This is a genomic window from Pseudomonas sp. AF32 (genome assembly GCF_022342325.2).
Lineage (GTDB): Bacteria > Pseudomonadota > Gammaproteobacteria > Pseudomonadales > Pseudomonadaceae > Aquipseudomonas > Aquipseudomonas uvaldensis.
This window is the reverse complement of the sequence record NZ_RQJK02000028.1, coordinates 1-86,509: the sequence shown is the minus strand read 5'-3', so window position 1 is coordinate 86,509 and position 86,509 is coordinate 1. Positions and strand designations below refer to the sequence as shown.

Genomic DNA, 86,509 nt, shown 5'->3' with positions numbered 1-86,509 from the left:
CAGCGCCTAAGTCCTGTGCAACGGGCATAAAAAATCCGGAATCCTTTGTCAGATTCCGGATTTTCCTGCTGCTCAGGGATTAGTCAATAATCCTTAACTGAACAGCATTGCGTCTGGTACGGGCCTTTTTTTATGGACGCTGATTCTTGACACCGGCCGGTCGGCTTCTCTACGATGCTGCCCATGCGCCGATTTAAACAGCTACTTGCGGGGCGCCAGGTGACTCAGGGAGTTGCCGTCAGAAGCCAGAGACACGGCTTCGAAATACCGCTAAAGCGCTGGTTCGGTGTTGCCTCTCACCTGCCATGCAGACTTTCGAGGCAGAGACACGACACGATGAACGCACCCAACTCCCTGGCCCGTCTGGCGCCTATTACGGCAAGTCTTCTGCAGCGCAATCCGAAAATTCTCCTGGGCGGCACCCATCAGCCGACATTGTTGCGCTACCTCGACGGATGGCCAAGGCGTAGTCACGGGCCCGCCGCGTTTCTGATCCAGTTTGTCGAAGACGGTGAGTCGCTGGCACGTTTTGCCAACGACAGCTTCGACCTGGCCGTCATCCAGTCTCCCAGCGCAGCGGATGCTCCCGAGATGATTCGACAACTGACCCGCATTGCGCGGCAGGGATTGATCACCCGGCGTTGAGGCGGTCGGCCTTTACCATCGCTCTGACGCCGTTGGCGTGCATGCAGTTGAACACAATCCGGCTACGGGTCGACCAGTCAGTATTGATGATATGAAAACGCTGGATATAGCTGTTGCTGTTCCTGGAGTCGAACCATGCGTCGATCTTGTCGCTGAAGTCATCCGGGACATGCAGGGGCAGCACATACTTGGCGCATTGTATCGAGCGCAATGCGAATTCCGGTTTCTGCCTGACGGACTGCTCGTCCATGAACTGTTTCAACTCGGCGGTCGTGTTCAGGTTGTTGCCGCTCCATTGATGTTCCACACCTTTCCAGTACTTCGCCCTGACACGATGGTTGTAGGCAATCACCACGGTTCGTTCCGGGCGATGGGTCCAGATATCGCCTACCGTTGAACGTCGCCAGTTCCGGGGGATCAAGCGTGGACCCAGTTTCGTATTGATCAACTCGTGCAACTCCTGGTGAGTCGCACGCGTGAAGTGCTTGAACTTGTGAAAGTTCAGGATGACGATTTCCTTTGCCCTGGTTGCCTTGTTGTCGGGGTCGTCATAGAAATGATTCAACGGGTCCAGGACATCGCCGCCCACGGTGCGACCGGAAGAGGTGAGGTGGAATAGTTGGAAGCGCTGGTCGCTATCGGCGGGCGCGTTAGCGCTGAACACCACGCGCAAGTCCAGCACACGAAAGCCTGCCAGAATCTGTTCGATGATTGGAACGTCCTGGGTTTTCTCCTGAAGCAGGGTAGGGTTGGGCGCCGCTTTGTCGGCACCCGAGTCATGGGTGCCAGGCAGGATAAGTTCATCGATACGCAGTGTGTCCAATCCCGGCGTGTTGTACATCCAGCAATCGAGTCCATGATGGGTCGCTTTCACGATTATTCTTCCTTGAATAATGTTCTGGGCAACAGGCGTGAGGCCGCCCGCGCCCATCATTCTGCGCAGCGCTGCAACCTTGTCAAAGGTTCAAGTTTGGAGGGATGTTTCCAGCCGGCGGGCCTTGTGCGCGGTCTACGGGTCAGGGGTAAGTGATGTCCACGATGTAGACCAGTTTTTCCCCAGTGGGCGTCTGCACCCTGACTTCGGCATCCAGTGCCTTGCCGATCAACGCCCGAGCCAACGGCGAGTCGATGCTGATCAGGTTCTGTTTCAAATCCAGTTCGTCGGGCCCGACGATGCGATAGCGGGACTCCTTGCCATCTTCATCTTCGACGGTGACCCAGGCGCCGAAGTACACCTTGTTCGGGTCGCTGGGCTTTTCCGTCACCACCTTGAGCGCTTCCAGGCGTTTGGTCAGGAAACGAACGCGACTGTCGATTTCCCGGAGCATTTTCTTGCCGTAGGTGTACTCGGCATTCTCCGATCGGTCCCCCTGGGCTGCCGCTTCGCTGACCGCCTGCGTCACCTGCGGACGACGCACATGCCATAGCTCATGAAATTCGGCGCGCATCCGCGCTTCGCCCTCGGGGGTGATCAGTGCGGTGCCGGCGGTGCGTGGTGGGCGATAACGACTCATGGCGATTTCTTGTGAGGATGAGAGCGAAGTCTATCAACCCTCGCGCAACACTGTCAGCGGGCTGGCGTTGAGGGCGCGACGGGTGCCGAACACGCCGGCAGCGCCGATCAGCAATGCGCCCACCACCGGCAACACCAGCAACCAGGGATGCGGGTGCCAGGGCAGGTCGAAGGCGTAGCGATACAGCACCAGGCTCACCAATTCCGAACCCAGTGCCGCCAGCAAGCCGCTGACCGCACCGAGCAAGCCGAACTCGATACGTCGCGCCTTGACCAGCAGCGCTCGTCCGGCACCCAGGGCCCGCAACAACGCGCCTTGGCGAATCCGCTCGTCGAGGGTGGCCTGCAGGCCGGAGAACAGGACGGCCATGCCCGCTGCGAGCACGAACAGCAACACGTATTCCACGGCCAGCGTTACCTGGGCCAGGATGCTGCGCAACTGCTCGAGCAAGGCTTCCACCTGCAGGATCGTCACGGCCGGAAAGGCACGCGACAGTTCAACGATCTGCTGGTCGTGCCCGGCCGCCAGATAGAAGCTGGTGAGGTAAGTGGCTGGCAGGTCCTTCAAGGTGCCAGGCTGGAAGATCATGAAGAAGTTGGGCTGGAAGTTGTCCCAGTTGATCTCGCGCAGGCTGGTGACTTTCGCTTCGCGGTTGACGCCGCCTACGCTGAACAGCAGTCGGTCGCCCAGCTTGATCTTGAGGTTCTCGGCCACCTTGCCTTCCACCGAAACCCCCGGCATGTCGTCCGGTGGCTGCTGCGGCCACCAGTTTCCGGCGGTGACAACGTTGCCCGCTGGCAGGTCCGCGGCCCACGTCAGGCTCAGGTCGCGTTGCAGTGCGCGGTCTCCAGCCGAATCCTTGGTCACGAACTCCTTGGCCGGTTCGCCGTTGATGCTGATGAGTCGCCCCGGCACGACAGGGTAGAGCGGGGCCGATTGCGCCGAAAGCTGGAGCAGTTTGTCGGTGAAGGCCTGTTTGTCGTTGGGCAGAATGTTCAGGGCGAAGTAGTTCGGCGCGTTTTTCGGCAGTTGGTTTTGCCAGGTGTCGAGCAGTTCGCCGCGTAACAGGGCGATCAACGCCATGGACAACAGGATCAGGCCGAACGCCAGTGCCTGGCCGGCCGCCGCCAGCGGATGGCGCAAGAGCTGGCCGAGCCCGAGTCGCCAGGGCAGCGGGGCACGGGCAAGCATCCGGCGCAGGCTCTGAAGCAACAGCAACAGCAACCCCCCAAGGGCCAATGCGGCGATGACGCCGCCACCCAGCAGCGCGAACGTCAGCACCAAGTCCAGGCTCAGGCGCCACATGATCAGGCCCAGGGCTCCCAACGCGGCGCCGTAGACCAGCCAGGTGCTGGGGGGGATTGGCAGCATGTCTCGGCGTAACACGCGCAACGGCGGCACACGCCCCAACGCGGCGAGGGGCGGCAGGGCGAACCCTGCCAGCGCCACCAGCCCGGTGCCGATCCCGGCAACGGCCGGCAACAGGCCGCCCGGCGGGACGGTGGCAGGCAGCAGATCCTGCAACAAGGCGAAGAGTCCCAATTGCGCGACCCAGCCGAGCAGGGCGCCGCCGAGGCTGGCCAACAGGCCCAGTACCGTCAGTTGCAGACTGAACAGCACCATGGCTTCCCGACGTGAAAGGCCCAGGCAGCGCAGCAGGGCACTGGCATCGAAACGGCGAGTGGCGAAGCGGTTGGCGGAGAGGGCGACGGCGACGCCGGAGAGCAGCACGGCGACCAGGCTGGCCATGTTCAGGTAGCGTTCGGCCTTGCCCAGGGCGCCACCGATCTGCCGATTGCCATCGCGGGCGTCCTGCAGGCGCTGGTTGGCTTCCAGGCCAGGCTTGATCAGGTCGCGGTAGGTTTGCAGTGCCGGTGCCGGGCCTCGCCAGAGTTCGCGATAACTGACACGGCTGCCGGGCTGGACCACGCCAGTGGAGTTGAGGTCCTTGAGGTTGATCATGACCCGGGGCGTGAGGCTGTAGAAGTTGCCGGCGCGATCCGGTTCGTAGGTCAGTATGCGGCTCAGGCGCAGGGTGGCGTTGCCGACGTCGATGCTGTCGCCGATCTTCAGGTCCAGGGCCGTCAGCAGTCGTGCCTCGACCCAGGCTTCGCCCGGGGCCGGGCGGCCGCCGGTTTCTTCCGGAGCGAACGGGGTCGGGGCGCTTTTCAGCTCGCCGCGCAAGGGGTAGGCGTCATCGACCGCCTTCACGCTGGAAAGCTGGATGCCGTTATCCGTGGCCACGACGCTGGAGAACTCCACCACTCGGGCATGTTCCAGGCCCAGCTCGGTGCCGCTGCGGATCTGTTCGGGACGGGTAGGCGAGCTGCCTTCGAGCAGCAGGTCGGCGCCGAGGAATTCGGTGGCGCGCATCATCATCGCGCCGTTGAGGCGGGCACCGAAGTAACCGATGGCGGTACTCGCCGCCACCGCCACCAACAGGGCGAAGAACAGCACGCGCAACTCTCCGGCACGAGCGTCCCGCAGTAACTGGCGGACGGCGAGACTGAACAGGCGCAACAGCGGCAAGCGTGCCATCAGGGCTCCAGGGGCGCGACCATCTGGCCGGCTTCAAGTCGGATCAGGCGCCGGCAACGGTGGGCCAGGCGTTCATCATGGGTGACCAGCACCAGGGTCGTGCCGCTTTCCTTGTTCAGTTCGAACAGAAGATCGCTGATGCGCTCACCGGTATGGCTGTCCAGGTTGCCGGTGGGTTCGTCGGCAAACAGCACGTCGGGCTCGGCGGCGAAGGCGCGGGCAATGGCGACCCGCTGCTGTTCGCCGCCGGAGAGTTGTCGGGGCGAGTGGGCCAGGCGCTGCCCCAGGCCGACCCGCTGCAGCAGTTCCGTGGCGCGTTCGCGGGCATCGTTGCGGCCGTCCAGCTCCAGCGGCAGCATGACGTTTTCCAGCGCGTTGAGGCTGTCGAGCAACTGGAACGACTGAAAGACGAAACCGACGTGTTCGGCGCGGATCCGCGCCCGCTGGTCTTCATCGAGTGCGCTGAGGGCCTGTCCGGCCAGGGTTACTTCGCCGCTGCTGGGCAGGTCGAGGCCGGCCAGCAGGCCCAGCAGCGTGGATTTGCCGGAGCCGGACGCGCCGACGATGGCCAGGCTGTCGCCCTTGTTCAGTTCCAGGCTGAGTTCGTGCAGGATGGTCAGTTCACCTTCCGCGCTGGGGACCACTTTGCTAAGGTCCTTCGCGGTGAGAATGCTTGAGCCCATGGAGAATCCGATGCGTGTGTGGTTTTTGAGTGCCGGCCTGGCCTTGATGTGCATGGTCCAGAACGCAGCGGCGGGTACAGTCCTGATCGTTGGCGATAGTATCAGCGCCGCTTTCGGCCTGGATACCCGGCAAGGCTGGGTGTCATTGCTCGAACAACGGCTCAAGGCCGAGGGTTTTGACGACAAAGTGGTCAATGCATCCATCAGTGGCGACACCAGTGCAGGAGGCCAGGCCCGCCTGCCGGCGCTGCTTGCAGCCCATAAGCCGGACCTGGTGATTCTGGAGTTGGGGGGTAACGATGGCCTTCGCGGGCAGCCGCCAACACAATTGCAACAAAACCTTGCAGCAATGATCGATAGCGCCCGCGCGAGCGGTGCCAAGGTGCTGTTGCTGGGTATGCAACTGCCGCCCAATTACGGACGGCGCTACACCGATGCCTTCGCCAAGGTCTACAGCACCCTGGCCGAGGAGAAAAAAGTGCCGCTGGTGCCGTTTTTTCTCCAGGATGTCGGAGGGGTTCCGGGGATGATGCAGGGCGATGGATTGCACCCGTCCGTCGCCGCTCAGGGCAAGTTGCTGGAAAATGTCTGGCCGACGCTCAAACCACTGCTTTGACGCTTTTCTAGCGGCGGTCTTTCGGCTAATGTGGCGCCCCCGATCTGGAGCCCCCGATGCCGCGTCCCGCCTGGTCCCTTTTTGCCTATCAACTGATCGAGCCTGACGAACAGCTGGACCTGTTCGCCTGCCAGGAAGTGCGGGTACACCTGGTGACCCGGCAGTTGGAACTCGGTGGCTCGGCTGACCGGACCCTCTGTGGCAGTCTGCTGCCGGCCCAGCCGCGCTGGTCGGCGGTGGATCGCAAGATATTTCAGGATCACCGCCTCTGTTCATTGTGCCGGGCGATCCTGGAGTCCCAGAAGCGCGGCACCTCGCCGATCTGGCCCGAGTTGCGGTTCGAGTTGTAAGCACAGACGGTAAGTATTGCCCCGACTGTGGGGAGCGAGCCCGCTACCACAATTGATGCCGACCTCCCCGAAATAACGGGGGGCAGTGTACAATCGCTTCCTCTATACCCTCTGTTCGATCTGCGAAGGATTCCCCGGATGTTGCCGCGCTTGCCTGCCGTCGCCCGCTGCCTGTCTCTTGCCGCCCTGTGTGTGGCGGGCCCTGTTGCCGCACTGGAACTGCCTCTGCCACCGCCGGGCGAAGACATTATCGGTCAGGTGCAGGTGATCAAGGCCAAATACGAAGACACTTTCGCTGACCTGGGCACCAAGTACGACCTGGGCTACAGCGAAATGGTCGCCGCCAACCCGGGTGTCGACCCCTGGCTACCGGGCGCTGGCACCGAGATCGTCCTGCCGACCCGTTTCATCCTGCCGCCGGGCCCACGCGAAGGCATCGTGATCAACCTCGCCGAGTACCGCCTCTATTACTTCCCCAAGGGCCGGAGCGTGGTCTACACCTTCCCGCTGGGGATTGGTCGTGAAGGCTGGGGGTCGCCGATTGCCCATACGAGCATCATTGCCAAGACGCCGAACCCGACGTGGACTCCGCCGGCTTCGATCAGGGCTGAACATGCCGCCGACGGCGAAATCCTGCCGAGCGTGGTGCCGGCCGGTCCCGATAACCCATTGGGTCCGTTCAAGTTCACCCTGGGCACCCCCGGTTACCTCATCCATGGCTCGAACAAGAAGTTCGGTATCGGCATGCGCACCAGCCACGGCTGCTTCCGGATGTTCAACAATAACGTCCTGGAAATGGCCAGCATGGTTCCGGTGGGCACCTCGGTGCGGATCATTAACGACCCTTACAAGCTTGGGCTCAGTGGCGGCAAGGTGTATCTGGAAGCCCACACCCCGCTGGACGACAAGGGCAATCCGTCGGTGGTGGACAAGCACACCGCAGTGATCAACGCGATGCTCAAGCGTGAGGACATCACCAGCAACCTGCGTATGGACTGGGATGTTGTGCGTGATGTGGTCGCCGCCGAAGATGGCCTGCCTGTAGAAATCGCCGTGCCGAGTGCTTCGGCACCGATGGTTTCGAGCGCCCCGGTCGACTTGCAGCAGTAAGGATTCTTTCAGACCCGCCGGCGTCTTGCGACGTCGGCGGGTTTTTTATCGCCTGCAAAACACCCGGCCATAAAAAAAGCCGACCCAAAAATGGGTCGGCTCGATAACAATCCCGAAGGACTATTACTTGCGGCTAGCTTTTTCCAGCATGCGCAGAGCACGCTCGTTAGCTTCGTCAGCAGTCTGTTGTGCTTTTTGAGCAGCAGCCAGAGCTTCGTCAGCTTTACGGTATGCTTCGTCTGCACGAGCTTGGGCGCGAGCTGCTGCGTCTTCGGTAGCAGTCAGACGTGCTTCGGTTTCTTTCGATGCGCTGCTGCAACCGGTAGCCAGAACTGCGGCCAGGGCCAGAGCAGAGAATTTCAGAACGTTGTTCATCGTGTTCCCCTTCAAGGACTTTCTATTAATGACTGTCTCCTCAGAGCGAGGAGTTAGCCGGCGTACATACTACCCATTACTTGTAGTAAGTAAACTGACGTAGCGCAAGAAGCAAAAAAATTGTAGGCGGTGATTCTTTTTCGAGCAACTTTTCTTGCAGTTGTTTAAAAAATATACAGCTGCAAGCCTCTGAATGGAACGTGCCGATGAAGAAAAGTTCCGCTCCCGAGAAGAACTCTGCCACGCCCGCTAAAGTCGCTGCTTATTGATTCGTCTGGACTTTTGTTCATTTTTTGCGCAGCGCCGCGAGCATCTTTATTGGTGTTGGTGACTTTAACTACGCTCGCTCGTCTCAGACTCAACAACTGGCGTTGTTCAGCTAATGCACCTTCGCTGACTTCAGCATGACGGCAGCGTTCAAATCGCTAAAACCGACGGGCTTACCCTTCAATGACAGGCGTGCCTTGAGCATTTGCGTCATTGGTGCCTACTATTCACGACGTGCTCGGGTTTGAGCGGTTAGGTTTCAGGCTTCGTACGAAAAGTCGCCGAGCGCCGTGCAGGCACTTTCCTACAAAGCCTAGCGCTCGGTGACCGGACAGGCACGGGGTGGCGTAGATGTTCCTTCGCCGGAAAAACATCGGTAAGGTAGGGTCAGCATTCAGACCCGCGAGGAGTAATGATGAGCGAGGCGTTGTCCATCCACCATGACCAGGCTGGTCATCAGTTCGAGACCACTGTGGACGGTCATCGTGCCTATCTGACTTACATGGATCTGGGCAAGCAGACCCTGGACATCTATCGCACGTTCGTGCCCAACGCTCTTCGTGGCCGGGGCATCGCGGCGGCGTTGACCGAGAAGGCGCTGCAGTACGCCGAAGAGATGGGCTATACGGTGATCCCGTCCTGTTCCTACGTGGAACGCTACATGGAGCGTCACCAGCGACATGCGGCGAAGCTCTGACGCAACGGATTCCCAAAAAAACGCCGGGTCGAAAGCCCGGCGTTTTTTTATGCATTGAAAATGCCGATCAGGTGCGCTGACGCTTGGGCAGTACATCCTTGAGCTTGGCGTGCATGCTGCGCAGGGTGTTCTCAGTCGTACTCCAGTCGATGCAGGCGTCGGTGATGGAGACTCCGTACTGCAAGTCGGCAAGGTCCTTCGGAATCGCCTGGCAGCCCCAGTTCAGGTGGCTTTCGACCATCAGGCCGATGATCGACTGGTTGCCTTCCAGGATCTGGTTGGCCACGTTCTCCATCACCAGGGGTTGCAGTGCCGGGTCCTTGTTGGAGTTGGCGTGGCTGCAGTCGACCATGATGTTCGGCTTGATCTTCGCTTTGTTCAGGGCCTGTTCACACAGCGCGACACTGACCGAGTCATAGTTCGGCTTGCCGTTGCCGCCGCGCAGCACCACGTGGCCGTAGGCGTTGCCCTTGGTGGTGACGATGGAGACACCGCCTTCCTGGTTGATGCCCAGGAAACGGTGAGGGTTGGACACCGACTGCAAGGCGTTGATGGCGACGGTCAGGCCGCCGTCGGTACCGTTCTTGAAGCCCACGGCCGAGGACAGGCCCGAGGCCATTTCGCGATGGGTCTGGGATTCGGTGGTACGCGCGCCGATGGCCGACCAACTGATCAGGTCCTGCAGGTATTGAGGGGAGATCGGGTCCAGGGCCTCGGTGGCAGTGGGCAGGCCCATTTCCGCCAGGTCCAGCAGCAATTGGCGACCGATGTGCAGGCCGTCCTGGATCTTGAACGAGTCGTCCAGGTACGGATCGTTGATCAGGCCTTTCCAGCCGACAGTGGTCCGGGGTTTCTCGAAATACACCCGCATGACCAGATACAGGGTGTCGGAGACTTCCGCCGCCAGCACTTTCAGGCGCTCGGCGTACTCGTGGGCGGCCTTGATGTCATGGATCGAGCAAGGCCCGATGACCACGAACAGGCGATGGTCAGTGCCGTCGAGAATATTGCGGATGACTTCCCGGCCCTTGGTCACGGTGCGCAGGGCTGCGTCGCTCAGGGGAATATCACGCTTGAGCTGGTCAGGCGTGATGAGGGTCTCGTTGGAGGCGACGTTAAGGTCATTGATCGGTAAATCAGCCATCGTGTTACTCGTCAGGTCACGGGTGCCGGCCGCCAGCGATCCCCGCGCGGCGGTGCACAGCGGATTTAAGCGCGTCGGGGAGCCGAACCTTATCGCGTTAGGAGGTTGCTCGACAATGGGCAGGTGCTGGTTTAATTGTGGTTGGCTCCCCACCGCAAAACCCTTGCCACCAAGGGGGCTGTGTCATGATGGGAGCAGGGCCACTTGAGGAGATGCACGATGCAGACAGGCGTTAAACCGCGGATCGGGATGATTGGCACCGGGGCGATCGGCGGATTCTACGGCGTGATGCTGGCGCGGGCCGGTTTCGATGTGCACTTTTTATTGCGCAGCGAATTCGGCGCGGTCGTCGAAAAGGGCCTGCGGGTGGAAAGTGCGGTTCACGGGCCGTTGCAGCTCAACCCGGTCCAGGCGTATCGGTCTGCTACCGACATGCCGCCCTGTGACTGGCTGCTGGTCGGTGCCAAGGCCACCAGCAATGCCGACCTGGCCCCGGCCATCGTCCAGGCGGCGGCTGACGGCGCGAAAGTCCTGTTACTGCAGAACGGCCTCGATGTCGAAGACGATCTTCGGCCGCTGCTGCCCGAGTCGCTGCACCTGCTGGGAGGCCTGTGCCTGGTCTGTGTGCACCGGGTCGGCCCTGGCGTCATCGCCCATCAGGCGCTGGGTTCGGTCAATATCGGTTATCACAGCGGTTCGTGCAGCGATCAGGCGGGGCGCATGGCAATGGTCGAGGAGGCGGTGGCACTGTTTCGTACCGCCGGTATCGACTCCCAGGCCATGCCTGACCTGAGGCAGGCGCGCTGGCAGAAGCTGGTGTGGAACGTGCCCTACAACGGCCTTTCGGTTCTGCTGGGAGCCAGTACCACGCCATTGATGGCTGACAGCGACAGCCGCGGCTTGATCCAGGCGCTGATGGGCGAAGTGGTGCGTGGAGCCCAGGCCTGTGGTCATCACGTCGAGCCAGGCTATGCCGATTACTTGTTCGCGATGACTGAAAAGATGCCCGACTATTGGCCAAGCATGTACCACGATTATTCACACGGGCGCGCGTTGGAACTGGAGGCAATCTACGGCCGGCCGTTGGCATCGGCAAAGGCGGCAGGCTGCGAATTGCCGAAAATCGAAGCCTTGTATCAGGCGCTGGCGTTCATGGATCGACGCAACCGCTGACCGGGCGAGAGGGGGAAGGCATGGCAAATAATATCGACGACCGGCTGGTGCTGGCGATCTCGTCTCGAGCGCTGTTCGACCTGAGGGAAAGCCACAAGGTGTATCTGTCGAGCGGCGTCGAGGCCTATCGGCAATACCAGATCGAGCATGAGGATGAAGTCCTCGCACCCGGCGATGCGTTCGCCCTCGTACAAAAGCTGCTCAGCCTCAACGAGCATTTGGGGCGTGCCCGGGTCGAGGTGATTCTGGTGTCGCGCAACAGTGCCGACACGGGCCTCAGGGTGTTCAACTCGATCCATCATTATGGGCTGGCGATCTCCCGTGCGGCATTCGTCGGCGGCCGCAGTCCTTACCCTTACCTCAAGGCGTTCGGCTGTGACTTGTTTCTTTCCACCCATGCCGAGGATGTGCGCAGCGCCCTGGATGCCGGCTTTGCCGCAGCGACCATCCTGTCGGGAGGTGCCAGCCGTGCTGCCAGCGACGAGTTGCGCATTGCTTTCGATGGCGATGCGGTGCTGTTTTCCGACGAGTCGGAGCGCGTCTATCAGAGCGGCGGCCTGGAGGCGTTCCAGGCCAGCGAACGACAAGCCGCTCGCGAGCCGTTGCGAGGTGGGCCGTTCAAGGGCTTTCTGGCAGCACTCAACGCGCTGCAGCGCGAGTTTCCCGAAGACGCCTGTCCGATTCGCACCGCACTGGTCACCGCACGTTCGGCACCTGCCCACGAGCGGGTCATCCGCACCCTGCGCGAGTGGGATATCCGCCTGGACGAGTCGCTGTTCCTCGGTGGCCTGACCAAGTCGGCGTTTCTCGAAGCCTTCGCTGCCGACGTGTTTTTCGATGATCAGACCGGCCATTGCGAACTGGCTCGCGAAGTGGTCGCCACGGGCCATGTACCCCACGGCATCAGTAACGAAGTGAAGCCCTGACGAGCCGCTGTCCGGGACGTCAAGCCGCACGTCGTACTCCTCAAGGCACTGCTAAGCTGAATCCATCTCCGCCATTCTGGCACGCGAGGAGGTCACATGATTCGTTCGATGCTGTACGCCACAGACCTGGGACTCTATGCCCCTTATGTGATGCAGCATGCCTTGGCGTTGGCACGGACGTTTGAAGCCGAGTTGTATGTGGTGCATGCGGTAGAGCCGATGGGGCTGTTCGCCGAATCGGTGTTGCAAAGCTATCTCGATGAGCAGGCGCTGAACGAATTTCATCGCCAGGGTCTGAATACGGTGATGGCCAATATCGAACAACGGGTACTCGACAGCTTTCGCGAGGAACTGGGGGAGGGGCAACAGGACTTGAAGCTGATCAGATCGGTCAGGGTGTATCAGGGTGATCCTTCCCAGGTCATTCTCGAACAGGCTGCGAAACTCTCCGTCGATCTGCTGATCGTAGGCAGTCACTGCCAGGGAGCAGGCGGTGAGACGCCCCTGGGTAGGACCGCCGCACGGGTATTGCAGTTATCCCGGGTACCGGTCTACCTGGTGCCGCTGGTACAGCGTCGGCGTCAGGGAGAGGCGTGAGGCTAAATGATGGCTTTTTTATAAAAAAGTTCTAGATTTATTGCGTAAACCATCCATATAGTTATATACCGTCGCTGTCGCTGATGCCCGTGGCGTCCAACTGCTTTGAGGGATACATATGAAGCTTCAACAACTGCGCTACATCTGGGAAGTGGCGCACCACGACCTCAACGTTTCCGCTACTGCGCAAAGCCTCTACACGTCGCAACCTGGCATCAGCAAGCAGATCCGCCTGTTGGAAGACGAACTGGGCGTAGAGGTATTTGCCCGCAGTGGCAAGCACCTGACCCGCGTCACCCCGGCAGGTGAGCGCATCATTACCACGGCCGGCGAAATCCTGCGCAAGGTCGAAAGCATCAAGCAGATTGCCCAGGAGTTCTCCAACGAGAAGAAAGGCACCCTGTCGATCGCTACCACTCACACCCAGGCACGTTACGCGCTGCCTCCGGTGATCAGCAATTTCATCAAGCAATACCCGGACGTGGCCCTGCACATGCACCAGGGCTCGCCGATGCAGATCGCCGAAATGGCCGCCGACGGCACCGTGGATTTCGCCATCGCTACCGAGGCTCTGGAGTTGTTCGGTGATTTGGTGATGATGCCCTGCTATCGCTGGAACCGTTGCGTGGCCGTGCCTCAGGGCCATCCATTGACGAAGCTGCCGAAGCTGACCCTCGAAGCGCTGGCCGAATACCCCATCGTCACGTACGTGTTCGGTTTTACCGGTCGGTCGAAACTCGACGAAGCCTTCAGTCATCGCGGGTTGACCCCGAAAGTAGTGTTCACCGCGGCCGACGCCGACGTGATCAAGACTTACGTACGCCTGGGCCTGGGCGTGGGCATCGTGGCGAAGATGGCGGTCGATACCAAGCTCGACAGCGACCTGGTGGTGTTGGACGCCAGCGAATTGTTCGAGTCGAGCGTGACCAAGATCGGTTTCCGTCGCGGCACCTTCCTGCGCGGGTTCATGTGCGATTTCATCGAGAAGTTCGCGCCGCACCTGACCCGCGAAGTCATGGCCAAGGCCATCCAGTGCCACAACAAGCAGGAGCTTGAAGAGTTGTTCGAAGGTGTCGAACTGCCGGTGCACTAACCCTTCTAAATCGCCTCGGTGACAGCGAACTGTTGCCGGGTGCCTCCCACGACGATCTCCACCTCATCCCCTTCGAATTTGCCCAGCAGGCCCCGGCCCAGCGGTGAGCGAGGGGTGATGACCGTAATGGGTTGCCCCACCAGCGAGACTTTCAACCCCGCGGCATCCGGGCCCAGGAACAACCACTGCTCGCGACCTTCCTCGTCTTCCAGCCCGATCAGCGTGCCTGGCTGGATGCCACGCTGCTCATCGTACGGCCTGAGCGTCAGGTTCTGGCAACGGGTGAGGGCTTGGCGAATCTCCTCCACACGTCGGGCTTGTCCTGCAGCGAGGTAGGATGCTTCGAGGCCCAGGGTGTCGTATTTGTTCTCGGCAATGTTCTCTTCGTGGGTCGCGGCTTCGTAGGCGGTCTGCGCGGCGCGCTCGGCGATCTCCAGGTCAATCTTGAGCCGGTCGAGAATCAACTGGTGGACGGTCTGTTTGTTCATGGTCATTCGCAGAACTGCAGCACGTTGGCGCGGCTTTTCTCGCTGGGAGCGTTCTGATCCTGTTGCAGCCAGAACTGGCATTTGGGGTTGGACAGGTTGCGTGGGTTGGCTCGGGCCTGATCGAGGGCCTGACGCTGCTCGTTCCTTTGCAGGTTCTGTTGGTACTGCTCGAACATCGGCGTAGGTGGTTCAGGTGGTGGTTGCACGGCGGGCGGTTGCGCCAGTTGATGCACGGCGGCGGCCACCGGAGCCAGTTGCTCACTGAACAGGAATTTCGACAGCAGCCAGCCGGTCAGGACGATGGCGAGAAACCCCAGCCATAATCCCAAGGCAATGCTGAGGGTCAGTTGCAAGGCACCAAGGCGTGGGGCGGACGGATGATCGGGCATGGCTGCTTCCTGGCAGGGGGCACGTAAAGCGGTGATTGTCGCATGAAGATTAATCGTCGTCGGCTCTTCTGCATCATCGGTTTATTCGGGACAATCGGCGCTTTGCCACAGGGAGTCGGGAATGGCTGTGCGTTGGGACATTTTTTGCACCGTTGTCGATAACTTTGGTGACATTGGCGTCACCTGGCGCCTGGCCCGGCAACTGGTGGCCGAGCATCGATGCGCCGTTCGGCTGTGGGTCGATGATTTGCGGGCTTTCGAGCGATTGTGTCCGGAAGTCGATGTCACGCTTGCGCAGCAGTGGCAACAAGGCGTGGACGTATGCCATTGGCCTCGGGAGTGGCTTCCCGCTGAGGCCGCCGACGTGGTGATCGCCGCGTTTGCCTGTCAATTGCCAGGTGACTACATGGATGCGATGGCTGAACGTAAGGTGACGCCGCTGTGGATGAACCTTGACTACCTGAGCGCTGAAGATTGGGTTGTCGGGTGCCACGGGTTACCGTCGGTCAAATACAAACACGTCCAGAAATACTTCTTTTTCCCTGGCTTTCGAGAAGGTACGGGGGGCTTGCTGCGTGAAGTGGGGTTATTGGAGCGACGGCAGCAGTTCCAGCAGGATGCCGAGGCGCAGCGCCGGTTCCTGCAAGAGCTGGGCGTGGAGCGGGCTCCAGACGCACGTCTGATTTCGCTGTTCGCTTATGAAAACACTGGCCTGGCGAGCTGGTTCGATGCGATGGCGGCCGATGTCCGGGCCACTCATGTGTTGGTTCCCGAAGGACGAGTGCTAGGGGATGTCGAGCGTTGGCTCGGGGTCGAAGGCCTGGCAGCAGGGGCGGTGCACCGACGCGGTGCCCTGACGGTGCAGGTGCTGCCGTTCGTCCGGCAGGACCAGTACGACCCATTGCTATGGTGCTGCGATTTCAACGCCGTGCGCGGCGAAGATTCTTTCGTGCGTGCCCAGTGGGCCGGTCGGCCGCTGCTCTGGCACATCTATCAACAGGAAGAAGACGTCCATCTGGAAAAGCTCGAGGCCTTTCTCGGGCTCTACACCCAGGGACTTTCAGAGTCGGCGGAAAAGGCGATGAGCGGTCTGTGGCGGGCGTGGAATGCCGGCCAGGACATGGCCGGTCACTGGAAAAACACCTGCGAACAGCAGCGGGAACTGGCCGAGCATGCCCAGGCGTGGTGTCTGGAACAGGCTTCGCGACCCGATCTTGCCACGGCGCTGGTGAAGTTTTATGGAAATTGGATATGATACGCGGCCTAGATTTTTGTCAATCCCATCCAAATTCGGATATTCGCAATGAAAACTGGTAAAGAACTCAAACCCGGTACCGTGATTCGTATCGACAACGATCCTTGGCTGGTTCAGAAAGCTGAATTCACCAAGTCGGGTCGTAACAGCGCGATCATGAAGACCAAGCTGAAGAACCTGCTGACCGGTTACAAGACCGAAACCGTCTACGGTGCGGACGACAAACTGGACGACGTGATCCTCGACCGCAAGGAAGCGACCCTGTCCTTCATCAGCGGCGATTCCTACACGTTCATGGACACCACTGACTACACCATGTACGAGCTGAACGCCGAAGACATCGAAAGCGTTCTGCCATTCGTTGAAGAAGGCATGACCGACGTCTGCGAAGCCGTATTCTTCGAAGGCCGCCTGGTATCCGTAGAACTGCCGACCACCATCGTGCGTCAGGTTGACTACACCGAAGGTTCCGCTCGCGGCGACACCTCCGGCAAGGTCATGAAGCCTGCCAAACTGAAGAACGGTACCGAACTGTCGGTTGCTGACTTCATCGAAATCGGCGACATGATCGAGATCGATACCCGCGACGGCGGTTCCTACAAAGGCCGCGCTAAATAAGCGAAGTCTTTTGCATGAAAAAAGCCCGACCATTGAGTCGGGCTTTTTCATTTCTGATTGTATAGAGCCACACGTTACTTCAAGTGCTGCTTGAGCTCTTCGGACACCTGCAACATCGCCGAGCGCACCGCGGGCACCTGGCTCACCACGTTGAGCAGGCCATAGTCATGGATCATGCCGTTGTAGCGTACGGCGGTCACAGGGACGCCAGCGGCGTCCAGTTTGCGGGCATAGGCTTCGCCTTCGTCACGCAATACATCGGCTTCGGCGGTCTGCACCAGTGCTGGCGGCAGGCCCTTGAGTTGCGCGGTGGTCGCCCGCAACGGTGAGGCGTAGATCTCGTTACGCTGCCCGGCGTCGGTGGTGTAGTTGTCCCAGAACCACTTCATCATGTTCCTGGTGAGGAAGTGTCCCTCGGCGAACTGGTTGTAGGACGCCGTCTCGAAGCTGGCATCGGTCACCGGCCACAGCAGCGCCTGGAAGCGAATCGCTGGCGTGCCTTTGTCCTTGGCCATCAGGGCCACGACGGCCGCCATGTTGCCACCGACGCTGTTACCCGCTACAGCCAGGCGTTTGCCATCGACGTTGATCTGCTTGCCATGCTCGGCCACCCATTTTGTCGCCGCGTAGGCCTGGTTGATAGCCACCGGGTAATGCGCTTCAGGTGAAGGCGTGTAGTTGACGAACACCGCGACCGCCCCCGACCCCGCCACCAAGTCCCGGACCAGCCTTTCGTGGGTCGGGAAGTCCCCCAGTACCCAGCCGCCGCCGTGGAAAAACATGAACGCGGGCAGCTCACCCTTGACCCCCGCCGGGCGAACGATGGTCAGGTTGATTGCCTGCCCATCGACCTGGATGGTTTTCTCGCTGACCTCAGCCTTGGGCAAGGTCAGCTTTACACCTGCCTGGGCGCCGCTCAGTACCGCACGGGCGTCCTTGGGCGACAGTTGCTCCAGGGGCTTGCCGGTGCCGGCGTTCAGGGCATCGAGGAACGCCTGGGTGTTGTGTTCGACGATGCCGTCGGCAAAGGCGCTGCTGATGCTGAGTGCGAGAAGGGTGCCGGTCAGGGCTTTGCTGAATGTGTTCATGTGGATCTCCTTGGTTTCGGTGCCGGGTCGGTGATTAAACGGTGACGTGCAGGCGTACATCGACGTTGCCACGGGTGGCGTTGGAGTACGGGCAGACCTGGTGAGCCGCCTCGACCAGGCTTTGCGCATCGGCCTGGTCCACGCCAGGCAGGCTGATGTGCAGGTCGATGTCGAGGCCGAAGCCACCGGGAATCTGGCCGATGCCAACATGGGCGGTGATCGAGGCGTCGTCCGGGATCTTGCGTTTGCTCTGGCCGGCGACGAATTTCAACGCGCCGATGAAGCAGGCCGAGTAGCCGGCGGCAAACAGCTGTTCCGGGTTGGTCGCCGCACCGCCTGCACCACCGAGTTCCTTGGGCGTAGCGAGTTTGACGTCGAGGATGTTGTCACTCGAGATTGCGCGACCATCACGGCCGCCGGTGGAAGTTGCGATTGCGGTGTAGAGAGTTTTCATGATGTTTGCCTCGTTTTCAGGTGGTTGTTCTGCGCTAAATGTTTGCGCGCTAAGTAGGTGTGAAGCGAATATAGTTCGCTAATATTTTGTGCGCAAGATAAATTTTTATAAAACGTCCGAACAGATGAACGTAAAAACCCTGAAACCCTCGATTTAGAGCTGTTCGTGAGGCTGAAATTTTTTTCGGTGGGGGCGAGCCTGCTCGCGATAGCGGTCTGACTGAAACGGCAATGTGGGGTGTGCCGTCGTCATCGCGAGCAGGCTCGCTCCCACAAGATGTACGCGGTGCGTCTGTCAGACCTGGTCACTGTGGAAGCGAGCTTGCTCGCGATGCGGTGAATCTGCCTTCAGAGGCTGTCCTGCAGATTTGCGCGCAATGCCTGCAGGTCCATTTGCAGTTTCTTCAGTTGCTCCAGCGTCTGGCCACTGGAGGCGAGGATGCACTGGGGAATGTCGAGGGCCTTTTCCCGCAGGGCACGGCCTCGTTCGGTCAGTTCGATAATCACCACACGCTCGTCTTCCCGGCTGCGGGTGCGGCTCAGCAGACCCTCGGCCTCCAGGCGTTTGAGCAGTGGGGTCAAGGAGCCGGGATCGGTCAGCAGGCGGTTGCTGATCTCGCCCACGGTCAAACCGTCCTTTTCCCACAACACCATCATGGCGAGGTATTGCGGATACGTCAGGCCCAGGGCCTGCAACAGGGGCTTGTAGACCTTGGTCATCAATAGCGAGGTGGAGTGCAAGGCAAAGCACACCTGATTGTCCAGCAGCAGGGCCTCGCAGGCTTCAGGGGTGTCGCGCTGGGTGCTCATGGGTAAAACCTTCATCAATGAATACAGTGAACGTCACAAATCTAGCGGGTGAATCTTTAATGCGCCAGATAATTCCGATGTATCGAGCGGATGTCACGTTCCCCCAAAGGCATTGACTGCGTAGGATATGTGCCTTGATGAAGGGGAATCGTCTGTGATCGAGAGTCTGTTGTATCTGGTGTTGGGTGCTGCATTGGGCACCTTGGGGGGATTGTTCGGTATTGGTGGTGGACTGATCGCGATTCCAGTGCTGGGCGTCTGGTTCGGTCTTGACCAGCAGATTGCGCAAGGTACGGCGCTGGTCATGGTGGTGCCCAACGTGATGCTCGCGTTGTGGCGTTATCACCAGCGTAACCGTATCGAGCTGCGCCATGTGCTGCCGCTGGCCACCATGGGCTTCTGCTTTGCCTGGCTGGGCTCGATCTGGGCCGTCGGCATCGATTCGGAAAGCATGCGGATCGGCTTCGTGGTGTTCCTGATCGTCCTGGCGGCCTACAACCTGATCCGCATGTTCACCGCATCTGCGCCGGCGTCGGCGCAGATGCGATATGGCTGGCCATGGCTGGGTGTGCTGGGTGCGGTATCCGGGACCATGGGCGGTCTGTTCGGTGTAGGCGGGGCGGTTGTCGCGACGCCGATCCTGACCAGCCTGTTCGGCACCACCCAAGTGGTTGCCCAGGGACTGTCGCTGTCCCTGGCCTTGCCCAGCACTGGCGTGACCCTCGCCACCTATGCCTTTCACCATCAGGTGGACTGGTGGATCGGATTGCCACTGGCCGCGGGTGGCCTGTTGAGCATCAGTTGGGGGGTGAAGGTCGCCCATGCCATGCCGGAACGGCTGCTGCGGGCACTGTTCTGTGGCTTTCTGGTGGTCTGCGCGGTGCTGCTCGCCCTTAAAGTTTGAAGCCTTCGACGATGTGCTCGGCCAGGCATTCGGTGATCGGCGACGGATTATGCAGGTTGCGGATCAGCATGATGCTGGCCTCGGGCAGTTCCGGCAGGTTTTCCGCCTCGCCCAGCACGCGCATGTCCGGCGTCAGCAGGCTTTCCAGTTGCGCGGTGATCGCCAGGCCCGCGCCGACCACCGCCATGAGCGCCGACAGGCTGGAGCTGTTGTAGGCCACGCGATATTCGCGGCCCATGGCGTCCAGCGCATTGCATGCCCATTGTCGGCAGAAACAGTCGCTGTTGAACATCGCCAGCGGCAGCGGTGTTTTTTCGTGGGCGCTGAAACACGCCGCTTCGGCCCAGACAAAGCGTTCCTTGCGCAACAACTGGCCTATCTCGTCTCCCGGTTTACGGGTGACGATGGACAGGTCCAGGTCTTGGCGCAGTAACAGCTGCTTGGACGACTCGCAGTGCACCTCGATTTCGATCAGCGGATAGAACTGGGCAAAGCGTTGCAGGATGCCCGGCAGGAACCGCATGACGTAGTCGTCCGGGGTGCCGATGCGCACCGTGCCGACCATGTGCGGTTCGCGCAGGGTATTGAACACCTCACTGTGCAGCTTGAGGATTCGCCGGGCGTAGCCCAATAGCACCTGACCTTCAGCGGTGAGCTTGACCTGTCGTCCGTCACGCTCGAACAGCCGACGCTGCAAGACATCTTCTTCCAGGCGCTTCATCTGCATGCTGACCGCAGACTGGGTGCGGTTCACCAGTTCGCCCGCGCGCGTGAAACCGCCCTGGTCGGCGATGGCGACGAAGGTACGCAGCACTTCCGTATCGATGCTCGGGTAACTCGACAATGGATCAATCTCCGAGATGTATTGCATCAGAAACATTCGTTGGATTGATCTTAGCTGTGGCGCGAGACTTGAACCACCCCCAACGGAGGACATCACGATGAAAGGTCAGAAAGGATACATATCGATCGATAAACACTCATCCCACCGGTTTTCCCTCGGCGAGCTGTTTCACAAGTTTAGCCGCTGGTATGAATTGCACCACGAGCGCGAATTGCTCGCCGGTTTAAGCGACGAGGCGCTCAAGGACATCGGCGTCAGCCGTGCGGATGTTGAACAGGAAGTGGTTCGGCCGTTCTGGGATGACCCCATGCACAAATGAGCCATCCTTCCCTACACAAATCGACTCTTGGTGAGGTAGGTTGCGAGCAGACAAGGAGATCTCCATGCCCGCGACTGCATCCTTTACCCTCAAACAGGCCCGGCGTCTGGCGCTGGCCGCCCAGGGATTCGATGGGCGGCTGCCGCCGGCTTCGGTGCAACCCTCTCGCCTCAACCGTCTGATCGAACGCCTTGGCGTGCTGCAGATCGATTCGGTCAATGCGCTGGTGCGCTCCCATTATCTCCCGCTGTTCTCCCGCCTCGGTCACTACAATCCCGATTTGCTCGATCAAGCAGCCTGGAGCCAGGGGCGACGTCGTACGTTGTTCGAATACTGGGGCCACGAGGCTTCCCTTTTGCCCTTGTCGATGTATCCGCTGATGCGCTGGCGCATGGTCCGGGCGTCCCGGGGTGAAGGCATTTACCAACAACTGGCGCGTTTTGGCCATGAACGCCAGGACGTCATCCGGCGTGTCCTGGCTTCGGTGCGAGAGCGGGGTGCCCTGGGGGCCGGCAGCTTGTCCACTCGCCAGGAAAAGGCCGGACCCTGGTGGGACTGGAGCGCCGAGAAGCACGCGTTGGAATGGCTGTTCGCCGCCGGAGAGGTCACAGTGGCGGGACGACGTGGTTTCGAGCGGCTGTACGACTTGCCGGAACGGGTACTCCCGGCCTCGGTCCTGCAACAACCTCTGCCGGACGAGGCCCAGGCCCAGCGTGCGTTATTGCTGCACGCCGCCAATGCCTTGGGCGTCGGCACCGAGAAGGACTTGCGCGATTACTTTCGCCTCGATCCTGCCGACAGCCGGGCACGGCTGGTCGAGCTGGAGGAGGCCGGCGAGTTGGTGCGCTGTCAGGTGCAGGATTGGAAGCAGCCCGCGTGGTGCCGGCCCGCCCCGAAAATCCCCCGCAAGGTGGCGGCGAGTGCCTTGTTGTCGCCTTTCGATTCGCTGGTCTGGGAGCGCGGCCGTACCGAGCGGTTGTTCGACTTCCGTTATCGATTGGAAATCTATACCCCGGCCCACAAGCGGGTGTATGGCTATTACGTGTTGCCGTTCCTGCACAACGAACGCATCGCGGCGCGAGTTGATCTACGGGCCGAGAGAGCCCAGGGCCGGTTGGCGGTGCATGCCGTGCATGAGGAGGAACCGGGGGTGGACGAGGAGGGGATGCAGGCGTTAGCGGCGAACCTGCATCGTCTGGCAGGTTGGCTGGGGTTGGAGCGGGTACAGCTTAATTGCCGGCGGGTGGGTGGGGTTCGGTTGGCGGGGGTGTTGGCCCGGATTGATGGTGACCGAGCTGGCCTCATCGCGAGCAAGCCCGCTCCCACAGTTGCTTTTCGGTGGACACGATATTCGTGAACGACTCGGCCTCATGTGGGAGCGGGCTTGCTCGCGAAAGCGGCGGATCAGGCGCTACAAGACTGACCGACTCACCGCCTGACCTGCTTCAACGTCTCGGCAATCAAGAACGCCAGCTCCAGCGACTGGTCAGCGTTCATCCGTGGGTCGCAGTGGGTGTGGTAGCGGTCTGACAGCCCATCCTCGGTGATCGGCCGCGCGCCGCCGATGCATTCGGTGACGTTCTGGCCGGTCATTTCGATGTGGATGCCGCCGGCATAGGTGCCTTCGGCTTCGTGGACCTGGAAGAACTGCTTCACTTCGCCAAGGATCTGCGCGAAATCCCGGGTCTTGTAGCCGCTGCTGGCTTTGATGGTGTTGCCATGCATCGGGTCCGAACTCCACAGCACCTGCTTGCCTTCACGCTGCACGGCGCGCAGCAGGGGTGGCAGGTGGTCGCCGACCTTGTTTGCACCCATCCGCGCGATCAGGTTCAGGCGGCCCGGATCGTTGTCCGGGTTGAGCACGTCGATCAGGCGGATCAGGTCGTCAGGGTCCATGGTCGGCCCGACCTTGACCCCGATCGGGTTGTTCACGCCGCGCAGGAACTCGACATGGGCACCGTCCAGCTGGCGGGTGCGGTCACCGATCCAGAGCATGTGGGCCGAGCAGTCGTAATAATCGTTGGTCAGGCTGTCACGGCGCACGAAGGCTTCTTCGTAATTGAGCAGCAGGGCTTCGTGGGCGGTGAAGAAGCTGGTTTCGCGCAGTTGCGGCGAGCTGTCCATGCCGCAGGCGCGCATGAACGCCAGGGTTTCGTCGATGCGGTCGGCCAGGTGGCTGTATTTTTCCGCCAGGGCCGAGTTGGCGATGAAGTCCAGGTTCCACTTGTGCACCTGATGCAGGTCGGCGAACCCGCCCTGGGCGAACGCCCGCAGCAGGTTCAGCGTGGCCGTCGACTGGTGGTAGGACTGCAGCAGGCGCTCCGGGTCCGGCACTCGGCTCTGTTCGTCGAAGCCGATGCCGTTGACGATATCGCCCCGGTAGGCCGGCAGGGTCACGCCGTCGATGGTTTCATCGTTGGCCGAGCGCGGCTTGGCGAACTGTCCGGCCATGCGCCCGACCTTGACCACCGGGCAGCCGGCGGCGAAGGTCATCACGATCGCCATCTGCAGCAGCACCTTGAAGGTATCGCGGATCTTGGCCGCCGAGAATTCGGCAAAGCTTTCGGCGCAGTCGCCGCCCTGCAGCAAAAAGGCACGGCCCTGGGTGACTTCGGCGAACTGACGGCGCAACTCCCGCGCCTCTCCGGCAAACACCAGCGGCGGATAGCTGGCCAGGGTCTGCTCGACACGCAGCAGATGCGCCGCGTCGGGGTAGCGGGGTTGTTGCTGGATCGGCAGGGCGCGCCAGCTGTCAGGGCTCCAGGGTTGGCTCATCATGATCTCTAGGTGGTTTACGCTCGGGCGGTCATGTTATCAGCAAATTAGTGCGTGACCTGCTCCCGTCGCATGGCCGACAATCGCGCTTTTGCCCAGGCTGTCCACTGGCTTGGCCCGTTGTGAGGCGCTTCGGTTGCCATCAGGAGATGAAATGACAGAGGAGCGCGTCGAGCATCTGCTCGCCGAGGTGCACGATGAGTTCGGCATGATCCGGGTGTTCGAAGTGGCCGACTACCGGTTCCTCGAGTTCGGTGACGCCATCGAGCAAAGCTGCGTGTTCACCGCCGATCCCAGCTGGCTCGAATACGATTACACCCGTGCCATGCTGATCGGTGCGTTATGTCATGAGCAGCCGGAAAGCGCGCTGTTCCTGGGGTTGGGTGCCGGTACGCTGACCCAGGCCTGTCTCAAATTCCTGCCGCTGGAAGATGTCGAAGCCATCGAGTTGCGCCCCGATGTACCGCGCCTGGCGATCGAATACCTGGGGCTGGACGACGATCCGCGCCTGTATATCCGGGTCGGCGACGCCCTGGAGCTGCTGGAAACCGCCGAGCCTGCAGACCTGATCTTCGTCGATCTCTATACCGATGTCGGCCCTGGCGTCGGGCATCTGGCCTGGGGGTTCCTGGAGGATTGCCAGAAACGCCTGAACCCGGGCGGCTGGCTGGTGATCAACCAATGGGCCACCGACGACGGTAAACCGTTGGGCGCTGCACTATTGCGCGGCTTGTACCACCGGCATTACTGGGAACTGCCGGTGAAGGAGGGCAACGTGATCCTGATCGTGCCGGCGGACCTGGAGCAGGCCATGGACATGGAAGGGCTGGTTGCCCGGGCCGAGGCGCTGGCGCCGCGATTGGGCTATTCGTTGCTGCCGCTGATCAAGGCTATCCGGCCGGCGACGTGATACAGCCGAGAATCCTGTGGCGAGGGGATTTATCCCCGCTGGACTGCGAAGCAGGCCCATAGAGTTTAAGGCCTTACGCCTGCTGCGCAGCCGAGCGGGGATAAATCCCCTCGCCACAAAGGGTGAACCGGTTTAGCCGCTGTAAAAAAAGCTCCCTTTTCGGGCGAATTCCGGTATAGTGCGCGCCGGCCTTTAGCCGGGCCGCGTCAAGACAGCGCAATTGCGAAGCCAGCTTCGGTTGCATGTCCGTATAACGGACGCTTTCTCGACGTTCTTTTTCATTCATTCGTTTTCGCAAATCCCCGCCGACAAAGCTGCCAGGGCGACTCTTGAGTCTCAACACGGCATGCGCAGCTTTGGAGCATGGGTCTTTGCGGATGCACTTAGAGGCAGACCCATGACCCAGGAAATCGGCGGCTTCGCCGCTCTTGAACTTCATCCCAATATTGTCGCTGCAGTAGTCGCTACCGGCTATGAAGAGCCTTCGGCCATTCAGCAGCAGTCGATCCCGATCATTCTCGCCGGTCACGATATGATTGGCCAGGCGCAAACCGGTACGGGTAAAACCGCCGCGTTCGCCCTGCCGATCCTGCACCGCATTGATCCGTCCAAGCGCGAGCCGCAAGCTCTGATCCTGGCCCCAACCCGCGAGTTGGCGCTGCAAGTTGCAACCGCTTTCGAAACCTACGCCAAGCAGATGCCGGGCGTGACTGTTGTGGCTGTCTACGGCGGCGCGCCGATGGGCCCACAACTGAAAGCAATCCGTAATGGCGCACAGATCGTTGTCGCCACTCCGGGCCGTCTGTGCGACCACCTGCGTCGCGACGAAAAAGTCCTGGCTACCGTGAACCACCTGGTTCTCGACGAAGCCGACGAAATGCTCAAGCTGGGCTTCATGGATGACCTGGAAGTGATCTTCAAGGCCATGCCGGAAACCCGCCAGACTGTACTGTTCTCGGCTACGCTGCCGCAGTCGATCCGTGCGATCGCCGAGCGTCATCTGAAAGACCCGAAACACGTCAAGATCCAGAGCAAGACTCAGACCGTCACCGCGATCGAGCAGGCTCACCTGCTGGTTCACGCCGACCAGAAGACCTCTGCCGTCCTGAGCCTGCTGGAAGTCGAGGATTTCGACGCCCTGATCATGTTCGTGCGCACCAAGCAAGCGACCCTGGACCTGGCCAGCGCCCTGGAAGCCAAAGGCTACAAAGCCGCTGCGCTGAACGGTGACATTGCCCAGAACCAGCGCGAGCGCGTGATCGACTCCCTCAAGGATGGTCGTCTGGACATCGTTGTGGCGACCGACGTCGCGGCCCGTGGCCTGGACGTTCCGCGCATCACCCACGTCTTCAACGTGGACATGCCGTACGACCCGGAATCCTACGTTCACCGTATCGGCCGTACCGGTCGTGCCGGTCGCGAAGGTCGTGCGTTGCTGCTGGTGACTCCTCGTGAGCGCCGTATGCTGCAAGTGATCGAGCGTGTGACCGGTCAGAAGGTCGCGGAAGTTCGCCTGCCGGATGCCCAGGCCGTTCTGGATGCTCGCATCAAGAAACTGACCAACAGCCTGTCGCCGCTGGTAGCGGATGCCGAATCGACCCACGGTGATCTGCTCGATCGCCTGACCGCCGACATCGGTTGCAGCCCGCGTGCGCTGGCCGCCGCTCTGCTGCGCAAGGCGACCAACGGACAGGCGCTGGACCTGGCTGCGATCGAGAAGGAGCGTCCGCTGGTGCCGAACAGCACGCCTCGTGGCGACCGTCCTGAGCGCGGTGACCGTCCGGACCGTGGTGATCGTGAGCGTCGTGCGCCGATCCCGCTGGCCGAAGGTCGTGCCCGTTGCCGTACCGCCCTGGGTGCCCGTGATGGCATCGCCGCCAAGAACCTGCTGGGTGCCATCCTCAACGAAGGTGGCCTGGCGCGGGAAGCCATCGGTCGCATCCAGGTGCGCGACAGCTTCAGCCTGGTGGAACTGCCGGAAGAAGGCCTGGAGAAGTTGCTGACCAAGCTCAAGGACACTCGCGTGGCCGGCAAGCAACTCAAGCTGCGTCGTTATCGCGAAGATTGATCGGCCCTTGGCTGATTGATCGAGCATGAAAAAATCCCCGACTGGTTCGGGGATTTTTTTGGCCTGTTGCCTGGTGCTTTTTCCTGGAATCGGTGTTGAGCCCATCGCGAGCAGGCTCGCTCCCACAGTTGATCTCTGGTGGTCGCGGTTTGTGAGCGACCCAGTCAATGTGGGAGCGAGCCTGCTCGCGATCGAGGCGACTCGGTACAGCGGTTAGCCAAACTGATAAATGTCCATCCCCAACGCCCCCATCGTGAACCCTTGGTGAACCACGCTGAATCTTCCCCCGGCGCCGCGGGCAAAATACAGCGGCAATAGGTGCTCGTCGCTGGGGTGACTGCGCACGGCATTGGGCGCCTGGCGGCGATAGTCGTGCAGCGCGACCTCATCATCGGCCGCCAGTTTTTCCACGATCCAATCCCGAAAAGCCTTCGCCCACGGCTCGATGCTTTCGGGGCCGGCGTGCCAATCGAGGTCGCGCAGGTTGTGGGTGATGCTGCCGGAGCCAATCAACAGAATGCCTTCCTGGCGCAAGTTCGCCAGCGCTCTGCCGACCTGGGTCTGCAAAGTCGGTCCCTGACGGCTGGGCAGGGAAACCTGCACCACCGGGATATCGGCCTCGGGATACATCAAGGACAACGGTACCCAGACGCCGTGATCAGAAGGGCGTTGGGTGTCGAGGCGCGCGGGCAGTTGCGCAGCGTTGAGCAGGTCCGCCACTGTCGCCGCCAGCTCGGGATTTCCCGGTGCGGGATATTGCACCTGATACAGCGCGGGCGGAAAACCGCCGAAATCGTGCCAGGTACGCGGCTGCGGGTTGGCGCTGACCTGAAGCTCGTTACTCTCCCAGTGAGCGGACACAATGACGATGGCTTTGGGCCTGGACAGTTGCGCGGCAAGGCGAGCCAGCGCCGGGCCGCTGTCGCCGGGCTCCAGAGCAAGCATCGGCGAGCCATGTGAGATAAACAGGCTGGGCAGCATGTAAGGGCTCCTGAACGTTAAGATGTCGTCATCTTCCATCAGCCCTATGATCGGAATCTAATATAAGTTTTAACCCGTTTTCATCGATATTTTTGGAGTACAACATGGACGCTGCGTTTTGGCATCAGCGATGGTCGACCAATCAGATCGGCTTTCACTTGCCGGAAGTGAATCCCTATCTGCAACGTTTCTGGTCGCCGCTGGAGTTGGAGCAGGGCAGTCGGGTGCTGGTGCCATTGTGTGGCAAGACCCTGGACCTGCTGTGGCTCGCCCATCAAGGCCATTCGGTATTGGGCGTGGAGTTATCGGAAAAAGCCATCACCGATTTGTTCCAGGAGCATCAATTGGAGCCGAGCGTGAGCGAAGAGGGTGTGTTCAAGGTGTTCCGTGCCGGTGACATCGAACTCCGTTGCGGCGATTTCTTCGCCTTGACGGCAAAGGATGTGGCTGGCTGCACCGCGTTGTACGATCGGGCGGCGTTGATTGCCTTGCCTGCACCGATGCGCGAACAGTACGCGGCTCACCTTCAGAGCCTCTTGCCAGACTGTGTCGGCCTGCTGATCACACTGGATTACGACCAGGCGCAGATGTCCGGTCCACCCTTCGCCGTAGGGGATGACGAGGTGCAGCGGCTGCTGGGGAGCAACTGGCGACTGGAGGTCTTGCAAGAGCAGGATGTACTGGGGGAAAGCTGGAAGTTCTTGCAGGCTGGGGTGACGAGGTTGGATGAACGGGTTTATCGGATTTCCAAGGGTTGAGGGTGATGTCGTCTGTGCGGGCCCTATCGCGAGCCTGCTCGCGATGGGGCCTGGACGAACAGCACAAAAAAAGCCCGCATCGCTGCGGGCTTCTTTTTGTCGTTCGAACTGATCAGCCGCGGCGACGCAGCGCGTCGATACGCTCTTCCAGCGGTGGATGGCTCATGAACAGGCGAGCCAGGCCCTGCTTGATGCCACCGTTGATGCCAAACGCATTCAGGGTGTCGGGCATGTGCACCGGCAGGCCCTGTTCGGCACGCAGGCGCTGCAGGGCGCCGATCATGGCGCCGGTGCCAGCCAGGCGGGCGCCGGCGTCGTCGGCGCGGAATTCGCGTTTGCGCGAGAACCACATGACGATGGCGCTGGCGAGGATGCCCAGGACCAGTTCGGCGAAGATGGTCGCCACGTAGTAGGCGATACCCTGGCCTTCTTCGTTCTTGAAGATCACCTTGTCGACGAAGTTACCGATGATGCGGGCGAAGAACATCACGAAGGTGTTCACCACGCCCTGGATCAACGCCAGGGTCACCATGTCGCCGTTGGCGACGTGGCCGATTTCGTGGGCCAGCACCGCCTTGACCTCATCGGGCGAGAATCGCTCCAGCAGACCCTGGCTGACCGCGACCAGCGCGTCGTTCTTGTTCCAGCCGGTGGCGAAGGCGTTGGCCTCGTAGGCCGGGAAGATCCCGACTTCCGGCATCTTGATCCCTGCTTCGCGGGACAACTGCTCGACGGTCTGCAGCAGCCATTGTTCATGGCGAGTGCGCGGCTGGCTGATGATCTGGGTGCCGGTGCTCATCTTCGCCATCCACTTGGAGATGAACAGCGAGAACAGGGAGCCGGCGAAACCGAACACCGCACAGAAGATCAGCAGCTGATTGAGGTTGAGATCAACCCCATTGGCCGCCATGAACCCGTTGAAGCCGAACAGGCTCAGGGTGATGCTGGCAATCAGCACGACCGCCAGGTTAGTGGCCAAGAACAGCAGGATGCGCATCATGGTGGTAGCAAACTCCTCATGCTTAGGATGTAGCGTTATGCGGGGTATATAAGGTGCTGTAGCAGCCTATTCAACTCACCGACTATTTCAAACTGTGTCCTACAGGCTTCCCAAATGATTGAAAGACTTTTCTGAAAGTACCAGAGGAATGAAATATGTCGTTCTTGCCCCGTGAGCGTGGGGGCCTGCAGCCCATCGGTTGCTGGACAGTCAGTGTAGAAGGACCTTCAAAACCGACTGAACAGATATGTTGCTGAATCAGTCAGCGCGCGAGGCGAGGTACCTCGCACGCTGAACCGGCCTATTGACGGTAGGACTTGAGGAAATTGCCGATACGGCCAATGGCCTGCTCCAGGTCATCGACCCGCGGCAGGGTCACGACGCGGAAATGATCCGGCCACGGCCAGTTGAATGCCGTGCCCTGGACGATCAGCAGCTTTTCGGACAGAAGCAGGTCGAGTACGAATTTTTCGTCGTTGTGGATCGGGCAGACTTTCGGATCGATCCGTGGAAAGGCGTAGAGCGCGCCCATCGGCTTGACGCAACTGACGCCGGGAATGTCATTGAGCAGTTCCCAGGTGCGGTTGCGCTGTTCCAGCAGTCGGCCCGGGGGCAAGACCAGGTCGTTGATGCTCTGGTAGCCGCCCAGTGCCGTCTGGATGGCGTGCTGGCTCGGTACGTTGGCGCACAGGCGCATGTTGGCCAGCATATCGATGCCTTCGATGTAGCTCTGGGCGTGATGCTTGGGCCCGGAAATGGCAATCCAGCCGGAGCGGAAACCCGCCACGCGGTAGGATTTGGACAAGCCGTTGAAGGTCAGGCACAACAGGTCCGGAGCCAGGGAGGCGGTGCAGATGTGGACGGCGTCGTCGTACAGGATCTTGTCGTAGATCTCGTCGGAGAACACCACCAGGTTGTGTTGGCGAGCCAACTCCAGCATGCCCAGCAGCACTTCCCTGGAGTAGACCGCGCCGGTCGGGTTGTTCGGGTTGATGATCACCAGCGCCTTGGTGTTCGGCGTGATCTTGGCCTTGATGTCCGCCAGGTCGGGAAACCAGTTGGCCTGTTCGTCGCACAGGTAATGCACCGGGTTGCCACCGGACAGGCTCACGGCAGCGGTCCACAGCGGGTAGTCCGGGGCCGGCACCAGCACCTCGTCACCGTTGTTGAGCAGTGCCTGCATCGACATCACGATCAGCTCGGACACACCGTTGCCCAGGTAGATGTCCTCGATGCCGACGCCTTCGACCTGCTTCTGCTGGTAATACTGCATCACCGCCTTGCGTGCGCTGAACAGGCCCTTGGAGTCGCTGTAGCCCTGGGCGGTCGGCAGGTTGCGGATCACGTCCTGGAGAATTTCATCGGGCGCTTCGAAACCAAAGGGTGCCGGGTTGCCGATGTTCAGCTTGAGGATGCGATGGCCTTCCTCTTCCAGGCGTTTGGCGTGCTTGAGCACCGGGCCGCGAATGTCGTAGCAGACGTTGGCGAGCTTGTTCGATTTGCTGACCTGCATGGTGATGTGTTCCCGAAAATGAACGATCCAGGCGGGCGTCTCGACGACCGTTCTGGTGATCCTGCGTCTGTACCCGGGCTTGACGCGGCATGGGCGTCACAATCCGTTTGAATACGCAGGACGCGACTGCCAGACTGGCATCTGACGAGGCGCAATCATACGTGCCGCCCGACCCGCGGAAAAGCGTCGGATCGGGCTTTTTCAATTGCCGAGGCAAGACGATGGAAAAGTTGCAGAAAACCCTTGATGAGTGGCGCGCCATGCTCGATCCGGAGCAGTACAACGTTTGTCGATTGAAGGGCACCGAACGACCGTTCTCGGGCAAGTACAACGCCACCAAGACCGATGGCGTGTACCACTGCATCTGCTGCCACGAGCCGCTGTTCGATTCCCACACCAAGTTCGATTCCGGCTGCGGCTGGCCGAGTTTCTACGCGCCCATCGAGGGCAACGCGGTGATGGAGGTGCGGGACGTGAGCCACGGCATGATCCGTACAGAGGTGGTGTGTGCCAAGTGTGATGCCCACCTGGGGCATGTATTCCCCGACGGCCCGCCGCCCACGGGGCTGCGGTACTGCATCAACTCGGTGTGCCTGGACCTCGTGGCCCGCGAGTAAACCTGTAGGAGCGAGGCCTTGTTCCTACAGGCCTTGCTCTTGAATAGTCCATGATGTCGGTAGTCCTGCTAATTAAATTGCACACAATTGAATTGCTCGCTATCTTGCACGCCTGTCCCATTCCTTCGGAGCCTTGCCATGAGCGACAACTTGCTGAGCATCCCCTGCACCACCATCAAGGGCGAGCAAAAGACCCTCGCCGATTTCGCCGGCAAGGCCGTGCTGGTGGTCAATACCGCCAGTCAGTGCGGTTTCACGCCGCAATACAAAGGCCTCGAATCGCTGTGGCAGACCTACAAGGACCGGGGCCTGGTGGTGCTGGGCTTTCCCTGCAATCAGTTCGGCAAGCAGGAGCCGGGTAACGAGGGCGCGATTTCCGAGTTCTGCGAGCTGAATTTCGGCGTGAGCTTCCCGCTGTTCAAGAAAATCGAAGTCAACGGCGCCAATGCTCATCCACTGTTCGTCCAGCTCAAGCAGCGAGCCCCTGGCGTGCTGGGATCCAAGGGCATCAAGTGGAACTTCACCAAGTTCCTGATCGGCAAGGATGGCCAAGTGGTCAAGCGTTTTGCTCCGACCACCAAGCCCCAGGACCTCACTTCAGAGATCGAAGCCCTGCTCAAATGAATGACGTGTCGATCGATGCATTGAGGCTCGACAGCCAGTTGTGCTTCAAGCTGTACGCCGCGTCGCGGGCGGTGATTCGCGGCTATAAGCCAATGCTCGACCAGCTCGGCCTGACCTACCCGCAATATCTGGCGATGCTGGTGCTGTGGGAATGGCAGGACATCGCGCCGGAGCAACCCACGGTCAAGGCCCTGGGGGAGCGGCTGCTGCTGGATTCCGGGACACTGACGCCGCTGCTCAAGCGCCTGGAACAGCTGGACCTGGTGCAACGCCAGCGTTCGGCCCGGGATGAGCGCGAAGTGCACTTGAGCCTGACGGACACAGGGCGGGCCCTGCGTAACCAGGTCGGCCCGCTGAAGGCCCGCCTGTTATGCGATAGCGGGATCGACCTGGACGGCCTGGGGACGTTGCGCGATGCTCTCGACCACCTGCTGGGGCAGATCAAGGCGCTGACGTAGTCGGTACCCACTGATCCAGTACCGCCGCCAACTCCTCGCGGCGGAACGGTTTGGACAAATAGTCGCTCATGCCGGCGGTCCGGCAGCGTTCCCGCTCCTCAGGCATGGCATTGGCTGTCAGTGCGACAATCGGCAGGTCCGGCCAGCGCCCGCTTCGGCGTATCTGCCGACTGGCTTCGTAGCCGTCCATCACCGGCATGTTGCAATCCATCAGCACCAGGTCGAAATCCCGTTGTTCGAGCTGATTCAATGCTTCCGCGCCGTGGGCTGCGACGGTGACTTCGCAGCCCAGCTTCACCAGCATGCCCTTGGCGACCAATTGATTGACCGGATTGTCCTCGACCAGCAAGACCTGGGCGCGCCTGGACAGCGGCGGCGTCTCGATCTGCGTTTCGTTGATGGTGGTCGCTTCGCTTTGCAGGGCGCGACGCAGGATCTGATACAGCGCATGGCGTGCCAGCGGGCGGGCCTGTTGCAACAGCGGGGCGAGGGCTGCGGCTTCCTGGCTGGGCATGAAACTGCCGTAGGCGGTTACCAGCAGGATGGGGGCGCTGAAGGTCGGTCGCAGGTTGAACAGGCATTCAGGGCAGTCGGTGATCAGCACATCGGGCTTGAGGCCCAGCAGCGAGTCATCCACGGAGCGTCTCTGGTAGTCCAGCCCCCAGGTGGGCAGCAGCATGTCCAGCAACTCGGCCAACCCGCTGCTGCCGGCGGTGATGGCGACGACATTGCCGCGCAACGGTTCGGCGGGCGTCGCCGGGGTATGGCAAGACAGGGGCAGGTCAGCGCAGAACTGGCTGCCGAAGCCGGCTTCGGAGCTGATCGTCAACCGGCCCTGCATGGCTTCGCAGAGGTTATTGGTCAGCGCCAGGCCCAGGCCGGTGCCACCAAACTGACGGGTAATGCCGGCACCGGCCTGGGTGAAGGGCTGGAAGATCCTCGCCTGGGCTTCCTGGGGAATGCCGATGCCGGTGTCGCAGACCTCGATGCGTACACCGCCTTCGTAGGCAGTCAGTCGTACATCGACCCGGCCGAAGCGGGTGAATTTAAGTGCATTGGACAACAGGTTGCTGACGATCTGACGCACCCGGGTCGGGTCGCCAAGCACCTGCGCAGGGAATCGTGGATCGATCAGGCAGGCCAGCTCGACACTGGGGGCGGCATTCTGGGAAAGCAGGTTGGCAGTGTCCTCGATCAGGGAGGCCAGATCGAACGGGATGCGTTCGAGTTCCAGTTGGCCGGCATCGAATTTCGACAGATCGAGAATGTCATTGAGCAGTTCCACCAATACCTTGCCCGAGTCATGGGCAATCGAGAGCTGCTGTTGTTGTTCAGCGGTCAGGGGCCCATCCAGGGACAAGGCAATCATCCCCAGCAGGCCGTTGAGCGGCGTGCGGATCTCATGACTCATGCTGGCCAGGAAGGCGGAACGGGCTTCGGCCATGTCCAGGGCGGTACGCCTGGCCACTTCCAGTTCTTCGTTGGATTGGCTGAGGCGATCATTGATGGCCTTGAGTTCGGCGGTGCGCGCCGAGACGATGTTTTCCAGTTGCGCCAGGTATTCGGTGAGGCGATTTTCGGCGGTACGCCGCTGCTGGATTTCGGTGGAGATATTCTCGAACTGCTGGTTGGCGACCGAGACCAGTACGCCGATCTCGTCGTATTGGTGGCCGGAAGGGCAGTCCAGCCGGCTCTGTTCGCTGCTGGCCGGGTCTCGACTGCTCAACTCACGGATAACCCGCACCAGGGGTTTGGTCAGCATCACGTAGAACAACGCCAGTAATAGCCCGGTCAGGATCAGGCTGCGGGCGAAGCCGTTGAGCAACGTCACCTCGGCCCGGCGCAGGAAACGACTGCCGAATGTATAGGTGTCGACGTCCAGGCGCAGCACGCCCAGGGATTCGCCGGGCAGATGGTCCAGGTAGAGCCGGTCTTCGAATTGACGCTGTGCACCGAACAGAAAGTCGCTGATGAATCGGTAACTGCTCTGCAGCTCGGGTCGTTTGACGCTGGCCAGTACGGTATTGTTGTTGTCGACCAGTTCGGCGCCGATGATCGCCGGTGAACGCAGCAGCCCCAGGGACAGTTCCTGGGCCAGTTCGGCGTCGATGTTGTAGGCGATGCGCGAGGCGGGGTTGTGGCTGATTTCCATCAGCGACAGGATCTCGCGGTTGATCGACGCGTCTTCGCTGGCATAATCGATGCCTATCTGCACCAGGCTGAGCAAAGTGCCCAGTACGAAACCCACCAGGACGGTCAGTCGAGCCTGCTTGTATGACAGCCGTTGGGTGAACCTGATGTCCATGGAATGGTGAACCACTTACGTTTCCCTTCGCCGCTCAAGCATAGCTGATCATCTCTGAATACCGGCCCGGCCGGTTTATGTTGTGTGGGATAGACCCGCCAATGAATACGGCGTTTCGTCGCCGTGGCACCATCATTACTGTGAACCTGCCCGAGGAAAAGACGTGGACTCGCGATTGAATGCTTTTCTTGAGCGCGCCGATGCGGTGCTGGCCCGTATCGAACCTTTGCTGCCCGCGCCCCGGCCTGCCATCGACTGGACCGCAACCCTGGCGGCCCGCTGGCAGCGCGACGGCCGCAGCGGGTACCTGCTGCCGCTGCAGGTCAGCCTCGACATGCGCCTGTCGGACCTGATCGGCGTCGAGCGCCAGGTCGAACAACTGGGACGCAACACGCACCAGTTCATCCAGGGCATGCCGGCCAACCACGCGCTGCTCTGGGGCTCGCGAGGTACGGGTAAATCGTCCCTGGTACGTGCCTTGCTGGCCGAGCATGCCCCGCAGGGCTTGCGGTTGATCGAGATCGAGCGCGATCACCTGGCGGATCTGCCTCGGGTGGTCGAGCAGGTCGCCAAGCTGCCCCAGCGCTTCGTGTTGTTCTGCGATGACCTGTCGTTCGAATCCGGCGAAGGTGATTACCGGGTGCTCAAGAGCGTGCTGGATGGCTCTCTTGAACAGGCTCCGGACAATGTGCTGCTGTATGCGACCTCCAACCGCCGCCATCTGGTGCCGGAAAAGGAAAGCGACAACGAGAACTGGAAGCGGGTCGATGGCGAGCTGCACCCCAGCGAAGCCGTTGAGGACAAGATCGCCTTGTCCGACCGTTTCGGGCTGTGGCTGTCGTTCTATCCCTTTACCCAAGAACATTTCCTCAACGTGGTCGAGCACTGGATCGGCGAACTGGCGGCCAAGGCCGGGCTGGCCTGGCAGCGTGATGAAGCACTCGATATACAAGCAGTCCGGTGGGCCACCGGACGGGGCAACCGCAACGGACGTTGCGCTTATCAATTTGCCCGTTATTGGGTAGGCCTCAAACTTCTGGAGCATAAGGCATGATCGATCTGAAGAGCACCGGCCAAGGCCTCGACGGCTACGAGCTGTTATCGGCACAGCTGCAATCCCTGTTGGCCGATGAGCGTGATTTCATTGCCAATGCCGCGCAGTTTTCGGCGTTTCTGTTCAGTCAGCTGGATGACCTGAACTGGGCTGGCTTTTACCTCAATCGCAACGAAGAGCTGGTGCTGGGCCCGTTCCAGGGCCAGATCGCCTGCGTGCGGATCCCCTTCGGCCGGGGTGTTTGCGGCACGGCGGCGGCAACCGGCCAGACCCAGCGCGTCGAGGACGTGCATGCCTTCGCGGGTCACATCGCCTGTGACAGTGCGTCGAACAGCGAACTGGTGGTGCCGCTGTTCAAGGATGGACGCCTGATCGGCGTGCTTGACCTGGACAGCCCGAAGCTGGCGCGCTTCAGCGAGCTTGACCAGGCCGGCATCGAGCAGTTGGCGCAGATTTTCCTGCGTCTGACCGACTGCTGAACGAGCAGGCTCGGACCCAATGGGGGCGATTGCGATCAGCATGGCCGTAATCCCGACTGGGCCAGGAGCTGTTCCACGTCGACGTCATCGATCTGGCCCGGATCGAGAAACTGCTCGGCGTAGCTCAGGTAGACCCGTTCATCGATGAACAGCTTGAACAGCTCCGGATCGATATGGGCGTCACGGCACATGGTGGCCATGATGCCCAGGGCTTCACTCAGTTTCTTGGCTTTCTTGTAGGGGCGGTCGGCCGCTGTCAGTGCTTCGAAAATATCGGCGATCGCCATCATGCGCGCCGGCAGACTCATTTCCTCGCGCTTGAGTCGCTTGGGGTATCCGGTGCCATCCATTTTTTCGTGATGACCACCGGCGATTTCCGCAACGTGCTCCAAGTGGCTGGGGAAGGGCAACTGGCTGAGCATCAGGATCGTCTGCACCATGTGGTGATTGATGACGTAGCGTTCTTCGCGGGTCAGCGTGCCCCGTGGGATGCTGAGGTTGTAGAGTTCGCCACGGTTGTATTTCCAGGCCGGCACATCCAGTTGGAAGCCCCATGGGTTGTCTGCCGGGATCAGTTCGGCCTCGTGTCGCGCCACCAGGTGTTCGGGTTTGTCGGCCAATAGGGTTTCGACGACCGGGAGCGTTGGCTTGGGCGTGCGCGCCTGGCGCCGGCTCTCTTCCCACGACACACCCAGGCGATCGTCCAGTGTCCGGACCCAGGGGCGCTGGGCAATCTTCTGCAAACGTTGCAGGTCGGTGTCGGCCATGGCTTCGGTACCCAGGTTGCAACGCGCGACGAAGGCGAAGTCGTCGTCGAGGCCGGCCAGCGTCTCATCGCGTTTGTGCGCCAGCAAGGAAGGTTCGCCTCCCGTTGCCAGGGCTTTCCAGTAGTCGATCCAGGCGTCGCGCTTGAGCACCTCGAAGCGGGTGCGGATTTCGTGGATCCGGTCGTTCAGGGTTTCCAGCTTGGTGGCTTTGTCCACCACGTACTCGGGGGTGGTGACCTTGCCGCAATCGTGCAGCCAGGCGGCGATGTGCAGCGCTTCCCATTCATCTTCGGTGGGGTGGTAGCCTTCGAACGCCGGAGCGGTGCTCGCGGCGGCGGCCTGGGCGAGTAGCAGTGTCAGGGCCGGCACCCGCTGGCAATGACCTCCGGTATAGGGGCTCTTGGCATCGATCGCACCGGCCAGCAACTGAATGAACGAATCCAGCAACTGTTTCTGGCGGGTTTGCAGGCGCTGGCTTTCGATGCTCACGGCAGCAGCGCCGGATACCGCCTGCAGGAAGGCGATGCGGTCTGGTTGGAGTTTCTCCAGGTCGGCTTCGGTGCCCGTATCGTGGATCAGCAGCACCAGCATGCCGATGGTGTCCAGGTGGCGGTTGCGCAGGTGGATGCCAATCAGATGGACCCGAGGGGATTCGAGTGTCTGCAGAATACGCTGCAGATCACCGGTCTGTTCGAAGCCCAGGGAGGTGACGAGGTTGTCCGTGAGGGCCAGTTGCCGCAGCCAGGGTGGGCTGGTATCGCCGGCCAGTGGATGGCTTTGCAGTTCAAAGGCCGCCAGCGACTGTACGGCCCCATCGATGACCAGTCCGTACGGCTTGACCTGGTCACTGTCGTTCTCGCGTAGATAAATCAGGCCAGCCTGGGCCTGGCCGATTTTCACAGTCTCGAACAGCACCCGTTCGAGCAGTGGGGCGAAGCGGGTTTCGGCACGCAGGCTGGCGGTGATTTCGAAGAAGCTTGCCAGTGTCTCTTTCATTCGGGCCATCGAGAGGCTCAGCTGATCGATCTCCAGCACCAAGGTGTGGCGCGACACCGGATGGGTGAAGTCGAAACTGCGAATGGCATCCGCTTCCTGCACCAACGCGCTCAACGGTTTGACCAGCAGCCTGGAAGTCAGCCAGCCCAAGGGCAGACACAGCAGCAGGGTGGCCAGGGTAATCAGGGCGCCCTGCCAGCGCATGCGATAGGCATCGGCCAGCAATTCATCCTCGGGCACCAGCAACGCCAGCTCCAGGCCCTGTGGTCCGCCTTCCTGCATATGACTGCGGGACACGATCCATTGGCGGCCGGCTGCCGCCAGGTGCGTTGCGTCACTGTTGGCGTCGAGCGCGGCGGCGATGGATGGGTTGAGCTCGCGGGCTTGGATCAGTCGGGCCGATGCTGTGTCCGCTAGCAACCGATCGCTGTCGGGATAACCCACGGCATTGCCTTGGGGATCGATCAGCACGATCTCGGTGCCGACGGTCACCTTGTGCTTGGCGAGCGTCTGGGACAAGGCCGCGAGGGTGAGGTCGGCACCGATGACCGCGTCCTCGCCGCTTCGGCGGGCAAGGGTCGTGCCGATGTTGCGGGTGGAAAAGAAAACGTAGGGTTCGGTCGTGATCTGCCCGGCAGTGTCCAAAGCACTGCGAAACCAGTCGCGTGTGCGTGGATCGAAGGTGCCATCGGCATTGTCCTGGGCACTGATGAAAGCCAGTGCCTGATCGTAGAACAGCGATAGTGAGCGCACCCGGCCCGACAGGCCCGTCCGCTCTATGGTCCAGACCTGGTAGGTCGCGTCGACTGGCGCGTTCAGCGCGGTCTTCAGCGCCTGGGTGCGCAGCGGCCGGACCATCAGGAAATTGCCATCGCGATCGCCCAGGTACAACGAGGCCAGGTTCGGGTTGTCCCGCAGTGCCTGGCTGAACGGGGTGAGCAGCGCCAGGCGTTGCTCCATTCCGGGCGCCCGCGTCGCCGGATAATCGGCCAGCAGGCTCAACACATGGCGGATCGGTTCGTAGGTGTCGTACAGGTCCAGGCGCACGTCCCGCTCAATACGGTTGAACAGTTGTTCGCTGCTCGACAGGATGATCTGCGTGGTCTGCCGGTAGTTGAAGAGGCCCAGTGCCACGCCGGTCAGCAGCAGAAGCAGGGTGAACATCACGCTGATATGCACGTGCAGGGGGAATCGGCGTTGTGCTGGACGCGGTGCGCTGGGCATTGCAGTCACTCCAAGTGTGGGTACGCACTGCTGAGCGGCCAGCATAGTAAATACCGGACTATTTTGCCTTGGCGACCTCGTTTTCCAGCACTCTCTCCAGCTCCGTCATGGCGCGTTCGAGGGCTTGGGTGCATGCCTGGATTCGTTCGGTTGCCCGGGCTTGAAGACAGGCATGCTCCAATGCTTCGCATCGCTGGATCAGCTCGGTGGCCTGCACGATACGGGCAACGCCCTTTATCTTGTGTGCCGTTTCGGTCAACGCCTGCCGGTTCCCGCTCCGGGCGATATCGAGCAGTTCCTGGCGATCGGAGCGGTTGCTGTTCAGCAGCTCCGCCAACAGCCGCCGGGTGGACGAGGGGTCACCGCCCGTGAGCGCTCGCAGATTGTGAACATTGAAGGCTCGTGGCTGGCTGGCGGGGCTGATCGCGTTCATCCATTGGCTCAGGACAGTCAGGCTGATCGGCTTGAACAGACAGTCGTCCATCCCCGCGTCCAGGCAGCGTTGTTTTTCTTCGGGTTGAGCATTGGCAGTGAACCCCAGGAGCTTGCAGGGTGGCAGGTGCCGCTCGGACTCGTGCCGGCGGATCGACCGGACCAGCTCGTAGCCGCTCATGACGGGCATGTTGCAGTCGACGATGACCAGATCGAAACGCCCGTCCTTCCAGGCCGCCAGCCCTTGTTCGCCGTCGTCGGCGACCTGGTAGTGATGGCCCAGGTATTCCAGTTGCTGTGACATCAACAAACGATTGGCCGGATGATCGTCCACCACCAGCACGTTCAGGGCGACTGATGCCGTTTCGATCACGGGCGGGGGAGGTGTGCAGGTGTCAATCGTTGGCAACACGCTCAATTGCAGGCAAACCCGGACTTGCGTGCCGGCTCCCGGCTGGCTGTTCATGTGCAGGTTACCCCCCATCATCCGGCACAGGTTACGACTGATCACCAGGCCCAGCCCGGCGCCCTTGCGGGCCATCCGGCCGGTATTGTCGGCCTGGGCAAAAGGTTCGAACAGACGTTGCAGGTCGGTCGGGCCGATGCCGATGCCGCTGTCGCTGATGTCCAGTTGCAGTTGCAGCACGTCGTCCCAGTCGGTTCGGGACAACCGGGCGTGAACCCGTACCCAGCCCTGTTCCGTGAACTTGAGGGCGTTGCTGACCAGGTTCGAAACCACCTGCTTGAATCGAAGGGGGTCCATCAGCACGTCCGGGTTGGCATCCGTAGGGTCGAATTGCAGGGTCAGTGTCAGATTTTTCTGTCGGGCCAGGCCCTCGAATACCCGTATGACCGATTGAAGCAGTGCCCTGAGGTTCACCCGCTCGGGCGCCAGGCTCAGATGCCCCGACTCGATGCGGGCGATGTCCAGGATGTCGCCGATCAGCTCCAGCATGCCGGAGGCCGATTCGTAGGCGACAGCGATGGTGGCGCGGTCCACTTGTCCCTTGTCGGCCTGCTTCAGGGCCAGTTCAAGCATGCCGATCACCGCGTTCATGGGGGTGCGGATTTCATGGCTCATGGTCGCCAGGAAGGTGCTCTTGGCCCGGTTCGCTTCATCGGCCCGTTCCTTGGCCGCTCGAAGTTCATCGAACAGCTGCCGTCGTTCGCTGATGTCGATCCAGCCGCCAATGATGCCCTGCACCTGCGCGGCGGAGTTGCGATAGGGCAGGACCCAGTGGTAGATCGTCAGCTTCCTGTCGCCGATACACAGCGGCCTGTCGACGATCAAGGGGGTGCCTTCTTCCATGACGCGCAGGTAGTCCGCCTGGTACTCCTGGGCTTCGAAGGCATTGCTCATCGAACCGGGCATCACGTCCTTGCCGATGACGTCTTCGCGTTTGGCGTCGAAGGCTTGCAGATAGCTGTCGTTACAGCTCTGCAGGACGCCATTGCGGTCTCTGACGTAAATGGGATGCGGGGTGCCGTTGAGCAGCGAGTGCATGAACTCGAGCTGGTCGTTGAGCGCCAGTTCCGCTCGCTGGCGCTGGCGGATCTGCCGTCGCATGTAGGCATTCCAGGCCAAGGACAGCAGCAGTAGCAGGCCGACCCCCGCGACGGCCTGGAGGAACAGGCGGTTGTAGGTGCGCCAGGTCTGCTCCGATGCCGGGATGTAACCCCTCCATCGGTTGTTGATGACTCCCAGTTCGTCGGGGTCGATGCTGGTCAGTGCCTTGTCGAGAATGGAGCTCAGCTCGGTGGCGGTTCTGGCGGTGGCCAGGGAGAACATGGCCTGCTCGGTGCCCACGGTGCTGCTGATCTGCAAGGTGTCTTTGAACGTGTGGAACGAAAGAAAATAGTTGGCCATCACCAGGGAATGCACACTGCCGTCGACCTGGCCATGGGCAAGCAGTTGCACGGCGTGCGCGGAATCGGTGGTTTCGATGATCCTGATGCGCGGGTACTGGCGATGTAGCCAATCGATGATCGGGTTGCCTTTGGCGATCGCCAGGCTTCCTGATTCGAACTGGTCGAGCGCCGTGGGCGCGTCGGATCGCTTGCGGCTCAGCAGGACGAACGAGCTGTCGACGTAGGGACGGCTGAATCTGAGATGCCGTTGCCGTGCGCTGCTGGGCAAGAGTGCCGCAATCATGTCGGCCTGATCATTGCCCACCGCGGCAATCGCCTCGCTGTCGCCGCGATGGCGCTGGATATCCAGGCGCAAGCCTGTGCGCAGCCGGATCAGCTCCAGCAGGTCGGCGCTTATCCCACGTAAGTCGCCATCCGGATCGAAGAATGTGAACGGGGCGAATGTTTCGTTCACAGCCACCCGAACCACCGGATGACTGGCCAGCCAGCGTCGTTCCCGGTCGGTCAGTTGTATCCGGTGCTCGGTGAGGTAGAGGTCGCTGCCTGCGCTCCAGCGTTTGGAGATTGCCGCCTGTTCGGTAACCGGAATCCGGTTCAGCGTGGTATCGATTATTTCCAGCAACCGGGTGTCCTGGCGTCGTACCGCGAAACCGAATCCATGGGATTCATGCTTGCCGAAGCTGGCCATTCGGATGTTGTTCAGATAACCCTTGTTGATCATGTAGTGGGTAGAAATGGTATCGCCAAGAAATACATCGGCCTGGCCGAAGGCGACGGCGTTGAGGGCGTTCTGGTAGGAGGGGTAGGTGGTGATCCGTGCCTTCGGGTACAGCCTTTCGATGTCCTGCGTCGGCAGGTAGTGATAGACCATGCTCAGGCGCAGCCCTTCCAGGTCCTCGGCCAGGGACCGGTTTTCATGGGTTCGGGTAACAAGAACGGGTTGATCCACGGCATAGGGCGTCGAAAGGGCCAGGTCCGGGTCACGGCCTTCGAAACCGTTGGCGGTCCCCAACATGTCGATCTGTCCGTTCTTGAGCGCGGCGATGGCCGCACCACGGGAGTCGAACCGCAGGACCTTCATGGGCAACCCGGTCGCCCTGGCAATGACCGCGGCGTAATCGGCGGTCATGCCTTCATAGTCGCGTCCGCTGGTTGAAAGATCGAAGGGCGGATAATCCGGCGCGGAGGTACCCAGGACCAGTTCCCGCCGTTCTCGCAGCCAGGCGCGTTGGGAGTCATCGAGGTTGACCTCGGCCCGGGCCGTGCTCGAGCGGCCCAGGAGGGTGTAATGCTCGGGTGCAGTGGGGGTTGCCGCAACGAGTTCTGCAAATAGCCCTGCGATCAATGGCAGGAAAATTCCTTTTATGCCTGTGGACATCCTGTTTTTCTCACACCAGTGCGTTTCGTTTCGCCATCTCTATGAGTTCTACCAAGGACTTGACCTTGAGTTTCTGCATCAACCGTTTCTTATAGGTGCTGACGGTCTTGTTGCTCAGAAACATGCCTTTGGCTATTTCCTTGTTGGTACGACCCTGGGCAAAAAGTTGCAATACCATCAACTCGCGATCATTGACGTTCTTGAACAGATCCAACTCGATACTTCGAGGATCATCGGGGCGCACCGGATTAAGTGCCTGGCTCGGAAAATAGTTGTAGCCTGACAATACGGCCTTGATCGCACTGACGAGTTCGCTGAGGTCTTCCTGCTTGCAAACGTAACCGGAGGCACCGGATTGCATGCAACGGATACCGAACAGCGTCGGTGATTGCGCCGTGAGCACCAGAGTCTTGAGCGGTGTGGTCATGGCGTTGAAGCGCGAAAGGATTTCCAGCCCGTCGAGTTTGGGAATGCTGATGTCCAGGATCACCAGATCCGGCATGCATTCGCGCACCATTTGCATCGCATCGACGCCATTGTCGGTTTCCCCTACGACTTTATAGCCCTCATGCTCCAGCAGCATGCGAACAGCGAGGCGGATCACCGGATGATCGTCGACAATGAAAACGGAGTTCATGAATAAAAGTCCCATGCGAGCCTAAATAAAGCGCGCACCTTAGCCCAGTTAAAGCCCAGGCCGTACGAGGAGACGGGCATTCATCCTTAGTTTCAGAAGTTTCCTACAAAAAAAGAGGTTGAATACTACGAGGTATTCGGTTTTTTAGTAGGTTATTGGCATGAAGTTGGGCGAGCTTTTATTAGTGAGCGTCTTGTTTAGAGATGTTTATCATGGTTTAGCGACAAACAGATCGAGGGCCTTTTGCAACTTCAGCAAAAAGCCCGATCTCATGTGAGCGGTGGGTAATGGGTATGTGACGCGCAAAAGTTTTTATTGACGGATGCGCCCCGTCATCTCCTGGGCCATCTCACTGGCGTAACTGTCTGTCATCCCGGCGATAAAGTCGATCATCCGCAGGAACGCCGCATGCAGGGACCCATTGGGGTCGGGCGCGTTGTTGCCCAGCAGGTCGAGGATGCGTCGATTCTTGAATGAAGGAGTACGCCCGCCATGTTGTTCCAGCGCGGCGCCGCAAAATCCGTTAAGCAGGATTTCCAGCGTGGTGTAGGCACCGATTTCATTCAATGTCTTGCGTTTGTCCTGGAATATCTTCTTGCGCGCCATGTCCTTGGCATTCAACACACAGCGCTTGGCCGGTCCATGCATGTGCTCCACGAGGTCGCCTGGCAGCGTGCCGGCCAGCAACGCTTCCTGCTGTTCGACGAATGCCCGGGCGGCGGCGTTGGTCAGGTGCTCGATGGCCTTGCCTCGCAGGATCGCCAATTTGCGTCGACGTGAATCCAGTGGTCCGAGTTGACGGTAGGTTTCCGGCAGATCGTCACCCACCAGGTCCAGGAGCAGCGACTCCACTTCCGAGTAAGCCAGCAGGTCCATCTCCACGCCGTCTTCCAGATCGATCAGCGCGTAGCAGATATCGTCCGCGGCTTCCATCAGGTACACCAATGGGTGCCGCGCCCAGCGCTGGTCTTCGATCTGCGGCAGGCCGAGCTTGTGGGCAATCTGCTCAAGCAGGGGCAATTCGCTCTGGTAGCATCCGAACTTGTGCTTCTTGTAGCCCAGGGAATCGGCATGGCGGGCCGTCCAGGGGTATTTCAGATACGTACCGAGGGTGGCATAGGTGAGGCGGGTGCCGCCGTCGAACTGATGGTATTCAAGTTGTGTGAGGACCCGGAACCCCTGGGCGTTGCCTTCGAAGTGGAGAAAGTCGTTGCGTTCAGCCTCGCTCATGGCATCGAGCCAGCCACGGCCTGCCGCCTGTTGAAACCAATAGCGGATAGCGTCCTCGCCGGAATGGCCGAACGGTGGGTTACCGATGTCGTGGGCCAGGCAGGCCGACTGCACCACCATGCCCAGGTCGCTTGGTTCGCACCAGTCAGGCAGGGCGCCGCGAATGGTTTCCCCCACGCGCATACCCAAGGAGCGTCCGACGCAACTGACTTCCAGCGAATGGGTCAGGCGTGTGTGGATGTGATCATTGCTGGAAACCGGGTGTACCTGGGTCTTGCGTCCCAATCGCCGGAAGGCGCCGGAAAAGATGATGCGGTCATGGTCTTTATGAAAAGGGCTTCGGCCCAGTTCTTCCGAGCTGTGCAGCGGTTTCCCGAGGCGTTCGCGAGTCAGCAGGGTGTGCCAGTCCAAGGCCGGTTGCTCCGTTGAGGATTTGTCGCTAGCTTCCCTGTTCAGGCAGCGCCCCGCAAGCCCGTCAAGGCTTGCGTGCGCTCTTGGCCAGTTTGATCAACGGCAGCAGCGTCGTCGCCAGTCGCACCAGGCGAAGCAAGCCAGTGCTGCGTCCGCGGCGGGTGCGCTTGCCGGTGAGGAAGCCCAGCAGCGTAACCGCGGCCATGCCCCAGAGGGGAGCGTGTTTGATGCCGAAACCTTCGTGCCAGTTCTGGGTGAAGCCACGTACCCGCTGCAAGGGTTGCAACAGTTGGTTCGTTTCCTGGCGGATTTCCTGGCGATGCATTTCCATGCGCAAGCGCACCAGTGCCTTGCGCATTTCCTGTCGTGTCCGGGCTTGAGGGATATCGGGCAGGCTCATGGCAGCAGGCGCTCCCGGTCGTTGGACAGTTCTTCCAGCGTGGCGTGAAAGGGTGATGATTCGTCGTAGATCGCCGCCTTGAGCCGAAGTCCGCAGAATAGCGCCGCCAGCAGATAAAACAGGCACAGGCCGATGATCCCCGCCATGCGATAGGTATCCCACACCAGAATCAGCACCAGCGTCGAGAGTCCTACCAGCAGCAGCAATGCAAACACCAGTGCCAGACCGGCGAACAGCAGGAGGCTGACGGTACGGGCCTTTTGCTCTTGCAGTTCCATGCCGAACAGTTCGACATGGCTGTGCAGCAGCCCGAGAAACGCGGCCCCCAGACGGCGTGCCGAAGATTTAGTGCCCGCTTCGGACGAGCCAGGTTCGTTCATACCCATCATCAGCGCCGTGTCGCCAGCAGACCGATCAAAAAGCCCACCCCAGCGGCGATGCCGACCGATTGCCAAGGGTTGGCCTGTACGTATTGCTCCGTAGCGATCACCGCCGCCTGGCCGCGTTCGCGCATGGAGTCTTCGGTCACTTTGAGGGTGTCGCGGGCACGCAGGAGGGTTTCGTGGATCTGGCTGCGCAGTTCGTCGGCCTGGTCACCCGCCAATGTCGCGGTGTGCTCCAGCAGGCGTTCGGTGTCGCTGACCAGTGTTTGAAAATCTTCCTTCAGGATTTCTTGTGCAGTCTTTGCCTGGGGGCTGGCCATGGATGGATCTCCGTGAAATGACATCTGATGCGTTCGAGTGTAAGCGTTGCCGGAAGGTTCAGTGAAATTGACTGGTACAACTTTTGCTCGGTCCTGGCCCAAGGTTTGCCATGCGCTGGTGCATCGGCCGTCTCCGTGCGCCGAAGTCGGGCGCAGGGCAGCAAGACCTTAACTCAAATAAACAGAACCGGCGAAGCATCACCTTTGTATTGACCTGATTCATGCACCAAAGCGGTTCGCTGGCCTTCGAATGGCAGGCGAATCGGTTCAACTTGGTGCATTGCAGGCGGTGCGATCCGCTCGGATGCTTCTTTCAACTTTTTTTCAGGTCTGCCAATACCATGGAAAATCTGCAAAGCGCTGTGGACAGTCTGGTCCACAGCTCCAACACGCTGTTCATTCTGCTCGGCGCGGTCATGGTCCTGGCCATGCACGCCGGTTTTGCGTTCCTGGAAGTGGGGACCGTCCGGCAAAAAAACCAGGTGAATGCACTGTCGAAAATCCTCAGCGATTTTGCAGTCTCGACCTTGGCCTATTTCTTCGTGGGCTACTGGATTTCCTATGGCGTGACGTTCCTGCAGCCAGCAGCGGCGCTGAGTACCGATCATGGCTACAGCCTGGTGAAATTTTTTTTCCTGCTCACATTCGCCGCTGCGATCCCGGCGATCATTTCCGGTGGTATTGCCGAACGTGCGCGATTCGCACCGCAGTTGTGCGCCACGGTGTTGATCGTGGCGTTCGTGTATCCCTTTTTCGAAGGCTTGGTCTGGAATGGCAATCTTGGTCTGCAAGCCTGGTTGCAAGCCCGGTTCGGTGCCGGTTTTCATGACTTTGCCGGTTCTGTGGTGGTGCATGCCATGGGCGGCTGGCTGGCGCTGGCCGCCGTCCTGCTGCTTGGCGCGCGCAACGGTCGATACCGGGACGGTCGACTGGTGGCGTTCGCGCCATCGAGTATTCCGTTTCTCGCGCTCGGTTCCTGGATTCTGATTGTCGGTTGGTTTGGTTTCAACGTGATGAGCGCCCAGACGCTGCCGGGGGTGAGCGGACTGGTGGCGGTCAACTCGTTGATGGCCATGGTCGGCGGAACCGTGGCGGCACTGATCGTCGGGCGCAACGACCCGGGCTTCCTGCACAACGGCCCGTTGGCCGGGCTGGTGGCGGTCTGCGCCGGCTCCGACCTGATGCACCCGGTAGGTGCGCTGGCCACCGGTGCCATTGCCGGCGTCCTGTTTGTCTGGTGTTTCACTGCGGTCCAGGTCAAATGGAAGATCGACGACGTGCTCGGTGTCTGGCCATTGCACGGGTTGTGCGGGGTCTGGGGGGGCGTTGCCTGCGGTATCTTTGGTCAGGCTGCCCTGGGCGGCCTGGGTGGGGTCAGCCTGACCAGCCAACTGATTGGCAGTGCATTGGGTGTGGCCGTCGCCCTGGCCGGTGGGTTCGCGGTCTATGGCCTGATCAAGGTCGTATTGGGGCTTCGGCTGACGCAGGAACAGGAGTATTACGGCGCCGACCTGTCGATTCACAAGATAGGCGCCGTCAGTCAGGACTGAAGGAAGCATCAGGGCTCCTTGTCCTGGTTGCCGGGATAAAAACCGTGCAGCAGGCGATAGCGGTCGTGGCGGACCTGATCCACATGCTGGCGCACCTGCTGCTCGGCCAGCCCGAGCATGATCAGGGCATGGGATGCGAGCATCAGGCTTGACTCCAGCAGTTCCGGCACCACCTCACTGGCCCCGGCGGCCTGCAGTTCGGCCAGTTGGCTGTCGTCGCGGGTACGCACCAGAATCGGTACCTGCGGGTTGAGCCGACGGGCCTCCCTGAGCACACTGATGGCAATGTCGGTCTTGTCCACCGCGATGACCACCAGTCGGGCACGGCCCAAGCCAACGGCGGCGAGCAGGTCTGCACGTCGTGAGTCGCCGTAGTACACGCAGCTTTCCCCGACGGTGGCTTCCTGGATGATCACCGGATCGTCATCCAGGGCGACGAAGGCCTGATCTTCCCGGCGCAGGAAGCGTCCGATCGACTGGCCGACGCGCCCGTATCCACAAATGATCACATGGCCCGACAGGCCGGCATTGAGTTCGCTGATCTGGTCCAGTTGGGCGGCTTCGTTGGGCTTGCGGTGCAGGCGGGCGGCGATACTCGGCGCGGCCCGCAGCAACAATGGCGTGAGCAGCATCGAACTGAACGTCGCTGCCAGCAGCAGGCCGCCAAGGTCGGTCGGCATGAGGCGGTTCTGCTGCATCAAGGCCATCAGCGCAAAGCAGAACTCTCCGCCCTGGGCCAGGGCGAGGCCGCTGCGCCACGCGGTTTCGCCGTCGCTGCCTCGCCATTTCACCAGGAGGGCGACCACGCAGCCCTTGATGAGCATCAGTCCCAGGGTCAGGCCAAGGATCAGCCAGCCGTCGTCCACGAACAACCGCAGGTCGATCAGCATGCCGATGCTGACGAAAAACAGGCCCAGCAGAATGTCGCGGAACGGCCGGATGTCGGCCTCGATCTGATGCCGGTAATGACTTTCCCCCAGCAACATGCCCGCCAGGAACGCGCCAAGGGCTGGTGAGAGTCCGAGCAGGTGGGTCAGCCAAGCCGTCAGCAAAACGATGACCAGTGCCAGCAGCACGAACAGTTCTGCGGAGCGGGACGCAGCCACCTCATGGAACAATCGGGGCAGCAGCAGGCGACTGGTCAGCAGCAGACCGCCGAACAGCACCAGGGTCTTGCCCAATGTCAGGGGCAGCGCCCAATACCAGGCTTGTGTACTGCTGCCGGCGAACACCGGCACGAGGGTCAACAGCAATACCGCGACGATGTCCTGGAACAGCAGCACACCGATAGCGTTCTGGCCGTGGCTGCTGAAAATCTCCCCGAGGCTGGTCAGCTCCTTGCTGACGATGGCGGTGGATGACAGGGCCAGCCCCGCCCCCAGCAACAGCGCGGCAGGGATCGGTGCGCCGCACGCTACCAGCACGCTACCCAGGAGTGCCCCGGAGCAGACCACTTGCAGACTGCCGAGGCCAAATACGACACGCCGCAGTTCAAGCATCCTGGACAGGGAGAACTCCAGCCCCAGGGAAAACAGCAGGAAAACCACCCCGAGCTCGGCCAGGTCCGGCAGTTCCTCGCTGTCGTTCACCCAGCCCAGCGCAGTGGGCCCGACCGTCAGCCCGACACACAGATAGCCCAGCACCGGTGGCAGCCGCAGCCGCCTGAACAGGGCGATGACCACTAGGGAGGAGGCGAGAATGATCAGCAGGTTGGCAAACAAGGGACACTCCGCATCAGGACTTGTGGGACATAGCTTAGAAGACAAGAAAGCGCCAAAAAGCATTTGCGCTCAATGATTTGCGTCAGCGTTTTACCGAAACGGCTCGATACAGACCAGTCGGCTCGACGGTTTCCCGGCGTAAGCCTAGAATGACCGTCTGTCTTTTCTGGGTCTACCTGCCATGTCTCCTGAATGCCAGCTGTTCGGTACCCTGGGTTGCCATCTGTGCGAAGTCGCGGAAGGGGTGCTGATGCCTTTCGTCGTCGAGCACGGTTTGTTGGTGGAACTGGTGGATATTGCCGAGCGCGAGGACCTGGTCGAAATCTATGGCTTGCGCATCCCTGTTTTGCGCAGGATCGATACCGGTGCCGAACTGAACTGGCCTTTCGACGATCCTGACCTGATCGCAGCGTTTCTGCGTTAGCGCTCCGTCCATCGTTCTTCTCCACCCTGGCGTTGGCGAAAATCATCTTCTTCGGTTACTGTATGTGCATACAGCTATCTGGAGTGCAGTCCTTGGTCAATGTCGAACAACTGAAGAACAGCGTGAACAGGATGTCCGTGGACGTTGTACGCGACGCCGTCCAGGAGTTGCGTCTGGATGGGCTGGTAACCGAAGGCAAGACACCCTTCAACAAACTGCATTTCAACACCTGTTTCGCTGAGATCGAGGCGCTGTTCCAGCGTGCCGGCTATCACAAGCAGCTGGATGTCGTGGGTTACCAGGGGTTGTTGTACGCTTTGTATGACCCGGGGCGCTGGGAGGCGGTGCAAGTGCTGCGCTGGCTGAAGGAGTTTACCGAAGCGACGGCAGCCTCTACCCCGGTCACGGCCTGAGCCAATCATGGCTGGGCTGGCTTGCGCACCTGGCGGATAATGTCGCCCTGTAAATATTGTCCAAGAGTTTCGAATGTCCGGTTCATCCTTTTCCGCCGCACACCATCAGGCCAGTACCCTATATCTCCCCCCGGGCCCCTGGCAAACGGTGCTGGACTGTCTGTGCGAGCATTTCAGTGCCATCAGCCGCGAGCAATGGCTCGACCGGATAGCCAGGGGCCGTGTGCTGGACGGGGAAGGCAAGGCGATCCGAGTCGACTTGCCCTACCGTGAAGGACTGCGCATCCACTATTTTCGCGAGGTCCCCGATGAGAAGCCGATCCCGGTCGTCGAGACGGTTCTGTACGCCGACGAGCATCTGGTGGTGGCTGACAAACCGCATTTCCTGCCAGTGACTCCGGCAGGTGAGTTCGTCGAGCAGACCCTGTTGCGACGACTGATCCGGCGGTTGGACAATCCTCATCTGGTCCCTTTGCACCGTATCGACCGTCACACCGCCGGGCTGGTGTTGTTTTCAGCCAGTCCGTCAAGCCGATCGGCTTACCAGTCACTGTTCCCAGCGCGGCAGATCGACAAACGCTACCAGGCCATTGCGCCGGCGTTGCCTCAGTTGACGTTTCCCCGGGTGCATAGAAGCCGGATGGTCGACGGCGAGCCGTTTTTCCGGATGCAGGAAGGGCCGGGCGAACCCAATACCGAAACGGCCATCGAGGTACTGGAGAAAAATGGCGAACTGTGGCGCTACGGCCTCTATCCGGTTACCGGCAAGAAGCATCAGTTGCGGGTGCATATGAGTGCCCTCGGGGCGGGCATCTGCAATGACCCGTTTTATCCCGATGTGCAGCGGGATGCGCCGGACGACTATGCCAATCCGCTTAAATTGCTGGCCCAGGGGCTGCGCTTCGTCGATCCGGTCACGGGGCAGGAGCGTGTTTTCGAAAGCGGTATCACGCTGCAATGGTAGCCGCTGCGGCTTTGCGTCAGGCATGAAAAAAGCCCGCAATCTTGTTTGCGGGCTTTTTCGTATCGATGCGGCGTTGGCGCTTAGAGGTCTTTAACGGTGCGGACCTGATCCTTGTTCACGCGGGTGTGCTTGCCATCCAGCTGTTCGAACTCGTAGAAACCGGTGTCTTCGTCGTATTGAGGTGTGTCGACGGCCTGGATTTCGCGACCATCATTCAAGGTGATCACAGTTGGCGATGCGCACCCTGCAAGAGTGGCCAGGCCCAGTGCGAGCATGAAAGTGGCGAGGGTCCGTTGAGTCATGGTGTTTCTCCGAAATGGAATTCTTCAGGTTACTGACCTTCAGACGTATACAACGTGCGCAAGTTCCTGGCTAGAGGCCTGTAGGGTGAAATTGAATGCCGGCATCAGCGCCCGTGGTGTTGGTTCAGCAGTTCAGGTGTATTCAGATTCGCCAACCGGGGATCATCGGCCGGACATTGCAAGGCAACCGCGTGCAGCGTTCGCATGATCCGGCCCGGACTGCGTTCGCCTTCGCGCCAGGCCTCTTCGAATGCTGCTGCCACAGCCAGCGGAATCACACACAACAAAGGTTCCCAGTGTTCGCCGTGGCGCACCATCAGTGGCTTGTCGGGATGCCGGCTTGCTGTTTGGCGCATATCGTCCAACAGGTTCGAGTCGATGTTCGGTACGTCGCAGGGCAACACCAGCAAAAAACGATGCTTCGCGGCCCTCAGGCCTGCCCTGATGCCCGCCAGCGGGCCAGGAAAGTCACCCTCATCGTCATGTACCAGCTGATCGGCATACAACGCATAGCGTTCAGGATTGCGATTGCAGGAAATGATCAGGTCATCGCTCAGCGCGCGGGTATGACGATGGAGGTGGGCAATCAGTGGTTCGCCCTGCCATTCCACCAGGCCTTTGTCCCGCCCGCCCATCCGTTGTCCGCGTCCACCTGCCAGCAGCAGGATGGAGCACGGTGGCAGGGAAATATTCGAGGTCATGGTGTGTCTCCCCACAGGCGGAAAAATGAAGCGCTGTGATATAACACCGGGCTGTTTCTCTCACAACTGGACGAGCCTATGAAAGCCAAGGCTGATGTACCTTTCGTGCCGCTCAACATCGCGGTGCTGACAGTCAGCGATACCCGCACTCTGGAAACCGATACCTCCGGGCAGGTTTTTGTCGATCGGCTGACGGCGGCGGGTCATAACCTGGCCGCGCGGGTCCTGCTCAAAGATGATCTGTACAAGATCCGGGCGCAAGTCGCGACCTGGATCGCCGATGAGGTCGTGCAAGTGGTACTGATTACCGGCGGTACCGGCTTTACCGGTCGCGACAGTACGCCGGAAGCCGTGGCCTGCCTGCTGGACAAGCAGGTCGATGGTTTCGGAGAGCTGTTCCGACAGATTTCCGTGGCAGATATCGGTACCTCCACTGTCCAGTCCCGGGCATTGGCGGGCCTGGCCAACGGTACGCTGGTGTGCTGTCTGCCGGGCTCGACCAACGCAGTGCGTACTGGCTGGGACGGAATTCTGGCCGAGCAACTGGATGTGCGGCATCGCCCGTGTAACTTCGTGGCCCATCTGAAGCAGGCGGCTCCTTGTGAATCCCGTGGGTAAACCAGGCAAGACCGGCACCTTGATGGCCGTCGAGGTCGCGTTGCAGCGGCTGCTCGAGATGGCGGCGACAGCACCGATTACCCAGCGTGAGCAGGTACCCTTGGGTGAGGCGCAAGGGCGCGTGCTCGCCGAGGATGTGGTGTCGTCCCTTGATCTGCCTCCCTGGCCCAACAGCGCGATGGACGGGTATGCCTTGCGGCTGGCCGATTGGCATGGCGAGCCGCTGGCGGTCAGCCAGCGAATCTTTGCCGGCCAGGCCCCGCAGCCATTGACTGCGGGAACCTGTGCGCGGATCTTCACGGGAGCACCGGTGCCTGCTGGTGCCGATTGTGTCGAGATGCAGGAAAACGCGGTGGTGGACAGTGATCAGCGGGTACGGTTTACCGCACCTCTGGTCAGCGGGCAAAACATCCGTCCCCAGGGCCAGGAAACCACTGTGGGCGAACAGGTCCTTGCAGCGGGCACTCGCCTGGGGCCAATCGAGCTGGGGCTGGCGGCATCCTTGGGCTGTGCGACGCTGCAAGTGGTGCGCAAGGTCAGCGTTGCCGTCCTGTCCACCGGTGACGAACTGGTCGAACCCGGTCAGGCACTGGGTCCAGGTCAGATCTATAACAGTAACCGTGTGTTGCTCTGCGGCTGGTTGCAACGGCTGGGCTGTCATGTAGTCGATGCGGGCATCCTGCCAGATGATTTGCCTGCTACCCGTGCACGCCTGGCCCAACTGTCGGAAGTCGATCTGATTCTGTCCACCGGCGGTGTGTCGGTCGGAGAGGCTGACTTCCTCGGCACCGCATTGCGGGAAGAGGGCGAGTTGACGCTCTGGAAACTTGCCATCAAGCCCGGGAAACCGCTGACAGTCGGACATTTCCGTGGCGTGCCGGTGATAGGGCTGCCCGGAAACCCCGCCTCGACACTGGTGACTTTTGCGCTACTGGCCCGGCCTTATCTGTTGCGACGCCAGGGTATCGAGTCGGTCGAGCCGCTCAAGTTCAAGGTGCCGGCCGGATTCGTCTGGGCAAAGGCCGGCAACCGGCGAGAATACTTGCGGGGTCGACTGGAGAATGGAAGGGCCACCCTCTACCGGAACCAAAGCTCCGGTGTTCTGCGTAGCGCGGCCTGGGCCGACGGGCTGGTCGAAGTATTCGAAGGGCAGACCCTGGGCGAAGGTGATGAGGTCGGTTTCATCCCTTTAAGTGAAGTCCTGGGCTAACAGGGCGCAAAAGGGTTACTCCGGCCCGGACTTGCTGCCCGGGCCGTGGCACCCACCGTCGTTATCGTGAGAGCAGCATGACCAACTGATCGAAACGACTGTTCGCGAGCCAACCCAGCAGGCCGAGGATCACCGCTGCCGCGCCAGCCGAATAGGCGAGCCGGTGTCGGATGACCTTTACGTCGGTGCGGATCTCATCCATGTCTCTGCGGATGTATTTGAGGTGGGTTTCCAGTTCGACGACGCGCGGTTCCAAATCGACTCCTCCAGCAGGATTGCTGCAACTTTTGCATTCGTTCCGGTTCTCGGCCCGCTCGCTTCCAATCGAGGCGAGCGGCCTGTGTGACAGCGTGTATTCCTGGCTATGCATGGGCTCGCTCATCCCTTCGATCAACCCGGTTCGAGCCACTGATAAGGCCCTTGTGGGCCGTGACGTATCCATCCATGGGGTAGCACATCCTTGTGTGATGAGTGTTTTGAAGGTCCAGACAACAGAGTGCCAAGGTGTCTCAATACAGCTAGAGGGTCAATTGAGTGGATTCGCCACGCCTTGTAAGAAAACTCTTTGAGTGAAGAAGTCTCCGTCCGGTAGCCCGGACTGGTGTCTTCTCATGGGCAAGGCAATGCTTTTTTTGATCGAAATTGATTCGTGGGGGCTTTTTCGGCTGATTGAGCGGTCCGATTTCCTGCAACCTTCCAATGACGGAGACGATGATGAGCAAAGGCAAGGCGCTGTTGATCCTGCATGGCAAGCAAGCGCTCAACGAAGAGGTTCGGGCGGCAGTGATGTCCAGGCGCAAGCAAGGCTGGGACCTGGCGGTAAGGTTGACCTGGGAGGCCGGCGATGCCCAGCGTTGTGTCGACGAGGCGCTGGCGGCAGGCTACACGCGACTGATTGCTGGTGGCGGGGACGGTACCTTGCGGGACATTGCCGAAGCGCTTGCGCGTCAGTCGACAGAGGCCAGTCTGGTGCTGTTGCCATTGGGCACAGCCAATGATTTTGCCCGGGCGGCGGGCGTTCCGCTGGAACCGGACCAGGCCCTTGATTTGCTGGATGTCGAGCCGCGGGCCATCGATCTGGGCGAAGTCGGGGGGCGGATATTCCTGAATATGGCCACGGGCGGTTTCGGCAGCCAGGTCACGGCAAACACTTCCGAGGACCTCAAGAAAGTGCTGGGGGGCGCCGCTTATCTGTTCACCGGTCTGACGCGCTTCAGTGAGCTGAGTGCGGCCTATGGCGAATTGCAGGGCCCCGGATTCAGCTGGCAGGGCGATTTACTGGCGCTGGGTATCGGCAATGGCCGGCAGGCCGGGGGAGGCCATCAGTTATGTCCGCAGGCCCTGGTCGATGATGGGTTGCTCGACATCAGTATCCTGCCGGCACCCCAGGAAGTGGTCAGTACCCTGAAGGACTTGCTGGCCGGTGGCCTGGGCATCGACAACATGTTCGTGCGCGTGCGCCTGCCCTGGGTGGAAATCAAGGTCGCCCAAGGCCTGGACATCAATCTTGATGGTGAGCCGTTGCAGGTCGACAGTCTGAAGTTTACGGTGCGTGAACGGGCGTTGCGTGTGCATCTGCCGTCCGATTCGCCTCTGCTGACGACTTCTGCGGTACTCAATCGTCCAGACTGATGATCTGCTCGCGCACGGCGAAAAGCACCAGTCCTGCCACATCGTGGATCTGCAGGCGCTTCATGATCTGGGCCCGGTGGGTCTCCACGGTCTTGATGCTGAGGCTCAGGCCATTGGCAATTTCCCGGGTCGACTTGCCGCGTACGATCAGCCGCAAAATTTCCAGCTGGCGCGCCGTCAGGTTATGGGTCTGGACGGGGGCGGGTTGAAGCTTCTGGGCGCGGGTCAGCGCCTGGTTGATCACCGTGTGGGCGATAGCCGGGCTCAGGTAGCGTTCGTTGTTGCGCAACGCATCCAGGGCGTGCCCCAGCTCGGTGGCGGTGGTGTCCTTGAGCAAGTACCCGTGAGCACCGGACTCCAGCGCCTGCATGATCAGCGCCGGATCGGTGTGCATCGACAGGATCAGTACTTTGCTGTGGGGACGCGCCTGCTTGAGCTGTTGCAAGGCCTGCAGCCCGCTGGTGTTTTTCATGGAAATGTCCAGCAGCACGATGTCGGGGGCCAACCGTTCTACCAGCTCCAACAGCTGAGTGCCATCACTGGCTTCGCCGATGACGGCATATCCGGGCAAATCCGTGACCAGGGCGCGTACGCCGGCTCGGATCAACGAGTGGTCATCTACGAGAAGCAAATTACAAGTCAATGGAGAACCTTATTCTTACTGGCCCGCGCCAGGGTCCGAGGGGCCCAGGGGAAACGTGCTTCGATATGTGTGCCCTTGCCGGTTTCACTGGTCACCTTGAGGGTGCCGCCCAATTGTTGGGCCCGCTCCGACATGCCGGCCATGCCCCGTTGGCCTGCCCGGGCGGGGTGGTCCGCCGGGACGAATCCCTGGCCGTCGTCGCTGATCAACAGGAACAGACCTTCGGGCAGGCGCTGTAGACGCACCAGCAGATTCTGCGCCTGGGCATGACGCAGGATATTGGTGACAGCCTCCTGGGTGATCCGAAAGGCGGCGACGGCCATTTCCTCCGGAATGCCAGTCATGCGCTGCTGGCAATCGAGGCTCCACTTTACCGGGGTATTGGCCAATGCCTTGAGCAGGTGCGCACGCAGGCTGGCTTCAAGCCCAAGACTGGTCAATTGGCGAGGGTTGAGGATTGCCGATACATCGCGGACCTTGTGCAGGGTTTCGTCCAGTGTTTCGCAGAGGACCGAGCATTGACCTTGCAATTCCTCCGGTATCCGGCGCTTGAGCCACTCGCCTTGCAGTTTCGCCGCAGTCAGTAACTGGCCGATATCGTCATGCAATTCCCGGCTGAGTCGATGACGTTCGTTTTCCTGAACTTCGAGTAACCGGTCGGCCAGTTCCTGGGGCTGGAACTTGATGGATTTGCGCGACAGCCGGTAGTGGATCCAGACACAGGTCAAGGCGGCGACATCCAGAGCCAGCAGGCTCACCGGCATGGTTTGTGCAGACAGGTAGACCAGCAGGTTGCCGAAGGTCGAGCTTATGCACAGAAACAGTGTGAACCGGCGGGCGTTTTCTCGGGAGGGAGGCCAGGTGACGAATGACTTGAGGCTGGCGTACATAGCGGATGGAGCCAATGAATGTTCGCTGCGGGCTGGCCGGTCAGCGGATCTGACAGGCCGGGTTGGGTAAGTGCTTCGAATCGAGGTTGGCTTCGGTGAACGGCTTCACCACGCCGTACTTTTGAAGCGACTGACGCGAGACATAGTACCACTTCATCTATCGTTGGTCGCGCTCGGCATGGCGTCGTGAAAGCGCCATGTATCGGATGGAGGGCCGGCGCTTTGTCAGGCTTGCTTCTGAGAGTAAGGCACCAGGGCCAGCCGGTGTGCCGCGTGAAGTTCTTCGCAAGGCGTCCGGCCTACCTGGAAGGCAAATGCCTCGATCAGTGAGGTCTGTTCGCTGTTGTCCAGGCTGAGTTGGCCAGTGGTGGGGTCGACCAGCTCCAGTTGCCACGCCATCAGGGTGAAGCAATCCTTCAGTGCGTCCAGGGCCTGCTCATGCAGGTCCATGTGGCTCTGTGCATGGCTGAGCAACCCATGGATATGCAGGGAAAATTCCGAAACGGCTTCCAGCGCCAGGGCATCGGCCTTGTTTGCCAGCTTCAACAAGGTACTGAGCATGCAATCGATCGCATCCTTATCGTTGCTGATCAGTTGCAGATGGCTTAGGCACTCCTCCGACTTGGCCAGAAGCGTTTCGGCTTCGATCAGGAATTCGGGCAGGCGCTGAGACCAGTTCTTACGATCGTTCGGCATGCTTATCTCCACAACATCATGTCAGACGAAAGAAAATCACGTGTGGCGAACGGCTGGATCTCACGACCGACAACGAACGAAACTGCGTCGGCACATCCTTGCCACACGGCAGGACAGAGCACGCGGATAGTTGCAAGGGTGGGATCGGCCGAAAGGCTGAAAGTCCGATGTCCTGCTGTCGCGCACAAAGGCCTGACTCCGTTCAGCAATGAGAATGGCGTCACATTAATGGCTATTGGAAATTGGGAATATCAGGTTGGACCTGATTGTTGCTAGGGGATTCCCCTAGACAAGGGAACCATATGCGCAAAACGTGGTCGCGCAGCGCGGAAGGGGAGCGGATTAAAACGTGAGGCCAGTAAAGCATGATGTTAAGGTGATATCAATGCCCCGGAGGTGTATTTCATCGAGGGGTCAAGATCCGGCTTGCGCGGCCGATAGTTGCATTATTGGATTTATCCGAACAATCCCAGGAGTCATCAATGGCCGGCATTCTCGACACAGTAGACCAACGAACCCAGCTGGTGGGTGAGAATCGCCTGGAAATTCTCATGTTTCGCCTGGCAGGGCGACAGTTGTTCGCCATCAACGTGTTCAAGGTCCAGGAAGTATTGCAACTGCCGAAGCTGACCTTGATGCCGCAACGCCATCCGTTCGTGTGTGGGGTGGTCAATCTGCGCGGCCAGACGCTGCCGGTGATCGACCTGTCCCAGGCCATCGGCATGCGTCCGCTGGTGCCGGGAGCCAACAGCACGATCATCGTTACCGAGTACAACCGTTCGGTCCAGGCGTTCCTGGTGGGGGGCGTGGATCGTATCGTCAACATGAACTGGGAAGCGATCCTGCCGCCTCCGGGCAGCGCCGGCCGTGAACACTACCTGACGGCTATCAGCAAGGTAGACGACCAGTTGGTGGAAATCATCGACGTGGAAAAGGTGCTGGCCGAAATCGTGCCGTACAACGCCAAGGTCTCCAGAGACAAGCTCGAAGATCCGGTGTTGGAAAAGGCTCGGGGGCGCGAAGTGTTGCTGGTGGACGACTCCAACGTGGCGCTTTCGCAACTGCGCGATACGTTGGGTCAGTTGGGCGTGAAAATGCACATCGCCAGCGACGGCTTGAAAGCCTTGAATATGCTCAAGGCCTGGGCTGACACCGGCGAGGTAATGACCGACAAATTGCTGATGATCTTCACCGACGCGGAAATGCCGGAAATGGATGGTTATCGCCTGACCACCGAGATCCGCAATGACCCGCGCCTGCGTGGGCTCTACGTCGTGCTGCACACCTCGCTGTCGGGCAGCTTCAACGATTCGATGGTCAAGAAGGTTGGCTGCGACAATTTTCTCTCCAAATTCCAGCCGGACAAACTGGTGGATGTGGTGCGCCAGCGACTGATGCTCGGCTAAAACCGAACATGGTTTGCTTCGATGGCCGGTTCGTATAGGGTGGCATTTTTTTCGCCATCAGGGAGCTGACCATGTTGCGGCTGAGCGCGCTGTACCGTTACCCGTTGAAATCCGGCAAGGGCCAGTCCCTGTCGGGAATTGGCCTGGACAAGCTGGGGCTGGACGGTGATCGGCGCTGGATGTTGGTGGATGAAGCCAGTGGACGCTTCCTGACCCAGCGGGCCGTGGCGAAGATGAGCCAGCTCTCGGCCCTGTGGAACGAGGCGGGCGGCCTGACGCTCAGTGCACCAGGCTATGGTAGTGTCGATGTGGCGCTGCCTTCTGCCGCTCTGGAGCAACTGCGCGGGGTGACGATCTGGCGCGACACCCTGCGCGTCCCGGATGCCGGCGACGAGGCGGCCGGCTGGGTCAGTGAGTTCATCGGCCAAGCCACCCGGCTGGTGCATGTGCCGGTGGAAATGGCACGCACCACGGCGGCCGGTTATGGCAAGGATGACGACAAGGTCGCCTTTGCAGATGGATTCCCGCTGCTGTTGATTGGCCAGGCCTCCCTGCAGGACCTCTCGAACCGGGTCGGGCGTCCGTTGGAGATGCTGCGCTTTCGTCCCAACCTGGTGATCGAGGGCAGCGAGGCGTTTGCCGAGGATGACTGGAAGCGCATCCGTATCGGCGATGTCGAGTTTCGCGTGGTCAAGCCTTGCTCGCGCTGCATCATGACGACGGTCGATCCGCAAACCGGCGAGCGCGACCCGAACCGCGAGCCATTCGCTACCTTGCAGCAGTATCGTTCCACGCCGGACGGTGCGATGTTTGGCCAGAATCTGGTCAACGATGGCAACGGCCGACTTGAAGTCGGCATGCCGGTTGAAGTGCTCGAATAACCAGCTTGCATGAAAAAGCCCGTGTCACTGGACACGGGCTTTTTCATGCTCGAAGCAATCTCAGCCGCGGTATTCGCACAGATAGGCCGTGTCGACGGCGACCTTGAGCTGGAACTTGCTGTTGGCCGGAACATTGAACTGGCTGCCGGCCGCGAAGGTTTCCCATTCGGCGCTGTCGGGCAGTTTCACGGTCAGGGCGCCGGAAACGACGTGCATGATTTCCCGCTGGGCGGTACCGAACTCGTATTCGCCCGGTGCCATGACACCGATGGTCGCAGGGCCTTCGGCAGTCCCGAAAGCGATCGACTTGACGGTGCCGTCGAAGTATTCGTTGACTTTGAACATGGGCGATTCCTCGAAAAAGGGCTGAAAAAGGCCGGCCAGTATGCACAAGGCATCGGCACTCGTCATCTGCGACGCGGAGCGGGTCGTTCAGTCCGTAAGCACCAGCGGCAACAGTCGCGCCGTATTGCGTGCATCCTCCAGGGCCCGATGCTGTTGACCGCAGAATTGCAGGCCGGCCAATTGCAATGCCCCATTGAGGCCCAAGGGACGTTCAAGCCGACGGGCCTTGGCGAAGCGCTGCTTGAGGTTCATGTGGGGCACCTGGCCGAGAAAGCTCTGTAGCTGATGATGCTGCCATTCCTGAAGCAATTGCTTACGGTCGTAGTCGCCCCAGCTGACCCAGCCCCCCAGATTCGTCCGGTACGGTGTCAGCCAGCGTTCGAACGCCGGCCAGACTTCGGAGAGAGGCATTGCCCCGTCGATATTGGCCTGGGTGATGTGCGTCAGCTCGCGGCAGAACGGCGTAAGCAGGGGCCGCCTCAGCGGGCGAACGAAACGCTGAAAATGATCCACTTCGTGGCCGTCACGATTCACCAGCGAGGCGCCGATCTCGATAATTTCCATTTCGGTTACTGGCCAGCCACCTTCATCGGTAGTGGCCTCCAGGTCAATCACCAGCCAATTGGGCATCGCAGGGTTCCGATAGAAGGCAAGCCGATGGTCTGAGCGTAGTCAAACCCGACGCATCCGCCTAGGCTCTGTTTCGATCCGCAACAGAATCTGTCGGTTCCGTACCTGCTCACCCTGCTTGACTTGCAATGCCCGGACCACCCCGTCCCGGTCGGCTTCGAGCGGATGCTCCATTTTCATTGCCTCGAGCACCATCAATAGCTGCCCCCGATGTACCACGCTGTTCTCTTCGACCCGCAGTTCGACGATGGCGCCATCCATGGGCGCCCTGAGCATACCGTCGCCGACCGCGGCGCGGGGTGTGACACTGGCCTGGGTCCGGTCTTGCAGGTGCAAGCCACCGGGCCGAGTGAACAGCCAGAGATCGCTGCCGTCGAGACGCCAGGTGCAGTGCTGGCGAACGCCATCGACCCATACGGTGGCATCACTTCCGTTCACGTCGAGCAGTTTCAATTCCACCACGGACCCGTCGAGGCGGACCCGCAGCGTGCCGTCGGCTTCGGCGGTCAGGCTCGGTCTCCAGTCGAGCTCTCCCGTGCCGAGTCGATATTGCAGCGTCGCGCCGGCGGTGTTTCGCCATCCAGACAGACCGGGCCCATGACGTGCGCCGCTGGCCTGATAGAAAAGTGCCGTGGCGATGGCGAGTTGTCCGAACGAGGGGGCATGGGCCTGGAGGGCCGGGTGATCGTTGAAATACCGGGGGATGAAGCCGGTGCTGACATCGCCTTCGACGAATCGCGGATGCGCCAGCAACGCCGCCAGCATCCGCTGGTTGCTGCGGACCCCCAGCAACACGCAATCCTCCACCGCCCGCAGCAACTTGCGCCGGGCCTCTTCGCGAGTGGCGCCATGGGTGATCAACTTGCCCAGCATCGGGTCATAGAACGGGCTGACGAACTGGCCCTCCAGCAGGCCATGGTCGATGCGCGCCTCCCGCTGGGGCGGCTTCCAGCCGATTAATCGTCCGGTCTGGGGCAGGAACGCTTCGGCCGGGTCTTCGGCGTAAAGTCGTGCTTGCATGGCATGGCCGCTGAGTTGTACCTGGTCCTGGCGCAAGGGCAATGGCAAGCCTGCGGCGACGTCCAGTTGCCAGGCCACCAGGTCCAGGCCGGTGACCTGCTCCGTGACCGGGTGTTCGACTTGCAATCGGGTATTCATCTCCAGGAAATAAAACTGGCCATCATCGGCCAGCAGGAATTCCACGGTGCCGGCACCGACGTAATTCACCGCGCGGCCGGCCTTGAGCGCCGCCTCGCCCATGGCCCGGCGCAGATCGGCGGTCATGACCGGGCAGGGTGCCTCTTCGATGATTTTCTGATGCCGACGCTGGATCGAGCAGTCCCGTTCGCCGAGGTGGATGAGATGCCCGTGATGATCGCCGAAAATCTGCACCTCCACATGCCGCGGATCGACCAACGCCTGTTCAAGAATCAACTCGTCGCTGCCGAAGCCATGCAGCGCTTCGGAGCGAGCGCTGCGCAGCTGCTCCAGGAGGTCTTCGGCCCGTTGGACCCACCGCATGCCCCGGCCACCACCGCCGGCGCTGGCCTTGATCATCAGCGGGTAGCCGATGCGTTCGGCTTCGTGGCTCAAGGTGTCGTCGTCCTGGGCGGCGCCCTGGTAGCCAGCGATGCAGGGCACGCCGGCGGCGAGCATGGCGATTTTCGAACGCCGCTTGCTGCCCATCAGCTCGATGGCCTCGGGGCTGGGGCCGATGAAGAGGATGCCGGCATCTGCGCAGGCCTTGGCGAATCCGGCGTTTTCCGAAAGGAAACCGTAGCCCGGATGGATCGCATCGGCGCCCGTGCGTCGGGCTGCCGCGAGAATGGCCGGCTGGTTGAGATAGGACTGTTGGACCGGGGCAGGGCCGATCGAGACGGCTTCATCGGCCATGCGCACATGCAAGGCATCGGCGTCGGCCTCGCTGAACACCGCCACCGTGCGATAGCCCAGGGCCTGGGCGGTGCGCTGGATCCGACAGGCGATCTCGCCGCGGTTGGCGATGAGAATTTTGCTGAAGGTGGGCATGGGGTTATTCCTGGGTTTTTGCGGTGTCGGGGCGGGCCTTATCGCGAGCAGGCTCGCTCCCACACTGAATGGTAAATGCCGCCCCTGTGGGACCGAGCCTGCTCGCGATGGGGCCCTCAGGTTGGCCGCTCATTTTTTCTTTCCCGGCAAAATCCCCATCAGCTTGCAGATGATGCCGAGCATGATTTCATCCGCTCCGGCGCCGATGGACACCAACCGGACGTCGCGATAGGCCCGCGCCACCGGGTTGTCCCACATGAACCCCATGCCGCCCCAGTATTGCAGGCAACTGTCGGTGACTTCCCGGCTCAGGCGCCCGGCCTTGAGCTTGGCCATGGAAGCCAGCCGCGTGACGTCCTGTCCGTTGATGTATTGCTCGGTGGCCTGGTAGACCAGCGCCCGCAGGCATTCGATTTCACTCGCCAGTTCTGCCAGGCGGAAGTGGATCACCTGGTTGTCGATGAGCGCTGTGTCGAAGGTTTTGCGTTCCCGGCAGTACTCGATGGTGCTGTCGACGCAGCGTTCCAGACCCATGATCATGTTTGCGGCACCGAACAGCCGTTCCTCCTGGAACTGGATCATCTGCATCATGAACCCGGCACCTTCCTGGCCGATGCGATTGCGTTGCGGCACCCGCACGTCATCGAAGAACACCGGGGCGGTTTCCGAGCTGCGCATGCCCAGCTTGTCCAAGTGCGCGCCGAGGCTGATGCCGGGGCTGTCCATGGGCACCATGATCAGCGATTTGTTGAGGTGCGGCTTGTCGTCCGAGGTGTTGGCCAGCAGACAGATGAAATCGGCGCTCGGCGCATTGGTGATCCACATCTTGCTGCCATTGATGACATAGTCGTCGCCATCCCTGCGCGCCGTGGTCTTGAGGCCGGCGACATCGGAGCCCGCGCCGGTTTCAGACACGCCGATGCAACCCACCTGTTCGCCGCGGATGGCCGGGCGCAGGAATGTTTCGCGCAGTTCATCGGAGCCGAAACGCGCCAGGGCCGGGGTGCACATGTCGGTCTGGACGCCGATGGACATCGGCACGCCGCCGCAATGGATGGTGCCGAACGCCTCGGCGGCGACGATCGAATAGCTGTAGTCCAGGCCCATGCCGCCAAAGGCTTGCGGCTTGGAGATCCCCAGCAATCCCAAGTCGCCGGCCTTGCGGAAAATCTCATGGATTGGAAAACGCCCGGCCTTTTCCCATTCGTCGACGTAGGGGTTGATGTCATGGTCGACAAACTGGCGAACGGTGCGCCGCAGTGCTTCGTGTTCCTGGGTGAAGATCATGTTCGTTGCTCTCCTGGGCGGCTGCGGTCAGAAACGGGCGACTCCGAAACTGTTGGGTTGCAGTGAGCGGGCCTCGGCCTCGTGACAGATGTCCAGCAGGTAGCCCAGCAGCGTACGGGTGTCTCGCGGGTCGATGAGCCCGTCGTCCCACAGGTTGGCACTGCCGTAGAGGGCCGTGGACTGGCTGTCGAGTGTCTGCGCGGTGGTGTGCTCCAGCAGGTCCAGCATCTTCGGGTCGGGCGTGACGCCGTTCCTGATTTGCGTGGCTTCGGTGACGATGCGCAGCACTTTGCCGGCCTGGGCGCCACCCATCACGGCCGTGTGGCTGTTGGGCCAGGCGAAGATGAAGCGCGGATCCAGCCCGCGCCCGCACATGGCGTAGTTGCCGGCACCGTAGGAACCGCCCACCACGATCGTCAGCTTGGGTACGCGGGCGTTGGCCACGGCCTGGATCATCTTGGCACCGTGTTTGATCACGCCTTGCTGTTCCGCCTCGGTGCCCACCATGAACCCGGTGGTGTTGTGCAGGAACAGCAGCGGCGTGCGGCTCTGGTCGCAGAGTTGGATGAACTGCGCCGCCTTGCTCGCGCCCTTGGGTGTGATCGGGCCGTTGTTGCCGATCACGCCGCAGGCATGGCCGCGAATATGCAAGTGGCCGCAGACCGTATGAGGGTCGAATTCGCGCTTGAAGTCGAGAAAGTTCGAGCCGTCGGCGAGGCGGGCGATGATTTCGCGCACATCGTAGGGTTTCTTCGGATCATCGGGAACGACGCCCAACAGTTCTTCGGCAGCGTAGCGCGGTTCTGCCCAGCTTCGTTCAGGTCGTGGCGGCAACTGTGCATTCCAGGGCAGCAGGCTGACGATTTCACGGGCCAGGCGGATACCGTCGGCGTCGTTCTCAGCCAGGTATTCGGCGGTGCCCGCCACTTGGGCATGCATCTGCGCCCCGCCCAGTTCCTCCTCGGTCGCCACTTCACCGGTGGCGGCCTTGAGCAGCGGCGGTCCGGCCAGAAACAGCCGCGCCTTGTCGCGCACCACCACGACGTAATCCGACAAGCCCGGTTGATAAGCGCCGCCGGCGGTGGCCGAACCGTGCACCACGGTGATCTGCGGCAGGCCCATGGCCGACATCCGAGCCTGGTTGGCGAAGCAGCGTGCGCCTTCGATGAAAATCTGCGCGGCGTAGTTGAGATTGGCACCGCCGCTCTCGGCGAGGGTGATGAGTGGGAGTCGGTTTTCCATGGCGATCTGTTGCAGGCGCAGGGTCTTGTGCAGGCCGCTGGGGGAAAGGGTCCCGCCCTTGATGGCGCTGTTGTTCGCCACCACCAACACCCGTACGCCGCAGACGAAGCCGATACCCGCGATCAGGCCGCCGCCGGCCTCGCTGCCATCCTTGTCTTCATGCAGCTTGTAGCCGGCCAGGCCCGCCAGTTCGAGGAACGGCGCGCCGGGATCGAGCAGCAGGTTCAGGCGCTGACGCGGCAGCAATTGACCGCGCTTGTCGAACCGGGCCTGGGCCTGGGTGGCTTTCTCCAGCATGGCCTGTTCGAGTCGGCGCAGTTGCTCCACAGCGGTCAGCATCGCCGCATGATTGCGGGCAAAGTCGGCGCCGTGCGGGTCCAGGTGCGATTCGATGACGGGCATGGCCATGCCTCCTTGTCGGACTCGTTTGCGTCAGTTGACCCGGTCGGCGATGTCCTGGGGGACCGGAATCTGGATCTCCAGCAATTGCTGTGCGAACGCCTTGCCTTGGGGGTCGATGCGCAGGCTGGCGACACCACCACCGCCGAGGGCGTTTTCCAACAGGAAATTCAGGCTGTGGGTGCCCGGCAGGTACCAGCGTTCGACGCGGCCCAGCAACGGGTCGAGTACGTGGCTCATCCAGTCGACCATCACCTCCGGCGTCAGCGCCTCGGCGATCCACGGTAAATATTCGGGTTCCCGGGCGATCACGCCGATGTTGCTGTGGTTGCCCTTGTCGCCGGAACGGGCCACCGCCAGCTTGACCAAGGGGACGCTGGCGTCGGCCCGGCCCTGGGGTTTGGGCAGTTGCGGGGCAACGGGCAATTCGCGGGTTTCCAGCGGCTCGGGGACGGGCAGGGCACAGGGGTGGCGCTGGCCGTCGAGTTCGATTTCGAGTGGGCAGGCGGTTTTGGCGATCAGGAACGAGAAGAGGCGAATCAGCGGTTGTACCGTCGGGCGGCCGCCCGCCAGACCGGTCAAGCCCGGAGCCATGGCGGTGGCAGCCTGGGCGATTTCCCGGGAAAACAGCACCAGCGCCTGACGTTCCGGGTGGCGCACCGCCAGTTTGATCAGCACTTCGCGGCTGTCCTGGCGTTGGCCGTGGTGACCGTAAGTGGCCTCGCTGCCCAGCAATTCGACGCTCACTTCGCTGTAAGGCGCCCATTCCTGCTGGATGAACATCTGCGAGGTCCTGGCGATAATCGCCTGGCTGACCCGCTCGGCCTTGGCCACCGCATCGATGCCGGCAATCAGGCACAGGGCGGTGCAGCGAAAACCGTCTGGCCAGGTGGCGCACACCTTGTAGCGATCGGTGGGCGGCAGCCCCCTGGCGCCATGGACACGTACTGCCTGCTTGCCTTGCTGGATCAACCTGACGTGGCTGAAGTCACAGATCACATCCGGCAGCAGATAGCCTTGCGGATCGCCGATTTCATAGAGCAGTTGCTCGCCGACGGTCAGCGGCGTGACCAGCCCGCCGGTGCCTTCGACTTTAGTGACGATGAACTGGCCGTCCGCGCTGACTTCGACGATAGGAAAACCGATGTGCTCGTAATCCGGTACGTCCCGCCAGTCGGTGAAATTGCCGCCCGTGCATTGGGCGCCACATTCGATGAGGTGTCCGGCCAATGCGGCCTGGGCCAGTTTGTCGTAGTCGTGCCAGGCCCAGCCGAATTCGTGCACCAATGCGGCGCTGACCACCGCGCTGTCCACCACGCGCCCGGTGATCACGATATCGGCGCCCAGGCGCAGGGCTTCGACAATGCCGGGGGCTCCGAGGTAAGCGTTGGTGGAAATGCAGGTCCAGGGCAATGGCTCGCCGCTGAACATCTCGCGGATACCCTGTTCGGCGAGCTGTTGGCTTTGTGATTGCAGATCGTCTCCCAGCAGTACGGCGATCTTCAACGACACGCCCGCGGCGTCGCAGGCCGCTTGCAGGGCGGCGGCACACGCCTGGGGGTTGACCCCGCCGGCGTTGCTGATGACCCGGATGGCGTCAGCCTGCAAACGCTGGAGTAGCGGCGCCAGCACTTCGACGAAGTCTGTGGCATAACCCGCACGAGGGTCTTTCAAGCGTGCGCCGGCCATGATCGAGAGAGTAATCTCGGCCAGATAGTCGAACACCAGGTAATCCAGGTTTCCACCTTCGACCAGTTGCGCCGCGGCAACACGGGTGTCGCCCCAGAAGGCGCTGGCGCAACCGATACGGATCGTGCTTGGCATGGGGATCCCTCCAGCAAACGTGGTCCGAGCCTACCAAGCAAGCGCTTGGTATGTAAACGGCGTTGAGTTCTTTGGCCCGAGCGCTTGCTTGGTTGATCCACCCGGCTTAAATTGCCGGCGCCACGTCGAACGACTGTAGGCTATGTACGAAATCGCTTGAAACTTGGTTATGCGGCGTTAAAAACCGGCTCGGAATGCTCATTGACAACCAGTCAACTCCGCTTCCTCGCCGGTTTTTGCCTTGCCTAACCTGCGTTTCAAACAATTTCGTACACAGCCTAGGAGAGAAAGGGTGGATGAGCAAAAAGCCCTCAGGGTGATGCGGGAGTTGGTTGAACTCGGGCAACTGACCGATCCGGACAGCGCGCGCGGCAAGCTGCTCCAGACAGCCGCTCACCTGTTTCGCAACAAAGGCTTCGAACGCACCACGGTGCGTGACCTGGCCAGTGCCGTGGGTATCCAGTCCGGCAGCATCTTCCATCACTTCAAGAGCAAGGATGAGATTCTGCGGGCGGTGATGGAAGAAACCATCCGCTACAACACTGCGCTGATGCGTGCAGCCCTGGCCGAGGCGGGCAGTGTGCGCGAGCGGGTGCTGGCGCTGATCCGTTGCGAACTGCAGTCGATCATGGGCGGAACCGGCGAGGCGATGGCCGTGCTGGTCTATGAATGGCGCTCGTTATCCGAGGACGGGCAGCGGCAGGTGCTGGCCTTGCGCGATATTTATGAGCAGTTGTGGCTGGAAGTGTTGGGTCAGGCCAAGGATGCCGGGTATATTCGCGGTGATGTGGCCATTACCCGGCGTTTCCTTACAGGGGCATTGTCCTGGACCACCACCTGGTTTCGCGCCGAAGGCAGTCTGAGTCTGGATGACCTGGCCGAACAGGCATTGATCCTGGTGCTTGAAGAAAAACAATAACAGGGCTGTCCCATTCGCCGGCCGGGTGGCTGGCTAAATGGCTGAAACCGCCTAGCTTGAATGTATGACTTATGGGGAGTGGGTGACCTTGACGTGTTCGACGATGGGGATGACCTCCCGTGTTCTACTGGCCGTACTGGCCGTTTTCCTGGTCTTGCCCGCTTCGGCGGCGCAATTGGTTCGTATCGGTGCCGCGCATTTTCCACCTTATACGGTCCGCCCCGAGAATGGAGCCGACACCGGCCTGTTGCCGCAACTGGTCGAGGCCCTGAATCGCTCCCAGACCGACTATCAGTTCGTGCTGGTGCCGACGTCGATCCCGCGCCGCTTCAATGATTTCAAGCAGGGCCGGGTGGACATGGCGATTTTCGAGAACCCCGAATGGGGCTGGAAGGACGTGCCCCACACGGCGGTGGACATGGGCCTGGAAGACGCGGAAATCTTCGTCACCCAGCGCCTGCCAGATCGCCAGCAAAGCTATTTTGCCGATCTCAGAGGCAAACGCCTGGCCCTGTTCAGTGGCTACCACTACGCCTTTGCCGAATTCAACGCCGATCCCAAATTCCTGATCGGCCAGTACAACGCCACGCTGACGTATTCCCACGACAGCAACCTGTTGATGGTCCTGCGTGGGCGCGTTGACATGGCGCTGGTGACCCGTTCGTACCTGCACGATTACATCTTGCGCAATCCCGAAGTAGGTCCCCAGTTGCTGATATCCGACCGTATCGACCAGATTTACCATCACTACGCGTTGATCCGGCCCCAGGCGCCGATCACCAGCGAAGCATTTACCCGCTTGCTGCAAACGCTGCGGGACAACGGCGAACTGTTGGCGATTTTCAAGCCTTACCAGATCGCGCTGGTGCCGATGCACAGCCATTGACCGGCGACTAAATTTCCCCTACCGGCTCACGTCCCACGTTGACTACCGACGAACACGCGAGCCTCTGCCATGCCTGAACTCTTTCAACCGACCATGCTGCCCTTGCCCGGTGGGCGTCGCTTGGGTGCCGATGAAACCGAGCGCCATCTGAGCCTCATGCTCGAAGGTGCTCCGCTGATCCGGTTGCGCCTGGATCGTGGCCCCGAGCTGCGGGTGCATTTGCAAGAAATCAATGACCGTCCCGTGGGGCCGGCCCTTTGGGCAGCCTGCTATTGGCTGTTTGTCCGAGAGCCGCAGTGCCAGCGCCTGATCTGGCACCTCGCTGAGCGTCCCGTTGACGCCTTGCTCAGTGGCCTTCTGACGGCCACCGGGCAGGCCGACGAATATGTTTGCGAGCGCACGATGTTCTGGCAGTTGCCGCAACCCTGGCTGGGTGAGTCATTCAATGGCAGTTATCCGCAGCAGATGGTCATTACGGACGGCAAGCGGCATCCGCGTCGACCCGTGAAGCCTCGCGGCGAAGTGTATCGGCGTTTCGATGCGCGTCTGGGGGCCTGGGTGTCCTTGCGCACGCTGGAAATCGAGCAGGACCTGGCGCGTTTCAATCGCTGGCAGAACAGTCCCCGGGTGGCGAGCTTCTGGCAGGAGGAGGGCAGCCTGGAACAGCACCGCGAATACCTGGACAAGTTGCAGCGCGACCCACGGGTCCTGACCCTGATCGGTTGTTTCGACGACCAGCCGTTTGCCTACTTCGAAGCCTATTGGGCCAAGGAGGATCGTATCGCGCCGTTCTATGAGGCGGCGGATTACGATCGTGGCATTCATATGCTGGTGGGCGAAGAGCAGCACCGGGGCCCGCACAAGGTGGCGAGCTGGCTGTCGGCGCTGGTGCACTATCTGTTCCTGGATGACCCCCGCACCCAGCGCGTAGTGGCCGAGCCCCGTGCCGACAATGCACGGATGATCTGCCACCTGCACAACCAGTGTTTCCACTGCGAAAAGGAATTCGATTTTCCTCACAAGCGAGCGGCGCTAATGATCCTTGGGCGCGAGCGGTTTTTTGAGCGGTGTGCGTTGATGTAGGTCGGGGTGGTCTGCCGGCCGTCATCGCGGGCAAGCCTTGCCCGCGATGACACCAGGACTGACACCCAGCCTCAGCGCCGGGAAAAGGTGTCTGCCCGGATCCCCGACACCTTGCGACAGTGCACCAGAGCGTCGCGGATCATGAAGTTCACCAGAGTCGGCGAGACCCCCAGTTCCTTGGCGATGTCCTTCTGTGGGACGCCGTGCAGGCGGTACATCTCGAAGGCGTAGCGGGTGCGACTGGGCAGTTCGGTCAGCGCGTCCGCAATGTGCTCCAGCGTGGAAAAGTTGATGTGAGACGTTTCCGGCGAAGCACCCTGGATCACCACGTTCAGTCCTTCCTCCTCCGGCCCCGAATATTTCTGTTCCAGCGCCTGTTTGCGGTAGTGGTCGATCGCCAGGTTGCGCACGATCTGGAACAGGTAGCTGAGCTGAGCCTTGATGGAAGAGGTGATCTGGGGCGCCGATTGCAGCCGGAAAAACGCATCCTGTACCACATCTTCCGCGCGGGACCGGCAACCGGTGATACGTGCCGCGATCTTGACCAGGATCATCCGGTTATCGACGAACGCCTGAAGTAACGGTGAGTCGCACCTGCTTGTGGATACTTGTTCCGTCATGGAATTCACCTTGCTGCAAAAAGTTAGCAGGGCGGCCAATCGTCGGTTCCGTCCTGCACATCGAGCGCCAAATTAGGCTTAATGATAATTATTGTCAATTGAGAAAAAGAATTATTGATGAGCTGCGGTCCGGCGCGGGCGCTGCGACCCGTTGCCGCAGGAGACGTGGTCGTCGAACGGTCTGCAGCGCAGCGCCCCTGACTAATTATTTGCCTGTGTTGTCCGTTCCTTGGGGGACAACTTGCAAGCCGAATTTCAGGCAGGAACCCCCATGACCGACGCGTTCGAACTTCCCCGCACCCTGGCCCATGCCCTCCAGCGCCGCGCCGCCTTGACGCCGGACCGAGTAGCCTTGCGCTTCCTGGCACAGACGCCGGAACAGAATGTGGTGCTGAGTTATCGCGATCTTGATCTGCGTGCCCGGACCATCGCCGCCGCCTTGCAAGCCGACGCCACGCCTGGCGATCGTGCGGTGTTGCTGTTTCCCAGTGGCCCGGACTACGTCGCGGCGTTTTTCGGTTGCCTGTACGCCGGGGTGATCGCCGTGCCGGCCTACCCGCCGGAGTCCGCCCGTCGCCATCACCAGGAACGCCTGCTGTCGATCATCGCCGACGCCGAGCCTCGCCTGCTGCTGACCAGCAGCGATCTGAGCGAACCCTTGCAGGCCATCGAATCGGCGCCACCGCTGCTGTGCGTCGACCGCCTCGACCCGGCTTGCGCTGGACAATGGGTCGCGCCGACGCTCCAGGACGATGACATCGCTTTCCTGCAATACACGTCCGGCTCCACTGCATTGCCCAAGGGCGTGCAGGTCAGTCACGGCAATCTGGTCGCCAATGAACTGTTGATCCGCCAGGGCTTCGGCATCGACTTGAATCCCGATGACGTTATCGTCAGCTGGTTGCCGCTGTATCACGACATGGGGTTGATCGGCGGCCTGCTGCAACCGATCTTCAGTGGCGTGCCATGCGTGTTGATGTCGCCGGCGGATTTCCTGGCCAGGCCGTTGCGTTGGCTGGAAGCGATCAGCGAATACGGCGGCACCATCAGCGGTGGCCCGGACTTCGCCTATCGGTTGTGCAGCGAGCGGGTCAGCGACTCGGCCTTGCAGCGCCTCGACCTGAGCGGCTGGCGGGTGGCTTATTCGGGCTCCGAGCCGATTCGCCTCGACACCCTGGAACGCTTCGCCGAGAAGTTTGCGCCGTGTGGTTTCACTTCGGATAACTTCATGGCGTCCTATGGTCTGGCGGAAGCCACTCTGTTTGTCGCCGGCACGCCCCGCAGCCACGGCATTCCTTCATTGCGCATAGACGACGCGGCATTGGCGCAAAACCGCGCCGAGCCGGGGCAGGGCAGCGCGGTGATGAGCTGCGGTATCGGCCAGCCCGGACACGGGGTGCTGATCGTCGAACCCAACACGCGGCAACCGTTGGCCGATCAACAGGTGGGCGAAGTCTGGGCCACCGGGCCGAGCATCGCCCACGGTTATTGGCGTAATCCCGAGGCCACTGCCAAGACGTTCGTCCAGCATGAAGGCCGTACCTGGCTGCGCACCGGCGACCTGGGGTTCTTCCATGACGGTGAGCTGTTCATCACTGGCCGCCTGAAAGACATGCTGATCGTGCGTGGGCACAATCTCTATCCCCAGGACATCGAGCAGACCATCGAGCGTGAAGTGGAGGTGGTGCGCAAAGGCCGGGTGGCGGCATTTGCGGTAAACAACGGCGCGGAGGAAGGGATTGGCATTGCGGCGGAAATCAGCCGCAGCGTGCAGAAGATCCTGCCACCCGAGGCGCTGATCAAGACGATCCGCCAGGTTGTGGCCGACGCCTGCCAGCAAGCGCCGAGCGTGGTAGTACTGCTCAATCCCGGTGCCTTGCCCAAGACCTCCAGCGGCAAGTTGCAACGCTCGGCGTGCCGCACCCGCCTGGCCGATGGCAGCCTGGACAGCTATGCGCAATTCCCCTTGACCGAGGTCGCAAGTGCCCATGGGGCGGAGTCGGCCTCGCCGTTGCAGGCGCAGATCGCCCTCGTCTGGCGCGAGCTGTTGCAGGTGGACGAAGTGCAGGGGGACGATCATTTTTTCCTGCTGGGGGGCAACTCCATCACCGCCACCCAGATGGTTGCGCGGCTGCGCGAAACCCTGGGCGTCACGCTGGACCTGCGGCTGCTGTTCGAGGCGCCAACGCTCAACGCTTTCACGGCCGCCGTGGAGAACCGACAACAGGACGACAACCCGCCCCGGAACACGATCAACCCGTTGCCGCGTCATGAGGCATTGCCCCAGTCCCTGGCCCAGAACCGCTTGTGGATCACCTGGCAGTTGGACCCGACGAGCTGCGCCTACAACATCCCCGGCGGCTTGCACCTGCGCGGGGAGCTCGACGAAAGCGCATTGCGGTCCAGCTTCCAGCAACTGGCCGAGCGCCACGAGTCCCTGCGCACGCGGTTCCTGGAGCGCGATGGCGTGGCTTTGCAACAGATCGACCCGGCCACTGAATTCACCCTGCAACGGATCGACCTGAGTGATCTGCCGGCCGACCAGCGCGAGGCCCGGGCCGGGCAGATTCGGGAAGATGAAGCGATTGCGCCATTCGATCTGGAAAAAGGGCCACTGCTACGGGTCACCGTGTTGCGCCTCGACGAAGACGATCACCAACTGCTGGTGACGATGCATCACATCATTGCCGATGGCTGGTCGATGAACGTGCTGGTCGATGAGTTTTCCCGGTTGTACGCCGCTGCGTTCCAGGGACAGGTCGCTACGCTGGCGCCGTTGCCCTTGCAGTATGGCGACTATGGCTGTTGGCAACGCCAGTGGCTCGCCCAGGGTGAGGCCGAGCGCCAATTGGCGTACTGGAAACAGCAACTGGGCGATGAACAGCCGGTCCTGACCCTGAGCACGGATCATCCTCGCACTGCCCAACGCCGTCGCAGCGCCGCCCGTTATGGCTTGCGCCTGGACAAGCGCGTCGGCGATGCCGTGCGCCAGGTGGCCCAGGCTCATGAGGCGACCCCCTTCATGCTGTTGCTGGCGGCCTTTCAGGCCTTGTTGCAGCGCTATAGCGGTCAGGCGGATATCCGCGTCGGCGTGCCCAACGCCAACCGCCCGCGCCTGCAAACCCAAGGGTTGATCGGCTTTTTCATCAATACCCAGGTGCTGCGCGGGCAGGTCGATTCGCGCCAGTCGTTCGCCGCGTTGCTGGCCCAGGCCCGGGAGGCCACGCTGGGTGCCCAGGCCCATCAGGACCTGCCTTTCGAACAATTGCTCGAAGCGTTCCCGCAGGCTCGGGATCATGGCCTGTTCCAGGTCATGTTCAACCATCAGCAACGAGACCTGGGTGCCCTGCGTCGCCTGCCGGGGCTGCTGGCCGATGAGTTGCCGTGGCACAGCCGTGAAGCCAAGTTCGACTTGCAGCTGCACAGCGAAGAGGATCGCAACGGGCGGCTGACGCTGTCGTTCGACTACGCCGACGAGCTGTTCGACGCCGCGACCATCGCGCGTCTTGCGCGACATTTCTGCAACCTGTTGCAAGCCGTCTGCGCCGATCCACGACAAGCCATTGGTGATGTGCCACTGCTGACTGAGGAGGAACATGCGCAACAGCAGCAGTGGAGCGTTGCCCCGTGCACACCGGCGGCGCACTGGCTGCCGGAGTGGCTGAACGAACAGGCCCGGCGTACGCCGAGTCGCACCGCGCTGCTTTGGGACGGCGGCGAAATGACCTATGCCGACCTGCACACCCAGGCCAATCGCCTGGCGCACTATCTGCGGGACAAAGGCGTCGGCCCTGATGTGTGCGTGGCGATTGCCGCCGAGCGCTCGCCGCAGTTACTCATTGGCGTACTGGCAATCATCAAGGCCGGGGGGGCCTACGTGCCGTTGGACGCAGATTATCCCGCCGAGCGCCTGGCCTACATGCTCCAGGACAGCGGTGTCGACTTGTTGTTGACCCAGACCGCGCTGCTCGAACGTTTGCCGGCCTGTGAGGGCGTCAGTGTGATCGCCCTGGATGCGCTGCACCTGGAGCAATGGCCGGGCAACCCGCCGGGCCTGCATCTGCAGGGCGATCATATGGCCTACGTGATCTACACCTCTGGCTCCACGGGCCAGCCCAAAGGCGTCGGCAACACCCACGCCGCCCTGGCCGAACGCCTGCAATGGATGCAGGCCACCTATGGCCTGGATGAAACCGATGTGTTGATGCAAAAGGCACCGATCAGCTTCGACGTGTCGGTGTGGGAATGTTTCTGGCCGCTGATCACCGGCAGCCGGTTGGTGCTGGCCGGCCCCGGCGAACACCGCGATCCGCATCGTATTGCCCAGCTGGTCCAGCAGTTCGGCGTAACCACGCTGCACTTCGTGCCGCCGTTGCTCAGCCTGTTTATCGATGAGCCGTTGAGCGCTCGCTGCACCAGCCTGCGCCGGGTGTTTTCCGGTGGCGAAGCCTTGCCGGCCGAATTGCGCAACCGGGTGCTGGCACAACTGCCGGCGGCGCAACTGCACAACCGCTATGGTCCGACCGAAACGGCCATCAACGTCACCCATTGGCAATGCAGCGAGGCCGATGGCGAGCGCTCGCCTATCGGTCGTCCACTGGGCAACGTGGCGTGTCGTGTACTGGACAGCGAACTCAATCCGGTGCCGGCCGGGGTCGCGGGCGAACTGTGCATCGGCGGCCTGGGCCTGGCCCGAGGTTATCTCGGTCGGCCGGGCTTGAGTGCCGAGCGTTTTGTCCCGGATCCGCTGGGCGTGGCCGGTGTGCGCCTGTATCGCACCGGCGATCGGGCGCGCTGGAGCGCCGACGGGGTGATCGAATACCTCGGCCGCCTCGATCAGCAGGTCAAGCTGCGGGGCTTCCGGGTCGAGCCGCAGGAAGTCGAAGCGCGATTGCTGGCCCAGGAGGGCGTTGCCCAGGCGGTCGTACTGGTGCGCGATACCTCGGCCGGCCCGCAGTTGATCGGCTATTACACCGCACCGGATGTCACCGAGGCCCAGGATGACCTCGGCAACCGGCTCAAGGTGGCGCTAGCCGCCGAATTGCCGGAATACATGGTACCGGCCCAACTGATGCGCCTGGACGCCATGCCACTGGGGCCAAGCGGCAAGCTGGATCGCCGGGCCTTGCCCGAACCGCAATGGCAAGGGCGCGAGCACGTCGAGCCGGTCAGTGCCCTGGAGCGTCAGCTCGCCGGCATCTGGGGCGAGGTGCTGGGTCTTTCCCGGATTGGCTTGCGGGACGATTTTTTCGCCCTTGGCGGCCATTCGTTGCTGGCGACCCAGATCATTTCCCGCACCCGCCAGGCCTGCAACGTCGAGTTGCCGCTACGGACGCTGTTCGAGGCCAGTGAGCTGGGGGCGTTTGCCGAACAGGTACGCTCGATCCAGGCCAGCGGCCAGACCAACCGCCAGCCGCCCATCGAGAAAGTCGACCGCAGCCAACCGGTGCCGCTGTCCTATTCCCAACAACGGATGTGGTTCCTCTGGCAGATGGAACCGGACAGCCCGGCTTACAACGTGGGCGGCATGGCGCGGTTGCGCGGCGTGCTGGACGTAGGGCGTTTCGAGGCGGCGTTGCAGGCGCTGGTCCTGCGCCACGAGACCCTGCGCACCACCTTCCCGAGCGTCGATGGCGTGCCCCGCCAACAGGTGCACGGCGAGACGGGCCTGCGCATGGACTGGAAAGATTTCTCGACGCTGGCCGCCGAGGTCCGCGAGCAACGGGTGCAGGCACTGGCCGACAGCGAGGCCCATCGGCCCTTTGATCTGGAAACCGGGCCGCTGCTGCGAGTTTGCCTGGTCAAGACCGCCGAGCAGGAGCATTACCTGGTGCTGACCCTGCACCACATCGTCACCGAAGGCTGGGCGATGGACATTTTCGCCCGAGAGCTGAGTGCGCTATACGAAGCCTTCATTGACGACCGCGAGTCGCCCCTGGAGCCGCTGCCCGTGCAATACCTGGACTACAGCGTCTGGCAGCGCCAGTGGCTGGAATCCGGTGAGCGCCAACGGCAACTGGACTACTGGACCACGCAACTGGGCCATGAACATCCACTGTTGGAACTGCCCAGTGACCGTCCGCGCCCGCCGGTGCAGAGCCATCGCGGCGAGCTGTTGCGTTTCGACCTCAGCGACGATCTGGCCGCCAGGGTCCGCGAGTTCAACGCCCGACACGGCCTGACGTTGTTCATGACCATGACCGCCGCCCTGGCTGTGCTGCTTTATCGCTACAGCGGGCAGACTGACCTGCGCATCGGGGCGCCGGTGGCCAACCGTATCCGGCCGGAAAGCGAAGGGCTGATTGGTGCGTTCCTCAACACCCAGGTGCTGCGCTGCCAACTGGACGGGCAGATGTCGGTGGGCGAGCTGTTCGAGCAGGTGCGTCACACGGTGATCGAAGGCCAGTCCCACCAGGACCTGCCGTTCGACCATCTGGTGGAGGCTCTGCAACCGCCGCGCAGCGCGGCCTACAACCCGCTGTTCCAGGTGATGTGCAACGTGCAGCGCTGGGAATTCCAACAGAGCCGCACATTGGCCGGGATGACGGTGGAGTATCTGGTCAACGATGCGCGGGCCACCAAGTTCGATCTCAACCTGGAGGTCACCGAGCTGGATCATCGCCTGGGTTGCTGCCTGACCTACAGCACCGACCTGTTCGATGAACCACGCATCGCGCGCATGGCCGGGCATTGGCGCAACCTGTTGGAGGCGCTGCTGGACGATCCGACCCGGCGCCTGAGCGAGCTGCCGCTGCTGGACGCCAGCGAGCGGGAACAACTGTCGCGCAGCCTCGGCGCTGAACCCGGCGCCCACCGCCTGGACCAGTGCCTGCACCCCCTGTTCAGCGAACAGGCCCAGGTCCGTCCCGAGGCACCGGCCCTGACCTTTGCCGGCCAGACCCTGAGCTATGGCGAACTCGACAGGCGCGCCAATCGCCTGGCCTGGATGCTGCGTGAGCGCGGTGTCGGGCCCCAGGTACGGGTGGGCCTGGCGCTGGAACGCTCGCTGGAGATGGTCATTGGCCTGTTGGCGATTCTCAAGGCCGGCGGCGCGTACGTGCCGCTGGACCCGGAATACCCGCTGGATCGTTTGCACTACATGATCGAAGACAGCGGCGTCGGATTGCTACTCAGCGACCGGGCGATGTTCCAGGCCCTGGGCCCGTTGCCGGACGGCGTCGGGCGCTGGTGCCTGGAAGAGGACACGACGGCCCTGGCGCAATACCCGGAACAGGCGTTGCCATTGGTCAATCTGCCACAACACCCGGCCTATCTGATCTACACCTCAGGCTCCACCGGCAAGCCCAAGGGCGTGGTGGTGTCTCACGGTGAAATCGCCATGCATTGCCGGGCGGTGATTCAGCGTTTCGGCATGCGCCCGGATGATTGCGAGTTGCATTTCTATTCCATCAACTTCGACGCCGCCACCGAGCGCCTGCTGGTGCCGCTGCTCAGCGGTGCCCATGTGGTACTGCGAGCCCAGGGGCAATGGGACGCCCAGGAAATCTGCGGATTGATCCGTGAACAGGGCGTGAATGTGCTCGGTTTCACGCCCAGCTACGGCAGCCAGCTTGCCCAATGGCTGGCGTCCCAGGGGCAAACGCTGCCCGTACGCATGTGCATCACCGGCGGTGAGGCCTTGACCGGAGAGCATCTGCAGCGCATTCGAGCAGCGTTTACTCCGGCACTGTTTTTCAACGCCTATGGGCCGACGGAAACCGTCGTCATGCCACTGGCGTGCCTGGCGCCCGAGCAGTTGGAGGAGGGCGCGGGCAGCGTGCCGATCGGCAGCGTGGTCGGCGCCCGGGTGGCCTATATCCTCGACGCCGATCTCGCCTTGGTGCCACAAGGGGCGACCGGCGAGCTGTATGTCGGTGGCGCCGGGCTGGCCCAGGGGTATCACCAGCGTCCGGGCATGACCGCCGAACGTTTTGTCGCCGACCCGTTCGGCACCGACGGTGGACGGCTCTACCGCACCGGCGACCTGGTGCGCCAGCGTGCCGATGGTCTGGTCGAATACCTGGGGCGCATCGACCACCAGGTGAAAATCCGCGGCTTCCGTATCGAACTGGGGGAAATCGAAACCCGCCTGCTGGAACACGCTGCGGTGCGCGAGGCCGTGGTACTGGCGCTCGACATGCCGGGGGGCAAGCAGTTGGCTGCCTATCTGGTGACGGACGTCGCCGCACAAGATGCCGACCAACAAGCGATCCTGCGCGAAGCCCTGAAGACCCATCTCAAGGCGCAACTGCCAGACTACATGGTGCCCACGCACCTGATCCTGCTGGCGAGCATGCCGCTGACCGCCAACGGCAAGCTCGACCGCCGTGCCTTGCCGGCGCCGGACCCAGAGCTCAATCGTCAACGCTATGTGGCGCCGAGCAATGCCCTGGAGCAGACCCTGGCGGCCATCTGGTGCGAAGTGCTGAACGTGGGGCAGGTCGGCCTCAACGACAATTTCTTCGAATTGGGCGGCGATTCGATCCTGTCCATCCAGGTCGTCAGCCGGGCTCGGCAGCAGGGTATTCACTTCACGCCTCGTGACTTGTTCCAACACCAGACGGTGCAGACCCTGGCGGCTGTCGCCACCCGTAGCGAGCAGGTCAGCGCCGAACAGGGCCTGTTGAGCGGCGAGTCGGGATTGACACCGATCCAGCATTGGTTCTTCGAGCGCCCTATCCCCCATCGACAGCATTGGAACCAGGCGCTGTTGCTGGAGCCGGCCACGATCCTGGATCTTCAGTCGCTGGAACAAGCGTTGCGGGCTGTTTTCCAGCAGCACGATGCCTTGCGCCTGGGCTTTGATGAGGCCGCCGGTCACTGGCGCGCCGAACATCGGCCGGTGTCGGATGCTGCGTTGTTGCAGTCGTTGTCCGTCGAGTCTGTGGAGCACTGCGAAGCTTTGTTCGAACAGGCCCAACGTAGCCTGGACTTGTCGGGCGGTCCGTTGCTCAAGGCGGTGCTGGTGCAGGTGCCCGACGGGCGGCAGCGCCTGCTGATCGTCATTCACCACCTGGTGGTCGACGCGGTGTCGTGGCGTGTGTTGATGGAGGACCTGCAAATCGCCTATCGCCAGATCAGCGCTGGGCAACAGGTGCGGCTGCCAGCCAAGACCAGCCCGTTCCGTGACTGGGCGGCACGCTTGCAGGCCTACGCCGGCAGTGAATCCCTGCGCGAGGAACTGGGCGGATGGCAGGAGCGCTTGAGTGGTCCGGCTGTGGCATTACCTTGCGCCCACCCTGACGGTGGTCTTCAAGAGCGTCACGGGCAAACTGTCAGCGTGCGCCTGGACGCCGAGCGCACGCGGCAATTGTTGCAACAGGCACCGAGCGCCTACCGCACCCAGGTCAATGACCTGTTGTTGACGGCACTGGCGAGGGTGCTGTGCCGCTGGAGCGGTCATGAGTCGGCGCTGGTCCAACTCGAAGGCCACGGTCGAGAGGCGCTGTTCGATGACCTCGACCTGACCCGCACCGTGGGTTGGTTCACCAGTGTCTATCCGGTGCGCCTGAGCCCGTCGGGTGAAGATCTCGGCGCATCGATCAAGGCCATCAAGGAGCAACTGCGCGCCGTGCCCCACAAGGGCCTCGGGTACGGTGTGCTGCGCTACCTGGCCGACGCGGCCACTCGCGAGGCGATGGCAGCTCTGCCGCAAGCGTCCATTACCTTCAACTACCTGGGGCAGCTCGACCAGACCCTGGGCCACGACGCCTTGTTCCAACCGCTGGACGCACCGCTGGGGGCGATCCATGATCCCGATTCGCCGCTGCCCAACGAATTGAGTGTCGACAGTCAGGTCAGTGGTGGCGAGCTGGTGCTGCGCTGGACGTTCAGTGGCGAGCGCCACGACCGGCAGGCCATCGCCGCCCTGGCCGATGCCTACCTTGACCAATTGCACGCTCTGATCGCCCATTGCCTGACAGGCGAGGCGGGCGGCCTGACGCCATCGGACTTCCCGCTGGCGAAACTGACCCAGGACCAGCTCGACAGCCTGCCCGTACCGGCGGCCCAGATCGAAGACGTCTACCCGCTGACCCCGATGCAGGAGGGCATGTTGCTGCACACCCTGCTGGAGCCGGGCACGGGCCTGTACTACATGCAGGACCGCTACCGCATCGACAGCGATCTGGACCCCCAGCGTTTCGCCCAGGCCTGGCAGGCGGTCGTCGCCCGTCACGAAGCCTTGCGCGCCTCGTTCTGCTGGAACGTCGGCGAAGACATGCTGCAGATCATCCACAAGCCCGGTAACACGCCCGTGGATTATCTCGACTGGCGCGAAGTACCCGAGGACCAGCAGGAAGAAAAGCTCCAGGCGCTGCTCAAGCGCGAGCGCGAAGCCGGTTTCGATCTGCTGAGCCAGGCGCCGTTCCATCTGCGGCTGATCCGGGTCGGCGCGACGCGCTACTGGTTCATGATGAGCAACCACCACATCCTGATCGATGCGTGGTGCCGTTCGTTGCTGATGGATGATTTCTTCGAGCTCTACACCGCCCTTGGCGAACACCGTGAGCCTCGCCTGGCGATGCCGCCGCGCTACCGCGACTACATCGGCTGGCTGCAACGTCAGAGCCTGGCCGAGGCCCGGCAGTGGTGGAAGCACAATCTGCAAGGTTTCGAACGGACCACGCCAATCCCCGGCGACCGGCCGTTCCTGCGCGAACACGCCGGTGACAGCGGCGGCATGGTCGTCGGCGATTGCTACACCCGACTCGACCCACGGGACGGCGCACGACTGCGGGAACTGGCCCAGGCCCACCAACTGACGGTCAACACCTTCGCCCAGGCGGCGTGGGCCCTGGTGCTGCGGCGGGTGAGCGGCGACCGGGACGTGCTGTTCGGGGTCACCGTGGCCGGACGCCCCGTGGAACTGCCACAGATGCAACGTACCGTGGGGCTGTTCATCAACAGCGTCCCGTTGCGGGTGCGGATACCCGAGGAACATCAGCGCCGCACGGTGCGCCAATGGCTGGGCGAACTGCTGGACAGCAACATGCACCTGCGCGAGTACGAATACCTGCCGCTGGTGAGCATCCAGGAAGTCAGTGAGCTGCCCAAGGGCCAGCCGTTGTTCGACAGCCTGTTCGTGTTCGAAAACGCGCCGGTGGAGGTTTCGGTGCTGGACCGCGCCCGGAGCCTCAACGCCACCTCGGACTCCGGTCGCACCCACACCAACTTCCCGCTGACGGCGGTTTGTTATCCGGGGGATGACCTGGGCTTGCACCTGTCCTACGACCAGCGTTATTTCGATGAGCCAACCGTCCAGGGGCTGCTGGGTGAGTTCAAGCGCTTGCTGTTGGCCTTGATGGAGGGGTTGCACGGTGACATGGCCGAGCTGCCACTGGTGGGTGTTGAGGAACAGGATTTCCTGATCGAAGGTTGCAACCAGAGCGAGCGGGCATATCCACTGGACCGCAGTTACGTCGAGCTGTTCGAGGCCCGGGTCGCCGCCCATCCGCAACGCATCGTCGCCACCTGTCTTGACCAGCAGCACAGCTACGCCGGGTTGAACCTGTGCAGCAACCGCCTCGGCCATGTCTTGATCGCTGCCGGCGTGGGCCTCGATCAACCGGTGGCGCTGCTGGCCGAGCGGGGCCTGGATCTGCTGGGCATGATCATCGGCAGCTTCAAGGCCGGTGCCGGTTACCTGCCGCTGGATCCCGGCCTGCCAAACCAGCGCCTGGGGCGGATCCTGGCCATGAGCCGCACACCGCTTTTGGTCTGCACCCAGGCCTGTCACGCCCAGGCCGTGGCGCTGCTCGACGAATTCCCCTGTTCCGAGCGGCCGAAGCTGCTGGTGTGGGAAGCCGTCCAGGCCAGCGATGTTTCGCCGCAGAACCCTGGTGTCTACAGTGGTCCGGACAACCTCGCCTATGTGATCTACACGTCAGGATCCACCGGGCAGCCCAAAGGCGTGATGGTGGAGCAGCGCGGCATGCTCAATAACCAGCTCAGCAAGGTGCCTTACCTGGCGTTGAGCGAGTCCGACGTGATCGCCCAGACGGCTTCCCAGAGCTTTGATATTTCGGTCTGGCAGTTCCTCGCCGCGCCGTTGTTCGGCGCTCGTGTGGACATCGTGCCCAACGCCATCGCCCATGATCCGCAAGGGTTGCTGATGCATGTCCAGCGCCAGGCAATCACCGTGCTGGAGAGTGTGCCGTCGCTGATCCAGGGCATGTTGGCCCAGGAGCATGTCGGCATGGACGGCCTGCGCTGGATGTTGCCCACCGGCGAAGCGATGCCGCCGGAACTGGCCCGTCAATGGCTGTCGCGTTACCCGGACATCGGCCTGGTGAACGCCTACGGTCCGGCAGAGTGCTCCGATGATGTGGCGTTCTTCCGCGTCGATATGGCGTCGACCCGTGGCAGCTACCTGCCCATCGGCACGCCCACCGACAATAACCGTTTGTACCTGCTCGACGGTGCGCTGGACCTGGTACCGCTGGGGGCCGTGGGTGAGCTGTGCGTGGCGGGTACCGGCGTCGGGCGCGGTTACGTCGGCGATCCATTGCGCACCGCCCCGGTGTTCGTGCCGAACCCGTTCGGCACGCCGGGGGAGCGGTTGTACCGCACCGGTGACCTGGCGCGTCGGCGCAGCGATGGTGTGTTGGAGTACGTCGGGCGCATCGACCACCAGGTCAAGATCCGGGGCTACCGCATCGAACCGGGGGAAATCGAGGCGCGACTGCATGAGCAGCCGGAGCTGCGGGATGCGGCGGTGGGGGTACAGGAGGGTGTCAACGGCAAGCATCTGGTGGGCTACCTGGTCGCTTCGGATTCAATGTTGCAAGCGACCGAACGCCTGGAGCGCATCAAGCAGCGTCTGCGGGCGGAACTGCCGGAATACATGGTGCCGCTGCACTGGCTATGGCTTGAATGCCTGCCTCGCAACGCCAACGGCAAGCTCGACCGCAACGCCTTGCCGGCCCTGGAAATCGGCCAGTTGCACAGCCAGGATTACCAGGCACCCCGTACCGGGCTGGAGCAGACCCTGGCGGATATCTGGGCACAGGTGCTGAAGGTCGAGCGGGTGGGCGTGCGGGATAACTTCTTCGAACTGGGCGGCCATTCGTTGCTGGCGACGCAAATTGCCTCACGAGTACAAAAGGTCCTGCAACGCAATGTACCGCTGCGAGCCATGTTCGAATGCAGCACCGTGGAGGAACTGGCCGCGTACATCGAAGGGCTGGCGGCCGGAGAAATCACCGAGGAGAAAGTGGATCGGTTGAATGACTTGATGGCGGAGCTGGAGGGTATGTAGACAAGGGCTTTGATGGCTTCATCGCGGGCAAGCCTTGCTCCCACAAGGTATCTGTATCCACATATGGATCGGTGTACACAGGACGTGTGGGAGCAAGGCTTGCCCGCGATGAGGCCATCAGCTTTGGCAACATTCTTCTGGCTTGCTGAAGAAGGTCACGCCGGAAGCAAAGGCGCCGATTTCCTGAAAGGTGTCATTGACGGCATCCAGCAACCCGAACTGCTCCGAGGTCTGGGTGTTGCCATAAACCGCCAGCAACGCCTCAAAAAACAGCAGCTTTCCTTTGGCCCTCTGCCCCGAAGCCTTCGTGGTATCCACGGCTTTCGGTCTCAAGAGATCAACTTGCGCCTGGGCGAACGCTTGAAGCTCGGCCTTGGTCATGACGGTTCTCCACCCATCGATGTCGGGTCTTCACCCTATCGCCAGCGCCCCGGCAAAACTACTGTCAGGTCTTACAGGTCCGTCCAGGCAAGCGGCGATTGACGGCGTGCGCTTTGTCACGTCAGGCTGTCGCGGTTTTCCATATTCAACAAGGAGGTCATCGATGCCCTTTGCCAACATTGACGGACAACCGCTCCATTACCTGGACCAGGGGCGCGGCCCTGTGGTGGTACTGGGCGGCAGCTATTTGTGGGATCACGCCATGTGGGCGCCGCAGATCGAGGCGTTGTCCCGGCACTTCCGCATCATCGCCCCGGATCTGTGGGGGCATGGTCAATCCGGGCGCTTGCCCGAGGGTATGAGCTCCCTCGATGACCTGGCCCGCCAGATGACGGAATTGATGGATTACCTGAGCATCGATTGCTTCAGCCTGGTAGGACTTTCGGTGGGCGGGATGTGGGGCGCGCGGCTGGCGCTCGCGGCGCCGAAACGGGTCCAGGCACTGGTTTTGATGGACACCTACGTGGGCGTCGAGCCGGAGCCGACCCGCCAGTATTATTTTTCGCTGTTCGACAAGATCGAAGCCAATGGCAGCATCCCCGAGCCGTTGCTGGACATTATCGTGCCGATCTTCTTCCGGCCGGGCATCGACCCGCAATCACCGCTGTACCAGCAGTTCCGCGCCACCCTGGCGGCTCTCCCGACCGACCGCTTGCGCGACAGCATCGTGCCGCTTGGCCGGATCATCTTCGGTCGGGACGACATCCTGCCACGCCTGCGTGAACTGGACCCTCGGCGTACGCGGGTCATGTGCGGCGACCAGGACAAACCCCGTCCGCCGTCCGAGTCCCAGGAAATGGCCGAGCTGATTCGCTGCCCCCATATTCTGATTCCCGATGCGGGGCATATCTCCAACCTGGAGAACCCAGCCGCCGTGACCACCGCATTGTTGGAGTTCCTGGGTAACTGACGCGCCACTGTGGGAGCGGGGTTGTTCGGGGAAGGGGGGTGTTAGATGGAAATTCCCGACCGAAAAAACGATTTCCCGAGCAAGACCACCCCCACCAAGAG

Annotated in this window: 74 protein-coding genes and 1 pseudogene; 36 read left to right on the top strand and 39 right to left on the bottom strand. The window is 61.5% G+C overall.

Going from position 1 to position 86,509, the window contains the following annotated elements; translation table 11 throughout:
- Positions 1-336 precede the first annotated feature (336 nt).
- Positions 337-645, top strand: a complete 309-nt coding sequence (locus EGM97_RS23105) for a hypothetical protein (protein WP_053155145.1) — start codon at positions 337-339, stop codon at positions 643-645.
- Here EGM97_RS23105 and EGM97_RS23100 read toward each other — a convergent pair.
- The 4 genes from EGM97_RS23100 to EGM97_RS23085 all read right to left on the bottom strand — a co-directional run bounded on the left by EGM97_RS23100 (position 632) and on the right by EGM97_RS23085 (position 5,380).
- Positions 632-1,519 (bottom strand): PI-PLC domain-containing protein, encoded by an 888-nt coding sequence (locus tag EGM97_RS23100; protein ID WP_238963576.1) that lies wholly within the window; start codon positions 1,517-1,519, stop codon positions 632-634. The genes EGM97_RS23105 and EGM97_RS23100 overlap by 14 nt on opposite strands.
- A 142-nt stretch (positions 1,520-1,661) precedes the next feature.
- Positions 1,662-2,159 carry a transcription elongation factor GreB gene (gene greB, locus EGM97_RS23095; RefSeq protein ID WP_053155148.1) on the bottom strand — a complete coding sequence of 166 codons (498 nt, stop codon included), beginning with the start codon at positions 2,157-2,159 and terminating at the stop codon, positions 1,662-1,664.
- Between the two features lie 33 nt (positions 2,160-2,192).
- Complete coding sequence (locus tag EGM97_RS23090; RefSeq protein WP_238963578.1) at positions 2,193-4,697, bottom strand: ABC transporter permease; 2,505 nt, start codon at positions 4,695-4,697, stop codon at positions 2,193-2,195.
- On the bottom strand, positions 4,697-5,380 hold the full coding sequence (locus tag EGM97_RS23085) for an ABC transporter ATP-binding protein (RefSeq protein WP_238963580.1): 684 nt from the start codon (positions 5,378-5,380) through the stop codon (positions 4,697-4,699). The genes EGM97_RS23090 and EGM97_RS23085 overlap by 1 nt, the downstream gene beginning before the upstream one ends.
- Before the next feature lie 10 nt (positions 5,381-5,390).
- On the opposite strand from EGM97_RS23085, the gene EGM97_RS23080 reads away from it, so the two are divergent.
- The 3 genes from EGM97_RS23080 (at position 5,391) to EGM97_RS23070 (ending at position 7,456) form a co-directional block, all read left to right on the top strand.
- On the top strand, positions 5,391-5,996 hold the full coding sequence (locus EGM97_RS23080; RefSeq protein WP_238963582.1) for an arylesterase: 606 nt from the start codon (positions 5,391-5,393) through the stop codon (positions 5,994-5,996).
- Between the two features lie 56 nt (positions 5,997-6,052).
- Positions 6,053-6,346: a hypothetical protein gene (locus tag EGM97_RS23075; RefSeq protein WP_047226351.1), complete on the top strand. Its 294-nt coding sequence runs from the start codon at positions 6,053-6,055 to the stop codon at positions 6,344-6,346.
- 138 nt (positions 6,347-6,484) lie between these two features.
- Entirely contained in the window at positions 6,485-7,456 is a 972-nt protein-coding gene (locus EGM97_RS23070) for a L,D-transpeptidase family protein (protein WP_238963590.1), read from the top strand.
- Between the two features lie 123 nt (positions 7,457-7,579).
- Here the strand turns inward: EGM97_RS23070 and oprI are convergent, their stop codons facing one another.
- Positions 7,580-7,831, bottom strand: a complete 252-nt coding sequence (gene oprI / locus EGM97_RS23065) for an outer membrane lipoprotei OprI (RefSeq protein WP_011335311.1) — start codon at positions 7,829-7,831, stop codon at positions 7,580-7,582.
- Positions 7,832-8,513: 682 nt separating this feature from the next.
- Here oprI and EGM97_RS23060 point away from each other — a divergent pair.
- Entirely contained in the window at positions 8,514-8,795 is a 282-nt protein-coding gene (locus EGM97_RS23060) for a GNAT family N-acetyltransferase (RefSeq protein ID WP_042728324.1), read from the top strand.
- A gap of 67 nt (positions 8,796-8,862) precedes the next feature.
- Here EGM97_RS23060 and EGM97_RS23055 read toward each other — a convergent pair whose 3' ends face one another.
- On the bottom strand, positions 8,863-9,939 hold the full coding sequence (locus EGM97_RS23055) for a 3-deoxy-7-phosphoheptulonate synthase (RefSeq protein WP_053155158.1): 1,077 nt from the start codon (positions 9,937-9,939) through the stop codon (positions 8,863-8,865).
- A gap of 219 nt (positions 9,940-10,158) precedes the next feature.
- On the opposite strand from EGM97_RS23055, the gene EGM97_RS23050 reads away from it, so the two are divergent.
- The 4 genes from EGM97_RS23050 to cysB all read left to right on the top strand — a co-directional run bounded on the left by EGM97_RS23050 (position 10,159) and on the right by cysB (position 13,728).
- Positions 10,159-11,112, top strand: coding sequence for a putative 2-dehydropantoate 2-reductase (locus tag EGM97_RS23050; RefSeq protein ID WP_238963591.1), 954 nt, complete (start codon positions 10,159-10,161; stop codon positions 11,110-11,112).
- A 20-nt stretch (positions 11,113-11,132) separates the two neighbouring features.
- Positions 11,133-12,038: a 5'-nucleotidase gene (locus EGM97_RS23045; RefSeq protein WP_053155161.1), complete on the top strand. Its 906-nt coding sequence runs from the start codon at positions 11,133-11,135 to the stop codon at positions 12,036-12,038.
- Between the two features lie 96 nt (positions 12,039-12,134).
- Positions 12,135-12,635, top strand: coding sequence for a universal stress protein (locus tag EGM97_RS23040; RefSeq protein ID WP_238963592.1), 501 nt, complete (start codon positions 12,135-12,137; stop codon positions 12,633-12,635).
- Positions 12,636-12,753: 118 nt separating this feature from the next.
- Positions 12,754-13,728, top strand: a complete 975-nt coding sequence (gene cysB / locus EGM97_RS23035) for an HTH-type transcriptional regulator CysB (protein WP_053155165.1) — start codon at positions 12,754-12,756, stop codon at positions 13,726-13,728.
- 5 nt (positions 13,729-13,733) lie between these two features.
- Here the strand turns inward: cysB and EGM97_RS23030 are convergent, their stop codons facing one another.
- Both EGM97_RS23030 and EGM97_RS23025 read right to left on the bottom strand, forming a co-directional pair.
- A complete protein-coding gene (locus EGM97_RS23030) occupies positions 13,734-14,216 on the bottom strand; it encodes a GreA/GreB family elongation factor (protein ID WP_238963593.1) in 483 nt (160 codons plus the stop codon).
- Positions 14,217-14,218: 2 nt separating this feature from the next.
- A complete protein-coding gene (locus EGM97_RS23025; protein WP_238963594.1) occupies positions 14,219-14,605 on the bottom strand; it encodes a cytochrome b/b6 domain-containing protein in 387 nt (128 codons plus the stop codon).
- Positions 14,606-14,726: 121 nt separating this feature from the next.
- On the opposite strand from EGM97_RS23025, the gene earP reads away from it, so the two are divergent.
- Entirely contained in the window at positions 14,727-15,860 is a 1,134-nt protein-coding gene (gene earP / locus EGM97_RS23020) for an elongation factor P maturation arginine rhamnosyltransferase EarP (RefSeq protein WP_238963595.1), read from the top strand.
- 48 nt (positions 15,861-15,908) lie between these two features.
- Positions 15,909-16,478, top strand: coding sequence for an elongation factor P (locus EGM97_RS23015; RefSeq protein ID WP_053155174.1), 570 nt, complete (start codon positions 15,909-15,911; stop codon positions 16,476-16,478).
- Positions 16,479-16,552: 74 nt separating this feature from the next.
- Here the strand turns inward: EGM97_RS23015 and EGM97_RS23010 are convergent, their stop codons facing one another.
- The 3 genes from EGM97_RS23010 to EGM97_RS23000 form a co-directional block, all read right to left on the bottom strand.
- Positions 16,553-17,566 (bottom strand): alpha/beta hydrolase, encoded by a 1,014-nt coding sequence (locus EGM97_RS23010; protein ID WP_238963596.1) that lies wholly within the window; start codon positions 17,564-17,566, stop codon positions 16,553-16,555.
- Between the two features lie 34 nt (positions 17,567-17,600).
- Positions 17,601-18,020: an organic hydroperoxide resistance protein gene (locus tag EGM97_RS23005; protein ID WP_238963597.1), complete on the bottom strand. Its 420-nt coding sequence runs from the start codon at positions 18,018-18,020 to the stop codon at positions 17,601-17,603.
- A gap of 347 nt (positions 18,021-18,367) precedes the next feature.
- The gene (locus tag EGM97_RS23000) at positions 18,368-18,829 is read right to left on the bottom strand and encodes a MarR family winged helix-turn-helix transcriptional regulator (protein ID WP_238963599.1); all 462 of its coding nucleotides are present in this window, start codon (positions 18,827-18,829) and stop codon (positions 18,368-18,370) included.
- A 154-nt stretch (positions 18,830-18,983) separates the two neighbouring features.
- Here EGM97_RS23000 and EGM97_RS22995 point away from each other — a divergent pair, with 154 nt between their 5' ends.
- Complete coding sequence (locus tag EGM97_RS22995; RefSeq protein ID WP_238963600.1) at positions 18,984-19,733, top strand: sulfite exporter TauE/SafE family protein; 750 nt, start codon at positions 18,984-18,986, stop codon at positions 19,731-19,733.
- Here EGM97_RS22995 and EGM97_RS22990 read toward each other — a convergent pair.
- Complete coding sequence (locus EGM97_RS22990) at positions 19,723-20,577, bottom strand: LysR substrate-binding domain-containing protein (protein ID WP_024776693.1); 855 nt, start codon at positions 20,575-20,577, stop codon at positions 19,723-19,725. The genes EGM97_RS22995 and EGM97_RS22990 overlap by 11 nt on opposite strands.
- Before the next feature lie 97 nt (positions 20,578-20,674).
- Here EGM97_RS22990 and EGM97_RS22985 point away from each other — a divergent pair, with 97 nt between their 5' ends.
- Positions 20,675-20,896, top strand: a complete 222-nt coding sequence (locus EGM97_RS22985) for a DUF1127 domain-containing protein (protein ID WP_053155186.1) — start codon at positions 20,675-20,677, stop codon at positions 20,894-20,896.
- Positions 20,897-20,960: 64 nt separating this feature from the next.
- Positions 20,961-22,187, top strand: a pseudogene (locus tag EGM97_RS22980) (winged helix-turn-helix domain-containing protein); the annotation flags it as partial.
- Positions 22,188-22,324: 137 nt separating this feature from the next.
- Here the strand turns inward: EGM97_RS22980 and EGM97_RS22975 are convergent.
- Positions 22,325-23,671 (bottom strand): class II 3-deoxy-7-phosphoheptulonate synthase, encoded by a 1,347-nt coding sequence (locus EGM97_RS22975; protein WP_238963604.1) that lies wholly within the window; start codon positions 23,669-23,671, stop codon positions 22,325-22,327.
- A 154-nt stretch (positions 23,672-23,825) separates the two neighbouring features.
- On the opposite strand from EGM97_RS22975, the gene EGM97_RS22970 reads away from it, so the two are divergent.
- Together EGM97_RS22970 and EGM97_RS22965 are read left to right on the top strand one after the other, a co-directional pair.
- Positions 23,826-24,581, top strand: coding sequence for a spermidine synthase (locus tag EGM97_RS22970; RefSeq protein ID WP_238963605.1), 756 nt, complete (start codon positions 23,826-23,828; stop codon positions 24,579-24,581).
- 397 nt (positions 24,582-24,978) lie between these two features.
- On the top strand, positions 24,979-26,649 hold the full coding sequence (locus EGM97_RS22965) for a DEAD/DEAH box helicase (protein ID WP_053155193.1): 1,671 nt from the start codon (positions 24,979-24,981) through the stop codon (positions 26,647-26,649).
- A gap of 213 nt (positions 26,650-26,862) precedes the next feature.
- Here the strand turns inward: EGM97_RS22965 and EGM97_RS22960 are convergent, their stop codons facing one another.
- Positions 26,863-27,630, bottom strand: a complete 768-nt coding sequence (locus tag EGM97_RS22960; protein WP_238963607.1) for a DODA-type extradiol aromatic ring-opening family dioxygenase — start codon at positions 27,628-27,630, stop codon at positions 26,863-26,865.
- A 104-nt stretch (positions 27,631-27,734) separates the two neighbouring features.
- Between EGM97_RS22960 and EGM97_RS22955 the strand changes: the two genes are divergently transcribed.
- Positions 27,735-28,388, top strand: coding sequence for a thiopurine S-methyltransferase (locus EGM97_RS22955; protein WP_238963609.1), 654 nt, complete (start codon positions 27,735-27,737; stop codon positions 28,386-28,388).
- A 112-nt stretch (positions 28,389-28,500) separates the two neighbouring features.
- On the opposite strand, the gene htpX is transcribed toward EGM97_RS22955, so the two are convergent.
- Positions 28,501-29,388, bottom strand: a complete 888-nt coding sequence (htpX, locus tag EGM97_RS22950) for a protease HtpX (protein WP_238963611.1) — start codon at positions 29,386-29,388, stop codon at positions 28,501-28,503.
- A 301-nt stretch (positions 29,389-29,689) separates the two neighbouring features.
- The gene (locus tag EGM97_RS22945) at positions 29,690-30,901 is read right to left on the bottom strand and encodes a pyridoxal phosphate-dependent aminotransferase (protein WP_053155200.1); all 1,212 of its coding nucleotides are present in this window, start codon (positions 30,899-30,901) and stop codon (positions 29,690-29,692) included.
- 221 nt (positions 30,902-31,122) lie between these two features.
- Here EGM97_RS22945 and msrB point away from each other — a divergent pair, with 221 nt between their 5' ends.
- The 3 genes from msrB (at position 31,123) to EGM97_RS22930 (ending at position 32,600) form a co-directional block, all read left to right on the top strand.
- Complete coding sequence (msrB, locus tag EGM97_RS22940; RefSeq protein WP_238963613.1) at positions 31,123-31,518, top strand: peptide-methionine (R)-S-oxide reductase MsrB; 396 nt, start codon at positions 31,123-31,125, stop codon at positions 31,516-31,518.
- Between the two features lie 138 nt (positions 31,519-31,656).
- Positions 31,657-32,142, top strand: coding sequence for a glutathione peroxidase (locus EGM97_RS22935; protein WP_238963615.1), 486 nt, complete (start codon positions 31,657-31,659; stop codon positions 32,140-32,142).
- Positions 32,139-32,600 carry a MarR family winged helix-turn-helix transcriptional regulator gene (locus EGM97_RS22930; protein ID WP_238963617.1) on the top strand — a complete coding sequence of 154 codons (462 nt, stop codon included), beginning with the start codon at positions 32,139-32,141 and terminating at the stop codon, positions 32,598-32,600. The genes EGM97_RS22935 and EGM97_RS22930 overlap by 4 nt, the downstream gene beginning before the upstream one ends.
- Here EGM97_RS22930 and EGM97_RS22925 read toward each other — a convergent pair.
- A complete protein-coding gene (locus EGM97_RS22925; RefSeq protein ID WP_238963619.1) occupies positions 32,584-34,905 on the bottom strand; it encodes a hybrid sensor histidine kinase/response regulator in 2,322 nt (773 codons plus the stop codon). The two genes, EGM97_RS22930 and EGM97_RS22925, sit on opposite strands and share 17 nt — an antisense overlap.
- 163 nt (positions 34,906-35,068) lie before the next feature.
- Between EGM97_RS22925 and EGM97_RS22920 the strand changes: the two genes are divergently transcribed.
- The gene (locus EGM97_RS22920; protein WP_238963620.1) at positions 35,069-35,959 is read left to right on the top strand and encodes an ATP-binding protein; all 891 of its coding nucleotides are present in this window, start codon (positions 35,069-35,071) and stop codon (positions 35,957-35,959) included.
- Complete coding sequence (locus EGM97_RS22915; protein WP_238963628.1) at positions 35,956-36,438, top strand: GAF domain-containing protein; 483 nt, start codon at positions 35,956-35,958, stop codon at positions 36,436-36,438. Before EGM97_RS22920 ends, EGM97_RS22915 begins: the two co-directional genes overlap by 4 nt.
- Positions 36,439-36,473: 35 nt before the next feature.
- Here EGM97_RS22915 and EGM97_RS22910 read toward each other — a convergent pair whose 3' ends face one another.
- The 7 genes from EGM97_RS22910 to EGM97_RS22880 form a co-directional block, all read right to left on the bottom strand.
- A complete protein-coding gene (locus tag EGM97_RS22910; protein WP_238963630.1) occupies positions 36,474-39,425 on the bottom strand; it encodes an HD domain-containing phosphohydrolase in 2,952 nt (983 codons plus the stop codon).
- Positions 39,426-39,483: 58 nt separating this feature from the next.
- A complete protein-coding gene (locus tag EGM97_RS22905) occupies positions 39,484-43,104 on the bottom strand; it encodes a transporter substrate-binding domain-containing protein (protein ID WP_238963646.1) in 3,621 nt (1,206 codons plus the stop codon).
- A gap of 10 nt (positions 43,105-43,114) precedes the next feature.
- Positions 43,115-43,741: a response regulator transcription factor gene (locus EGM97_RS22900; protein ID WP_024776711.1), complete on the bottom strand. Its 627-nt coding sequence runs from the start codon at positions 43,739-43,741 to the stop codon at positions 43,115-43,117.
- A 312-nt stretch (positions 43,742-44,053) separates the two neighbouring features.
- Positions 44,054-45,382, bottom strand: a complete 1,329-nt coding sequence (locus tag EGM97_RS22895; RefSeq protein WP_053155217.1) for a deoxyguanosinetriphosphate triphosphohydrolase — start codon at positions 45,380-45,382, stop codon at positions 44,054-44,056.
- Positions 45,383-45,446: 64 nt separating this feature from the next.
- On the bottom strand, positions 45,447-45,782 hold the full coding sequence (locus EGM97_RS22890; RefSeq protein ID WP_053155220.1) for a hypothetical protein: 336 nt from the start codon (positions 45,780-45,782) through the stop codon (positions 45,447-45,449).
- The gene (locus EGM97_RS22885) at positions 45,779-46,168 is read right to left on the bottom strand and encodes a phage holin family protein (protein ID WP_238963648.1); all 390 of its coding nucleotides are present in this window, start codon (positions 46,166-46,168) and stop codon (positions 45,779-45,781) included. Before EGM97_RS22885 ends, EGM97_RS22890 begins: the two co-directional genes overlap by 4 nt.
- A gap of 2 nt (positions 46,169-46,170) precedes the next feature.
- On the bottom strand, positions 46,171-46,485 hold the full coding sequence (locus EGM97_RS22880; RefSeq protein WP_053155225.1) for an ElaB/YgaM/YqjD family protein: 315 nt from the start codon (positions 46,483-46,485) through the stop codon (positions 46,171-46,173).
- A gap of 341 nt (positions 46,486-46,826) precedes the next feature.
- Between EGM97_RS22880 and EGM97_RS22875 the strand changes: the two genes are divergently transcribed.
- Positions 46,827-48,035 (top strand): ammonium transporter, encoded by a 1,209-nt coding sequence (locus EGM97_RS22875; RefSeq protein WP_238963650.1) that lies wholly within the window; start codon positions 46,827-46,829, stop codon positions 48,033-48,035.
- Between the two features lie 8 nt (positions 48,036-48,043).
- On the opposite strand, the gene EGM97_RS22870 is transcribed toward EGM97_RS22875, so the two are convergent.
- Entirely contained in the window at positions 48,044-49,756 is a 1,713-nt protein-coding gene (locus tag EGM97_RS22870) for a cation:proton antiporter (RefSeq protein ID WP_238963652.1), read from the bottom strand.
- A 181-nt stretch (positions 49,757-49,937) separates the two neighbouring features.
- Here EGM97_RS22870 and EGM97_RS22865 point away from each other — a divergent pair, with 181 nt between their 5' ends.
- From EGM97_RS22865 to EGM97_RS22855, 3 genes are all read left to right on the top strand, one after another.
- Positions 49,938-50,180, top strand: coding sequence for a glutaredoxin family protein (locus EGM97_RS22865; RefSeq protein WP_238963654.1), 243 nt, complete (start codon positions 49,938-49,940; stop codon positions 50,178-50,180).
- Between the two features lie 92 nt (positions 50,181-50,272).
- Positions 50,273-50,593 (top strand): transcriptional regulator, encoded by a 321-nt coding sequence (locus EGM97_RS22860; protein WP_238963656.1) that lies wholly within the window; start codon positions 50,273-50,275, stop codon positions 50,591-50,593.
- Positions 50,594-50,666: 73 nt separating this feature from the next.
- Complete coding sequence (locus tag EGM97_RS22855) at positions 50,667-51,557, top strand: pseudouridine synthase (protein ID WP_238963657.1); 891 nt, start codon at positions 50,667-50,669, stop codon at positions 51,555-51,557.
- Positions 51,558-51,637: 80 nt separating this feature from the next.
- Here EGM97_RS22855 and EGM97_RS22850 read toward each other — a convergent pair whose 3' ends face one another.
- Positions 51,638-51,859 (bottom strand): YgdI/YgdR family lipoprotein, encoded by a 222-nt coding sequence (locus EGM97_RS22850; protein ID WP_024776721.1) that lies wholly within the window; start codon positions 51,857-51,859, stop codon positions 51,638-51,640.
- A gap of 104 nt (positions 51,860-51,963) precedes the next feature.
- Positions 51,964-52,560 (bottom strand): molybdenum cofactor guanylyltransferase MobA, encoded by a 597-nt coding sequence (gene mobA / locus EGM97_RS22845; protein WP_238963661.1) that lies wholly within the window; start codon positions 52,558-52,560, stop codon positions 51,964-51,966.
- 78 nt (positions 52,561-52,638) lie between these two features.
- Between mobA and moaB the strand changes: the two genes are divergently transcribed.
- Together moaB and EGM97_RS22835 are read left to right on the top strand one after the other, a co-directional pair.
- The gene (gene moaB, locus EGM97_RS22840; protein WP_238963662.1) at positions 52,639-53,178 is read left to right on the top strand and encodes a molybdenum cofactor biosynthesis protein B; all 540 of its coding nucleotides are present in this window, start codon (positions 52,639-52,641) and stop codon (positions 53,176-53,178) included.
- A 22-nt stretch (positions 53,179-53,200) separates the two neighbouring features.
- The gene (locus tag EGM97_RS22835) at positions 53,201-54,388 is read left to right on the top strand and encodes a molybdopterin molybdotransferase MoeA (protein WP_238963729.1); all 1,188 of its coding nucleotides are present in this window, start codon (positions 53,201-53,203) and stop codon (positions 54,386-54,388) included.
- A 61-nt stretch (positions 54,389-54,449) separates the two neighbouring features.
- On the opposite strand, the gene EGM97_RS22830 is transcribed toward EGM97_RS22835, so the two are convergent.
- Complete coding sequence (locus EGM97_RS22830; protein ID WP_238963664.1) at positions 54,450-54,758, bottom strand: hypothetical protein; 309 nt, start codon at positions 54,756-54,758, stop codon at positions 54,450-54,452.
- A 344-nt stretch (positions 54,759-55,102) separates the two neighbouring features.
- On the opposite strand from EGM97_RS22830, the gene yegS reads away from it, so the two are divergent.
- Entirely contained in the window at positions 55,103-56,020 is a 918-nt protein-coding gene (gene yegS / locus EGM97_RS22825) for a lipid kinase YegS (protein ID WP_238963665.1), read from the top strand.
- Here yegS and EGM97_RS22820 read toward each other — a convergent pair.
- From EGM97_RS22820 to EGM97_RS22810, 3 genes are all read right to left on the bottom strand, one after another.
- Positions 56,004-56,663, bottom strand: a complete 660-nt coding sequence (locus tag EGM97_RS22820) for a response regulator transcription factor (protein WP_238963667.1) — start codon at positions 56,661-56,663, stop codon at positions 56,004-56,006. The genes yegS and EGM97_RS22820 overlap by 17 nt on opposite strands.
- Positions 56,660-57,553, bottom strand: coding sequence for a sensor histidine kinase (locus EGM97_RS22815; RefSeq protein ID WP_238963731.1), 894 nt, complete (start codon positions 57,551-57,553; stop codon positions 56,660-56,662). Before EGM97_RS22815 ends, EGM97_RS22820 begins: the two co-directional genes overlap by 4 nt.
- A gap of 225 nt (positions 57,554-57,778) precedes the next feature.
- Positions 57,779-58,249, bottom strand: coding sequence for a hypothetical protein (locus EGM97_RS22810; RefSeq protein WP_238963669.1), 471 nt, complete (start codon positions 58,247-58,249; stop codon positions 57,779-57,781).
- Positions 58,250-58,731: 482 nt separating this feature from the next.
- Between EGM97_RS22810 and EGM97_RS22805 the strand changes: the two genes are divergently transcribed.
- Entirely contained in the window at positions 58,732-59,655 is a 924-nt protein-coding gene (locus tag EGM97_RS22805) for a chemotaxis protein CheV (protein ID WP_053155253.1), read from the top strand.
- A 71-nt stretch (positions 59,656-59,726) separates the two neighbouring features.
- Positions 59,727-60,536 (top strand): MOSC domain-containing protein, encoded by an 810-nt coding sequence (locus EGM97_RS22800; RefSeq protein ID WP_238963672.1) that lies wholly within the window; start codon positions 59,727-59,729, stop codon positions 60,534-60,536.
- A 60-nt stretch (positions 60,537-60,596) separates the two neighbouring features.
- On the opposite strand, the gene ppnP is transcribed toward EGM97_RS22800, so the two are convergent.
- The 6 genes from ppnP to EGM97_RS22770 all read right to left on the bottom strand — a co-directional run bounded on the left by ppnP (position 60,597) and on the right by EGM97_RS22770 (position 68,291).
- On the bottom strand, positions 60,597-60,881 hold the full coding sequence (gene ppnP / locus EGM97_RS22795) for a pyrimidine/purine nucleoside phosphorylase (protein WP_072389169.1): 285 nt from the start codon (positions 60,879-60,881) through the stop codon (positions 60,597-60,599).
- An 87-nt stretch (positions 60,882-60,968) separates the two neighbouring features.
- The gene (locus EGM97_RS22790) at positions 60,969-61,511 is read right to left on the bottom strand and encodes a 3'-5' exonuclease (RefSeq protein WP_238963674.1); all 543 of its coding nucleotides are present in this window, start codon (positions 61,509-61,511) and stop codon (positions 60,969-60,971) included.
- 42 nt (positions 61,512-61,553) lie between these two features.
- Positions 61,554-63,539 carry an acetyl/propionyl/methylcrotonyl-CoA carboxylase subunit alpha gene (locus tag EGM97_RS22785; protein ID WP_238963676.1) on the bottom strand — a complete coding sequence of 662 codons (1,986 nt, stop codon included), beginning with the start codon at positions 63,537-63,539 and terminating at the stop codon, positions 61,554-61,556.
- A gap of 129 nt (positions 63,540-63,668) precedes the next feature.
- A complete protein-coding gene (gene atuD, locus EGM97_RS22780; RefSeq protein WP_238963678.1) occupies positions 63,669-64,826 on the bottom strand; it encodes a citronellyl-CoA dehydrogenase in 1,158 nt (385 codons plus the stop codon).
- A gap of 27 nt (positions 64,827-64,853) precedes the next feature.
- The gene (locus EGM97_RS22775; protein WP_238963680.1) at positions 64,854-66,470 is read right to left on the bottom strand and encodes an acyl-CoA carboxylase subunit beta; all 1,617 of its coding nucleotides are present in this window, start codon (positions 66,468-66,470) and stop codon (positions 64,854-64,856) included.
- 30 nt (positions 66,471-66,500) lie between these two features.
- Positions 66,501-68,291, bottom strand: a complete 1,791-nt coding sequence (locus tag EGM97_RS22770; protein ID WP_238963681.1) for an acyclic terpene utilization AtuA family protein — start codon at positions 68,289-68,291, stop codon at positions 66,501-66,503.
- 292 nt (positions 68,292-68,583) lie between these two features.
- Between EGM97_RS22770 and EGM97_RS22765 the strand changes: the two genes are divergently transcribed.
- The 3 genes from EGM97_RS22765 (at position 68,584) to EGM97_RS22755 (ending at position 71,179) form a co-directional block, all read left to right on the top strand.
- Positions 68,584-69,210, top strand: a complete 627-nt coding sequence (locus EGM97_RS22765; protein WP_238963683.1) for a TetR/AcrR family transcriptional regulator — start codon at positions 68,584-68,586, stop codon at positions 69,208-69,210.
- A gap of 109 nt (positions 69,211-69,319) precedes the next feature.
- Positions 69,320-70,096: a substrate-binding periplasmic protein gene (locus EGM97_RS22760; protein ID WP_238963685.1), complete on the top strand. Its 777-nt coding sequence runs from the start codon at positions 69,320-69,322 to the stop codon at positions 70,094-70,096.
- A 69-nt stretch (positions 70,097-70,165) separates the two neighbouring features.
- On the top strand, positions 70,166-71,179 hold the full coding sequence (locus EGM97_RS22755; protein ID WP_238963687.1) for a GNAT family N-acetyltransferase: 1,014 nt from the start codon (positions 70,166-70,168) through the stop codon (positions 71,177-71,179).
- Between the two features lie 71 nt (positions 71,180-71,250).
- On the opposite strand, the gene EGM97_RS22750 is transcribed toward EGM97_RS22755, so the two are convergent.
- The gene (locus EGM97_RS22750; protein WP_238963689.1) at positions 71,251-71,799 is read right to left on the bottom strand and encodes an RNA polymerase factor sigma-70; all 549 of its coding nucleotides are present in this window, start codon (positions 71,797-71,799) and stop codon (positions 71,251-71,253) included.
- A gap of 271 nt (positions 71,800-72,070) precedes the next feature.
- Here EGM97_RS22750 and EGM97_RS22745 point away from each other — a divergent pair, with 271 nt between their 5' ends.
- Positions 72,071-85,057 (top strand): non-ribosomal peptide synthetase, encoded by a 12,987-nt coding sequence (locus EGM97_RS22745; protein WP_238963691.1) that lies wholly within the window; start codon positions 72,071-72,073, stop codon positions 85,055-85,057.
- A gap of 117 nt (positions 85,058-85,174) precedes the next feature.
- Here EGM97_RS22745 and EGM97_RS22740 read toward each other — a convergent pair whose 3' ends face one another.
- Positions 85,175-85,438, bottom strand: coding sequence for a hypothetical protein (locus tag EGM97_RS22740; protein ID WP_238963693.1), 264 nt, complete (start codon positions 85,436-85,438; stop codon positions 85,175-85,177).
- Positions 85,439-85,601: 163 nt separating this feature from the next.
- On the opposite strand from EGM97_RS22740, the gene EGM97_RS22735 reads away from it, so the two are divergent.
- The gene (locus tag EGM97_RS22735) at positions 85,602-86,408 is read left to right on the top strand and encodes an alpha/beta fold hydrolase (RefSeq protein WP_238963695.1); all 807 of its coding nucleotides are present in this window, start codon (positions 85,602-85,604) and stop codon (positions 86,406-86,408) included.
- Positions 86,409-86,509: the final 101 nt, after the last annotated feature.

Excerpts from the sequence above, each read along its gene's own strand:
- EGM97_RS22755 (WP_238963687.1), top strand. The coding sequence starts at position 70,166 with ATGCCTGAACTCTTTCAACCGACCATGCTGCCCTTGCCCGGTGGGCGT.
- EGM97_RS22775 (WP_238963680.1), bottom strand. The coding sequence starts at position 66,470 with ATGCCCGTCATCGAATCGCACCTGGACCCGCACGGCGCCGACTTTGCC.
- EGM97_RS22910 (WP_238963630.1), bottom strand. The coding sequence starts at position 39,425 with ATGCCCAGCGCACCGCGTCCAGCACAACGCCGATTCCCCCTGCACGTG.
- EGM97_RS22965 (WP_053155193.1), top strand. The coding sequence starts at position 24,979 with ATGACCCAGGAAATCGGCGGCTTCGCCGCTCTTGAACTTCATCCCAAT.
- EGM97_RS22760 (WP_238963685.1), top strand. The coding sequence starts at position 69,320 with ATGACCTCCCGTGTTCTACTGGCCGTACTGGCCGTTTTCCTGGTCTTG.
- EGM97_RS23075 (WP_047226351.1), top strand. The coding sequence starts at position 6,053 with ATGCCGCGTCCCGCCTGGTCCCTTTTTGCCTATCAACTGATCGAGCCT.
- EGM97_RS23105 (WP_053155145.1), top strand. The coding sequence starts at position 337 with ATGAACGCACCCAACTCCCTGGCCCGTCTGGCGCCTATTACGGCAAGT.
- EGM97_RS22850 (WP_024776721.1), bottom strand. The coding sequence starts at position 51,859 with ATGACTCAACGGACCCTCGCCACTTTCATGCTCGCACTGGGCCTGGCC.
- EGM97_RS22880 (WP_053155225.1), bottom strand. The coding sequence starts at position 46,485 with ATGGCCAGCCCCCAGGCAAAGACTGCACAAGAAATCCTGAAGGAAGAT.
- EGM97_RS22750 (WP_238963689.1), bottom strand. The coding sequence starts at position 71,799 with ATGACGGAACAAGTATCCACAAGCAGGTGCGACTCACCGTTACTTCAG.
- moaB (WP_238963662.1), top strand. The coding sequence starts at position 52,639 with ATGAAAGCCAAGGCTGATGTACCTTTCGTGCCGCTCAACATCGCGGTG.
- htpX (WP_238963611.1), bottom strand. The coding sequence starts at position 29,388 with ATGATGCGCATCCTGCTGTTCTTGGCCACTAACCTGGCGGTCGTGCTG.
- EGM97_RS22770 (WP_238963681.1), bottom strand. The coding sequence starts at position 68,291 with ATGCCAAGCACGATCCGTATCGGTTGCGCCAGCGCCTTCTGGGGCGAC.
- EGM97_RS22900 (WP_024776711.1), bottom strand. The coding sequence starts at position 43,741 with ATGAACTCCGTTTTCATTGTCGACGATCATCCGGTGATCCGCCTCGCT.
- EGM97_RS22800 (WP_238963672.1), top strand. The coding sequence starts at position 59,727 with ATGTTGCGGCTGAGCGCGCTGTACCGTTACCCGTTGAAATCCGGCAAG.
- EGM97_RS23060 (WP_042728324.1), top strand. The coding sequence starts at position 8,514 with ATGAGCGAGGCGTTGTCCATCCACCATGACCAGGCTGGTCATCAGTTC.
- EGM97_RS22865 (WP_238963654.1), top strand. The coding sequence starts at position 49,938 with ATGTCTCCTGAATGCCAGCTGTTCGGTACCCTGGGTTGCCATCTGTGC.
- EGM97_RS22790 (WP_238963674.1), bottom strand. The coding sequence starts at position 61,511 with ATGCCCAATTGGCTGGTGATTGACCTGGAGGCCACTACCGATGAAGGT.
- ppnP (WP_072389169.1), bottom strand. The coding sequence starts at position 60,881 with ATGTTCAAAGTCAACGAATACTTCGACGGCACCGTCAAGTCGATCGCT.
- EGM97_RS23050 (WP_238963591.1), top strand. The coding sequence starts at position 10,159 with ATGCAGACAGGCGTTAAACCGCGGATCGGGATGATTGGCACCGGGGCG.
- EGM97_RS22875 (WP_238963650.1), top strand. The coding sequence starts at position 46,827 with ATGGAAAATCTGCAAAGCGCTGTGGACAGTCTGGTCCACAGCTCCAAC.
- EGM97_RS22955 (WP_238963609.1), top strand. The coding sequence starts at position 27,735 with ATGGACGCTGCGTTTTGGCATCAGCGATGGTCGACCAATCAGATCGGC.
- EGM97_RS23045 (WP_053155161.1), top strand. The coding sequence starts at position 11,133 with ATGGCAAATAATATCGACGACCGGCTGGTGCTGGCGATCTCGTCTCGA.
- EGM97_RS22885 (WP_238963648.1), bottom strand. The coding sequence starts at position 46,168 with ATGGGTATGAACGAACCTGGCTCGTCCGAAGCGGGCACTAAATCTTCG.
- EGM97_RS23000 (WP_238963599.1), bottom strand. The coding sequence starts at position 18,829 with ATGAGCACCCAGCGCGACACCCCTGAAGCCTGCGAGGCCCTGCTGCTG.
- EGM97_RS22830 (WP_238963664.1), bottom strand. The coding sequence starts at position 54,758 with ATGCATAGCCAGGAATACACGCTGTCACACAGGCCGCTCGCCTCGATT.
- earP (WP_238963595.1), top strand. The coding sequence starts at position 14,727 with ATGGCTGTGCGTTGGGACATTTTTTGCACCGTTGTCGATAACTTTGGT.
- EGM97_RS22935 (WP_238963615.1), top strand. The coding sequence starts at position 31,657 with ATGAGCGACAACTTGCTGAGCATCCCCTGCACCACCATCAAGGGCGAG.
- EGM97_RS22970 (WP_238963605.1), top strand. The coding sequence starts at position 23,826 with ATGACAGAGGAGCGCGTCGAGCATCTGCTCGCCGAGGTGCACGATGAG.
- EGM97_RS22785 (WP_238963676.1), bottom strand. The coding sequence starts at position 63,539 with ATGCCCACCTTCAGCAAAATTCTCATCGCCAACCGCGGCGAGATCGCC.
- EGM97_RS22740 (WP_238963693.1), bottom strand. The coding sequence starts at position 85,438 with ATGACCAAGGCCGAGCTTCAAGCGTTCGCCCAGGCGCAAGTTGATCTC.
- EGM97_RS23090 (WP_238963578.1), bottom strand. The coding sequence starts at position 4,697 with ATGGCACGCTTGCCGCTGTTGCGCCTGTTCAGTCTCGCCGTCCGCCAG.
- yegS (WP_238963665.1), top strand. The coding sequence starts at position 55,103 with ATGAGCAAAGGCAAGGCGCTGTTGATCCTGCATGGCAAGCAAGCGCTC.
- EGM97_RS22890 (WP_053155220.1), bottom strand. The coding sequence starts at position 45,782 with ATGAGCCTGCCCGATATCCCTCAAGCCCGGACACGACAGGAAATGCGC.
- mobA (WP_238963661.1), bottom strand. The coding sequence starts at position 52,560 with ATGACCTCGAATATTTCCCTGCCACCGTGCTCCATCCTGCTGCTGGCA.
- greB (WP_053155148.1), bottom strand. The coding sequence starts at position 2,159 with ATGAGTCGTTATCGCCCACCACGCACCGCCGGCACCGCACTGATCACC.
- atuD (WP_238963678.1), bottom strand. The coding sequence starts at position 64,826 with ATGATCTTCACCCAGGAACACGAAGCACTGCGGCGCACCGTTCGCCAG.
- EGM97_RS22815 (WP_238963731.1), bottom strand. The coding sequence starts at position 57,553 with ATGTACGCCAGCCTCAAGTCATTCGTCACCTGGCCTCCCTCCCGAGAA.
- EGM97_RS22835 (WP_238963729.1), top strand. The coding sequence starts at position 53,201 with ATGGCCGTCGAGGTCGCGTTGCAGCGGCTGCTCGAGATGGCGGCGACA.
- EGM97_RS23040 (WP_238963592.1), top strand. The coding sequence starts at position 12,135 with ATGATTCGTTCGATGCTGTACGCCACAGACCTGGGACTCTATGCCCCT.
- EGM97_RS22975 (WP_238963604.1), bottom strand. The coding sequence starts at position 23,671 with ATGAGCCAACCCTGGAGCCCTGACAGCTGGCGCGCCCTGCCGATCCAG.
- EGM97_RS22945 (WP_053155200.1), bottom strand. The coding sequence starts at position 30,901 with ATGCAGGTCAGCAAATCGAACAAGCTCGCCAACGTCTGCTACGACATT.
- cysB (WP_053155165.1), top strand. The coding sequence starts at position 12,754 with ATGAAGCTTCAACAACTGCGCTACATCTGGGAAGTGGCGCACCACGAC.
- EGM97_RS22905 (WP_238963646.1), bottom strand. The coding sequence starts at position 43,104 with ATGTCCACAGGCATAAAAGGAATTTTCCTGCCATTGATCGCAGGGCTA.
- EGM97_RS23070 (WP_238963590.1), top strand. The coding sequence starts at position 6,485 with ATGTTGCCGCGCTTGCCTGCCGTCGCCCGCTGCCTGTCTCTTGCCGCC.
- EGM97_RS22735 (WP_238963695.1), top strand. The coding sequence starts at position 85,602 with ATGCCCTTTGCCAACATTGACGGACAACCGCTCCATTACCTGGACCAG.
- EGM97_RS23015 (WP_053155174.1), top strand. The coding sequence starts at position 15,909 with ATGAAAACTGGTAAAGAACTCAAACCCGGTACCGTGATTCGTATCGAC.
- EGM97_RS23005 (WP_238963597.1), bottom strand. The coding sequence starts at position 18,020 with ATGAAAACTCTCTACACCGCAATCGCAACTTCCACCGGCGGCCGTGAT.
- EGM97_RS22985 (WP_053155186.1), top strand. The coding sequence starts at position 20,675 with ATGAAAGGTCAGAAAGGATACATATCGATCGATAAACACTCATCCCAC.
- EGM97_RS22805 (WP_053155253.1), top strand. The coding sequence starts at position 58,732 with ATGGCCGGCATTCTCGACACAGTAGACCAACGAACCCAGCTGGTGGGT.
- EGM97_RS22855 (WP_238963657.1), top strand. The coding sequence starts at position 50,667 with ATGTCCGGTTCATCCTTTTCCGCCGCACACCATCAGGCCAGTACCCTA.
- EGM97_RS23080 (WP_238963582.1), top strand. The coding sequence starts at position 5,391 with ATGCGTGTGTGGTTTTTGAGTGCCGGCCTGGCCTTGATGTGCATGGTC.
- EGM97_RS23085 (WP_238963580.1), bottom strand. The coding sequence starts at position 5,380 with ATGGGCTCAAGCATTCTCACCGCGAAGGACCTTAGCAAAGTGGTCCCC.
- EGM97_RS22930 (WP_238963617.1), top strand. The coding sequence starts at position 32,139 with ATGAATGACGTGTCGATCGATGCATTGAGGCTCGACAGCCAGTTGTGC.
- EGM97_RS22810 (WP_238963669.1), bottom strand. The coding sequence starts at position 58,249 with ATGCCGAACGATCGTAAGAACTGGTCTCAGCGCCTGCCCGAATTCCTG.
- msrB (WP_238963613.1), top strand. The coding sequence starts at position 31,123 with ATGGAAAAGTTGCAGAAAACCCTTGATGAGTGGCGCGCCATGCTCGAT.
- EGM97_RS23025 (WP_238963594.1), bottom strand. The coding sequence starts at position 14,605 with ATGCCCGATCATCCGTCCGCCCCACGCCTTGGTGCCTTGCAACTGACC.
- EGM97_RS22925 (WP_238963619.1), bottom strand. The coding sequence starts at position 34,905 with ATGGACATCAGGTTCACCCAACGGCTGTCATACAAGCAGGCTCGACTG.
- EGM97_RS23055 (WP_053155158.1), bottom strand. The coding sequence starts at position 9,939 with ATGGCTGATTTACCGATCAATGACCTTAACGTCGCCTCCAACGAGACC.
- EGM97_RS22915 (WP_238963628.1), top strand. The coding sequence starts at position 35,956 with ATGATCGATCTGAAGAGCACCGGCCAAGGCCTCGACGGCTACGAGCTG.
- EGM97_RS23010 (WP_238963596.1), bottom strand. The coding sequence starts at position 17,566 with ATGAACACATTCAGCAAAGCCCTGACCGGCACCCTTCTCGCACTCAGC.
- EGM97_RS22745 (WP_238963691.1), top strand. The coding sequence starts at position 72,071 with ATGACCGACGCGTTCGAACTTCCCCGCACCCTGGCCCATGCCCTCCAG.
- EGM97_RS22960 (WP_238963607.1), bottom strand. The coding sequence starts at position 27,630 with ATGCTGCCCAGCCTGTTTATCTCACATGGCTCGCCGATGCTTGCTCTG.
- oprI (WP_011335311.1), bottom strand. The coding sequence starts at position 7,831 with ATGAACAACGTTCTGAAATTCTCTGCTCTGGCCCTGGCCGCAGTTCTG.
- EGM97_RS23030 (WP_238963593.1), bottom strand. The coding sequence starts at position 14,216 with ATGAACAAACAGACCGTCCACCAGTTGATTCTCGACCGGCTCAAGATT.